The 100,537-nt window shown below is 40.8% G+C and carries 92 protein-coding genes, 1 tRNA gene and 1 other RNA gene; 10 read left to right on the forward strand and 84 right to left on the reverse strand.

Annotated elements, in window-relative coordinates:
• Positions 1 to 553: 553 nt before the first annotated feature.
• The 8 genes from CVD27_RS06470 to nadE all read right to left on the reverse strand — a co-directional run bounded on the left by CVD27_RS06470 (position 554) and on the right by nadE (position 10,486).
• Positions 554 to 2,890: an immune inhibitor A domain-containing protein gene (locus CVD27_RS06470; protein ID WP_101647164.1), complete on the reverse strand. Its 2,337-nt coding sequence runs from the start codon at positions 2,888 to 2,890 to the stop codon at positions 554 to 556.
• Between the two features lie 443 nt (positions 2,891 to 3,333).
• Positions 3,334 to 4,854, reverse strand: a complete 1,521-nt coding sequence (locus CVD27_RS06475; RefSeq protein WP_101647077.1) for a flotillin family protein — start codon at positions 4,852 to 4,854, stop codon at positions 3,334 to 3,336.
• Between the two features lie 13 nt (positions 4,855 to 4,867).
• Positions 4,868 to 5,413: an NfeD family protein gene (locus CVD27_RS06480; protein WP_101647078.1), complete on the reverse strand. Its 546-nt coding sequence runs from the start codon at positions 5,411 to 5,413 to the stop codon at positions 4,868 to 4,870.
• Between the two features lie 197 nt (positions 5,414 to 5,610).
• Entirely contained in the window at positions 5,611 to 6,345 is a 735-nt protein-coding gene (locus CVD27_RS06485; RefSeq protein WP_101647079.1) for an amino acid ABC transporter ATP-binding protein, read from the reverse strand.
• Positions 6,346 to 6,369: 24 nt separating this feature from the next.
• Entirely contained in the window at positions 6,370 to 7,068 is a 699-nt protein-coding gene (locus CVD27_RS06490) for an amino acid ABC transporter permease (RefSeq protein WP_101647080.1), read from the reverse strand.
• Positions 7,055 to 7,900: an amino acid ABC transporter substrate-binding protein gene (locus CVD27_RS06495; RefSeq protein ID WP_101647081.1), complete on the reverse strand. Its 846-nt coding sequence runs from the start codon at positions 7,898 to 7,900 to the stop codon at positions 7,055 to 7,057. Before CVD27_RS06495 ends, CVD27_RS06490 begins: the two co-directional genes overlap by 14 nt.
• A gap of 150 nt (positions 7,901 to 8,050) precedes the next feature.
• On the reverse strand, positions 8,051 to 9,481 hold the full coding sequence (locus CVD27_RS06500; protein ID WP_101647082.1) for an amino acid permease: 1,431 nt from the start codon (positions 9,479 to 9,481) through the stop codon (positions 8,051 to 8,053).
• Positions 9,482 to 9,664: 183 nt separating this feature from the next.
• Positions 9,665 to 10,486, reverse strand: a complete 822-nt coding sequence (nadE, locus tag CVD27_RS06505; protein WP_101647083.1) for an ammonia-dependent NAD(+) synthetase — start codon at positions 10,484 to 10,486, stop codon at positions 9,665 to 9,667.
• A gap of 127 nt (positions 10,487 to 10,613) precedes the next feature.
• Between nadE and CVD27_RS06510 the strand changes: the two genes are divergently transcribed.
• A complete protein-coding gene (locus tag CVD27_RS06510; protein WP_101647084.1) occupies positions 10,614 to 11,126 on the forward strand; it encodes an acyl-CoA thioesterase in 513 nt (170 codons plus the stop codon).
• Between the two features lie 318 nt (positions 11,127 to 11,444).
• Here the strand turns inward: CVD27_RS06510 and CVD27_RS06515 are convergent, their stop codons facing one another.
• The 4 genes from CVD27_RS06515 to CVD27_RS06530 all read right to left on the reverse strand — a co-directional run bounded on the left by CVD27_RS06515 (position 11,445) and on the right by CVD27_RS06530 (position 14,896).
• The gene (locus CVD27_RS06515; RefSeq protein WP_101647085.1) at positions 11,445 to 12,437 is read right to left on the reverse strand and encodes a cation diffusion facilitator family transporter; all 993 of its coding nucleotides are present in this window, start codon (positions 12,435 to 12,437) and stop codon (positions 11,445 to 11,447) included.
• Positions 12,438 to 12,452: 15 nt separating this feature from the next.
• A complete protein-coding gene (locus CVD27_RS06520) occupies positions 12,453 to 12,686 on the reverse strand; it encodes a group-specific protein (protein WP_101647086.1) in 234 nt (77 codons plus the stop codon).
• An 84-nt stretch (positions 12,687 to 12,770) separates the two neighbouring features.
• Entirely contained in the window at positions 12,771 to 13,772 is a 1,002-nt protein-coding gene (locus tag CVD27_RS06525) for an AI-2E family transporter (protein ID WP_101647087.1), read from the reverse strand.
• A gap of 92 nt (positions 13,773 to 13,864) precedes the next feature.
• Positions 13,865 to 14,896: a polysaccharide deacetylase family protein gene (locus CVD27_RS06530; RefSeq protein WP_101647088.1), complete on the reverse strand. Its 1,032-nt coding sequence runs from the start codon at positions 14,894 to 14,896 to the stop codon at positions 13,865 to 13,867.
• A gap of 314 nt (positions 14,897 to 15,210) precedes the next feature.
• Between CVD27_RS06530 and CVD27_RS06535 the strand changes: the two genes are divergently transcribed.
• Positions 15,211 to 15,429, forward strand: a complete 219-nt coding sequence (locus CVD27_RS06535) for a hypothetical protein (protein ID WP_101647089.1) — start codon at positions 15,211 to 15,213, stop codon at positions 15,427 to 15,429.
• Between the two features lie 72 nt (positions 15,430 to 15,501).
• Positions 15,502 to 16,134 carry a DUF2085 domain-containing protein gene (locus tag CVD27_RS06540; RefSeq protein ID WP_180960185.1) on the forward strand — a complete coding sequence of 211 codons (633 nt, stop codon included), beginning with the start codon at positions 15,502 to 15,504 and terminating at the stop codon, positions 16,132 to 16,134.
• 4 nt (positions 16,135 to 16,138) lie between these two features.
• Here the strand turns inward: CVD27_RS06540 and CVD27_RS06545 are convergent, their stop codons facing one another.
• The 9 genes from CVD27_RS06545 to CVD27_RS06585 all read right to left on the reverse strand — a co-directional run bounded on the left by CVD27_RS06545 (position 16,139) and on the right by CVD27_RS06585 (position 23,314).
• Positions 16,139 to 17,074, reverse strand: coding sequence for a type II secretion system F family protein (locus tag CVD27_RS06545; protein ID WP_101647091.1), 936 nt, complete (start codon positions 17,072 to 17,074; stop codon positions 16,139 to 16,141).
• A 4-nt stretch (positions 17,075 to 17,078) separates the two neighbouring features.
• A complete protein-coding gene (locus CVD27_RS06550; RefSeq protein WP_101647092.1) occupies positions 17,079 to 18,041 on the reverse strand; it encodes a type II secretion system F family protein in 963 nt (320 codons plus the stop codon).
• A 2-nt stretch (positions 18,042 to 18,043) separates the two neighbouring features.
• Entirely contained in the window at positions 18,044 to 19,393 is a 1,350-nt protein-coding gene (locus tag CVD27_RS06555) for a CpaF family protein (protein WP_101647093.1), read from the reverse strand.
• A 15-nt stretch (positions 19,394 to 19,408) separates the two neighbouring features.
• Positions 19,409 to 20,590, reverse strand: coding sequence for an AAA family ATPase (locus tag CVD27_RS06560; protein ID WP_101647094.1), 1,182 nt, complete (start codon positions 20,588 to 20,590; stop codon positions 19,409 to 19,411).
• Positions 20,591 to 20,594: 4 nt separating this feature from the next.
• Positions 20,595 to 21,194 (reverse strand): Flp pilus assembly protein CpaB, encoded by a 600-nt coding sequence (cpaB, locus tag CVD27_RS06565; RefSeq protein WP_101647095.1) that lies wholly within the window; start codon positions 21,192 to 21,194, stop codon positions 20,595 to 20,597.
• Between the two features lie 29 nt (positions 21,195 to 21,223).
• Positions 21,224 to 22,150 carry a TadE/TadG family type IV pilus assembly protein gene (locus CVD27_RS06570; RefSeq protein ID WP_101647096.1) on the reverse strand — a complete coding sequence of 309 codons (927 nt, stop codon included), beginning with the start codon at positions 22,148 to 22,150 and terminating at the stop codon, positions 21,224 to 21,226.
• The gene (locus CVD27_RS06575; protein WP_101647097.1) at positions 22,151 to 22,507 is read right to left on the reverse strand and encodes a TadE/TadG family type IV pilus assembly protein; all 357 of its coding nucleotides are present in this window, start codon (positions 22,505 to 22,507) and stop codon (positions 22,151 to 22,153) included.
• A 3-nt stretch (positions 22,508 to 22,510) separates the two neighbouring features.
• On the reverse strand, positions 22,511 to 23,017 hold the full coding sequence (locus CVD27_RS06580) for an A24 family peptidase (protein ID WP_257984286.1): 507 nt from the start codon (positions 23,015 to 23,017) through the stop codon (positions 22,511 to 22,513).
• Positions 23,018 to 23,101: 84 nt separating this feature from the next.
• Positions 23,102 to 23,314, reverse strand: a complete 213-nt coding sequence (locus CVD27_RS06585; RefSeq protein WP_257984287.1) for a Flp family type IVb pilin — start codon at positions 23,312 to 23,314, stop codon at positions 23,102 to 23,104.
• 233 nt (positions 23,315 to 23,547) lie between these two features.
• Between CVD27_RS06585 and CVD27_RS06590 the strand changes: the two genes are divergently transcribed.
• Positions 23,548 to 23,877 (forward strand): DUF192 domain-containing protein, encoded by a 330-nt coding sequence (locus CVD27_RS06590; protein WP_101647099.1) that lies wholly within the window; start codon positions 23,548 to 23,550, stop codon positions 23,875 to 23,877.
• A 390-nt stretch (positions 23,878 to 24,267) separates the two neighbouring features.
• Here the strand turns inward: CVD27_RS06590 and ssrA are convergent.
• From ssrA to CVD27_RS06620, 6 genes are all read right to left on the reverse strand, one after another.
• Positions 24,268 to 24,603, reverse strand: a transfer-messenger RNA (tmRNA) gene (gene ssrA / locus CVD27_RS06595).
• 157 nt (positions 24,604 to 24,760) lie between these two features.
• Positions 24,761 to 25,228 (reverse strand): SsrA-binding protein SmpB, encoded by a 468-nt coding sequence (smpB, locus tag CVD27_RS06600; RefSeq protein WP_101647100.1) that lies wholly within the window; start codon positions 25,226 to 25,228, stop codon positions 24,761 to 24,763.
• Between the two features lie 88 nt (positions 25,229 to 25,316).
• Complete coding sequence (rnr, locus tag CVD27_RS06605; protein WP_101647101.1) at positions 25,317 to 27,683, reverse strand: ribonuclease R; 2,367 nt, start codon at positions 27,681 to 27,683, stop codon at positions 25,317 to 25,319.
• 27 nt (positions 27,684 to 27,710) lie between these two features.
• Complete coding sequence (locus CVD27_RS06610) at positions 27,711 to 28,457, reverse strand: alpha/beta hydrolase (protein ID WP_101647102.1); 747 nt, start codon at positions 28,455 to 28,457, stop codon at positions 27,711 to 27,713.
• A 150-nt stretch (positions 28,458 to 28,607) separates the two neighbouring features.
• Entirely contained in the window at positions 28,608 to 29,447 is an 840-nt protein-coding gene (locus CVD27_RS06615; protein WP_101647103.1) for an aldo/keto reductase, read from the reverse strand.
• A gap of 50 nt (positions 29,448 to 29,497) precedes the next feature.
• Positions 29,498 to 30,145 (reverse strand): bifunctional 4-hydroxy-2-oxoglutarate aldolase/2-dehydro-3-deoxy-phosphogluconate aldolase, encoded by a 648-nt coding sequence (locus CVD27_RS06620; RefSeq protein WP_101647104.1) that lies wholly within the window; start codon positions 30,143 to 30,145, stop codon positions 29,498 to 29,500.
• A gap of 169 nt (positions 30,146 to 30,314) precedes the next feature.
• On the opposite strand from CVD27_RS06620, the gene CVD27_RS06625 reads away from it, so the two are divergent.
• Positions 30,315 to 31,079, forward strand: a complete 765-nt coding sequence (locus tag CVD27_RS06625) for an IclR family transcriptional regulator (protein ID WP_101647105.1) — start codon at positions 30,315 to 30,317, stop codon at positions 31,077 to 31,079.
• 38 nt (positions 31,080 to 31,117) lie between these two features.
• Here the strand turns inward: CVD27_RS06625 and CVD27_RS06630 are convergent, their stop codons facing one another.
• From CVD27_RS06630 to kduI, 4 genes are all read right to left on the reverse strand, one after another.
• Positions 31,118 to 32,068 (reverse strand): sugar kinase, encoded by a 951-nt coding sequence (locus CVD27_RS06630; RefSeq protein WP_101647106.1) that lies wholly within the window; start codon positions 32,066 to 32,068, stop codon positions 31,118 to 31,120.
• Positions 32,069 to 32,129: 61 nt separating this feature from the next.
• Entirely contained in the window at positions 32,130 to 33,122 is a 993-nt protein-coding gene (kdgT, locus tag CVD27_RS06635) for a 2-keto-3-deoxygluconate transporter (RefSeq protein WP_101647107.1), read from the reverse strand.
• A 243-nt stretch (positions 33,123 to 33,365) separates the two neighbouring features.
• Positions 33,366 to 34,142 (reverse strand): 2-dehydro-3-deoxy-D-gluconate 5-dehydrogenase KduD, encoded by a 777-nt coding sequence (kduD, locus tag CVD27_RS06640; protein ID WP_101647108.1) that lies wholly within the window; start codon positions 34,140 to 34,142, stop codon positions 33,366 to 33,368.
• 91 nt (positions 34,143 to 34,233) lie between these two features.
• Complete coding sequence (gene kduI, locus CVD27_RS06645) at positions 34,234 to 35,064, reverse strand: 5-dehydro-4-deoxy-D-glucuronate isomerase (RefSeq protein WP_101647109.1); 831 nt, start codon at positions 35,062 to 35,064, stop codon at positions 34,234 to 34,236.
• A 241-nt stretch (positions 35,065 to 35,305) separates the two neighbouring features.
• On the opposite strand from kduI, the gene CVD27_RS06650 reads away from it, so the two are divergent.
• Both CVD27_RS06650 and CVD27_RS06655 read left to right on the forward strand, forming a co-directional pair.
• Entirely contained in the window at positions 35,306 to 36,220 is a 915-nt protein-coding gene (locus tag CVD27_RS06650) for a dihydrodipicolinate synthase family protein (protein ID WP_180960186.1), read from the forward strand.
• A gap of 43 nt (positions 36,221 to 36,263) precedes the next feature.
• Positions 36,264 to 37,046, forward strand: coding sequence for an IclR family transcriptional regulator (locus CVD27_RS06655; protein WP_101647111.1), 783 nt, complete (start codon positions 36,264 to 36,266; stop codon positions 37,044 to 37,046).
• A gap of 112 nt (positions 37,047 to 37,158) precedes the next feature.
• On the opposite strand, the gene secG is transcribed toward CVD27_RS06655, so the two are convergent.
• From secG to CVD27_RS06770, 23 genes are all read right to left on the reverse strand, one after another.
• The gene (secG, locus tag CVD27_RS06660) at positions 37,159 to 37,392 is read right to left on the reverse strand and encodes a preprotein translocase subunit SecG (RefSeq protein ID WP_101647112.1); all 234 of its coding nucleotides are present in this window, start codon (positions 37,390 to 37,392) and stop codon (positions 37,159 to 37,161) included.
• A 177-nt stretch (positions 37,393 to 37,569) separates the two neighbouring features.
• Complete coding sequence (locus tag CVD27_RS06665; RefSeq protein ID WP_101647113.1) at positions 37,570 to 38,514, reverse strand: 3-hydroxyacyl-CoA dehydrogenase family protein; 945 nt, start codon at positions 38,512 to 38,514, stop codon at positions 37,570 to 37,572.
• Between the two features lie 19 nt (positions 38,515 to 38,533).
• Complete coding sequence (locus CVD27_RS06670; protein WP_101647114.1) at positions 38,534 to 39,295, reverse strand: SDR family NAD(P)-dependent oxidoreductase; 762 nt, start codon at positions 39,293 to 39,295, stop codon at positions 38,534 to 38,536.
• 75 nt (positions 39,296 to 39,370) lie between these two features.
• On the reverse strand, positions 39,371 to 40,816 hold the full coding sequence (locus tag CVD27_RS06675; protein WP_101647115.1) for a GntP family permease: 1,446 nt from the start codon (positions 40,814 to 40,816) through the stop codon (positions 39,371 to 39,373).
• 87 nt (positions 40,817 to 40,903) lie between these two features.
• Entirely contained in the window at positions 40,904 to 42,196 is a 1,293-nt protein-coding gene (gene hisD, locus CVD27_RS06680; RefSeq protein WP_101647116.1) for a histidinol dehydrogenase, read from the reverse strand.
• Between the two features lie 80 nt (positions 42,197 to 42,276).
• A complete protein-coding gene (locus tag CVD27_RS06685; RefSeq protein WP_101647117.1) occupies positions 42,277 to 43,737 on the reverse strand; it encodes a CoA-acylating methylmalonate-semialdehyde dehydrogenase in 1,461 nt (486 codons plus the stop codon).
• Positions 43,738 to 43,760: 23 nt separating this feature from the next.
• On the reverse strand, positions 43,761 to 44,960 hold the full coding sequence (locus tag CVD27_RS06690; protein WP_101647118.1) for an iron-containing alcohol dehydrogenase: 1,200 nt from the start codon (positions 44,958 to 44,960) through the stop codon (positions 43,761 to 43,763).
• A gap of 144 nt (positions 44,961 to 45,104) precedes the next feature.
• Positions 45,105 to 46,925 (reverse strand): sigma-54-dependent Fis family transcriptional regulator, encoded by a 1,821-nt coding sequence (locus tag CVD27_RS06695; RefSeq protein WP_101647119.1) that lies wholly within the window; start codon positions 46,923 to 46,925, stop codon positions 45,105 to 45,107.
• A 151-nt stretch (positions 46,926 to 47,076) separates the two neighbouring features.
• Positions 47,077 to 48,375 carry a phosphopyruvate hydratase gene (eno, locus tag CVD27_RS06700; RefSeq protein WP_101647120.1) on the reverse strand — a complete coding sequence of 433 codons (1,299 nt, stop codon included), beginning with the start codon at positions 48,373 to 48,375 and terminating at the stop codon, positions 47,077 to 47,079.
• 26 nt (positions 48,376 to 48,401) lie between these two features.
• Positions 48,402 to 49,937: a 2,3-bisphosphoglycerate-independent phosphoglycerate mutase gene (gpmI, locus tag CVD27_RS06705; RefSeq protein WP_101647121.1), complete on the reverse strand. Its 1,536-nt coding sequence runs from the start codon at positions 49,935 to 49,937 to the stop codon at positions 48,402 to 48,404.
• Complete coding sequence (gene tpiA, locus CVD27_RS06710) at positions 49,930 to 50,691, reverse strand: triose-phosphate isomerase (RefSeq protein ID WP_101647122.1); 762 nt, start codon at positions 50,689 to 50,691, stop codon at positions 49,930 to 49,932. Before tpiA ends, gpmI begins: the two co-directional genes overlap by 8 nt.
• Before the next feature lie 142 nt (positions 50,692 to 50,833).
• Positions 50,834 to 52,018 carry a phosphoglycerate kinase gene (locus CVD27_RS06715; protein ID WP_101647123.1) on the reverse strand — a complete coding sequence of 395 codons (1,185 nt, stop codon included), beginning with the start codon at positions 52,016 to 52,018 and terminating at the stop codon, positions 50,834 to 50,836.
• Positions 52,019 to 52,152: 134 nt separating this feature from the next.
• Positions 52,153 to 53,160, reverse strand: coding sequence for a type I glyceraldehyde-3-phosphate dehydrogenase (gene gap / locus CVD27_RS06720; RefSeq protein WP_101647124.1), 1,008 nt, complete (start codon positions 53,158 to 53,160; stop codon positions 52,153 to 52,155).
• Positions 53,161 to 53,208: 48 nt separating this feature from the next.
• Positions 53,209 to 54,231 (reverse strand): sugar-binding transcriptional regulator, encoded by a 1,023-nt coding sequence (locus tag CVD27_RS06725; protein ID WP_101647125.1) that lies wholly within the window; start codon positions 54,229 to 54,231, stop codon positions 53,209 to 53,211.
• Between the two features lie 133 nt (positions 54,232 to 54,364).
• Positions 54,365 to 54,616, reverse strand: coding sequence for a glutaredoxin family protein (locus tag CVD27_RS06730; protein WP_101647166.1), 252 nt, complete (start codon positions 54,614 to 54,616; stop codon positions 54,365 to 54,367).
• A 14-nt stretch (positions 54,617 to 54,630) separates the two neighbouring features.
• Positions 54,631 to 55,953 carry an RNA polymerase factor sigma-54 gene (gene rpoN / locus CVD27_RS06735; RefSeq protein ID WP_101647126.1) on the reverse strand — a complete coding sequence of 441 codons (1,323 nt, stop codon included), beginning with the start codon at positions 55,951 to 55,953 and terminating at the stop codon, positions 54,631 to 54,633.
• A gap of 891 nt (positions 55,954 to 56,844) precedes the next feature.
• Positions 56,845 to 57,714 (reverse strand): transglutaminase family protein, encoded by an 870-nt coding sequence (locus tag CVD27_RS06740; RefSeq protein ID WP_101647127.1) that lies wholly within the window; start codon positions 57,712 to 57,714, stop codon positions 56,845 to 56,847.
• Positions 57,711 to 58,697: an alpha-E domain-containing protein gene (locus CVD27_RS06745; protein ID WP_180960187.1), complete on the reverse strand. Its 987-nt coding sequence runs from the start codon at positions 58,695 to 58,697 to the stop codon at positions 57,711 to 57,713. The genes CVD27_RS06740 and CVD27_RS06745 overlap by 4 nt, the downstream gene beginning before the upstream one ends.
• Before the next feature lie 193 nt (positions 58,698 to 58,890).
• A complete protein-coding gene (locus tag CVD27_RS06750; protein WP_101647129.1) occupies positions 58,891 to 60,327 on the reverse strand; it encodes a circularly permuted type 2 ATP-grasp protein in 1,437 nt (478 codons plus the stop codon).
• Positions 60,328 to 60,403: 76 nt separating this feature from the next.
• Positions 60,404 to 60,712: a MerR family transcriptional regulator gene (locus CVD27_RS06755; RefSeq protein ID WP_374703052.1), complete on the reverse strand. Its 309-nt coding sequence runs from the start codon at positions 60,710 to 60,712 to the stop codon at positions 60,404 to 60,406.
• A gap of 529 nt (positions 60,713 to 61,241) precedes the next feature.
• Positions 61,242 to 61,313 (reverse strand) — tRNA-Arg (locus CVD27_RS06760).
• Between the two features lie 175 nt (positions 61,314 to 61,488).
• Positions 61,489 to 62,907, reverse strand: coding sequence for an FMN-binding glutamate synthase family protein (locus CVD27_RS06765; RefSeq protein ID WP_101647130.1), 1,419 nt, complete (start codon positions 62,905 to 62,907; stop codon positions 61,489 to 61,491).
• 23 nt (positions 62,908 to 62,930) lie between these two features.
• Positions 62,931 to 64,343 carry an FMN-binding glutamate synthase family protein gene (locus CVD27_RS06770; protein WP_101647131.1) on the reverse strand — a complete coding sequence of 471 codons (1,413 nt, stop codon included), beginning with the start codon at positions 64,341 to 64,343 and terminating at the stop codon, positions 62,931 to 62,933.
• A gap of 187 nt (positions 64,344 to 64,530) precedes the next feature.
• Between CVD27_RS06770 and CVD27_RS06775 the strand changes: the two genes are divergently transcribed.
• The 3 genes from CVD27_RS06775 (at position 64,531) to clpP (ending at position 66,763) form a co-directional block, all read left to right on the forward strand.
• Positions 64,531 to 65,301, forward strand: coding sequence for a YqjF family protein (locus tag CVD27_RS06775; protein ID WP_101647132.1), 771 nt, complete (start codon positions 64,531 to 64,533; stop codon positions 65,299 to 65,301).
• A 99-nt stretch (positions 65,302 to 65,400) separates the two neighbouring features.
• A complete protein-coding gene (locus CVD27_RS06780; RefSeq protein ID WP_101647133.1) occupies positions 65,401 to 65,907 on the forward strand; it encodes a hypothetical protein in 507 nt (168 codons plus the stop codon).
• A 253-nt stretch (positions 65,908 to 66,160) separates the two neighbouring features.
• Positions 66,161 to 66,763 carry an ATP-dependent Clp endopeptidase proteolytic subunit ClpP gene (gene clpP, locus CVD27_RS06785; protein WP_101647134.1) on the forward strand — a complete coding sequence of 201 codons (603 nt, stop codon included), beginning with the start codon at positions 66,161 to 66,163 and terminating at the stop codon, positions 66,761 to 66,763.
• 235 nt (positions 66,764 to 66,998) lie between these two features.
• Here clpP and CVD27_RS06790 read toward each other — a convergent pair whose 3' ends face one another.
• From CVD27_RS06790 to CVD27_RS06935, 30 genes are all read right to left on the reverse strand, one after another.
• Positions 66,999 to 67,256 (reverse strand): HPr family phosphocarrier protein, encoded by a 258-nt coding sequence (locus CVD27_RS06790; protein ID WP_101647135.1) that lies wholly within the window; start codon positions 67,254 to 67,256, stop codon positions 66,999 to 67,001.
• Between the two features lie 58 nt (positions 67,257 to 67,314).
• A complete protein-coding gene (whiA, locus tag CVD27_RS06795) occupies positions 67,315 to 68,265 on the reverse strand; it encodes a DNA-binding protein WhiA (protein ID WP_101647136.1) in 951 nt (316 codons plus the stop codon).
• A gap of 56 nt (positions 68,266 to 68,321) precedes the next feature.
• Complete coding sequence (locus tag CVD27_RS06800; protein WP_101647137.1) at positions 68,322 to 69,308, reverse strand: gluconeogenesis factor YvcK family protein; 987 nt, start codon at positions 69,306 to 69,308, stop codon at positions 68,322 to 68,324.
• Positions 69,305 to 70,198 carry an RNase adapter RapZ gene (gene rapZ, locus CVD27_RS06805; RefSeq protein WP_101647138.1) on the reverse strand — a complete coding sequence of 298 codons (894 nt, stop codon included), beginning with the start codon at positions 70,196 to 70,198 and terminating at the stop codon, positions 69,305 to 69,307. Before rapZ ends, CVD27_RS06800 begins: the two co-directional genes overlap by 4 nt.
• Before the next feature lie 18 nt (positions 70,199 to 70,216).
• Positions 70,217 to 70,675 carry an 8-oxo-dGTP diphosphatase gene (locus tag CVD27_RS06810; protein WP_101647139.1) on the reverse strand — a complete coding sequence of 153 codons (459 nt, stop codon included), beginning with the start codon at positions 70,673 to 70,675 and terminating at the stop codon, positions 70,217 to 70,219.
• Positions 70,676 to 71,004: 329 nt separating this feature from the next.
• A complete protein-coding gene (trxB, locus tag CVD27_RS06815) occupies positions 71,005 to 71,955 on the reverse strand; it encodes a thioredoxin-disulfide reductase (protein ID WP_101647140.1) in 951 nt (316 codons plus the stop codon).
• 141 nt (positions 71,956 to 72,096) lie between these two features.
• On the reverse strand, positions 72,097 to 73,590 hold the full coding sequence (locus tag CVD27_RS06820; protein WP_101647141.1) for a tetratricopeptide repeat protein: 1,494 nt from the start codon (positions 73,588 to 73,590) through the stop codon (positions 72,097 to 72,099).
• Positions 73,591 to 73,748: 158 nt separating this feature from the next.
• On the reverse strand, positions 73,749 to 74,366 hold the full coding sequence (gene hisIE, locus CVD27_RS06825) for a bifunctional phosphoribosyl-AMP cyclohydrolase/phosphoribosyl-ATP diphosphatase HisIE (RefSeq protein WP_101647142.1): 618 nt from the start codon (positions 74,364 to 74,366) through the stop codon (positions 73,749 to 73,751).
• Entirely contained in the window at positions 74,363 to 75,124 is a 762-nt protein-coding gene (gene hisF, locus CVD27_RS06830) for an imidazole glycerol phosphate synthase subunit HisF (protein WP_101647143.1), read from the reverse strand. Before hisF ends, hisIE begins: the two co-directional genes overlap by 4 nt.
• A complete protein-coding gene (hisA, locus tag CVD27_RS06835) occupies positions 75,121 to 75,846 on the reverse strand; it encodes a 1-(5-phosphoribosyl)-5-[(5-phosphoribosylamino)methylideneamino]imidazole-4-carboxamide isomerase (protein ID WP_101647144.1) in 726 nt (241 codons plus the stop codon). The genes hisF and hisA overlap by 4 nt, the downstream gene beginning before the upstream one ends.
• Positions 75,843 to 76,469 (reverse strand): imidazole glycerol phosphate synthase subunit HisH, encoded by a 627-nt coding sequence (hisH, locus tag CVD27_RS06840; protein WP_101647145.1) that lies wholly within the window; start codon positions 76,467 to 76,469, stop codon positions 75,843 to 75,845. Before hisH ends, hisA begins: the two co-directional genes overlap by 4 nt.
• Before the next feature lie 42 nt (positions 76,470 to 76,511).
• A complete protein-coding gene (gene hisB, locus CVD27_RS06845) occupies positions 76,512 to 77,099 on the reverse strand; it encodes an imidazoleglycerol-phosphate dehydratase HisB (protein WP_101647146.1) in 588 nt (195 codons plus the stop codon).
• A gap of 651 nt (positions 77,100 to 77,750) precedes the next feature.
• Complete coding sequence (gene hisD / locus CVD27_RS06850; RefSeq protein WP_101647147.1) at positions 77,751 to 79,025, reverse strand: histidinol dehydrogenase; 1,275 nt, start codon at positions 79,023 to 79,025, stop codon at positions 77,751 to 77,753.
• Positions 79,026 to 79,038: 13 nt separating this feature from the next.
• On the reverse strand, positions 79,039 to 79,662 hold the full coding sequence (gene hisG / locus CVD27_RS06855) for an ATP phosphoribosyltransferase (protein ID WP_101647148.1): 624 nt from the start codon (positions 79,660 to 79,662) through the stop codon (positions 79,039 to 79,041).
• Positions 79,655 to 80,827 (reverse strand): ATP phosphoribosyltransferase regulatory subunit, encoded by a 1,173-nt coding sequence (locus CVD27_RS06860; RefSeq protein ID WP_101647149.1) that lies wholly within the window; start codon positions 80,825 to 80,827, stop codon positions 79,655 to 79,657. Before CVD27_RS06860 ends, hisG begins: the two co-directional genes overlap by 8 nt.
• A 427-nt stretch (positions 80,828 to 81,254) precedes the next feature.
• On the reverse strand, positions 81,255 to 85,301 hold the full coding sequence (locus tag CVD27_RS06865) for a bifunctional 2',3'-cyclic-nucleotide 2'-phosphodiesterase/3'-nucleotidase (RefSeq protein ID WP_101647150.1): 4,047 nt from the start codon (positions 85,299 to 85,301) through the stop codon (positions 81,255 to 81,257).
• Positions 85,302 to 85,644: 343 nt separating this feature from the next.
• Positions 85,645 to 86,169 (reverse strand): acyltransferase, encoded by a 525-nt coding sequence (locus CVD27_RS06870; protein ID WP_101647151.1) that lies wholly within the window; start codon positions 86,167 to 86,169, stop codon positions 85,645 to 85,647.
• 5 nt (positions 86,170 to 86,174) lie between these two features.
• Positions 86,175 to 86,825, reverse strand: a complete 651-nt coding sequence (gene ppaX, locus CVD27_RS06875) for a pyrophosphatase PpaX (RefSeq protein WP_101647152.1) — start codon at positions 86,823 to 86,825, stop codon at positions 86,175 to 86,177.
• Between the two features lie 49 nt (positions 86,826 to 86,874).
• On the reverse strand, positions 86,875 to 87,690 hold the full coding sequence (gene lgt / locus CVD27_RS06880; protein WP_101647153.1) for a prolipoprotein diacylglyceryl transferase: 816 nt from the start codon (positions 87,688 to 87,690) through the stop codon (positions 86,875 to 86,877).
• 15 nt (positions 87,691 to 87,705) lie between these two features.
• Positions 87,706 to 88,635 (reverse strand): HPr(Ser) kinase/phosphatase, encoded by a 930-nt coding sequence (gene hprK, locus CVD27_RS06885; protein ID WP_101647154.1) that lies wholly within the window; start codon positions 88,633 to 88,635, stop codon positions 87,706 to 87,708.
• 325 nt (positions 88,636 to 88,960) lie between these two features.
• Positions 88,961 to 89,326 carry a phage holin family protein gene (locus CVD27_RS06890; protein ID WP_101647155.1) on the reverse strand — a complete coding sequence of 122 codons (366 nt, stop codon included), beginning with the start codon at positions 89,324 to 89,326 and terminating at the stop codon, positions 88,961 to 88,963.
• Positions 89,327 to 89,338: 12 nt separating this feature from the next.
• Positions 89,339 to 90,451, reverse strand: a complete 1,113-nt coding sequence (locus CVD27_RS06895) for a DUF4097 family beta strand repeat-containing protein (RefSeq protein WP_101647156.1) — start codon at positions 90,449 to 90,451, stop codon at positions 89,339 to 89,341.
• Positions 90,452 to 90,492: 41 nt separating this feature from the next.
• Positions 90,493 to 90,810: a DUF4870 domain-containing protein gene (locus CVD27_RS06900; protein ID WP_101647157.1), complete on the reverse strand. Its 318-nt coding sequence runs from the start codon at positions 90,808 to 90,810 to the stop codon at positions 90,493 to 90,495.
• 410 nt (positions 90,811 to 91,220) lie between these two features.
• A complete protein-coding gene (uvrA, locus tag CVD27_RS06905) occupies positions 91,221 to 94,094 on the reverse strand; it encodes an excinuclease ABC subunit UvrA (protein WP_101647158.1) in 2,874 nt (957 codons plus the stop codon).
• Between the two features lie 7 nt (positions 94,095 to 94,101).
• The gene (uvrB, locus tag CVD27_RS06910) at positions 94,102 to 96,081 is read right to left on the reverse strand and encodes an excinuclease ABC subunit UvrB (RefSeq protein WP_101647159.1); all 1,980 of its coding nucleotides are present in this window, start codon (positions 96,079 to 96,081) and stop codon (positions 94,102 to 94,104) included.
• Between the two features lie 222 nt (positions 96,082 to 96,303).
• Positions 96,304 to 96,543: a CsbA family protein gene (locus tag CVD27_RS06915; RefSeq protein ID WP_101647160.1), complete on the reverse strand. Its 240-nt coding sequence runs from the start codon at positions 96,541 to 96,543 to the stop codon at positions 96,304 to 96,306.
• A 70-nt stretch (positions 96,544 to 96,613) separates the two neighbouring features.
• Positions 96,614 to 98,068 (reverse strand): sodium/pantothenate symporter, encoded by a 1,455-nt coding sequence (gene panF / locus CVD27_RS06920; RefSeq protein WP_101647161.1) that lies wholly within the window; start codon positions 98,066 to 98,068, stop codon positions 96,614 to 96,616.
• Entirely contained in the window at positions 98,065 to 98,328 is a 264-nt protein-coding gene (locus CVD27_RS06925) for a YhdT family protein (protein ID WP_101647168.1), read from the reverse strand. The genes panF and CVD27_RS06925 overlap by 4 nt, the downstream gene beginning before the upstream one ends.
• Positions 98,329 to 98,490: 162 nt before the next feature.
• A complete protein-coding gene (locus tag CVD27_RS06930) occupies positions 98,491 to 99,420 on the reverse strand; it encodes a cation diffusion facilitator family transporter (protein WP_101647162.1) in 930 nt (309 codons plus the stop codon).
• A 71-nt stretch (positions 99,421 to 99,491) separates the two neighbouring features.
• Positions 99,492 to 100,103 carry a class I SAM-dependent methyltransferase gene (locus tag CVD27_RS06935; RefSeq protein WP_101647163.1) on the reverse strand — a complete coding sequence of 204 codons (612 nt, stop codon included), beginning with the start codon at positions 100,101 to 100,103 and terminating at the stop codon, positions 99,492 to 99,494.
• Positions 100,104 to 100,537 lie beyond the last annotated feature (434 nt).

The raw sequence follows: 100,537 nt of genomic DNA on the forward strand, positions 1-100,537 counted from the left end.
AACATTCTAATTATAGTATAGGTGAAAACCCCCGTCAAAACCAAATTGAGGGAGAATATTTTTAATAAGAAAAGCGCAAGCGCCTTGATCAGCCCCGACAAGCATAAGACGAGCCGACCGAAAGGTTGTTTTTTAACCTTTTGGGCGGATTGGCTTATGACCTCGAGGGGCTTGGCGCTGGAGCTGGACATTTCTCAAAGTCGAAAATTTATATATTTTCTTAACTTATAGCTCTGTTGTAACTGAATGTTGATTTCATTGTGTTTGAAAAATAAACGGTAAAAATCCGTTTAAGTTGGGAAATACCCATATTTCCTTTAAAATAAAGGAAGTTTTTCCGTTTATATTATTCAAATCTTTGGATTTTGTTTTATTTAGAGCAGTTAATCGGAATATCTCTGCTTATATCTGCTTCTTAAGCTTCCTCTATAACATTAGCCGGAAATTCTCCGCCTATGAATTCTCATACCTACAAGAAAATCAACAATGAATAATAACAGAGCCTAACATATAAAAAGAGACATCGGGAAATCCCAATGTCTCTTTCTATTTCTTACTTGTGAATCCAAACTGCACCAGCAGTGTTGTCTTTTGCTTCTCCAACGACTTGGAACTTAATTGGATACTGATGTGGTACTTTCACGCCAGCATCAGGAATGATATCGTTAATGTAATTATTTGTTGAATCAAATGTTGCTACGCCTGGAAGGCCTTTGTAATCATAGATACCGCGTGTTGGTGAATTAACATACCAAGCGGGTGTCTGATCTAATGAGAAAGCAGCATCTGCCACTTGGTAGCGAGTCGTTTGAGAGATGGAAGGTTGACCCTTTAGGTTAAAAATAAGCGCTTCAGGATGAGAGTCTACTACACTTAGGAAACCTTCACCCGGGTGAACACCGCCCCAGTTATCCGTAAATGTATCATCACCATACCAAACTACTAAACCAGTATTATATTTAGCATCACGGGAGAATTGTAAAGCCTGATCTGAACCAGCATAGTTTCTCCACTCTAGGTAATAGTAGTGAGGTTTAGTGAAGATCCCATTTGTCTGTAAGAAACCATCAAGCGTAACTTTAGCATCGCCTTCAGCTCCATCAGCAAACACTTCATTGCCATCAACGGTTAACTTCAAGTCGTCCATTGCAAAACCTGCAGGAGCATAACCTCCGTCTGTTACATATTCAAAAGACAACTTAATTTTCTTTCCAGCAAATTGGCTTAGGTCATAGGTTTTTTCAACCCACTTACCTTGAGTTGTGTCCAAGCCATCCGCTACATTTGTGTCTCCAAGCGTATCAAGTTCTACTGTTTTACCATCTACAATGGCATTGACATAAACATAGTCATAATCGAACTCAACTTCGTAATTTGTATTGTACGTAAATGTTGCATTTGTTGCATTTGTAAGATCAAATTCAGGAGTTACAAGAGTCGTATCTAGGTCATCACCTTTTTGGCTAAAGTAATACTTTTCACCCGTTGCTGGAGCAAACCCTTTTACTTCTTTACCAGGAAGGTTTACTTTCACAATTCCTGGGTTCTTAGATTTTGTCACACTTTGGTCGATAACAGTAGCAAGACCGTTTTTATCGATTTCATCGTAATTCACTTCTTTAATATTAGCCCAGTTTCCACCGATTGTATTTTGATAGAATTCTTTCACTTGAGGGGAGAAACTTGGTGGCTGCGTACCAGCAATATGACCGCTCCAGCTTCCGCCGCTCATGATAGACCATTGTGCAACTGTATCTCCATTGCCAGTATACTGAGTATCATACTCATCTGGAGCCCCTAAGTCATGTCCATATTCGTGGGCAAATACACCGACTGCTCCGTCTTCTGGCTCAATTGTGTAATCATAAGCACCCATTTTTCCGCCCCAGTAATTTACCTTAGCAGTCGTATTAGGTACTGCATAGACACCGTTTAATGTCCAGCGGTGTGACCAGATCGCATCGTCACCAAGTGCTCCGCCGCCAGCTTCTTGTCCGACACCCGCATGAAGAACCATTAAGTGGTCAACTAAACCGTCCGGCTCGTTTCGATTACCATCCCCATCTAAATCATATTGGTCGAATTGATCATAATCGGCTAAATTAATCCCCTTGTTAACTGCTGCGACTAATGCATCCTTTACAAGATCACGTGGTCCCTTTGGATTAAGGTTGTCATGACCCCCTTGAGGATTATCATCACCATATTCCTTTGCCGTTCCAGGAACAGTTAACCAATCGGAAACAGTTCCGTCCACAGTGTAGCTGCCGCCAGACTGTTCTTCATAATATTGTTTGAAGGTTTTAATCTTATCTCCATTGAAAAGCGTGAAATCTTGGTCACCAAAAAGCATTTTTTCATAATGTTCTTTACTGAAGTCCTTAGCATACATATAGCCTGGCTCTTGAACAATTTGGTTGTGTTTAAAGTCTGAGTATTCTACTAAAAGTACAAGCACTTTATCTGTACGAACAGAACCATCATAAGCTGCTTGCTTAGCAGAATCTACTTTAACAGCACCAGTTGGCTTACCCTTTTTAAAATTCTGGTGACCTTTGGCAAGCTGCTTAGCTAGCTTGTCCTTTTGCTTGGTCACAAAGTCCTTTGCTTTTTTGTCCATTTCCTGCTGTTCTTTTGTTAAATTTTTGTCTGCTTTCCCCGGCTTTTGCCCCTGTTTTTTCTGTATGTAGGCCTTTGCTGCTTTTGTAATTTCTGCAGGTGTTGCATCCTTCGCAATAAGTCCTCTTTGTTGTAGTGCTTTACCAAGGCGATCGATATCAACTACATTCAAATCGATTGGTGTCGATGAGACTGTTGTTGCCGCTGATGCCGATTTTGGTGCAATGGTGCTTCCAGCAAATGCGCCTGCAAACATGGTAGTAGCTACCATTGTACTAGCAGCGAGGCTGGATAAGACCTTTAAGGTATTTTTCTTCTTCACCTGTTTATTCCCCCCATTTATATAGTGCAATGTTCTTCGAGAAGAACGTGCTCTATCATTTTATCAGACTAGTATAAAAATTGTAAATAATAGAAATATAGTGATAATTTACTACGTAAAAATGGATAATTACTCCCAACACAACAAAATATTAGTAAAAATACAGGTAATAAGAAATATAAACTCCAGTTAAAATAAGTATTTATGCCCATTTTTCCATTTTTATCCTCTAAACCTATTAAAAGCTAAAATTTCGAATCTCGAAATTTAAGTCTTTAGACCTAGGAATTCTATCAAAATAACATTTAAACGATATATTCATAGAGGCGTTCTTTATTATAAACATTATAGATATAAAAAAACCTTATCAATATGATAAGGTTTTTACTGCCTTAGTTCTTATTCTGCTTTATTTCATCTGTTAATTCCTCAATGCTTTTTCTCACATTAGACTTACCAGAGTAGTTTTCAATTAATTCTTTTACGTCAATTCCACTTGAAGCCTTCAAAGACTCCTGCAGGCTTGCCATTAGGTTGGTCGCATAACTGGTGATTTTATTCGCACCGCCATTGGATCCAGAACCTCCACCCGTATCTACAACCGTAATTTTATCAATATTGGATAACGGAGCAGCCACCTGCTTCGCGTATTCAGGAAGCATTTTAATAATCATATCCAGGATAGCTGCCTGACCGAACTGCTCGAAGGCCTCAGCGATTTTCTCCTTCGCTTCCGCTTCCGCTAAACCTTTTAGGCGGATAATTTCTGCCTCTGTTGAACCTTGCGCCTTTTGTGCTTCAGCTTTTGCTAGACCATCCAGGCGAATACGCTCGGCTTCCGCCTTTGCCATCGCTTCAATCCGATACTTATTGGCCTCCGCTTCCGCGATTTCTTTTGCCTTATTGGCTGCGGCTGATTGCTCGACAGAATATCGATCTGCGTCAGCTTTTTTCTTCACCTCTGAATCATATTGGCGTTCACGACGAAGAATTTCTTTTTCCTCGAGTTCAATTTGCTTTTGTCTTTCAATGATTTTAATTTGCATTTCCTGCTCAGTTACATCCTGCTTCGATCTTGCACTTTCAAGATCATAGGCCTGGTCTGCACGCGCTTTAGCGATATCCTGCTCCCGGCGGAATTCTGCAATTTTCAACTGATTAATTTTCTCGGCTTCAGCAATTTCAGTGGCCCGCTCTAATTCATTCCGCTTGGCTTCCTTAGCTGCTTCTGCTTTTTTAATACGAGTTTCTTTTTCAGCCTCTGCCGTAGCAATATCGGCATCACGCTTTACTTGAGCAATCCTTGGTTTCCCTAATGAATCAAGATACCCATTTTTATCGCGAACATCTTTAATCGTAAAAGATACAATGACCAAGCCCATTTTTGCTAAGTCCTGTGAGGCAACTCGCTGGACCTCCTGCGAGAATTTATCGCGGTTTTTATAAATTTCTTCCACCGTCATGGAACCAAGAATGGATCTCAAATGACCCTCAAGCACTTCTCTTGCTTCGTTCTCACGGTCATCCTTTGGTTTGCCGAGAAACTGTTCTGCAGCAGTCGCAATTTCACTAATCGAACCGCCGATTTTAATAATTGCCACTCCATCCGCCATCACAGGAACCCCTTGCTCTGTGTAAACCTCTGGAGTTGTTACTTCTAGTTTGCTAGATAACAAGCTTAGTGGTTTAGCCTGTTGAAAGACAGGTAAAATAAAACTACCGCCCCCACGGATAATTTTTATTCTATTCCCTGATTCATCCACATGGACATTTCTATTACCAAGGAAGCTTCCGGTAACAATTAAAGCTTCGTCTGGTCCTGCCGTTTTGTACTTTGTAATAAATACACCGATTAATGCAACCAGAATAAGTGCTACAATCCCAATAATGACCCAAATAATACCAAATTCCATTTTCGTAACCTCCCTATAGATTGAAATTCTCTAATTGTTGATAAACGGTTACTTCTAGTGCACCGTTTTTCACCTGAACGACTAACACCTTAGTACCATTGGGAATAGAATCACCATCAAAGCTTTTTGCCGGTTTGGCAATTCGACCGCTCGTACTATCAATCATCACCTCTCCATACCCATCAGCAGGAATTGGAGTAATGACCGTACCAACCCTTCCTTGCAAATCTGACTCTTTGTAAACAAGGGATTCCTCTGCTCTGGAAACAGGCACAAGAACGAATACATTTAAAAGGGTGACAAGGATAAACGCAATGACTGCGGAAATCCCAAGTATAAGTAAATAATGTAAGGATGATAGCTTTTCAAATAAGTATCCGCTTGCGGACAGAATGGTCACGAAAGCAAAAATGAGTACCGGATTAAGAAAATCCAGTCCGTCTCCTGCTCCTTGAAAATGAAAAACGTCAGCAAATAATACGTACAAAACGGTTATTACACCTGAAATGATCAAGGCATACAAATAAATGGTCTCTAGAGGAATGCTGAAAGGTTCCATAGGTACTCATCCTTTATTTTTAATATGTATAAAAGGAAGACGTTTTTCTAAATTACACCAAGTAAGGACTAAATTCTTCCTTTCTTAACCAGTATAGTAAGTAATACGGACTAATAAAAGGAAAAGTTTCACAATTCCCTGTACAATTTTCTGTTTTAAAAAAATAAAAAGTGCCATAGCTAACGAGCTACAGCACCTTATTGAATCATATTCAAAAACTTTCTCGTCCGTTCTTCTTTTGGATTGGTAAAAATGACATCTGGCTTATTTCGCTCGACTACAACGCCCTGGTCCATAAAAATAACTTCATCCGCTGCTTCACGGGCAAAGCGCATTTCATGCGTAACCACGATCATGGTCATTCCTTCCGCTGCGAGATCCTTCATGACTTTTAATACCTCACCGACCAATTCCGGGTCGAGTGCAGAGGTAGGTTCATCAAACAACATCACTTCCGGCTCCATCGCCAGCGCCCGGGCAATTCCGACACGCTGTTGCTGGCCGCCTGAAAGCTGTGCTGGGTAATAATCCTGCTTATCACCAAGGCCTACTTTTTCTAACAGGGTTTGGGCCTTTTTTCGGGCTGTATCTTTATTTTCTCCCTTTACAACCACCGGACCTTCCATCACATTCTCAAGGGCAGTTTTATGAGGGAATAAATTATAATTTTGAAACACCATTCCCGTTAAACGACGGAAAGAAGCAATATTCTTCTTTGGAACTTCTTTAGAGAAATCTAAGCTTTGTCCTGAAATGGATATGACACCTTTGGTCGGTGTTTCAAGTACATTCAAACACCGCAGCATGGTTGTTTTCCCGGAACCAGACGGCCCGATGACAACCACTACTTTTCCTTTTTCAACTTCTAAATCAATCCCTTTTAATACTTCTAATTGGCCAAACTGCTTATATAAACCACTGATCCTAATCATTATAACACTCCCTTTTTCCTCTAGTTAAGCCCCATAGCGGCCCAGTCTCTTTTCCAAGTACCCTTGAAGGATGGAAAGGAAAAAGCAGATAACCCAATAAATGAGTGCTACTTCTGAATAAACTAATAAAAATTCATAGTTGACGGAAGCAATCTCTTGTCCGCGGCGGAACATTTCTGTTACTAATACCAGTGACGCTAATGAAGTATCTTTAACAAGGCTAATAAATGAATTGGATAAAGGCGGAATAGATACCCTGGCTGCCTGTGGCAAGATGATTCTTCTAAGCACCTGAGAATAGGTCATGCCAATAGAATAACCTGCTTCCCATTGACCTTTTGGTGTCGATAAAATCGCAGCCCGAATGATTTCAGACGTGTATGCTCCCACACTTAAGGAAAAACCAATGACAGCAGAAATATAAGGATCTAATGTAATCCCTAGATTGGGAAGACCATAAAAAATGATAAATAATTGGACCAACAAAGGAGTACCACGGATGGCTGAAACATATACCCGGGCAATAATTTGTAGTACCTTCACCTCTGAAATTCTGGCTAAAGCCGTAAGAACGGCCAATATTATTCCAATGACAAAGGTAATAAGGGTTAACGGTATAGTATAAAAAACAGCCCCCTCCAGCAGAGGCTGGAGGGAACTTTTGGCAATATCAACTAACCTTGCTGTTCGTTCCGGGTCAGTAAAAATACTATTTAAGTACATCTTCACCAAACCATTTCTCTGAGATTTTTTTATATGTGCCGTCGTCAACAATCTCTTTTAAGACTTTATTGACTTCATCAACGAGTTTGTCACTATTCTTCCTAAACATAAATCCACTTGATGACGCATCATTTGCTGTTGCGGCAACTTTAATTGGTGCATCCGGCTTTTGTTTTTTATAATCTAAATAAGTAAGCTTATCGTTAATGGTCACATCTACACGCTTTTGTGCCAATAATTCAACGGCCTGCTGGAATCCTTCTACTCCAACAAGATTGGCTCCATATTTTTTAGCTATATCACCGTAGTTACTCGTCAGCGATTGGGCAGCGTTTAATCCTTTAATATCTTCAAATTTTTTCACCTTAGTGTTAGAAGTATTAACAATTAGAACACCGGCTGACGTGATATATGGGTCAGAAAAGTCGTATTTCTTTTGACGGTCGGGACGGATTCCAACCTCATTTGCAATCATATCAAAACGCTTCGCATCTAAACCTGCAAACATGGCATCCCACTGGGTTTCTTTGTATTCCGCCTTTACACCTAGACGTTTGGCTACTTCATTTGCTAAATCTACATCGAATCCGGTTAAATGACCGTTCGTATCATGGAAAGTGAACGGTGGATATGTACCTTCAGTTCCAATCGTGATCTTTCCATCGGCTTGGATTTTTTTCAGTAAATCTTGATTATCAGCGGTTTTGTCTTTATCTTCCGTATTTACTGCTCTCTTTTGATCTTCCTTGGCTTCATCTTTATTTTTGCCGCAAGCTGAGAGTACGAGCATAAAGCTTAAGAGCAATGCAAAAATGACCATCAGTTTCTTCATGTTGTTAATCCCCCTAATTCATATTGTTTTTCTAGGATTTAATCATTCTAATACAACTATTATTGTCTGTCAAAGAATATGATACATTTGTAGTAAGGTTATTTTACCCGGTTATAAAAAATAAAAACCTATCAGAAAAATTCTGATAGGTTAAGCAGATAATGCACGTTTTGTTTTTTGATCGGCAGTCTCTTTCTTTTTGAAGATTGGCCGATAGAAAAGAATACCGCTTGCAAGTAAAATCATTCCATACATAAACGTTTTAAGGTCAGCAGTACCTGCAATAATTACCCATATAGAGTAGGCAGTCGCTAATACAGCAATCAACCCGTCTGTTATTCTTTGTGATCCAAGTGTATAGGTCTCTCCAGTTACAACTAATTTCAGCTGGTAAACAGACGAAATTAGATATGGGACGAGATAAGATAAAGTAGCGATGACAATGACAAAGTCAAATGCTCCTGAAATCGATTTTGACACGGTTGAAAAAATAAATAACTGACCTAACCCATTTGAAATAATCATTGACAACACTGGCAGCCCTTTTTTGTTTTCTTTTAGGAAGGCAGGCAGAAATAATCCCTGTTTCGCTGCTTGAAATGGTACTTCTGCAGTTAACATTAACCAACCAATGGTTGAACCAAATAAACTGATCAATCCAATAGTGGCTAATATTTTTCCGCCGATTGGCCCTAAAACCGTTTGAATCGCATCAATTAATGGTTTATCAGAGTGAATCAGTGTATTTTGATCTAACATCCCCATGACAAGGGTGCTGATTCCAATATAGATCCCTAGCGCAATAAATAGTCCAAGAATCGTTGCTCTTCTTACATCTGTTTGCTTTTTAGCGCGGGAAGCAAACACGACAGCAGACTCTACCCCAATGAATGCCCAGAGGGTATTAACAGCCGCACCGTTGATTTGACTCATGATTCCGATCGCATGTCCAGCATCATCCACTCTTGGCGCCATAAGCGGCAGAATGTTGCTTTTTTCAAATGCGAATAGACCGACAATGATAAAAAGAACAAATCCAGCTACTTTGGCTGCTGTGGCTAAAAAGTTTAATTTCCCGGCGTTTTCCATACCACGTAAGATAATAAAGTGGGTACCCCAAAGCAATAAAGAACAGACAAGAAACGTAAGACCATTCCCCACCTTTAGTGTAAAACTTCCAACCGTAAACCAGTCAGCCTGACTGGTTAAGATCGGGAAGAAGGTGGATAAATACCCGGCAAATGTAGTAATCATTGCTACGTTTCCGGCTAAGTTACCGATCCAATATCCCCATGTAGACATAAACCCTGATAAAGTGGAAGCATGTGAACCTGGTTTAAATAGTTCCTTTGCATATATTTGCGGCCCGCCTGTTAAATTTGGTTTACGAACAGCCAAGCTGCCAAACACAAGCGCCAGCATAAGAACCCCGAAGCCTGTAACAAGCCAGGCTGACATAACACCTGCAGGACTCGCTGCCTCAGATAAGGAACGCGGCAGCATAAAAATACCAGAGCCAACCATATTACCAATGACGAGGGCAGTTAAAACCCAAAATCCTAATTTATTTGACTTCCCCATGGCTTGATCCTCCCAAAGTTTTTTATATCAAAATAATAATTTCAGTCAATAATCATCTGTAAAATTAAACAACATCAACAAGTATAAGTATTTTAAAATACGATATCAATGGAAATTTTATCTTGGTAAAGTGTTAATGGGACAAAAAAAGAGATTGCCGCGTCGGCAATCTCGTCTGTTTCTTTATTTCCACCAGTCATCAAACATGCTGGCTGGAAGTCTGCGTTTATGTTCAGTAAGGATATAACGTTTTTCTACTTTCTCTGCGATTTCTGGAGAAACTGGTTTGCCTTCTAAATAGTCATCAAGCTCATCATAGGTAATACCTAACTCCGTCTCATCTGCTTGTCCTGGTTTTTGGTCAAGAAGATCGGCAGTAGGAACCTTTAAATATAGACGTTCGTCTGCCCCTAGTTCCTTAAGAAGTTCCTTTCCTTGTCTCTTAGTTAAACCTGTGAGCGGCAGGAGATCCGCACCTCCATCACCATATTTAGTGAAGAATCCCGTTACCGCTTCAGCTGCATGATCCGTGCCAATGACAAGCAAGCCTTCCATGCCGCCGATTGCATATTGGCCAATCATTCGCATTCTCGCTTTGACATTCCCCTTATGGTAATCACTTAACGCTTCCCCTTTAATGCTGGCGTTATATTCATTTTGTACTTCATCTACTGGATTTTTGATGTTAAAGACTTCCTCGCGATCGGCCCTTATAAAATCTAGTGAGCGCTGTGCATCTTCTTCGTCCTGCTGAACTCCATACGGCAGGCGAACGGCAATAAACTTAACTTCCGTACCTTCCTGTCTTAATTCTTCAACAGCCATCTGGGCGAGACGTCCCGCTAAGGTGGAATCCTGACCGCCGCTAATTCCTAATACAAACCCTTTTGCCTTTGTTTTTAACAAATAATTTTTTAAAAAATCAATTCGCTTACGTATTTCTTCCTTTGGATTAATGTTTGGATTCACATTTAAATCTTTCATAATTTGTTCTTGCAAACTCATTTGTTGACCTCCTGACCAATTAATTGATATATGTAATGTACCACATTTACCTAAATTTAACTAAAAAGAAACAAGAAAAATCTAATTTGTGGATAAAATAAAGATGACAAACTTGGAGGGATCACATATGGAAGCGAGAAATTGTAATGAAACAAGAGTTGTCCGAACAAGCAGGATTTTCCCAAATGATGTAAATAACCATAACACCTTGTTTGGCGGAAAGCTGATCAGTGATATCGATATGATCGCATCCATCTCGGCAGTGAGACATTCCAGGGCCGAGTGCGTTACCGCCTCAATTGATTCAGTTGATTTCCTAAGTCCGATTACACCAAAGGATTCTGTATGCATTGAAACCTTTGTAACCTATACTGGGACTACTTCAATGGAGATCATTGCGAAAGTGATTGCTGAAAACCTCATGTCAGGTGAACGAAAAATTGCGGCTACCGCCTTTTTAACCTTTGTGGCATTAGATGAGAATGGGAAACCTAAAAAGGTTCCGGCCATTATCCCTGAAACCGATGAAGAGAAAAAGCTTTATGAAACAGGTAAAGACCGGGCAGAAAAGCGGAAAGTACATCGAAGAAACAGTAAGGACCTAGCCAGCGTCTTAACCACACACAAACCTTGGGAATAAGAAAAGCGGAATCGCCCTGGTCAGCGGCGTATGGCCTGGAGCGCTCCAACTGAGATAAAGGAAAACCGAAATGCGGAAGCGCCTGATTAGGGGCGACAAGCATAAGACAAGCCGGCGAGAAGGCTGTTCTTTGCCTTCTTGGCGGCTTGGCTTATGACCTCGAGCCCCTAGGCGCTGGAGCTGGACAACACGAAGAGCGTTAGCGATTCGATGTTGACTTATCGTAGGGCGGAGAGCGAAGGACACTAGCCGCTAGGGGATGGAGCTGGACAATTTTCAGAGCAAATATTAAAACATTCTTACCTCGTAAAGAAAGGTTCACGATTTCTCGTGAACCTTTTTTATGTCTGTTGGTTTGGGGTTTTGCCAACTCATGACGTCATCCGCTTCATCAATTTCAATCGTGACATCGACGACACCTTTTTCGGCCATGATTTTTTCTTGTAGCCTGTCTTTGATATCATCAGCAGCTGCCACGGTTAATTTAGGATCAATTTCGATTTCCAATTCAACGTGCAGGTCTTCTCCCTCTTTAATGACAGTTATATCTTGGATATCTTTTACATCAGGGTCCTCCATCACAAGGACTCCGATTTTATTCTCCATTTCCTCATCAGCTTGGCCAATAACCCCGGCCGCATTATCTAAAAAGACTCTTCCCACTACAAAGAGCATCATCGCTCCAATTAGGACAGAGGCAACACCTTCTGCCTGATGCAGCGGCGTATAATGGGCTAGAACCACCGCAATGATGGCTAACAAGCCCCCTAAAGTGGCTACTAAATCCTCCATAAACACAAGCTTTGTGGCCGGCTTTGCTCGTCCTAAATTAGCAAACGCCTTAGCAAATACGTTTAACCCCTTTGCCTCCAATTCGATTTCGTGCAATATTTCTTTCATTGCTTTAAAAAGAACAAAGGTTTCAAGCAGAGTAGCTACTATTAAAACAAGAATATTAATTAGAAAACCACTGGACTCCGTCGGATGGATGATATGGTGATAACCTTCTTTGACTGTTTCAAACGCCATAATCCCTACAATTAATACGGCTCCTAAAAGAACAAGGTTCACCAGGCGGCCAAACCCATTAGGATATTTCTCCGTAGGGGCTTTTTTACTCAATGCGGAACCAATAAATACAAAAAGCTGATTTGCTGCATCGCCAAGACTGTGCATCGTTTCTGCAAACATGGCCACATTCCCTGTAAACATAAATGCAATGCCTTTTATAATAGCAATAATCGTATTAATAATGGTAGCAAGAAAGGCTGATTTATTTCCTCGTTTTAATAGTTGAAATAATTCTCCCATCATATCCTCATTTCTTTAAACGTTTTTTAACACCATGTATAAACGGTTATTTCGCTCATTTTTTTCTTCTGATGGTGCTAAATCATATTTTTTCAATAAATGGAACACTTCATTCAACAATTCCTGAGTATGTTCTTTTAAAAAAAATTGATTGAATAATTCCTTCATGTCTTCTGGCAAAAAGGCTGCCTGGGATTCAAACTTATTTTTTACCTCTTCATGTGAGTGATTCAGTTTGCATTCGCTCATTTTATTGTTCCTCCTTATTGTATCTACGTTTAGCATAGCAGAAATGTTTCGAAAGAAAAAAGCCCACGAACTGTGGACTTTTGGTTATACCTTTTTATGATCTGTCACTTCTAATACATCCAATAGGAAAACAAAGACAGGAATCCCGATAATTAAGCCCCAGACACCAAAAAAGTGCTCAGAGAAGATCAAGACAATGAATGTATAGAAGACAGGAAGATTGGTTTTTGAACTCATTAGATTTGGATTTAAGATATAGGCTTCAATGGCATGAATAATCATAATCGCAATACCCACATAAAGAACCTTCATGATTCCGCCGATACTATAAGCGATAATCACGAGTGGAATTAAGGAGATAATCACTCCAGCCACCGGGATTAATCCCAAAATAAAAATCATAATCGACAGGCCGCCTAATTGCGGAAAATCTAAAATCCAAAGAAAGATGGTGGTAAGAATACAGTTCACTATGGCAATAATTAATTGCGCTTCAATGACCTTACCGAATGTACCAACAAATTTACGAGCAAAAAACTCAACCTCCTCATAAATGGAAGCAATTTTACTCGTTCTAAATTTCTTTGTAAATTCAATAAGCCTCGGCTTTTCCAACAAGCAAAAAATACTCAGCAGCAAGGCCAATAGGACTTGTAAGGTAACACTGCTAATATCCGTAAAATACTTAATTAAAAAAGTAAAGCCTTGCTCTAAATAGCTGGAAATCTTCACTTCTTCCATCCGTTTCACAATGTAATTTAGAATAATGTTATCATGCTTTGATGTGTAAAAAGCTGTTAACTGTTTGATCAGAGCGGTAATTTCTTGAATTATCATCGGTAAATACATGACTACACAGTAGGAAAGTAACCCAACAATACAGGCATAAGAGATTACCACAATTAAGCGGCGATTAATCGGGATCTTTTTTTCAATGAATTGAACTAAACGATCCATTAAGAAGGTAAAGATAAAGGTAAGTAAGATTAAATTAATCATCGAGCGCATCGCATATAAAACGAGTGCAATGATGACAAAAATCGATATTCTTTTAAATCCACTGCTCTGCATAAGTTTATTTATCATAGAATTTTATCGAACTCCATTTACGTTTACTAGTAAAGTGTTTAACTTTTGTTAATTATATCAAAACTTTATCCAATTTTGTCTTTTTTAGACTACTTTTGCGCTTTAAATTGAACCGGTGTCATGGTTTTGTCAATCGCTTTACTACTCCACCCGTGTTTAGACAGGTAGTCAAGAAGCTGAGGTAAATGAGCTAACGTTTCCTTCCTTTCGTGAAGCAGAATGACGATCGGCCCTTGATGGTTGACCATCCGATTTAATTGCATAATCACATTATTAACATATCTGGCATCCTTATAATCCCAATCCCTGCTGTCAATATTCCAGTCCCACATCAAATATCCATTTTCACGCACCGCCTCCCGATATTCCTCTTTCATATACGGAACACTCCCATAAGGGGTTCTCATAATATGAGAATTAATTCCGGAAATTTGTTCCAACGTCTGACGATTTTGCGTTAATTCCGCAATAATGGATGCAGCTGATGCATAAAAAATCTTCGGATTATGCGATACACTGTGCAGTCCCACCGTCTCCTCAGACTGAACCATTAATTTTACTGCATTTGGATATCGACGGATATTGCCATCAATCATAAAAAAGGTGGCTTTATAATGAAATTTTTCCAGCAGGGCAATAATCTGACCGGAATAGGCCGACGGACCGTCATCAAAGGTTAAATAAATGGTTTTCTGTGAGCCGGAGTTAACTGGCGGTGATTTAGGTTGTTCTGTTTGAGCTGGTTTTGATTCCTTTGTTGGTTGTTGAGGAGAAGCTGTATCGTTTGTGGCAGGTTTTTCCTCGCGCTCGGCAGGTTTCGTGGTAGTCGTTTCATTTACGTTGCTTTTCTCTCGTTCTTGTTGATTTCTCCAAGCAGTCACTTGTCTCTTGAGCATTTGGTCTTTTTCCAATCTTGGATCAATGGTATCCCCTTTTATGGCATCAGGAGCTGGCCCCTTTGCCTTTGCCCGTTGAATAGATTCATGTTTTAATTGATTAGTAGGTTTGTTAGTAGTTTTTTCCTTAAAATAATGGTTTATGACTCCCCCTGTAAATAAGAAACCAATGGCAAGAAAAACAACTAACGTCCCTTTGGACCAATCTCTTTTTAGATTCCCCATGATTCATACCCTCTTTGGTGTTTATTCACTTCCCCCATTATAGACGAAATCCCTATCCATTTGTTTCAATTCTATTAAAAATATTACATTTCTATTAAACCGTACTTTTAGCACAGGTATTTTGTCACTTCACTTAAGATTACAAGTTTCTCCACCAAATTATACCAATACTAAACAAAAAACAGGGTGAAAAAGGAAAAATTAATCTTAGATTTCAAAAGGAAGACAGGCAAATTCTAAAAACGTTCGACATACATATCATTGAACAAGATTTTTCTCCTATTATCACGTGTATATTGATGGAGGTGAAATGAGTGTCCGGTGGACAAAAAGCACTTTTTTATATTCTATCGATACTTATTCCGGTGGTGGGGATTGTACTAGGGATTATTTGGATGAATGACCCGGATCTTGAGAAGAAGGCTGTGGGGAAAAACTGTTTAATTATTGCCATTGTTGTGATGGTCTTAAGCTGTATTTGCTGGTTTGCGGCATCGGCACTTTCGATTATGCCGGCGTTATCGGGGTATTGATTTTTTGTCATGAAAAAGCTAAGGACCCCATTCGTGATGAATGAATTGGGTCCTTTAAGGGGGGAATTTCTCTTGATTTACGAACTATTGCATTTTTTCGGAAGGGCCATTTGTCATCAAATAGAGGATCGTTCACTCCTTGCTTCTGGAAAGACCCTTTCCGTCTGCGCGCGTGATACGGGGATTTATTTAGGAATCTTATCCTCGTTTACTTATTTGTTTCTATTTAAACGAAATCAAATAATAACCATCCCAACTATAAAAGTTAGCTTTTTATTACTTTTATTTATGGTTCCCATGATGATTGATGGTTTAGGGTCGTATACCCATTTATTTGAAAGCAATAATGAGCGGCGCCTGTTAACAGGACTTGGATTCGGGTTTGTTCTTCCCTACTTTATGTTTCCACTGATTTTCGGGAATGCCTTAGACCCTAGGAGTAAACCGGTTATAAAAAACACATTAGACATTATCATACCGCTGATTTTTTGCAGTCTACTTGGAAGTTTAGTCTATTGGAATTATATTACATATTATATTATTGATAGTTTAATAATCTTTACCATTGTGATATGGTTTAGTTTATGGACATCTCTTTTGTTTTTATCGTTACGATACAGGTTCATTAAATGGTCACTTTCAATTATTACTAGTTTAGCATTTCTTACAATTTTATCATGGCTGCACGACTACCTGCTATCATAGCATTTTATCCACCTAAACCTTTTGTAATTAACTGAATGACTACCGGACCTAAGATGACAATAAATAAAGAAGGAAAGATGAAAAAGACCATTGGGAACAACATTTTAACAGGAGCCTTCATTGCTAATTCCCTAGCTGTTTCTCGCCGTTGCTCTCGAATCCTTACTGATAAATTACCTAACGCTTTCGCCATGCCTATACCAAGCTGATCAGCCTGTATTAAAGAGGTGATGACACTTTGAAATGATGGTGAAGGAACACGTCTTCGTAGTTCATAAAAAGCCTCTCTTCTAGATTTGCCCAGCTTCATATCCTCTAATGTTTGTATGAATTCTTCTGAAAGTGGACCCTTCATTTTTTTTGCTACCTCTACAATCGCTAAGTCAAGCCCCATTCCAGCTTCCAATAAAAGTGTAACTGTATCAAAAAAGTCAGGCATAGATTTATTTATTTCTTTAATTCTTTGAGTTTTTCTTTTACCGAGATAAAACATTGGGAGACGGAACCCTAAAATAGCAACCATTAGTATAATCATCCATACTGATGATTTATGCTCTGCAACTGGCAGTATGAACATAAACATTGGTAAATTAATTGAAATACATAAGAGTAATTGACCCAATCTAAAATCGACAGCTGATTTAAAAGGGTATCCTGCATCTCTTAATAGCTGGTCTAATTTTTTTCTCTCTGTTATCGACACTCGTTGATTCAACAAAAGGGTACCTTTATCCCAAAAGCTTTTTAGCTCTGCTTTTAATTTGCTATTTGTCTCATTGTTGCTTAGAGGATCCCTTTTTTGATTTTTAGCAGGTTCCGTAAAGTACATGCTGACACGTTCATTAAAAGCAATTTGTTTTTTAAACAGAGTTAACAGAACTCCTGCAATAAAGAAAGTTAGAAAGGAAGCTGTTAATAGTAAAAAAATCAATCCATACATACTCTTACACCTCGATTTTAATGATCCTCTGGATGGCCATCCAGCCTATTAAGATAGAGACACTGCCTATAAAAAGCATTATCCATCCTAATGGATGAACAAGCATTGGCTGAAAATACTCTTTATTTACTAAGGCCAAATATAGACCTAGTCCAACAGGGAGTAATGTAATAATCCAAGCTGACATCCTTCCCTGGGCAGTTAACGTATGTAATTCTTCAAGAATTCGGACTCTCCCCCTTATGGTTTCCTCCATTGTTTCTAACAACTCTGCTAAATTCCCACCGCTTTTACGCTGCGCTAGAATCGCTTGGACCACAACCTCCAATTCCTTATTAGGAATACGTACAACCAAGTCCTCAAAAACCTCTTCCAATGGTACCCCCAGCCCTGCCTGTCTAATCACCCGTTCAAATTCAGGTCCAAGCGGTTCAGGCATTTCTTTACCAACAAGCTGCATTGCCTGCAAAAAACTAAAGCCTGCTCTCATTGAATTAGCCATCATTCCTAAAATCTCAATTAATTGATAAGAAGACTGTTGAAGTCTCTTTTTTCTTTTTTTCCTTATTATATATTTTGGTATCCCAAAACCTAATAGGCCTACAGCTGCACAAAGGTACCATGCCCCCCCAATGAATACACAAAGTAAAACAGTCCCCGCTGAAGTTAACATTCTTAGTGCAAAAAATTCTTCCGGTTTCAACTCGCTTCCGGATTCAAGTAATATTTTTTCTGTCTTTTCACTAAATTCAATGTTTTTAAAAATCATGGCAATAGAAAGAAGAAATCGTTTTAAGATAAATGTTTTCTTTTCTTCATTTTGCTTAAGCTGTTCCATTTGCTGTGTTGGCAGGAACTCATTGATTCTGTTATTAATTCTTCGCCTATTTGCATAACCTCTTAAAAAAATAAACATTAAACAACTTGTTATTAAAAATACACAAAACAGTTCTATTGTTATGTTCATTCCTACCACTCTCCCATAAACCACGATGCTGGCAGGGAATATCCATTCTTCTCAAGCTGCTCGGTAAATTTTGGACGAATTCCAGTCGAAATAAATTTACCTACAATTTTTCCGTCATCTGAAAAGCCCGTTTCCTTAAAGATATATAGATCCTGAAGAACTATTGTATCTCCCTCCATCCCTAGGACTTCGGTAATATGGGTAATTTTTCTTGTTCCATCCTTTAATCTTGACTGGTGAACAATTAAATCAATGGCACCTGCAATTTGCTCACGTATTGCCCTGATTGGAAGTTCAAATCCTGCCATCAACACCATTGTTTCCAATCTAGATAGGATATCTCGGGGCGAATTAGCATGCCCTGTACTTAAGCTGCCATCGTGGCCTGTGTTCATAGCCTGAAGCATATCTAATGCCTCGGCACCACGAACTTCACCGACAACAATGCGGTCAGGTCTCATCCTGAGGGAGTTTCGTACTAAATCTCTGATCGTGATTTCCCCTTTTCCCTCAATATTAGCAGGACGTGATTCAAGTGAAACAATATGATCCTGATTAAGTCTTAGCTCAGCAGCATCTTCAATAGTAACAATTCGTTCATCATTTGGGATAAACGAGGATAAAACATTTAAAGTGGAGGTTTTTCCTGAGCCCGTTCCACCGCTAATAAAAATATTAACCCTGGCTTTAACACAAATATCCAAGAATTTAGCCATCTCATCACTTAAAGTGTCAAACTGAATCAAATCTTTAATAGTAAACGGAGTATCGGAGAACTTTCGAATGGTTAAACTTGGCCCTTTTATAGCAAGCGGGGGGATAATCGCATTCACACGTGAGCCATCAGGCAACCTTGCATCCACCATTGGTGAACTTTCATCAACACGGCGCCCAATAGGGGAAACAATCCGCTCGATCACCCGCATAACATGCTGATTATCTATAAAATTAACATTACTTTTTACAATTTTTCCATTTGTCTCATAATAGATTTCATCAAAAGAATTAACCATTACTTCACTTATCAAGGGATTTCCTAACAATGGGGTAATTGGACCATAAGCAAGTAATTCGTCTTTTACATAATCTAACACTTCTTGTTTTTCTTCAAACGTTAGACGTACACCCTCTTGTTCAAAATACTGTCGGGCAATCTCTTCCAACTTTAGCTTTTCCTCTTCTTTACTTTGGACCGGATACTTTTTCAGTTCTTCCAACATATAATTGTGAAGTCCCGCTTCAATTGCCCAAAACTCTTTTGATTTAGTAAGCATGGGTAATTCTTGAATTTCTATAGTGGAGGTTTTAGTTACTACATTCGACTCATCTAGATAGCGTTTAAATAGTGACATTTTGCAAGTTCCTCCTTATTTACCAATTAGAAACCAGCGTTTTTCTTTTTTTTCTGATTTCTCCTCATTTGTTAGCTCAAGCAACCTCTCAGATAGCTTCCAAACTGCTTTTCCAAGCTGGCTTCTTGAGTTTGATAGAATAAACGGCTGCCCTGTCCTAATAGCCGAAGAAGCTACATTTGCTTGTTCTGGCAAAGAGTAAAAAACATCTAACCTTAAGATTTCCTGTATTCTATTTAACTCAAGTCCATGCCCCTTAAAATATCTGTTTATAATAAGTTTAACTTTATCTCTTAGATTGATAGATTCTAATGTTTCTAGATAGAGTTTAGTAAGCCTTAAGACTGATATTTCATTACTTGACAGTAGTAATATTTCATCTGAAATGGAAAGACAGCGTAAATGAATTTCTGATAACTGGCTTGACATATCTATTAACACCACATCAAAAATCTCTTTCGCCTCTTCAATGGCTACTCTGATATGCTCTTCTTGAATTCCCTCGAAAAATTCTGGCCTTGGAGGGGCTGCCAGAATAGAAACATTCCCTTCTACTGTAGTCATAAATTGGGTGATTGAATGATTTTGACGACCATATCCTTCCTTTACCCATTCATAAATGGTTCGCTTTGGTTTCATATTATAGTACATAGCTGCCTCACCAAATTGGAGATTTACATCAATAATAGCAACCTTTTTTCCCATTCTCGAAAAGGCAAGAGCAAGGTTCACTGTGACAGTCGTTCTCCCAACCCCGCCCTTGGGGCTTGAGACAGCGATGACTCTACTATTACCTTTTAAAAGATTAACGAATTTTTGATCACTCAATGCCCGATGCTGCATGTACTTCTTTGCGTGATCAACAGCTTCACTTAGTTCCTCGTGGTTATAAGAAGATCGTAGGGTATCAGATGCTCCCATTAGCATGGCCTTTTTCAAATCCTCCATATTATCAGGAACAATTAAAATAATATACACATGTGGGTAGACAACCGAGATTTCTTGACAGAGTTCATAGACGTTAAACAATGTATGGGCTTTAATAAATAATACTGATTGGTTATTCTCACCTAGCAAACTATGAAGCTTTTCAGTTTGATTCGTATCGGTCAAATGAAATTTCTTTTTTTCTAAGAGTACTTTAATTTCTCCAGGAGGAGTATTCGTATCTGAAAAATAAACCCAGTTTATATCCATTTCGTTAATTGTCCTCCTCTTTGATCACTTCTCTTGTTTCTTTAATCCCCGCTTTCCCTGTTTCTGTATCTTCCTGATTACGGAGCATTAAATAGAACCCATCTTTATCCTTAGAAGCTAAGCTCAAAGTAATCCCTTGTTCTGTTGTGACCTCTAACGTCACCGTATCATAATGCAGAGCTTCTTCTTTGTTATCTGATGATTTACCTGATGCAAGTACTTTGACATTTTCAAGAACTAATATAGCGGATTTATACTTTTTGCCGGTTTTATCGTCTTTGGTCATTCCATAAGCAATGACATCGACTTTTGAATTTTGCGCGAGATAACCTGATACCCCCGCTTCTGTGTTAACCCTTAAAGAAATAGCCCGCTTTCCTTTACTAACCTCAACAATCGGGTTGGAAAATTCTCGTGGTGGCTTTTGTTCATCCGAGGTTTTCTTTTCTGTTTGAGTACTATTCTTCGGATTTTTTTCTTGAGTGACTGTTTCTCCTGAAGCAGCGTTGGATACCTCGTCTTTCGAAAAAATGGTTAGATAGGAAAAACACGCCACCGTTATTCCTAAAATTAAGGATATCATCCAAATTTTTTTGGTATTCATAGGGCCTCCTTATTTTTAAGCTATAGGTGTTATTCAACTAGTTTTACACCATAAAGTTGATAGTCACCAATTTCGGTACTACTACCTATTTCACCGGGTGAAACCATCTTAATAAACTTCCCATATAGCTTTTTGTCTTCATATTTATCAATCCAGTAAGAGGCAAACCCGATCACATTTACGTTATCATGGCCTTTTACTCCATCCCATGTATCGATTACAACAATTGTAATAACACGTTTACAGGAATGATCGGCAGTATCCGGACTTTGACAGTTTGGTTTGGCTGCATCACTATTGATTAAGAAATCAATGGCACTTCCGACAGGCCCGGTATTTTGTCCTGTTTCTGTTGTGACGGGGGTTCCTACTTCATAAGTTAGCCCATTCTTAATAGCCTCTCCAAGATCTGTTGCCCCGGTGCCGTCGATCCTAAGATAACCACAGTTACCACTTTGGGACCCTGGATTCGAAGCGCCACAGTTTATAATTGTTGCGGAAGGGACATCTTTTTTCTCAATTGCAATTGGGGCAATTCCGCCAGCCTTCTTCAATGGAGCAATCATGGCCTTCGCGGATGCACCTACTGTTACATTAGAAAAGCCGATGACCTTTGCAAAGGTCATCGGTACGGTGACCTGCTTAGTTGCAATTATCTGTTTTGTTGCTTTAATTGAATCACTGGTAATTGAAATATTACTTTCCGTATATCCATTTTTTTCAGAGACATCGTTGGCAATAGACCTCGCCTGGGAGTCACTTATTCTAAGCCCTTGGGCACCTGCCAAAACTGCTGCATCAAGAGCCTTTTGCAGTTTTGCTTTTTCTAAATAAACCCTGCCTCCATCTATGGCTAAAGCTGTGAAGCAGAGAAGTGCAACCATGAAAATAGCTGCAATCACGATAGCCGCACCGCTTTCATCTTTCAATTTTAATAATCTTTGTAATAACTTCATTCATTCCACCCTCATTACAGTGGTATCTGTAATCGTTATTGGTCCAACCATCTGACCTACGATTGGCGTAAGAAAAGATATCGGATAGGTTATTTTGACGGTTGCATTTGTACCGAGTGTGACTTCCACTTGACCATTTGTTAGTCCAATACTGGCTGCATTGGTAACCGCTGTACTTTTCACATCAGAAACTCCATTACCAATACTTGCTTCACGTGCAGCTTCTCTTCCAGCATGATCAATGGTTAAATAAGCATGCAATATTCTCGAAAAGTCAATGATTCCGAATAACAATATAATGAGCAATGGCAAAATAAGTGCAAACTCAACCAGTGCCTGTCCTTTTTCAGATTTCATTAATTATCCACCCCAGATAAGGGAACAAAACGTTCCAAGTACAATGGCAATTCCGTATGGAAATGAAATTTTACCTTCTGATACTTTTGAAATACTTAAAGATCCTTGGTTACTTCTGAACAGTGCAATATTTATAAGCAGTGACTTAATTGAATTTCTAAAACCTTTGGTTTTTAAGATGATAAAAACTCCAATCATCCCTCCAATTATGGCCGTGTAAATAAAAGAATAGAAAACGAAGCTTGTCCCCATTAATGCTCCTATTGCAGCCATTAGCTTTACATCGCCTGCACCCAATCCCCCAAGTATAAATGGGATAATTAATAAACCTACTCCTGTAAGGAAGCCCTTACTACTAAATACAAGACCACTAAGACCAAATGTATAGGTATGAAATACAAATGCAATTATTATAGTAGGAAGTGTGATAATATTTAGTATCCTGCGGCTTTTTATATCTGTGTAAAGGGAAACTATTAATATAGTTACTAAAACAATTAATAAAATCACTTTTATCTACCTCTATATTTAAGAATTAAGCCCTACTTAATTAAGCAGGGCTTTTAGTTAGACTTGATAGATTTTTGCCTAATTTTATGGATTAATTTGAGCTTTAATTTTTGTGAACACTGCAACTAAGTCACCTTTAAATGCTGTTAGGGTTGCTGCAATTGCTACTGCTACCAACGCAATAATTAATCCATACTCAGTTAACGCTTGCCCTTCTTCTTGTACGACTAGATTCTTCATTTTTTTCAACATTTTGTTTCCTCCTAAATAATTTGTTAGTTTTTGAGTTTTGTTCATTCTATCGAACACTTGCAATTTAGAGTTCGTTCTTTAGATTTATCACTTTGTTCTTTTTAATGAACAACCCTTGAGTAAATAATAGTATGATTATCCCAAAAAGTAAATAGATTTATAGTAAAAATGTTCTAAATAAAAAACGACACCTTTCTACAAAATTCAATATTGAGAACAATTGTATTTTGTATTATATTCAATATATAGAACGAAATTCACAAAAGGAGATAAAAATAATGGAACAACAAATAATGAGAACAATTCCCTATTCTATTAATCTGGCAGATTCATTTTTTAAGAGGTTAAAAGGACTTATGTTTAGGAAGGAGCAATTAGTGGAGGAGGGCTTGTGGATTGTGCCTTGTAATTCCATTCATATGTGCTTTATGAATTTCGCTATCGATGCTGTGTTTCTAAACAAAGCAGGGAAAATTGTTAAACTGGTTGAAGATCTTCAACCATGGCGGTTTGTTAAACCTATTCCGGAGGCGTACTCAGTAGTTGAACTCCCAGCTGGAAGCGTAACAAAATTGGGGTTAAAACAGGGTAATATTATTAATATCTAGAACAAAAAAAGCTATCCTCTCTAAAATTATGAGGATAGCTTTTTCTCTTCTAAGCATAAAAAAGACCAGCATTTCTGCTGGTCTTGTATCCACCTATGTATGGTGGAGACGGCGGGACGTGCGTTTCCATGCTTTCGTCATGGCACTGACTATATCTTGAACCTGTCCAAAACAGGCCCTCTGGCGTCTTATGCGAAACATAAATTTACCAATAAGATATGAGATTTCGCATCCTAGTACTACCTTTTAAAAGGCAGCCTATAAGTCGATACACGGCTGTTGAATTACTTCACATACCGCTCGGCATTGCCCTATCGCTAAAAGCGACTTAGGTTTCACCGATAAAGCCAGATTATCACTTGTATGTTACCACACAAGGCGACTAATAATTAATCGAACCCGCGTCCAAAGATATCGGCACTTAAGCATCTACGAGTGTAGTCGACATATTGGCGTTTCACTGATCCTTTTGCCTATCGACAGGCGTCCGGTCAGCTAGCCTGGTTGTTCTCTTCCTTCATCCTCAGGCGGTGGAATCCGGCGTAGCCCACTTAAAGTGAGTCCGCTACCCTACCACATGGGCGATGGAGGGGCGAACCGCTAAGCGCTAATTAAGCAGCTAAAGCGAAAGATTTGTTAGTTTTGCCAGTTATGGCTTTGACGTTTTAACGAGGCCGATCCCCTCGACTCGCAACCTAAGCTCAAACTACCCCTGTCGAATCCGTAGCGTCCCCATATAAAATGTGCTTAAAAATCAAGCAGCAGACGTTAGGATGCTCCAACGTTTGTAAGAGCAAAAGATTGTGCCGCTCATTAGCGACAAACTTATTATAACACACTCAGAACATTTTTCAATTGTAACTATCTGTAAAATAATTTCCAGTTACATCTTTTGACGATCACGGAAAGCCCGCTCGATCTCACGCTTGGCCTCTTTCTGCTTTAACGATTCGCGCTTATCATAATTCTTTTTACCCTTTGCCAGACCAATTAAAACCTTACAGAATCCATTTTTTAAATATAACTTTAACGGCACAAGGGCATAACCTGCTTCTTTTGTTTCTCCAAGCAGTTTACTAATTTCACGTTTATGAAGTAACAGTTTGCGTGTTCTTAATGGATCATGATTAAAAATGTTTCCCTGCTCATAAGGACTAACATGCATGCCAAACAGAATTGCTTCTCCATTTTGGATCCGTGCATAAGCATCCTTCAAATTGACTTTCCCGGCACGAATCGATTTAATTTCGGTCCCCTGAAGAACAATTCCCGCTTCGTACGTTTCTTCGATAAAATAGTCGTGGTAAGCCTTTTTGTTTTGTGCGACTGTTTTTCCTACACCTTTTGGCATTTATATCACCTCAACTCTATGGACCTATTTTAGCAGAAATACATAAGTCGTACAATGAAAAGGGGCCTTGCGGTAAGGCCCCCACCTATTATTTATTTTTTCTTTTTCTGCTTTTGGATTTTGGAACATTATCGTAAAATTTGCGTTTCTTTTTCGCTTTGCCGCCCTGGCCGCCTCCGGATTCAGACTTTTGGCCATTGCCATTTCGTCCGCGTCCTTGTTTAGCTTCGCCTTGCTGCTTATTTCGGCGCGGTTTGCGTGTATCGCTGCCCGTACTAAAGACTCTTGGTGTCTCCGATCTTTCACGGCGGGTGCCTTTCATTCCGACAATTTCAAAATCAATGGAACGCTCGTCTTTATTCACTTTTACCACACGAACGGTAATTTCATCACCAATACGGAACACATTTCCTGTCCGCTCCCCGATCATCGCATAATGACGCTCGTCAAATCGGTAATAATCATCGGTCATATAGCTGACATGAACGAGGCCTTCAATGGTATTTGGCAGCTCGACAAACATACCGAAATTGGTCACAGAGCTAATAATCCCATCATATTCGACCCCGATCTTATCCTCCATGTACTCCGCTTTCTTCAGTTCGTCCGTTTCACGCTCCGCGTCCACGGCACGTCGTTCCATTTTCGAAGAATGCTGGGCAATTTCAGGCAATTGGGCATTCCATTTTTCCCTCGTCGCTTCATCCAATTTTCCTTCAATTAAATAAGTACGAATTAAGCGATGCACAATCGTATCTGGATAACGGCGAATCGGCGAGGTGAAATGGGTATAAAACTCTGTGGCTAACCCAAAGTGTCCAAGGCTTTCAGGATCATATTTGGCCTGCTGCATGGAACGCAGCATCACGGTTGAAACGACCATCTCTTCAGGCTTGCCTTGAACCTCTTCAATAATTTCCTGTAAGGCCCGAGGATGCACTTCGTTTGCGGTTCCTTTTACAATGTAGCCAAAGTTCGTGATAAACTCGAAAAATCTCCGTAACTTATCTTCTTTTGGATCCTCATGGATACGGTAAATAAACGGAACCTCCAACCAGTGGAAATGCTCCGCAACCGTCTCATTCGCTGCAAGCATGAATTCCTCAATTAAACGCTCGGCAACAGACCGTTCACGTAAGACCACGTCTGTTGGTTTGCCTTCTTCATCCACCAAGACCTTTGATTCTTTAAAATCAAAATCGATGGCCCCGCGCATCATTCGTTTGTTTCTGAGAATGGCCGCAAGTTCTTCCATTAATTCAAACATAGGGACAAGCGACTCATATCTAGCACGTGTCTCTTCATCCTTTTCGGTAAGGATACGATTCACATCATAGTAAGTCATTCGCTCCGTTGTTTTAATCACACTTTGAAAAATTTCATGCGAAACAACCGTACCCTCTGGTGAAATTTCCATTTCACAAGACAAAACAAGGCGGTCGACACGCGGATTTAAGGAACAAATCCCGTTAGAAAGACGGTGCGGGATCATCGGAATCACTCGGTCTACTAAATAGACACTTGTGGCCCTGTCTGCTGCTTCAACGTCAATCGGCGTTCCTTCTTTTACATAATAGCTGACATCCGCAATGTGGACACCCAGCTTATAGTTGCCGTTTTCAAGCTTTGAAACAGTTACCGCATCATCCAGGTCCTTCGCATCTGCCCCGTCAATTGTCACAATGGTCTCATTGCGTAAATCACGGCGATTGTCTAGTTCACTTTCATCAATCGTATCTGGTGTTTCATTAGCCTGTTTTAATACATTATCTGGAAAGGCCATTGGCAGCCCATGTTTATGTATGACTGACAAGATGTCTACACCCGGATCATTCTTATGCCCCAGTATTTCAATAACTTCGCCTTCTGCGCTTTTTCGTCCTTCAGGGTACGTTACAAGTTTAACGACCACTTTATGGCCTTCTACTGCCCCCTTGGAAGCATTCTTGGGAATAAAAATATCGCTGGCAAATTTTTTGTCATCAGGGATCACAAACCCAAAGCTTTTGCTCTCGACATAGGTACCAACAATCTGCTGGACACCACGTTCAATGATGCGAATAATGCTGCCTTCCCGGCGCTGACCAGACGTTTCTGAAGAAACACGGGCTAGGACCGTATCACCATGCATTGCCGTATTGGTTTCACCTGGCGGGATAAAAATATCATCCATCCCCGGTTCATCTGGTGTGACAAACGCGAAGCCCTTCGAATGTCCGATGAGCTTACCGCGAATTAAGTTCATTTTTTGAGGCAGTCCATAACGGTTACTGCGTGTCCGCACGACCAGGCCTTTTTCCTCCATTTGAACCAATGCTTTGACGAACTCTTTAAAGTCAGCGGAATCCTGTATTCCAAAGGCTTCTTCGAGCTCTTGTACGGTTAATGGTTTGTAGGCCTCATCTCTCATATATTGCAAAAGCTTTTCTATGTGCTTTTGAATGTTATCTTCCAAACTATTCCCTCCTTTGTGGGTGCTTTTTTAAACATGCCAATCAAGACTTTCTAAAAAAGCATAAACATCTTCATGAAGCTGGTCACGTTCCTTATCTAATGTAATGACATGGCCCGATTCTTCATACCACTTGATTTCTTTTTTAGTGGATTCAATTTCGTTGTAAATAATGTTAGCACTGTCAGTATTAATCATGTTGTCATGGCGTGCCTGAACAACGAAGGTAGGCGCATAGACCATATCTACGTTGTTTCGAACATCCGCAATTAATTCTTGCAGCGCTTTTAACGTTTTCATTGGTGTTTTTTTAAACTCGTTCATTTCCAATTCGATTTGCTCGTCCGTTTTTCCTTCATATCTTTTATATTCTCGGGCATATTCTAGAATTCCTTGATACATAACCTCTTCACTTTTTATATACATGGGTGCACACATAGGTACAATACCCTTTATAGGTACAGTGTATCCCAATTTTAAGGAAAATACGCCGCCAAGCGAAAGACCAGCCACTGCTATTTCTTCATGTCCTTTATTTTTCAAAAAATTGTATCCATTGATCACGTCCTGCCACCAATCTTCGGGGCCGGTGTGAACGAGTTCTTCTGGGGGGACTCCATGGCCTTTATAATGCGGGGCGTGACAGGTATAGCCATTCTTTTCTAAAAAGCGGCCCAGCATCCGAACATCTGCGGAATTTCCGGTAAAACCGTGCAGAAGTAAAACAGCCCGTTTTCCTCCTTCAAAGGTGAATGGTTTCGGTGGTGCAACTTTCATTTTAAAAACTCCTTTTAATTCTATTAGCTTCTATTAGTTTAAGCATTATAAGTGGTAACATTCCAGAAAAAAGTCTTACGACTCCCTTGAGAGGCAAATAAAAAACAAACCTTGCTGAAGCACAGCAAGGTTCGTTTTTTATTGGTTATATTATTCAAAGCCAACCGTCATTTTATCCGGATGGGAGCCAGCGCGGCTATCCTGGTTTAATGAATCGATTCTTTCCATATCCTCTTGGGATAATTCAAAATCGAAGACATTGGCATTTTCAATAATGCGCTGTTCTTTAATTGATTTTGGAATCGTTACCACTTCATTTTGCAGATCCCAGCGTAAAATTACTTGAGCAACGGTTTTATTATATTTATGGGCAATATCTTCAAGAACAGGATCATTTAAAAGCTGTCCTTGTTTCAAAGGTGACCATGCTTCAAGTTGAATTCCTTCTTTTTTACAGAAAGCTTGCAGTTCTTTTTGCGTTAAATGAGGATGGTATTCCACTTGGTTAACCATCGGTTTAATCTCTGCGGAACTGATTAAATCTTCTAGATGGTGAGTCTGGAAGTTACTAACACCAATGGCGCGTACACGCCCCTCTTTATAAAGCTTTTCAAAGGCTCTCCAGGTTTCTTTATATTTATCTTTTCCTGGCCAGTGGATTAAATAAAGATCTAAGTATTCGAGACCTAGCTTATTAAGACTTGTCTCGAACGCTTGTAAGGTGGACTCATACCCCTGTTCTGAATTCCAAAGCTTGGTGGTAATAAACAAATTTTCACGGGGAACTCCGGACTCCTTAATCGCTTGACCGACCCCTTCTTCATTGCCGTAAATAGCCGCTGTGTCAATGCTTACATATCCGTTTCGAATCGCAGCTTTGACAGACTCAACTACCTCTTCGCCTTCCTTTACTTTAAAAACTCCTAATCCAAACCATGGCATTTTTACACCATTATGTAATGTCGTCGTGTCCTTTAAGCTCGTTGGCATCTTCATTCCTCCTATTCATTAGTCATTACATTTAATTCTTCGCTGCCTTATTATAAACCTCTTGCTGCTTGAACTTTTTCAATATACTGTTTCGCATATTCCGTAATCTTATCATAATCTCCTGTTTTCGCTGGTGCGACTAAATTACCGCCAACTCCAACGGCGACACAGCCATTACGAATCCATCGATCTACATTTTCTAAATCCACTCCGCCCGTTGGCATGATGTTTATTTGTGGCAGAGGCGCTTTTACGGCTTTCACAAAATCGGGGCCAAAGGCGCTTCCTGGGAATAGTTTCACGATATCTACGCCTGCTTCCAAGGCACGTTTCATTTCAGTAAGGGTCATACAGCCTGGCATATAAGGAACTTGATAAAGATTACATAATCTAGCTGTCTCCTCATCAAATGCTGGACTTACGACAAACTGTGCACCTGCTAAGATCGCAATCCTTGCCGTTGCCGCATCGAGAACGGTTCCAGCGCCAATCACAACATTCTCATTGCCCTGATAAACAGCCACCAATTCCTTAATGACTTCATCCGCTCCATTGACTGTAAAAGTCACTTCAATTCCTTGGATTCCACCTTTGACACACGCTTCAGAAATATTTACAGCCTCTTCCTTTGAATCCGCCCGAACGACAGCTACTACACCGCACTCGGTTACTTTTGATAAAATATTCACCTTTTTCATCTGCCTGTCTCCTCTTTCCACTTATTATTCCAACATGCCATTAGAACGAGTTCCCTGCACCCTAGAATTAAATTTACAAACGTTTCTACATACCGTATCATATAATAGAACGCCGTTTTAAAAAAGACCTAAAACTACTAAACATTCCAAATAAACGAGGTTGTATACCATGTCTAATGTTCAATCCCTTGAACGGGCTCTAACGATATTAAACAAGCTTTCCGAGTATCCAGACGGCATTCAAATTGCTCGATTATCGGAGCAGGTTGGTTTAACAAAGAGTACTGTTCACAGACTGTTAGCTACATTATCGAGTATGAATTATGTCGTGAAAGACGAGGAAACTGACAAATATAAACTTGGGTTACAAGTCTTATTTCTTTCTAGAAATCTATTGAATAACTCAAATATTGTTACCATAGCGAAACCTTATCTCGAAAGACTATCACAAGAAGTAAATGAAACAGTTCACTTATGTATAGAAGACCACGGAGAAGTTGTTTATATCGATAAAATTGAAAGTAATCAAACCATTCGTATGTACTCCCGAATTGGAAGCCGGGCACCCATGTATTGCACGGGGGTGGGAAAGATCTTACTTTCCGACAAGGATCAAGACACGCTTGAAGAAATCGTTTCAAACATTCACTTCATCCCTAAAACACCGAACACAATTACCTCTAAAGAAGAATTTTTAAAGGAAATTGAAACGGTTCGAAACCAGGGATATGCATTAGACAATGCCGAAAATGAAGCGGTCTTAATGTGTATTGCTTCCCCCATTTTCGACCATAGAGGAAAGATTGTTGCCAGCTTCAGTATTTCTGGACCTAATAATCGAGTGACGATGGATGTAATCAACCAAACCTTAATTGAAAAAATGAAACATTACAGCATCGCCATCTCAAGAAACCTTGGCTATACGGGTTCTTGAGATTAGGGTATTCCCTATCTTGGGAATACCCTATTTTTTTAGAGCTGAACAGAAGTGCTTCCAATAAATTCTTCCAAATGGTTTCTAGTTGGCAGCCCGTCATTGTCTCCTGGGGACATAACCGCCAAGGCACCAATAGCTGCCCCGCGTTTGACCGCTTCCTTAAGCGGCAGCCCCTCCAAAATGCCGCTTACTACCCCGACTGCAAAACCATCTCCAGCCCCTACCGTATCAACCACTTGTTCTACGGGGAAGCCTTCCGTATAGAATCGCTCACCTTGGGAGCTTGTAAAGGCACCTTTTGCCCCGAGCTTAATGACAACCGTTTTAACGCCAGCAGCATGATAATAATCAGCTATCTCCTGAACGTCTTGTCTGCCTGTTAACAGCTTCCCTTCTTCCATACCAGGAAGAACAATGTCAGCACGACAGGCAAGATCATTGATGACTTGAACCATTTCCTGCTTGTCAGCCCAAAGACCCGGACGTAAATTAGGATCATACGAAATTTGTACACCTCTTGTCCGTGCCTCTTTAATTAGCTCGTATACCATCTCCCGGCATCCGGCTGACAATGCTGGCGGGATACCTGTCAAATGGATATGATCAAAGCCATCCCAGTCCAAATTGGTGATGGTATCAAGTCCCATATGGGAAGCGGCGGAATTTTTACGCGCGGAAAAAACTTCCGGATCCCCGTTGACTACCTTTTCCTTAAATTGCATGCCAGTTATATAGTTAGGATGAAATGTCACATAGGAGGTATCAATGGCATTTTCCTGAAGGAACGTTTCAATGTTTTTACCGAAGGGATCCTTCCCTAGCTGTGTAATATAGGTGACTTGATGTCCTAAACGTGACATCCCGATTGAAAAATTGACTTCTGCGCCTGCAACAAAACGGTTGAAATGCTCTACATTTTCTAATGAGCCTTCATGTTCGGCTACAAATAGAGCCATGGGCTCACCAACAGTAATAATTTTACTCATCCAAATTCCTCCTGTTACTTTAAAGAGGAGACACATGGTATGTCTCCTTAAAGATAGATTATTAAGCAGTAAACTGATTTCCCTTTGTAACCACTTTTCCTTTGTTTTTCTTTTTCATATATTGAGAATAATAGGCTGTCATGATTGGAACTAATATGGAGGTGACAATCACTGATGCTGCTACTAAAGCAGTAGCTGACTGAGCAACAGGCATAAATTCAGGTTTCATACTGGCAATAATCATTGGATTAGCAACCGCAGCCCCTGCAGTACTAGAAGCGGCAAGTCCTGCTGTTCCATTTCCTCCACCAATAAATTTATCAGTCAGCATCAATGGGATACCTGTAATAATAATGACGAGGACACCTAATAAAATTCCTGCTAAACCGGTTTTAGCAATAACTGTAAGATCAATCGAATTACCTAATGCAAAACCAAAGAATGGGATCATGGTGTGCGTAGCTTTGCTAAAGAAATCACGGAAATCACGATCCAAATTACCCAGAATAAACCCAACTAAGAAAGGTAGAACAGCGCCTGCAAAAGCTTGCGGCTGAAATGCTGCTAATCCAGTTGTACCCAAAATTAACATGGTTACAAGTGGTCCAGACTCAAGAGACATTAAAACAAAGGCACCTGCTTCTTCTTTAGAACCGTACTGCTGCATGATAGAAGCATACAGACCGCCATTTGTCATATCCATACATGAAATTAACGCTAGAACAGAGAATCCTGCAAAGAAGCCTGTTTGAATTCCTCCCTCTGGGATAAACAACGCACCTATAAAGGCAACAGCCCATGCAACCAATATCTTTGTCAGTACAAGTGTGCCAGACTTCCTTAACACCGTACCTGTTGCTTTAATATTGATACCTGCACCCATACAGAAAAACCACACAGCTAAAATAGGAACCGTACCGGTCATCAAACCATTGGTAAATGAACCGAAGTACTCACCGGATTTAGGAGCAAACGTATGGATAATCGCTCCTAAAAAAAGAGGAACCAGCATCAGACCGCCAGGGATTTTTTCCATTGACTTCATAATTTTCATAAATGTCTACCTTACCTTTCAGTTTAAAATGGGTCATTCTTTTTATAATGGTAGATTCTGATATATCATGCTGAGTGTATTTTTGTTAGTCAGCACGGGGATACAAGCGCTTTCAAAATTATCAACCTTCTATTTTTCTCTTTGACAATCTTTTATACCTTCCCAGCTGGTTCCCCTTGAAACCCGTTAACAAGTTACAAGGGAAGTATTTGGTTTGCTTGGCATGTTCTATTCACCGTTTGGTTATCTGGCTAACCAGCCGCCATCAACCGCAAGTATATGTCCATTCATATAGTCAGATGCTTTACTTGCTAAGAAGACAACTGACCCCATGAGGTCTGAAGGGGACGCCCATTTTCCTGCTGGAATGCGCGACAGGATTTCTGCATTGCGTTGTTCATTCTCACGAATTGGCGCGGTGTTAGCGGTTGCAATATATCCCGGTGCAATCGCATTGATCTGAACATTGTATTGTCCTAGTTCATTGGCGAACGCCTTGGTGAGACCAGCCACACCATGTTTACTTGCTGTATATGGCGGAATAAATTTTCCTCCTTGGAAAGAAAGCATGGAACCGATGTTAATAATTTTTCCACTCTCTTGCTTAACCATGACTCTAGCAACCTCTTGGCTTAGGAAATAGACAGCGTTCAAGTTAATATCCAAGACCGCATCCCAATCTTCTGCTTTATAATCTAATAATGGTGTACGGCGGATCGTTCCTGCATTATTGACCAGGATATCTATTTTTCCGTATACATGTAAACATTCATCTACGATTTGTTTTAACATTTCTCTTTCCGTTAAGTCAGCTTGAAAGAAATGGACTTTTCTTCCCGTTTTTTCGATAAGGGCTCTTGTCTCCTCCCAATTGTTATTATGAGTCACGATAAATAAATCGGCTCCTGCTTTTGCTAAGGCAACCGCATACCCTTGGCCAAGACCGGAATTTCCTCCTGTCACAATCGCTACCTTATCTGTTAACTTAAAATAATCTAGTGAAAATTCTTCTAAGCTCATGTATTTCACACCTCTTTGCCTCATTTTGTCAGTCGAATGTTTAAGCATGTGACTGTTTAGCAGATTAATCTATTAATCTGCTAAACATCAATTATCGAATCTGGTCCATAGAAACGGCATCCATGTCATTATAGGTCTTGTTTTCTCCGGCCATCGCCCAGATAAATGTATAATTACTAGTGGCACTGCCACAATGAATGGACCATGGAGGTGATATGACCGCCTGTTCATTTTTCATCACAATATGCCGCGTCTCTGACGGATCTCCCATCATGTGGAACATTCGGGCTTTCTCCTCTAAATCAATGTAGAGGTATACTTCCATTCTTCGGCTGTGAGTATGAGTGGGCATAGAGTTCCAAACACTTCCCGTATTTAATTGCGTCATCCCCATCACCACCTGACAGCTTTGGATCCCTTCATTATGTATCATTCGGCGAATGACTCGGTCATTAGCACTTTCTAACGAACCTAACCTTTCCCCTTCAATATCCTTAAAGGCCACATGCTGTGTCGGATACTCTTTATGGGCAGGTGCGGAGAATAAATAATACTTGGCAGGACTTTCTGACGATTCACTTGTAAACAGCAGTTCTTTCTTTCCGAGTCCTACATACAAGCAATCTTTATTTTCCATTGCAAACGGCTCGCCATCAACGATAATTGTACCGCTTCCACCGACATTAAAAATCCCTGCTTCTCTTCTCTCTAAGAAATAATCAGCTTTAATTTCATCATATCCCTTTAAAGAAATGGCCTCACTCGTAGGAGTGATGCCGCCTACAATCGCTCTGTCTTCCATCGTATAAACAAGCTTCATTTCACCTGGTACAAATAGTTCTTCTATTAGATAGTGTTTTCGAATATCCTCGGTCGTAAATGTTTTTATTTGTTCTGGGTGTGTTGAGTATCTTATTTCCACAATCTTCATCTCCTTTATATCGTTCCACATTACGGAACGTTGTTTCATAATATAATTATAGCGCTTCCAAAGTAAAATTGCTAGATGAAAATGAATAAAAATATGAATTTAACTTTCTATCTTATTATTCTGAATAATTTTTAAAATTTTTGTAATAAAAAGGAAAAGGTATGATACAATGAATTTGAGTTTTACATAATAAACCTTGGTTTTGTATAATAAACTAGAAAAGAGGATGATTATGGTAACGAACAGGCAATTTCATGGAATTATACCACCCGTACCCACTATTTTGTTTAAGGAAGGACAGATTGATGAAAAAGGAATGGGAAACCTGATTGATTTCCTCATTCATTCAAAGGTAGACGGACTTTTCTTTTTAGGATCTGGGGGAGAGTTCGGCCAAATGCCTGTCGAGTTAAGAAAAGAAGTTGCTGAATTTACCATTCGCTATGTGAATGGCCGTGTTCCGGTATTAATTGGAACAGGTACACCAAGTACGAAGGAAACCATTTCCTTAAGCCTTCACGCCAAAAGTATAGGGGCGGATGGAGTGGTGGTCATTAATCCTTATTATTATAAATTGACCGAGGAAAGCCTTTTTCAACACTATGCAGAAATTGCTGAAAATGTAGACCTGCCCATTATTTTATACAATTACCCTGAATTAACTGGCCAAGATTTAGCGCCAGACTTTGTGCTTAGACTAGTTAATAACTATCCAAATATAGTCGGAATTAAAGACACTGTCTTAGCGGTTGGGCATACGAGAGAACTAATCCAAACCATTAAGTCCGAACATCCCGATTTTGCTGTATTTTCCGGGTATGACGAGCACCTTCTAAATACTTTATCCCTTGGCGGAGATGGTTCGATCCCTTTAACTGCATCGTTTGCACCAGAAATTTCAGTGGGAATCTACCAATCCTTTAAGGAGGGAGACTATGCTCAAACGATTGACCTGCACCAGCAGTTGGCTTCGCTGCTCCCTTTATATAAACTTGACTCACCATTCATGAATGTTGTAAAAGAAGCTATTCGCTTACGCGGAATAGAAATCTCTACGGATGTTTTAGCTCCAGTCCGTAGCTTAAGTCCAGAAAAGAAAGAACTAGTTTATAGCATACTTTTAGAAAAGTCGAATTTCCTATCATAAATTTTTTAATAGACCGTGTTTTTTACTACAAAGAGGTGTTTAAGTGTCTGAAAAATATTGGGTCCCAGCAATCGAGCGAGCTAACCAAGTGATAAATTTAATTGCCAGAGAACCGGGTCTTCACAGATTAATTGATCTTTCAAAAACCTTGAATGTTAATAAGAGTTCTATGTTTTCATTATTGAATACATTAGAAACCCTAGGGTGGATTGTAAAAGAAAAAGGGGATACCTATTCGTTAGGTCCAACCTTAGGAGGTTATAGTGGTGCGTATTTTCGCCAATTCAATCTTTTAGAGTTCTTTTACAAAGAAGCTGCCCTCTCGATAAATGCAATAAATGAAACGATTCAACTGGGGACGCTGCACGGGACCGATATCGTGTACGTAGCCAAAGAAGAAAGTGATTCCCGTGTCCGGCTTGTGAGTGAACCAGGCATGCAGTTTCCAGCCCATGCAACAGCATTAGGAAAAATTCAATTAACACAGTTTACTTATGAAAAAATACAACAGCTTTATTCTGGAAAAGAGTTAGTGCGGGTGACCCCTTTCACAGTGACTAATCTCGATGAGCTGTGGAAGCAAATAGAAACTGCAAAAAAGACTGGCTATATTTGTGAAGAGCAGGAAGCAGTGCTTGGATTTTATTGTGCAGCGGCCCCTATCTACAATAAGGAAGGTAGAATTGTTAATGCAGTCAGCTTTACCATGAGCGAAAGCAGTTGGGGAGTCAAAAAAGAAAAAGCTATAGACGAGATTATGGAATTAGCCAAGAGACTGTCCATCCATGCTAGGTTTGGTCAGGATGCAGCTTCGAAGATTCCATAAACGATGAAGGGGGAACAGTTATACACTGTTCCCCTTTCTGCATTAAGCACTAAAAAAGTCTCTTTATAAACAAAAAACCCAGCCCATGGGCCAGGTTTGTATGTTCAATTCATTAAATTTTAAAGTAAGTAACCGCAAGGGCAAGTAGGAAGAATAAAACTGATAATACGACCGTAATACGATGTAGGATCAAGTCAATTCCTCGTGCTTTTTGCTTGCCGAATAACGTTTCAGCACCGCCAGAAATGGCACCAGATAATCCAGCACTCTTACCAGACTGTAGTAAAACGACTGCAATAAGAGCAATACTTACGATAACTAATAATGTTACGACCAATGCATGCATGTAAGCCACCTCCTGTTAGACGAACAGTTCACATTATATTTAATTTACCATACTATTTCTCTTTAGACAATAGTCGTTAATGTGACAGCACGAAAGGAAATTTCACAAGATAACTGAGGCCTCTCACCCTAAAAAAATACCACAATGCAAATGATTGTGGTAAATCAGTTTAAGTGATTAACGTTCATTTAAATCTTTCTTCAGCCATTCAATCAGCTCGCGTTCACGTTCCTCATTCATTTTTTTTGAAAATGATGGCGTCCATTCGTAAAAGCCTGCGCCATTTTTCTGGCCATATCGGCCTGCTTCTACACAGTTCTTCATTGCCGTCAGGGATGTTTGGCCGGCAGATAAATCAGGGAAAAGGTAACTTGAAATGGATTCGAAAACATCAAGGCCGCCCATATCTGCGGAAAGAAAAGGACCAGTTACTGATAGGCGGCGTCCAATACTATATTGAACAGCTGCATCAATATCTTCCATCGATGCTGCGCCTTGTTCCAGAATATACTGTGCTTCACGGAAAAGGGCATATTGAAGGCGGTTGCCAATCGCTCCAAGAATCTCTTTTTGGACCACAATCGGTTTTTTATTCATTTTTTTTAGTAAATCAAGGGCACGTTCAACCGTACGATCAGACGTATCCTTTCCTCTAACAATTTCGACAAGCGGTATAAGATGCCCCGGATTCCAAAAATGAGTCACAACCGTTCGCTCTGGATGGCTGGTGTGAAGGGCAATGTCGGATGGGCTTAATCCGGAAGTGTTACTGGCAAGAATCGTTTCCGGACCACAAAGGTGGTCAAGCTTCTGAAACCATTCTTGTTTTAACTCTAATGTTTCCGGGATAGCCTCAATGATAAAGGTTGCCTCCCGAACACACTCTTCAAGGATGTCTGTAAATACAACACGTTCCTTAATCTGCTCCGCTTCTTGCGTATCAATGACCTCGTAACGGTGAAGGACCTCGAGCTTTTCTAAAAATCCCCTTTTCCCCCGTTCTAAATCGTCCTGATTATTTCCCCATACCATTACATCTAGTCCCGCCAGACCTATGGATAAGGCGATAGAATGCCCCATCGTTCCGGAACCAATAATAGAAATATGTTCATTCCCCAACATAAAAATCCCTCTCCATCTATTATATTGCGGTCCAGCCGCCGTCTACTTTAATTGTTTCCCCAGTGATAAAATTAGCAAGATCTGAAGCAAGAAATAATACTGCACCCGTTACATCACTTGGCTGTGCCAGCCCGCCTAAGGGGATCCTTCTTATCACATCATCATAAAAATCACGTTCCTTAAACATTCCCCGAGTCATTTCCGTTTCAATAAACGTAGGGGCAACGGCGTTCACTTTAATTTGATGTTCTGCCCATTCAACCGCAAGTGCTTTCGTTAACTGCACGGCTCCACCTTTACTTGAACAATAGGCTGCCCGCTGATAATACCCAACAAAGGCCATTTGCGAGACGATATTGATAATCTTTCCGTATCCTTGCGGAATCATATGCTTTCCAGCCCGTTGTGCAGAAAAGAACATCCCTTTTAGGTTTGTATCAAGTATCTGATCCCAATCCTCCTCGGTCACCTCAAGCGCTTTTTTGGGAATATTAATCCCTGCATTATTAATAAGGACATCTAATCCTCCCAGTTGCCTGACCGCTTCATCTACCATTGCATACACATTTTTAACCTCTTGCATGTCTGCAACAAGATAGGAACAAACCTTTGCATGCTTATTAAGCTGTTCCGCGGCTTCAGCCAAAGTCGCTTTATCTCTCCCGGTAATTATTACGTTGGCACCGAGGCTGACAAATGCCTGGGCAATTCCCAAACCAAGCCCTTTACTTCCCCCAGTGATTAACACCCTTTTTCCGTGAAGCTCCGAAAAATACGCCAAGTTCCTCTTCCCCCTATTTATAAACAACATCTTTAAAAAAGCAGGACACTAAGAAATAGTGACCTGCCTTATGGATTAGATTAGCCCTGTAAGCGAATATAAACCGATAATAAAGAAGACCGCTGCAGTTTTAATAACAGTAACCGCAAAAATATCACGGTAGGATTGTTTATGAGTTAATCCGCAGACCGCCAGCAGAGTAATAACCGCACCATTATGCGGTAATGAATCCATTCCTCCGGAAGCCATTGCTACAATCCGGTGCATTACTTCCATCGGTATACCATGATCAAGTGTTGCCTGGACATATTTATCACCCATTGCACTTAAAGCGATCCCCATCCCGCCGGAAGCCGATCCGGTAATTCCAGCTAGGACGTTCGTTGTTACCGCTCCATTCATAAGCGGGTTTGTAAAAGTATGAGAAATGCCGTCACGAACAATACTAAATCCCGGAAGTGATGAAATGATACCTCCGAATCCATATTCGGAACCAGTATTCATGGCAGCGAGCAATGCCCCGGCAATACTTGCGTTAATTCCTGTTTTTAGATCGACCTTAACCGCTTTAAAGTTGAATGCAAGCGTTGTCAAAATTCCGATTACCAAAGCTAGTTCTACTGACCAAACCCCAACTACAGCTGGGAGTTCCACTTTTCCAAACGCATCAAGACCAATTTCAGAAAAATCAAATCCGTTTGGATACCATTTCGGAATAAACACTGTAAAAAACTTATTCATTACGCCGACTAAAATCAATGGTACAAATGCTAGAATTTGGCGGACAGTACTTTCGTTTTCAGCTCTGATTAGCGATTCAGGGACAGCTTGAATTTTTTCTGCTGTGGCTGCTGCCATTTCTTTTTCGGCACCATCAAAACCGAAATACCCTTCACCAGCCTTTTGGGCTTTCCGGCGGCGGGATTCTAAATAAACCATACCAAGGACAAAGACGAAGATGGCACCAATAATCCCTAATGTTGGTCCAGCATAAATATCCGTTTTGAAAAAGGTGGTAGGAATAACGTTTTGAATTTGCGGTGTCCCCGGAAGCGCATCCATCGTAAACGAAAGAGACCCCAATGCCATCGTACCTGGAATTAGACGTTTAGGGATATTAGCTTCTTGGAATAATTTTGCTGCAAACGGAAAGGCAGCAAAGGCTACAACAAAGAGACTAACGCCACTGTAGGTTAATATCGCGCACAAAAGTACAATTGCCAGCATGGAGCGTTTTGCACCAACCACTTTTACAATCGTTTTTGCGATGGACGAAGCGAGACCAGACATCTCAACTATCTTTCCAAAAATCGCACCTAATAAAAAGACAGGAAAATATGTTTTTATAAATCCTACCATTTTCTCCATGAATATATTAGAAAAAAACGGCAATACATGGCCCGGGTCTGTTAGCAAGACGGCAAAGAGGGCACAAATAGGGGCAAACAAAATGACGGAAAATCCCCGATAGGCAACAAACATCAGCAAACCTAAGGCTAGTAAAATAATAATAAGTTCCATAAACTTCCTCCCGAATTACATAGTTTTACGGTAATGGGTTAAGGAGCGGGCAGCAGATGCTGTCCGCTTATTAACGTCAAGTGCTGGTTAGTTATGAACTGTCTCTTTTTTATAACGGCGGACTCTTAGCAAGGCCTGTTCACGATGGCCGGCAAAGTTTTCTAAATGACAAAGACGTTCTGCATATTCCCCAATAAGCGCACTTGCTTCTGGCGTTTTCACCTCTTGGTATGTACAGGTTTTTAAGAATTTCCCTACCCATAAACCGCCAGTATATCGGGCAGCTCCCTTTGTTGGCAAGGTATGGTTAGTACCGATTACCTTATCTCCATAGGCGACATTTGTTTCAGGTCCTAAGAACAAAGCACCATAATTGGTCATATTTTCTAAAAAGTAGCGTGGATTTTCAGTCAGTACTTCTACGTGCTCATAGGCTAGCTTGTCAGCCTCAGCGACGGCTTCATCCAGGTTGTCAACGAGAATTATTTTGCCGTACTCCTGCCAAGCTGCTCTTGCTACTTCTGCCGTTTCAAGAGTTTGCAGCTGTCTCTCAATTTCTAAAATGGTTTCATTTGCAAGCTTTTCTGATGTAGTAATTAAGGCAGCAGGAGAAGTTGGCCCATGTTCCGCCTGCCCAAGAAGATCAGTCGCAACAATTTCCGCATCAGATGTTTCATCGGCAATCACTAATACTTCTGTTGGACCGGCAAGCAGGTCAATTCCCACACGGCCGAACAGCTGGCGTTTTGCTTCAGCCACAAAGGCATTTCCAGGGCCGACTAGCATATCAACCGGCGAAATGGATTCAGTTCCAATCGCCATAGCCGCCATCGCCTGTACACCGCCAAGTAAATAAATCTCATCTGCACCGGCAAGTGCCATGGCTGCAATGGTAGCAGCCGGTATTTCCCCATTAATCGGAGGAGTACAGGCAATTACCCGTTTCACTCCAGCTACTTTTGCGGTTAATACACTCATATGGGCCGAAGCAACCATTGGGTATCTCCCGCCAGGAATATAGCAGCCAACACTATTTACCGGGATATTCTTATGGCCTAAGACAACACCTGGAATGGTTTCTACCTCGATATCTTTTAAAGCCGATTTCTGCGCTTCCGCAAAGTTACGGATTTGAGCCTGAGCAAATTTAATATCTTCAATGGTTTCCTCAGGAACCCTTTTAATAATCTCTTCGACCTCTTCTTTTGAAAGCCTAAAGCTTTGCGGTGACCATTTGTCAAACTTAGCCGAGTAAGCTCGAACCGCAGAATCACCATTGGTTTCAATATCAACGAGAATGTTTTTAACTGTCTCTGTCACCTGTGCTGCTTGAACGGCCAGTTCTTCTTTGGTTTTACCAGTTTTCAAATATCTTGCCATGTTCGCTCTCCCCTTTGTTCATAAATAATGTCTGGCTGCCGGGGAAGAATCTGCCCCGGGCTTAATAAACTCTTATACTATTAATAACGAGCTGTCAGCATTTTTTTACGAGTATAGAATTCGACACCATCCCGGCCATTGGCATGCAAATCACCATAGAAGGATTTTTTATAACCGGAGAATGGGAAGAAAGCCATTGGTGCGGGAACTCCCATGTTTACCCCTAACATGCCAGCATCAATATCCTCGCGGAACTGTCTAACGGCTTTTGCACTGTCTGTAAACAGGCAGGCCCCGTTAGCAAATTCGGATTGATTCGTGAGTTCAATCGCTTCTGTTAAATTTTCGACGCGAACAATGGATAAAACAGGTGCAAAGATTTCATCCTGCCAAATCTTCATGTCTGTTGTGACCTTATCAAAAATAGTAGGTCCGACAAAATAGCCCTCGCCACTGGCTGCTGCATCCTTTCGTCCATCGCGAATGAGCAATGCCCCTTCGGTTTCACCAATTTCAATATATTTAACGGTTCTTTCCTTATGTGAATCTCGAATCACTGGTCCTAAGAAAACCCCTTCTTCAAGGCCATTTCCAATTTTCATTTCCTCTGCTTCTTTAACAAGCCGGGCCACTAATTCATCAGCAATATCTCCGACGGCAACCACCACGGCACATGCCATGCAGCGTTCACCTGCAGACCCAAAGGCAGCACCCATAATGTTTGTGACAGCAATATCAAGATCAGCATCCGGAAGAACGATTGAATGATTTTTTGCTCCGGCTAGTGCCTGAACACGCTTACCGTTTGCCGCTGCTGTTTTATAAACGTATTCAGCTACCGGCTGAGAGCCAACGAAAGAGACAGCCTTAATATCTTGGTTCTCTAAAATTCCATTAACTACGTCATGTGCACCATGAACAATATTTAACACACCGTCAGGCAGACCAGCTTCCTTGAACAATTCTGCTAAACGGTTTGCTAAGATAGGTGTCCGTTCAGATGGTTTTAAGATAAAGGTATTTCCACAGGCAATCGCCAGCGGGAACATCCAACAAGGGACCATCATTGGAAAATTAAATGGGGTAATACCGCCAACAACCCCGATTGGGTAACGGTACATCCCTGATTCTATTCCGGTAGCGATATCAGGCAGTTGATTCCCCATCATTAAAGTTGGGGCACCGGCAGCAAATTCAACACATTCAATTCCCCGCTGTACCTCACCATAGGCCTCAGCAAAGCTTTTGCCATTCTCAACTGTAATAAGCCGGGCAAGTTCATCCCAGTGCTCAACCAGCAGCTGTTGGTAACGAAATAGAATTCGGGCCCGTTTTGGAACAGCGGTATTTTTCCAAGACCGGTAGGCTTCTTTGGCAACGGCAGCTGCCCTATCCAGGTCTTCACGGCTGCTAATCGGTACATACGCTAATAGTTCACCCGTAGCCGGATTTGGAACCGCCTCCATTTTTTCTGATGAGGAAGCAACCCATTCCCCGCCAATAAAGTTTTTCAGGATTTTCGTTTCGGTTAATACAGACATGTTCCTATCCCCTCTCTTATCTATTAATGGATAACCTTTTCAAGTACAGTAAAGTCATAGTCAAAGCAAATATGATAAAGTTCAATGATCTCTTCATGACTCGGGACACGCGGATTATTCCCCGGACTTCCGCTTGCCAATGCATCTGTTGCCATCTTGGCCACAACTTCATTGAATTTTTCCTGGTTTAATCCGTAATCTTTCATATTTGGTATGTTTAAATCACAGCAAAGCTTTTTCACTTCATTCACGGTAACGTCTGCCAGTTCCTCAGGCGATAATCCAATTAAATCTGGACGTAATAACCTGCCGATCACTGCTAACCGTTCGACAGCGCTTTCTTTCGTGTACTCCAACACAGCTGGCAGGAGCATGGCATTCGATATTCCATGCGGTACATGAAATAATGCTCCGATCGGCCGGGACATTCCGTGCACAAGGGTAACCGATGCATTCGTAAAAGCAAGTCCTGCCTGCATGGAGGCTAAAGCCATTTTTTCCCTCGCCTCTTGATCTTCACCATTTTGGTAGGCGGTTCGAAGATTGTTAACGATTAACTCAATCGCTGATAAGGCGAGTTGATCGGTCATTGGCTGAGCGACCCTAGAAATATAGGCTTCCATCGCATGACATAAGGCATCAACACCTGTTGCAGCGGTAACATGCTGCGGTGAGGAGTAAGTCAAGACTGGATCGACAATCGCGACCGCCGGAATGAAGGCCGGATCTTTAATCATCATTTTTATGTCATCTTTTGTATTCGTAATAACCGTTACACTGGTGACTTCTGACCCCGTCCCAGCAGTCGTTGGTATGGCAATTAGCGGAATAGGTTTACAAGCGAGCGGTTTTCTCCCGCCCATATAATCACCAATATAACCGCCGTTTGTTGCTAGTACAGCGACAGCCTTAGCTGCATCGATACAGCTGCCTCCTCCAATTGTGACAATTAACTCACATTGATTCTCATGGAAAGCTGCTAAAGCTTCCGACACATGCAGGTCTGTTGGTTCTGAATTTACTTCCAAATAGGAAACGGTTGTCAAACCGGCATCTTCAAGATAATACCGGCATTTTTCCACATTGCCGATTTGATTCATAATTTTATCGCTGATAATCAACGCTTTTTTTCCAAAATGAGATGCTTGTTCTCCCAGCTTTGTTAGCGATTCATTACCATAAAAAATAGCTTGAGGCATTCGAAATTCTGAAAACCCTTTCATTTATATTCCCTCCTTTGTTTACACATAGATAAATATGCAAGAAGCGTGCCAAACTAAAAAAGGTGAATATAACTAAAATTCAGATATCTAACTGTCCGTTTTTCCATACACATGTGTCCGAAATATGTCGGTCAATACATACACTTATGGACGAATATCATATTTCTTTATTTTTTCATATAATGTCGAGCGTTGAATGCCCAACTTTCTCGCTGCAGCAGCTTTATTGCCTTTTGTTTCAAGGAGAGCTTGAATAATGATCTCTTTTTCCCTTACCCAAACGGAATCCTTAATATCTGTTAAAAGTCCTTTCTCCTTAATAGGATCTGGGGATGATACTATACCTGCTAAACGGCTGGTCCTAATCTTTGGTGGTAACTCCAGTTCTGATATAATGACCGTTTCTGATAAACTGACCAGCATTTCAACGGTATTGACAAGCTCCCTTACATTCCCCGGCCAAGGATAGTGTACCAATGCAGCCATGGCCTCCCTTGAGAATGTCTTCTGTTCAAAGCCGAACCGATCAGAAAACTGATGGAGATACTGATTTAACAACTCCGGAATATCTTCTTGCCGTTCCCTTAAGGGAGGAATTTCAAGACGGATGATGTTTAATCGATAGTACAGATCCTCTCGGAATTTACCCTCAGCCACCATTTCCTCCAAATGTTGATTGGTCGCAGCGACAATTCTAACATCAATTTTGTGTTTGGCAATCCCGCCGACACGTTCTACCTCTCGTTCCTGGAGAACACGAAGGATTTTACTCTGCATAAATAAAGGCATATCCCCAATCTCATCAAGGAAGATTGTCCCTTTATGAGCGAGTTCAAACTTACCGGGTTTCCCTCCTTTTTTCGCACCGGTAAAGGCCCCTTCCTCATAGCCAAATAATTCTGCCTCAAGTAAATGCTCCGGAATAGCAGCACAATTGACACTGATAAATGGACCTTCTGCATAGGGACTTAATTCGTGAATAGCGGTAGCAAACATTTCCTTCCCTGTCCCGCTTTCTCCGGTAATTAGGACGGTTGAGGGAGTTCTGGCCACCTTACGGGCTATTCGTTTGACGGCTTGAATTTGTGAACTTTGACCAATAATTTGGTCAAAGCTATCCATTTCTTTATATAGGATGTTCGATAATTCGGCATTCTCCGAAACTTGACGGGATAATTCCTGCATCCTTCCAAGGATATCGTAAAGTTCTGTCACCCCATGAAAAATAATCATTCCAATCGCCCCAACCACTTTCCTTTCTCTCCAAATAGGGATACGGTGTACAACCATATCCTGCCCTTGAATGCGTTGGATGTAGCCTTTTTCAGCCACACCCGTTTGGATCACAACGTGCAGCCGGGTATTTTCAATAATTTGGGTTACATGCTGCCCAAGCACCTCTTCACGTTTTTTTCCAATAAAACGGCTATAGGCATGATTAAATTCACTTATATAGCCATTTGCATCGATTACAACAATTCCTTCATAAGCACTTTCCAATATGGTACTTAAGGTTTCAGCGATATGTAGTGTTTGTTGAAGCTGACCGATATGTTTGGCATAAGAATGCAGGATATCGGTCCGTGTTAGTACGCCGACAAGACGGCCGTTCACATCCACAACAGGGAGTCGTCCTACCGGCAGCTCATAGGCTTTTGTTATCGTTTCGTTTTGTTCAATGGTCACTACTGATTTCGTCATTACATTGGAAATCGGACTATCAGGTGAAAGCCCTTCCAAAAAACAAGACATCAATCTTGTTCTGGTAATTAAACCTACTACTCTATTGAGTTCATTCACAACCGGCAAACCGTCTATTCGGTAAGTCTGAAGAATGGTGACCGCCTCTCTTAATGTCTGGTTTGGCAGGACCGTATACGGATTGGTGGTCATCCATTTCCAGACAGGGTCAGTACTATTTAGATTTTGGATCTGTTTATCATCTTTTCTGTAATTGACGATCATCTGTAAACCTCCCCCAAAATGTAACAACCTACTACAAGTGTACACTATTTTTTCGAATAGTTGTCAAATTTCTGACACAATGTCCAGAGAAGTAGACAAAAAAAACCCCCGGGATTCGTGGATATCACCCACTTCCCGGAGGTTTAAAAAATTATTTCTTTAAGTTATAGAAAGATTTAAGACCATTGTATTGAGCAGTTTCAGCCAATTGATCTTCGATGCGAAGTAATTGGTTGTATTTTGCTACACGGTCAGTACGTGATGGCGCACCAGTCTTGATTTGACCAGCATTTGTAGCAACCGCGATATCAGCGATTGTGCTGTCTTCTGTTTCACCAGAACGGTGAGAGATAACAGCGGTGTAGCCTGCGCGTTTAGCCATTTCGATCGCATCAAAAGTTTCTGTAAGAGTACCGATTTGGTTAACTTTGATTAGGATTGAGTTGCCGATTGATTTTTCAATACCCTCAGCAAGCTTCTTAGTGTTAGTTACAAATAAGTCGTCACCAACTAATTGAACTTTTTTGCCAAGACGCTCAGTTAAAAGCTTGTGGCCTTCCCAGTCGTTTTCATCTAAACCGTCTTCGATAGAGATGATTGGGTATTTAGAAGAAAGCTCTTCATACCAGTCAACCATTTCTGCAGATGTTTTAACAACACCTTCACCAGCAAGATGGTATTTACCGTCTTCTTTGTTGTAGAACTCAGAAGATGCAGCGTCCATAGCTAGGAATACTTCTTCACCAGGCTTGTAGCCAGCTTTTTCGATAGCTTCTACGATGGTTTGAAGTGCTTCTTCGTTTGATCCTAAGTTTGGAGCAAATCCGCCTTCGTCACCAACAGCAGTGTTTAGGCCTTTGCCTTTTAATACAGAACGTAATGTATGGAAGATTTCTGCGCCCATGCGAAGTGCTTCTTTGAAGTTAGGAGCACCAACTGGCATGATCATGAATTCTTGAATATCCACGTTGTTATCAGCGTGCTCTCCGCCGTTAACGATGTTCATCATTGGAACAGGAAGCTGCTTCGCGTTGACACCGCCAAGGTATTGGTATAAAGGTACACCTAGGTAGTCAGCAGCAGCACGAGCTACAGCAAGAGATACACCAAGGATTGCGTTAGCACCTAATTTACCTTTGTTTTCAGTTCCGTCTAATTCGATCAAAGCGCGGTCAACAGCCACTTGATCAAGAACGCTTAATTCTTCTTGAACTAAGTGTGGAGCAATGATTGTGTTAACATTCTCAACAGCTTTAAGAACACCTTTACCAAGGTAACGTTCTTTGTCGCCATCACGAAGTTCAACTGCTTCGTATTCACCAGTTGAAGCTCCACTTGGAACTAAAGCACGGCCAAATGCACCAGAATCAGTAGTTACTTCTACTTCGATTGTAGGGTTACCGCGGGAATCTAATACTTCACGAGCGTATACATCTAAAATATATGGCATGTAATTTCTCTCCTTAAATAATGTAATTATTTTTTGATTAATGATGTTCCAGTCATTTCAGTTGGTTTATCCACATTTAATAAATCTAACATAGTTGGTGCTAAATCGCCAAGAATTCCGCCTTCACGAAGTTCAACACCCTGCTTTGTTACAATCACAGGTACCGGGTTAGTTGTGTGGGCTGTCATTGGCTCGCCTTCTAGTGTTACCACTTCGTCGGCATTCCCATGGTCAGCTGTAATAATTGCTGTTCCGCCTTTTTCAAGGATTAAATCAACAATTTTACCTAAACATTCATCAACCGTTTCAATCGCTTTAACAGTAGGTTCGAGCATTCCTGAGTGTCCAACCATATCTGGGTTCGCAAAGTTTAACAGGATGGCATCAAACTTATCATTTTGGATTTCATTGAGTAATGCATCGGTTACTTCATACGCACTCATTTCCGGTTTAAGGTCATAAGTTGCAACCTTTGGAGAATTGATTAAGATCCGTTCTTCCCCAGGGAATTTTTCCTCCCGGCCGCCGCTCATAAAGAAGGTAACATGCGGATACTTTTCCGTTTCGGCAATTCGAAGCTGTTTTAAATTATTTTGTGAAAGGACTTCACCTAAAGTGTTATCCAAGTTAGATGGCTTGAATGCCACATAACCATCAACTGATTCACTGAAGTGTGTTAAGCAAACAAAGAATAAATCTTTTGGATGCTTTGGTCCGCGGTCAAAAGCACGGAAATCTTCATTTGTGAATGTGTTAGAGATCTGGATGGCACGGTCAGGACGGAAGTTATAGAAAATAACGGCATCATTGTCTTGAATCGTAGCCACAGGCTGTCCATCTTCTTTTGTGATGACGGATGGAATGACGAACTCATCAAAAATTCCGTGTTCGTAAGAATCCTTCACAACGTCTAATGGATTAGTGTAGGCAGGACCTTCACCGTAAACCATCGAGCGGTATGATTTTTCCACACGCTCCCAGCGCTTGTCACGGTCCATGGAATAATAGCGTCCGGAAATCGTAGCGAATTCGCCAACGCCATACTCCTTCATTTTGTCCAATGTTTGCTGAATATATTTTTCAGCCGTTTTTGGACCAACGTCACGGCCATCTAAGAATGCATGTACATAAACCTTTTCCACGCCTTCTTCTTTAGCAAGCTTTAAAAGAGCAAACATATGATTGATGTGGCTGTGTACACCGCCATCTGATAGTAAACCAAATAAGTGAAGTGCAGTGCCATTCTTTTTCACATGTTCCATTGCGCCTGTAAAGGTTTCATTTTTTTCAAATTCCCCTTCACGAATAGCAATATTTACACGTGTTAAACTTTGGTACACAATTCGGCCGGCACCGATATTTAAGTGGCCAACCTCTGAGTTTCCCATTTGTCCTTCCGGAAGACCAACTGCCTCACCAGATGCTGTTAAATGGGAATGAGGGTAAGTGTCCCAAAAGCGGTCAAAGTTTGGCTTTTTCGCATGTGCAACCGCATTTCCTTTTGTTTCGCCTCTGCATCCAAAACCATCAAGGATGATCAGCGCAACTGGAGATTTACTCATACTGACCTGCCTCCAGTAGCTTTAAGAATGATTGTGCTTCAAGGCTTGCTCCACCTACTAATGCACCATCAATATCTGGCTGTGCCATGTATTCTTTAATGTTTTCAGGTTTTACACTTCCGCCGTACTGAATACGTACAGCATCAGCAACATCTTGAGAGAATTGCTCTGCAACCACTTGACGGATATGAGCACATACTTCATTAGCATCAGAAGATGTAGAAGATTTACCAGTGCCGATTGCCCAGATTGGCTCATAAGCAATAACGGATTGTTTTACTTGCTCATCGGTTAAACCAGCAAGTGCTTTGGCTACTTGGTCACCAACTAATTGGTTGGTTTCGCCATTTTCACGCTGTTCAAGCGTTTCACCGCAGCAGATGATAGGAGTTAAGTTATATTTAAATGCAGCAAGAGCTTTTTGGTTAACAGATTCATCTGTTTCATTAAACATTTCACGGCGTTCAGAGTGTCCGATAATGACATATTGAACATTAAGGTCAGCTAAAGCTTTTGGGCTAATCTCGCCAGTAAATGCTCCGCTTTCTTCAAAGTGCATATTTTGAGCACCAATTTTTACGTTCGTACCTTCTGTAACTTCCACTAGGCTTTGTAAAAATAGAGCCGGAGCACAAATAACAGATTCCATTGTGTCGGATGAAGGTACTTGCCCTTTTACTTCCTCTGCAAAACTCTTTGCCTCAGAAAGGGTTTTATTCATTTTCCAGTTTCCTGCAATGATCGGTTTACGCATGGTGGCACATCCTTTCCTATTGCCCATTGTTAATATCTATCTAAAAATCGTTAATATCGATCTCAATATTGTTAATATAAAGAAGAAATTTGTAAATATCTGCGTGATTTTTGTTAATAAAATGCAAATATTTGTTAAATTATTATTTATCGTTCAGCGCCACAACGCCAGGAAGTGCTTTACCTTCCATAAACTCAAGTGATGCTCCGCCGCCTGTAGAGATATGGCTCATTTTGTCTGCTAAATGGAACTTTTCAACTGCAGCTGCAGAGTCTCCGCCCCCGATTACTGAATATGTATCTTGTGATTCAGCTAGTGCTTCAGCAACCGCTTTTGTACCATTTGCAAAAGTATCAATTTCAAATACACCCATTGGTCCGTTCCAGATCACAAGCTTTGATTTTTGAATGACATCACGGTAGATTTCTCTTGTCTTAGGTCCGATATCAAGAGCTTCCCAATCAGCTGGAATTTCTTCGATTGAAACAGCTTTTGTATTGGCATCAGCAGAGAAATCATCAGCCACGATCACATCAACAGGCATGTAGAAATTAACACCTTTTTGTTTTGCCTTTTCGATGAAAGAATTCGCCAAGTCAAGTTTATCTGCTTCTAATAAAGATTTACCAACTTCATGGCCTTGAGCTTTAACAAATGTATAAGCTAAACCGCCGCCAATGATTAGGTTATCAACAAGCTCAAGAAGGTTCTCAATAACACCGATTTTATCCTTTACTTTCGCACCGCCGACAATCGCTGTAAAAGGACGCTCTGGATTGGAAAGTGCTTTGCCAAGAACATCAAGTTCTTTTTCCATCAAGAAACCAGCTACTGCAGGCAGATTATGAGCAATTCCTTCAGTAGAAGCATGTGCACGGTGAGCTGCACCAAATGCATCATTTACATATACATCTGCAAGTTCAGCAAAGTTTTTAGCCAATTCAGGGTCATTCTTTTCTTCACCAGGATAGAAACGTACATTTTCAAGAAGAAGAACATCGCCTTCATTCATCGTATCAATGATTGCTTTAACAGAATCTCCATATGCTTCGTCCGCTTTCTTTACTTCTTTGCCAAGAATCTCAGAAAGTCTTACACCTACAGGAGTAAGGCGCATTTCCTCTACTACTTGACCTTTTGGACGGCCGAAATGGCTGGCAAGGATCACTTTTGCCCCTTGTTCCATTAAGTATTGAATGGTTGGTACTGCTGCACGAATACGTGTTTCGTCTGTGATTTTGCCATCCTGCATTGGAACGTTAAAATCTACACGGCAAAATACGCGTTTGCCTTTTACATCGATATCCTTAAGTGTTTTCTTGTTCATGTGTAAAGGACCTCCATTTTTAGCGGTATAACAACCGCTCGAGTAATAGTGAAAGTTCATCAATCAAGTAAAAAAGGAGGGGGAATCTTCCCCGCTCCCCTTTGGAAAACATTAAATTATATTAATCTTAAGGATTAAAGTCCTTTGCTAGCAATGTAGTCAACAAGGTCTACAACACGGTTAGAGTAACCAACTTCGTTGTCATACCATGATAATACTTTAACCATGCTGCCTTCCATAACCATTGTAGAAAGAGCATCAATTGTAGAAGAAACAGTTGCACCATTATAGTCGCTAGATACTAATGGAAGTTCAGTGTATGCAAGGATACCTTTTAATTCGCCTTCAGCAGCTGCTTTTAATGCAGAGTTAACTTCTTCAACAGTAACATCTTTTTCTAATTCAGCAACAAGGTCAACTACAGATACGTTTGGAGTTGGAACACGCATTGCCATACCGTTTAATTTACCTTTTAATTCAGGTAATACAAGCGCAACAGCTTTAGCAGCACCAGTTGAAGTTGGGATCATGTTTTCAGCAGCTGCACGTGCACGACGGTAGTCCTTGTGTGGTAAGTCAAGGATTTGTTGGTCGTTAGTATAAGAGTGAACAGTTGTCATCATACCACGCTTGATGCCGAACTTGTCGTTTAATACTTTTGCAAATGGAGCTAAGCAGTTTGTTGTACATGATGCGTTAGATAATACATGGTGGTTATTTGGATCGTACTTGTCTTGGTTAACACCCATAACGATAGTGATATCTTCGTTATCTGCTGGAGCAGAGATGATTACTTTCTTAGCGCCTGCTTCAAGGTGTTTCGCAGCATCTTCACGCTTTGTGAAACGGCCAGTAGATTCAACAACAACATCTACACCAAGGTCGCCCCAGCCAAGTTGTGCAGGATCGCGCTCAGCGATAACCTTTACTTTGTGGCTGCCGATTACTAGGTATTCACCGTCAACTGTTACTTCTTCAGCAAGTGTTCCGTGAACAGTGTCATATTTTAAAAGGTGTGCAAGCATTTTTGCATCAGTTAAGTCGTTGATTGCAACAACTTCCACATTGCTATTGTTTAAAGCCGCACGGAATACGTTACGACCAATACGTCCAAATCCATTAATACCAACTTTTACTGTCATGATAAATTTCCTCCTTTGTGTAGGTGAAGATATATTTTTTAAAAGGAATTACCCTTTCAATAACGTTTTTGCTGCACCTTCATCTGTAATTAAAATCGTCGATTTCGGTGCTTGTTTTAAATAAGCTTTGATGGCTTTCGCTTTTGATTCTCCGCCTGCCACCGCAATGACATCCGGAATATGCGCAAGATCTTCTAGCTGTAGTCCAATGGTTAATACCTTATGGACAATTTGGCCTTCTTCGTTAAAATAATACCCAAATGCCTCGCCGACAGCCATCCCTTCTTCAAGCTTCTTCTTAATTTCAGGATTGGTTTTCCGCCGTTCAGCCATTGTAATAGCATCCCCAATTCCATGGAGAACCATGCTGGCAGATTGAATTAAAGTTAAAACCTCGTGAATATCAGGTTCTTTGATCAGTGACTCGTAAATTTTCGAACTGACCTGACCTGGTACATATAAAACGCGATGCTTGGAATCAGTGTTATGTGCCATATTTGAGCAAATGGTGTTTGCCTGATTATGTACATCTTCACCAACCCCTCCCCTTGCAGGAACAAATAGTAATTCCTTATGGGTTAAATCGGGTGTAAGTCTTTCCGCAACGGCAGCCATTGTTGAACCGCCAGTCACAGCGATGATATTTTTCCCGCCTAGAAGCTTTTTCATGCAAATTGCAGTCGCCTTGCCGAGTTCACCTTTGACCATCGGCGATTCGTCACTGTTTCCAGGGACGATGATCACCTTTTTAATGCCGAGCCGGTGCTTTAATTCTAGTTCCATGACGTCTATACCCTTTAGCTCACGCATTAAACCTTCTAAATCTTCAAGTAAATTTTTCCCTTCTGAGGTTAAACTCATTCCTACATTATTTGTAGTAATAAGATTTTGTTCTTTGAGGAATTCTACTTCACTGCGAAGTATTCTTTCGGTAAGCCCAAGGCTGACAGCTAAGCTCCTTCTTCCTACTGGCTGCATGTATCCTATGTAACGTAAAATGGTGTGTCGTTTCTGCAGGACTTGAAGGAGATCGGGTAATAATCTTTTTTGAATATCAATAAATGACTGCATGAACTGCATGCTCCTTTATTATATGTAGTTGGTCTTAAAATGTCCACCCTAGACATATTATGTCCCGCCTACACTAAAAAAAATCACCCCTATTACGAAATTCATTGTAACAGGAGTGAAAACCGATTTCAACTCATTTGATTCGGTTTTTTTCTTGCAAACGGTTACTTATGTCAAATTTGTCAACAAATCCATAACCTACTTCTTCATCGTTCAAATAAACCACAGGGATCATCAAACCATATTGTTCTGTTAACTCATCACTTGTTTCAATATCAATTTCCTCTAGCTTAAACTCCCACTCTTCCTGCAATTCTAGAATCGCAGCTTTGGCTTTGTCGCAAAGCGGACAGCGATTCCTTGTATATAACGTAATTTTATGCATTTCCTCTAATCCTTTCAATTGAACCGTTTCCTTTTAGATGATGAGGGAATACCGAGCTGTTCTCTGTACTTGGCTACTGTTCTCCGTGAGACAAGGATGCCCTTTTGTTGTTTTAATTGCTCTGCCATATCTTGGTCTGACAGCGGCTTCTCCTTATTTTCTCCAGCAACTAACGCACTGATTTCATTTTTAACCTGCGCAGAGGATGTACTCTCCTCGTCTGAGATGGTTTGAATCGTACTTGTGAAAAATGTTTTTAGAGGAAAGGTCCCAATTGGTGTCTGCACATACTTTTCTCTAACCGCCCGACTAACGGTTGATTCATGAATATCAAGTTCGTTAGCTATTTCCTTCATCGTCATGGGTACTAAATATTGGCTTCCCTTTTGAAAAAAGGCCGGTTGTTTTTCAACAATCTTCATCACTACTTTTATAAGAGTCTCTTTTCGCTGTTCAATACTTCTTAAAATCCATTGGTAATCCTGAACCTTATCCTGTAAAAAACGGCTGACCTGCTTATTTTGATTATGAAATTTTTGATAGTATGACTCATTAAAACGAATCCGCGGCAAAAAATCATCATACATACGAACAGTTAATCTCTCATTAGTTTGTTCAATAATGGCATCAGGAATAATATAAGTGGTCGGCTCCTTTTGCAGCATGGCAGCTGGTTTGGGATTTAACTTCTGAATTTCATCAAACACATCCTGCAAATCCTTCAAGCTTACACTTAATTCTTTGGCAATAGGCTTCCACTTTTTTTCTGCAAACGGAACAAAATAGTTGGTTAGAATAGTTTGGGCCAGTTCATTATTAGGATTATTATAATAACATTGCATAAGCAGACATTCTTGTAAATCTCTTGCTCCAATACCAGAAGGCTCAAGTGTTTGAATAATCGCTAGACAGTCTTCCACTATTTCATGATCGACACGTAATTTCCGGGCAATTTCCACAAGGTCTTCCGTAAAGTAACCGTTTTCATCTAAGTTTTTAATTAAGTGCCGAATGACTTTCAATTGTACGGCTGTTAAGTTAGTAATCTTAAGTTGAGAGATTAAGTGTTCCTCAAGTGAAAACGGTTTGTCAGCAATCTGTTCAATCCAATCTTTTTCCGTTTTCTGGTGTTTCCCGCGGTTACGATCAATCAAGGGATTCATTGGTTTGACGTTAACATTTTCAATTTTAAGCAGAGGATTTTCCAATGCCTTATCTTCTAAAAATGCAGCAAGCTCTTGCGTAGAATACTGTAATAAGGCGATTGCCTGTGATAGTTCCTGCGTCATTGCTAACTTTAATGTTTGCTGCTGCCATAAACCCGCTTTTAAATCCATCAGGCTCACCCCTCCTTTACCTATTTTACACGATGAATAGTTATTCGTGTGAAAATAATTTAGTTTGCTTACAGAGGGAAGTTTTTACCAAAACAAAATAAATTCCACACATAAAGACTTGTATGAATTGGTATAGAGTAACAGGTTCCGTTTCCTATCTCAAACATTAAACATGTAGGTTTAAATGAGTGCCTATTTGCATATGAAATTGACACTCACTTTTTATTGGGGTAAAACCATTTGTGCTGAAATTTCATATAAATTTGTATAGGGAAATGCACCCCAAAATGTGGGGGTACAATGGCTGTTGTACCCCTACAGTTTCACCCCAATTTGGTATACAATTTGTCTCACAAAAAATGCTACACAACACATTATAATTGATATATATATATATGTTATAATGAAGTCTTATCCTTAATTGAGTAACCAATGATATTTAAAATAAGCGGAGATTTTTCGGTTAGTTTGCACAATAGAGCTCGGTTCGGGGTATATAAACGGAGGTTTTCCGGTTAAGCAAAGCAAAATTACCTATTTTCACGCTTTTCGAGTCAATAGACGGAATCTTTCCGTTTATTTAAGCTGTTTTCAGTGATATTTCCTAATTAAGAGAAATTTCTCCGCTTATTTATCAAACTTCCACTAACGAGTAGGGATTCTTGAAGAATTAGGGAATTACTTATTGAAGTAACAGAGGCGTTATTTTTAACTGGTAAAAAGCGGTTATTAAAATAGCTCAGTACAGTGAACTGAGCCATTTTATTTTTAATTGTAAAAACAGATACAAAAGACAGTACCAAATTGGGGTACATTTTCGATTTCATTTTTGGGTTTTGCGACAGGAAACGGAACCCTTTAGGTATAGAGTCACTGTTTTTTCGTTAGAAATTAATCTTCCAGAACTTTCACATCTACATCAACCGTTAATGTTTGCGCTGCAGTTCCTGTATAAACTCCCTTTACAGGTACAATATCCCGGTAATCACGTCCATGACCTATTTTTACATAACGCCAGTTGACCATTTCATTATTCGTAGGATCAAATCCAACCCAGCCCATATCCGGTATGTATGCTTCTACCCATGCGTGGGAAGCTTGTTCATAATCCGCATTCCCACCCTGTAAATCACCTATAAAGTGATACCCGCTTACATATCTGGCTGGAATACCTCGGGAACGGCAAACAGCTATCATCAAATGCGCAAAATCCTGGCACACTCCCCGTTTCAACATCAATGTCTCTTCTACCGTTGTATGCACGTCTGTTGCTTGTGGATCATAGATAAAGTTAACATATATACTTTCTGTGATATCTTTCAAAAGGAGATAGATTCCTCCAGACGAATCCAGATCCGCCATGCTATCAGCATAAGCACTTAGATCCGGCGATAATTTTGTATAGGCAGTTCCGTTCAAGTATTCCGTAAAATGGTTTTGAAAGGTAATACTTCGAATGATTTTTTTTTCAGTAAAAAGAGGCAATGGCCTTCTATGATAAAGTTCCTTTTCATCTGTAAACACAATAGAATGCGCTTTGATTAAAAGCTCCTGATGAGGTTGGGTAACCGAAAATGCATGTACTTTATTTACAAAAAAATCCTCGTATGAAAAAAGTTCTACATTGGGTTGTACACTAATAGAATGCTCATAACAGAATTGCCTTGAATCCGTCTGAGGGGTCAGCCGAATTTCATTGACACTGTAGTCTATCGCTTCTTGATATGTATAAAGAGTGTAATGAGAAATCTTCAGTTTCATACCGCCGCAACCTTCTTTTGGGGTGAGCTTTCCGAAAATTCAGCTCCCTCTTCATAAAAAAAGCAATTTTCAATTTCCATCCCGATCTGATTCACCATGCCATGGATTTCATTTAACCAGGTTTGAAGGTCTCGGTTAGTTTGTTCTTTTAAATCAAAACCAGCTGACAACTCCGCTTTTATTCCAGTCAAAAGGCGATTTAACTTCGTGTACCTAACTATGTAAATATCATTTTCTACGATCTTCAAATACATTTCTAAATTGGTTAAGGAAAAGAAAACTGACTTAGGGAAAGCTTTGTTATGTACAAGAAACTCAAAAATTTCTTCTTGCTTTATTTGATTAGAATAATGTTTTCGGAAAGCCTCTAGACCATCTGCACTCTCTATAATAGAAATGAATGGATGATAAGATTCTCTCTCCTCTTTTAATAAATCACAAAATAGCTGAAGAATACGAAGACTATTTGCTGCTCTTTCAATAAATTTACCAGCCTGAATAAAATTCCACTCGTTTTCGCGAAGCATGGTTGAATCAGTAATCCCATTGAAAAGAGATACTTTTTGATGAATTTTTTCAAAAAAACGATAAGGCAATTGATTGTTACCTTCTTGACCACCCTGGGCCTTTAGCCAATGGTAAAAAGAATTAATGGAATCCCATATCTTTTCTGGAAGCTGCCCTCTCACTATTCGGACATTTTGTCTTGCTTTTCCCAAACAAGAGAGAATGGAATTGTCATATGTATGTTCAAAAGATAGAAAATCAAGTAACTCATGATTATGAATTTCTATTAACTGATTGGCAAAACGATGATCACTGAAAGCAGCTAGAAGTCTTTTCTTTAGGTATTCCTGGTTATTCTCTTTGTCAAGAAGCACATGATGCGAATGGTAGTTTACATCGATCAATCGAGTAGTAAAGTCCACCCTTTCCATATAACGTCCAATCCAATAAAAAGATTCAGCCATTCTATTTAACATGTTCTTTCCTTCTTTCTGATAGATTAATATAGGCTCTTTTCGTAAACTTTGTAGCTTCGGGACATTAATTAGGGCCATTTACTATGTTTCTTGGCAATTTCCGCAAATTCCCTTACGAAAAGATGCCACGAATCATATAGTTATACGGGTTGATAGCCCTATACGAAAAACAACAATCTTTGCGAAAATAGCCCTAATATAAGACCCACGTATCTTTACTTCCGCCGCCTTGAGAAGAATTCACTACTAGAGATCCTTCTTTAAGAGCTACCCTCGTTAATCCCCCCGGCGTAACATCCAATCCTTCCCGTCCCATGAAAGTGAATGGACGGAGATCGACGTGCCTCCCAACCATTTGACCGTCCACTAAAGACGGAGTACGAGAAAGTTGAATGGTCGGCTGTGCGATATATTTTTCAGGAGAGTTTATAATCTTCTCTTTGAATTGCTGAATCTCTTCCATGGAAGCATGAGGACCAATCAACATGCCGTAACCGCCTGAAAGAGAGGTTTCTTTCACCACCATCTCTGATAGATGCGATAATACATACTCTCTATCTTCACCGCGAGAAAGAATATAGGTCGGTACGTTTTTTAAAATTGGTTCTTCATTTAAGTAAAATCTAATCATTTCTGGAACATACGAATAGATAGCTTTATCATCGGCCACTCCAGTCCCAGGAGCATTCGCAATGGCGACATTCCCTGCACGGTAAGCATTCATGATACCAGGGACTCCAATTAAAGAATCCGGTCGAAAAGCGAGAGGATCCAGGAAATCATCATCTATACGCCTATAGACCACATCCACTTGTCTAAGCCCCTTCATCGTTTTCATATAGACTTTGTTATCCATTACAATCAGGTCTTTACCTTCGACTAGGTGAATCCCCATTTGTTGCGCTAAGAAAGTATGTTCGAAATAAGCAGAGTTATAACAACCAGGAGTTAGCAACACAACAACAGGATCTTTTTTATTATGCAGTGCCAGGCTCCGCAAATTAGATAGAAACAAATTGATACTCTCATCAATTGGGCGAATCTTATGTTGAAAAAACAAATCTGGAAACAAACGAATCATCCAAGATCGATTTTTAAGAATATAGGATAAACCAGAAGGTGTCCTTAAGTTATCTTCTAACACGTAATACTGACCAGAATCATCCCGAATTAAATCGACACCTGAAAGTGATATATATACATCGCCTGGAACGTTCACTCCCATCATCTCAGGTAAAAAATAGGGATTGGAAATAACAATTTTCCGCGGAATGATCGCTTCACGAAGGATCGCTTGTTCATGGTAGACATCCCGAATAAACTGATTTAGTGCTGTAATCCGTTGTTTAATCCCTTTCTCGATCAGTTCCCATTCATCTGCCGGGATAATTCTTGGAATAACATCTACTGGAATGGTTCGCTCCAGGGGATCTCTTTGTGTTTCGTTGTACAAGGTAAACGTAACTCCTTGCTTCATCATCTGAAATTGCATGGATTCCTGCAGGTTGTTCAAATCAACGCTGCTCATGTTAGAGAATTGTTGATACACTTGTTCATAATGATCCCTTACTCCCCCTTTTTCGTTGAACATTTCATCAAAATAGGATTGGTGTTTATATTCCGAAAACATTTGAATCCTCCTTAATTAAATATGAATATGGACGCTGCTATTTTTGTTTCTAGCTTCTTTGATGACTTCAACCTGGTTATTTATATCTGTCTTTATGAAAATGCGAGTTGATTTGACCAATAATCATCTTGTGTTTTTCCTTTTGGACTAACTCTTTGCGAATTTCATGTGTCTGGACACCGTCTTCAATTTTTTCGGCTATCTCCATGAGTCTTTCAATATCTGAAAAAGAATACTTCCGAGTCCCCGAAGGCGTTCGTTCCGGAAAAATCAGTTTACGAATTTCATAGTAGCGGATCTTCCGATTAGATAACCCCGTTATTTCCGTAACAATCCCTATCCCCATTACCTTTTTATCTCGATATGATTGACTATTGCTCAACAATGTCCCCTCCTATCAGATTTATATAAATAGTTCAACACATCACAAATGTTAAAATTCCTAACATAATTAATTATATGCCCTGTATATCAGACATCCATTATCTAAAAAATAAGCGAAAATATTCAGAATCTTTATTCATGTTAACTATTCTAACATGTATTGTAAGGAAATCAACACTAAAAATGTATGTTAATTTCCAAGTTTATACTTTTAAAAATTTTTAATAACAAATTACTATTTCTGAAAATAACTTTCATGATGGGATCAAATGGGAAAGTGGTTTTCAAAGGCTGTAAGCGGAATAATTACTAGTACCATTGGACTTTTGGCATTCAAGTGGAAATTATGGGGAGAATAGGCAATCGCTTACAAATTGCTCATTGGTTCGTGCAAACACATGTGTATTTCTATTTTACTATTTTAATGCAGCTTCACTTTTACTTTCTTACAATAATCATTTTTTTATATTTACTAAAAATGAACATAAAAAAATATCACTGCGTCCTAAGGACGTAGTGATATTTTAAGACGCGCTCGGAGGGAATCGAACCCCCATTTTAAGAACCGGAATCTTACGTGCTATCCGTTGCACCACGAGCGCATGATTATTATAAACGTTGATATATCAAGATCCAGTTCATTTTTGCTTATTACCACTTCTCTATACTGCTACAAAGACGAACCGTCAACGTTATTAATAGTACATGATGCAGCTCCTTTTGTCAACGAATTTTAAGCCTTTCTTAGGTAAATGGAAGATAATGACTTTTGCCTTTTTATATATCGTCTTTTAGTTTGTCTTCCCATGGTTCAAAGGAAAATGGAATGCCAATCATTTTAGCGGTCAATTCATCATAAGACACTAAATCCTTTTTTGATAACTCTTTTAAAGAGTGTTTTCCCATTGCTCTTAAAGCCATTTTCATTTCTTCTATACTAGATGTTAAGAATTTTTCCGCTGTTTTTACCCCATCTTCGATCTTAAATTGATCCTTGAACTTCCCATCATACCAAATTGCTTGAGTAGGCGGTTCAAATGGAAGAGCATTCAATACTTGATCATGTGCGAGCGCAAACAACATGGCAGAGCCTAAATAGACAGCATCGGCCCCGAGTGCAAGCACTTTTAAAAAATGTCCGGGGACTAAAAGCCCTCCTGAAACGATTAAACTAATCTTTCCCTTCATCTTTCTTTTTTCTAAATGATTAGCAGCTCTAACTACCGCATGCAATGTCGGGATTCCAAAGTCATCAAATAAAATAGGCGGTGCACCGTGCATGGATGCTTGGCCTCCGTCAATAACAATAAAATCAACACCCATAAATATTAGATGATCAATGTCTTCTTCAATTTTCCCTCCTGCTCCAATTTTCACTCCAATTGGAACGCCTCCTGATAATACCCTAAGTTCCTCTACCATTATTTTTAAATCTACTAATGTTTGATTTTCACAAAAGTTGTCATAAATGACCGCTTCCTCATTTTCCTTAAGTCCCATGACATCACGAGCCCGGCCTTTTAAACTTTGTGGTTGGATTTTTCTTCCCATTCCTCCCAAAGCACCTTGTCCTAATTTAATCTCAATCATGTCAGCCCGATTATACAAGTGTTCTTCCTTTGCCCATTCTGTTTTAGAAAATTGTAAAATATACTTTCCTGCGGCGTTTAATTCATCTGGTAAAATTCCACCTTGACCTGAATTAATCGCAGTTCCTGTCTTTTTAGCAGCTTTCGCCAAAGAAAGCCTAGCTTGCTCACTAAGCGAAACCCCATAGCCCATTCCACTGATCATTAGTGGAATTTTTATTTCCATTGGTTTTTTTGCCTTTGGCCCAATGGTAACAGTAACATCTACATCTTCTTCACCATCAATTGGAAATGGTGACGTTTGGGCAGGAATAAAGGTAATGGGATCCAAATTCGGCCATTTCTTTGCAGAGCCTCCTAGGGGGCGCAAAAGGACAGCTCCTGCTTCTGCACGCAAGCTATTTTCTAGCATATTTTGAATGCCCATATGCCGAAGGCCTGGTATTAGTTCCATAATATTTTCTTGATAACTGTCAGATAAAAGAATTTTTCCGGCCTTTTTCACTATTAGTTTCATAATCCAGCGCCAACCAACGAGCATGAATAGAGTCACGACAAATAATAGGGACATCATTGCAAAAGTTAAATATAATAATATGTTCGCCATTGTCACTTCTCCAATACGGACAATTATTTCTCCATTTGTTTGTCTTCCCATGGTTCAAAGGAAAACGGAATTCCAACCATTTTGGCGGTCAATTCATCATAAGACACCATATCCTTTTTTGATAACTCTTTTAAAGAGCGTTTTCCCATTGCTCTTAATGCCATTTTTATTTCTTCCGTACTTGCTGTTAAGAATTTTTCCGCTGATTTTACCCCTTCTTCTATCTTAAATTGATCCTTGTATTTCCCTTGATTCCAAACAACTTGTGTAGGCGGTTCAAACGGCATGGCATTCAATGATTGTGGATGTGAGACGGCAAATAACATAGCAGAGCCTACATATACGGCATCGGCTCCTAGTGCGAGCACTTTTAAAAAATGCCCGGGTACTAGAAGTCCGCCAGAGGCAATTAAACTAATTTTCCCCTTCATGTTTCTTTTTTCTAGATGATTAGCCGCCCTCAAAATTGCATGCAGCGTTGGAATTCCAACATCGTCAGATAAAATTGGCGGAGCGCCGAGTGTAGATGCCTGCCCGCCATCAATGGCAATATAATCAACCCCTATGTAAATTAAATGATCAATATCTTCTTCAATTTTCCCGCCGGCCGCCATTTTTGCCCCAATGGGAACGCCATCTGTCATACCTCGCAGCTCATCAACAAGTTCTTTCAAGTCATCGAGCGTTTGATTTTTAACAAAATTATCATGAATTACGGCATCCTCATTTTCCTTTAATCCCATTAGTTCACGGGCACGACCTGTTAAATTTTTAGGAGAAATCTTCCCACCCGTCCCGGCCAATGCGCCTTGCCCTAACTTAATTTCTATCATATCGGCCCGCTTAATCAATTCCTCTTCCTTTGCCCACTCTGTTTTGGAAAACTGTAAAATATACTTTCCGGCTTTATTTAGTTCCTCAGGTAAGACCGCCCCTTCACCAGAGTTAATCGCTGTTCCTGCATTATTAGCTGCTTCTGCTAAAGAGAGTCTCACTTCTTCACTAAGTGCGATTCCATAGGCCATCCCACTGATCATTAACGGAATTTTTATTTTCATCGGTTTTTTTGAATTTGGCCCAATGGTTACCTGTACATCGACATCTTCTTCTCCATCTATAGGAAAGGGTGTTGTTTGGGCAGGGATAAAAGTAATGGAATCTAAATGCGGCCATTTTTTTGAAGAACCCATCGGGCGGTGTAGAACGTCGCCTGTTTCTGCACGCAAGCTATTTTCAAGCATATTTTGTATGCCCATATGCCGAAGTCCGGGCATCAATTCCATTACATTCTCTTGATAACTGTCTGTTAAAATAATTTTTCCCATTTGCTTTACCATTCGTTTCATTAACCAACGCCATCCAAAAAGCAAGAATACAAAAATGATAAAAATAAATGTCACCATTGCAAAAGTCAAATAATAAAGAATGTTCGACATGTTTATTGCTCCATATCCCGCATAATTTCAATAAAAAAATCAACATTTATATTATATCCAAAAAAAGGGAAATCATATAAATATCAAGGTAATGCACCTGAAAATAGTTGAGATTTGGTATTCCTAAACGTATGAAATTTTCTTTTTCCACCAAACTATGAACATATAAAAACAGGGGGATCATTCCATGAATATAATGAATGATATTGGTCATCGTTCTTGGCCATTACCTTCGAAATATTGGATTATGCGACAAAACTGGAAAAATCTATTGTTTTTGCATTGGCCTATACCACTTGAAAAGCTTCGGCCGCATATTCCTTCTTCTTTACAAATTGACACCTTTAATGGCTCCGCATGGGTAGGCGTCATTTTATTCGTTTTAGAGGGAATCTATCCACGTGGATTATCATCTGTTTCCCTAACTTCTAAATTTCCAGAAATCAATGTAAGGACGTATGTTAAATGTGATGGCAAACCCGGTATTTATTTTATGTCTATTGATGTTGAAAACTGGGCTTCCTTAAAGATTGCCAAGAGATGGTACCATTTACCCTATCATTCAGCGCAAATTTCTTTTCAAGAAGAGGGACAAATCTTTCATTGTCAAAGTATTCGTAAAGGAAACGGGAATCATCCTATCTCATTTAAAGGAACATACCTTCCTGTATCGGAAGTTTATTTTCCAAAAAAAGGAACACTGGACCATTGGCTTACTGAGCGATATTGTCTCTATAGTTCCAATAACGGAGTCAACATCTATTGCGGTGAAATACACCATCGGCCTTGGCCGCTACAAAAAGCAGAGATAGAAATAGTCAGGAATAACCTTTTTATACCTTTTCATTTTGACCTTTCTGAAGTAAAACCAATCGCTCATTTCTCTTCAGGTGTGGATTCGCTAATGTGGAATATTAAGAAAATACGGATTAGTAATAATCATTCAATTGGAACTTAGAGGTATTTCAAATTTGAGGATGGCTTGTACTTATTTTCATAATCACCCATAAATTGGAGATAATATAAATATCTTAAAGCACATTCAAGGAGGAGCTTCATGGTTAAGCATAATACAAAAATGGCATTCTCTTTAGCAACATTAATTCTTCCTTGGCTAACCGTCCCTTTTATGGGGAAACGAAATTTTATTAGGTTTTTGCCTGTTGCAAGTTTCACCAATTTGTTTTTAAGTGTTTTTAGTCTTTTCTGTTATAGGAAAAAATGGTGGATAACTAAAAATCCTCTATCACCTGGGCCAATAGATTTTACCTATATATTAGGGCCTTATTTTGTCGCAACGCTTTGGATATTTAAATTAACATTTGGAAATTTCCCGAAATACTTAATGACAAATATGGTATTGGATCTTATTAACGCTTTTCCTTTGCCTTACATTGGGAGTAAAGTTGGAGTTGTCAAATTTATAAAGATGAAAAACAAGACATGGTATTTTATATGTGTATCCTTGGCAATTATTATCTATGGTTTTCAATACGTTGTGGAACAATCCATCAAGAAAGCAGCTAGTTTAAAAAACACAGAGTTATCAAGTAATAAGAATTAAGATGAGGTAGATGTGCATGACTTTTCCTTCTTTAAGAAACGGGCGCTATCCTGAAAAAGGATAAGCGCTCATTTTTTATTTGAGTGCCACATCGCAAGCAGCGAATAGGTTTTAAATGAATCAGAAATGGTTATCCTGATGTTGGGAAAGTTGTCGAACATTTTTAAAGGCAAACTGTTTGACCTTTATTGACCATCAGTGTATGATACTATTACATAAGCTTTTACCTTTTCTAATCAAAGGAGGAAGAAAAATGAATTTGATTCCTACAGTTATTGAACAAACTAATCGCGGCGAAAGAGCCTATGACATTTATTCCCGTCTTTTAAAAGACCGGATTATTATGCTAGGAAGCGCAATCGATGACAATGTGGCTAACAGCATTGTAGCACAATTATTATTCCTTGAAGCAGAAAACCCAGAAAAAGATATTACCCTCTATATCAATAGCCCAGGTGGAAGCATTACAGCTGGAATGGCGATTTATGATACCATGCAATACATAAAAGCAGATGTATCAACGGTATGTATCGGTATGGCTGCTTCCATGGGAGCATTCCTGCTTTCTGCAGGTCAACCTGGAAAACGCTTCGCACTTCCAAATGCGGAAGTCATGATCCACCAGCCACTAGGCGGAGCTCAGGGTCAAGCAACTGAAATTGAAATTGCTGCTAAACGCATTCTTTTCCTTCGCGAAAAATTAAATGGTATCTTAGCAGAGCGTACTGGTCAGCCGCTTGAAGTGATTCAACGCGATACAGACCGCGATAATTTCATGACTGCTGAAAGAGCCAAAGAATACGGTCTTATCGACAGTATTATCACACGTAAGCCAACAGACACAGATAAAAAATAATCGTAAAGCAACCGGCAAATTGTCGGTTGCTTTTTATTCGAAAAGCGTAAGCGCCTTGACCAGGGAAAAAAGTAGTTCATTTTTTCCTAGGGGCGACAGGCATAAGACGAGCCGGCGAGAAGGCTGCTTTTTAGCCTTCTTGACGGATTGGCTAGACCTGAGAGCCCCTAGGCGCTGAAGCTAGACAATTATTCTTATTAAAAAAGGATTCAGTCTAGGCCGAATCCTTTTTTGATTATTGTTCTTTTTGAATAAAATTCGTTAGTACATCAATGGCTTTGTCTTCATCGTCCCCGTCTGCAATAATATTAATCACGACTCCGGAGCCGACAGCCAGGCTCATTAACCCCATGATACTTTTAGCGTTTACCTTTTTTCCGTCCTTTTCAAGAAAAATATCTGAAGAAAAACGGTTTGCTTCTTGTACAAACAAGGCTGCAGGGCGGGCTTGAAGACCCGACTTCAATTTTACTTCTATCTCTTTTACCAACATTTCTATTCCTCCTCAAGTTGTATATATAACATGTTTATTATTACATATTTTACAAGTTTTAATATTTTGCCGATAATTCTCCCATACGGAGCTTTTCAGCAATCTCATCAATTTTTCTCAGGCGGTGATTAATGCCCGATTTACTAATGGCACCGCCAGATACCATTTCTCCTAATTCCTTCAACGTAACATCGGGATATTGAACTCGAAGCTCAGCAATTTCCCTAAGCTTATCCGGTAAAACTTGCAAGCCGACAGTAGCGTCGATAAAACGGATATTCTCCACCTGTCTGATCGAGGCACCAATCGTTTTATTTAAATTGGCTGTTTCACAGTTTACTAAACGGTTAACGGAGTTCCGCATATCCCTGACAATCCTTACATCCTCAAAACGAAGCAGAGCATTATGCGCACCGATAATATTAAGAAACTCGGTAATCTTTTCGGCTTCCTTTAAATAGGTGATAAAGCCTTTTTTCCGTTCAAGCGTTTTACTATTCAAATCAAATGTATTCATCAATTCACATAAAGAATCATTATGCTCTTTATATAGTGAAGATATTTCTAAATGATAGGATGAGGTCTCCGGATTATTAACAGAGCCTCCTGCAAGAAATGCTCCACGCAGATAAGAACGCTTACAACACTTCTTCTTTATAAGTTCCGGTGATATATCATGAATGAAGGTAAATCCTTCTCCAAGTATTTTCGTATCCTCTAAGATTTCTTTAGCCTGCTCAGCTAATCGGACAATGTAAACATTGTTTTTCTTTAGCCGCATTTTTTTTCGAACTAAAAGCTCTACCTGTACTTGATAGCTCTTTTTTAGTAATGTATAAATTCTTCTGGCAATTGCCGCATTTTCGGTTTGTATATCAACAACTAACTTACGATTGGAAAAGGAAAGGGAACCATTCATGCGAATCAACGCTGATAATTCAGCAAGATTACAGCAAGTTTTCACTTCCAAGTTAGTTAATTCTTTTTTAGTCTCCGAAGCGAAAGACATCCCCTCACCACCTTTTTTTGAAAAGAACCTGCATTTAACCTTTATTGTACTACTAATTACGATTCATATCGCTTTTTAGTTTCATCAATCAGTAAATTATATAAAATTTTGGCTACCTTTTTGGGATCATGCCTTAATGCCCCATTTTCCTGATAAGCAATGTCAGCATGAACAACCTCAAGACCAAGTTCAGATAACTCGGGCAAATCATATTGGACAGGATCTGCAAGCTCCTCATTATAACGGAGTTGAATATCAGGAGGAATTTCTTCATTATTAACAAGTATGGTATTGATAAAAGAACAGCTCATATGGTCATAAATCGCCTTTACATGATCGCTCGCTGTAAAACCATGCGTTTCTCCTGCCTGTGTCATCAGATTGCAGATATAAACCTTTTTCGCATGAGAACGGCACAGCTCATCTCCTAAACGGGGAACAAGTAAATTGGGCAAAATACTGGTATACAAACTACCTGGTCCGATAATGATTAAGTCTGCCTGACGAATCGCTTGAATCGACTCTGGCAGGGGACGAATACTGCTTTTTGAAGTCAGGAAAACTTTTTTAATTTTCTTCCCCGAGTAAGGAATTTTCGATTCCCCTGAAACGATGGCTCCATCCTCCATCTCAGCATGTAAGACAACACTTTGATTAGCAGCTGGCAGAACCTTCCCCCGCACATTTAAGATTTTACTCATTTCCTGTATCGCATGAACAAAATTTCCGGTAATCGAGGTCATGGCTGCAAGAATTAAATTTCCGAGCGAATGACCGGATAGTTCATTTGCTGTTTTAAAGCGATGTTGAAACATCTCCTCCACGAGCGGTTCAACATCTGACAATGATGCTAATACATTGCGTATGTCCCCAGGAGGTGGAATATGCAGATTCTCGCGCAGACGGCCAGAGCTGCCACCATCATCCGCAACTGTCACAATGGCAGTAATATCAACAGGATACTGTTTTAATCCACGTAATAGAACGGGTAATCCTGTTCCACCGCCAATTACGACAATGCGAGGCTGTCCTAACTCTCTCATGTTGTTTTTTCCTTTCTCCTCTCAATGTCACGATGTGAAACGACTGTTTTATAATCGTTTTGGAAAAAACGGCCAATAGTTTCTGCCAATGCAACTGAACGATGCTGCCCCCCAGTACAGCCAATCGCAATAACAAGCTGTGCTTTTCCTTCCCTTTTGTAATGCGGAAGCATGAAGCTTAGCAAGTCAGTCACCTTTTCCAAAAACTTATTCGTTTCATTCCATTTCAATACGTAACTGGAAACCTCTTCATCCAAGCCTGTTTTTGGCCGCATATGTTCAATATAATGAGGATTAGGTAAAAAGCGTACATCAAAAACAAGATCTGCATCGATTGGGATTCCATATTTAAAGCCAAACGACATGACATTGACAGTAAACATTAATTGTTTATTCGTCGTAAATTCAGTTAATATTTTCTCACGCAGTTCACGTGGTTTCATCTGGGAAGTATTGTAAACTAATTGCGCCCTGCCTTTTAATTCTTCTAGAAGTTCACGTTCGAGTGTGATCCCTTCAAGTGGCAGTCCTGTTGGCGCTAGCGGATGGGTCCGTCTTGTTTCTTTATATCTTCGCACCAATGTAGCATCATCCGAATCCAAAAATAAAATCTGTGGAGTTACCCATGACGTCTCTGCCAGCTCATCTAATCCTTTAAATAAGTGTTCAAAGAATTCCCGGCCGCGCAAATCCATGACGAGAGCAACTTTATTCATTTTATTCCCTGATTCTCGCATAAGTTCAAGGAATTTTGGAAGAAGCGTAGGAGGCAAGTTATCAACACAGAAGAATCCTAAATCTTCAAAGCTTTGAATGGCCACCGTTTTTCCAGCACCAGACATTCCTGTGATAATGACCATCTGGGTTTCGCTTGTCGAACCGGTACTCATGTATATTCCCCCTATTTATTAACTTGGATCTAATCGATAACTAATTAATTCAAAATCACTTGTATAAGTAAACGTTCCGTAAATAATACCTTTTCCATGAACCATATAATCAATGATATGTAGATCACCTGCCGCCATAGGCAGACCTTTGATTTGGTCAATTGGCTGCCATGAAAGCTTGCCCTCTTCTGACTCATCTAAATCAATCCCGTCAGAGTCAGTGGCCACAAAGGTAAACAACATCCACTCGGACAGAAGCTCGTCAGCATCCTTCATAATCATTGTAAAAATTCCTTTTAATTGTGGGTTTTTTAAATAAATCCCCGTTTCTTCACGGTACTCGCGAATACAGGAATCACGTACGGACTCCCCAGGTTCCATTTTTCCGCCCGGTGCCACCCACCAGCCGCGTCGCGGTTTTTGCAGTAATAACACTTGATTATTTCTAATTAATACACAATTAGTAACCCGCTGCACTTTTTTCACCTCTTTAGAAGTGCACATGCGCCCTTGTGACGCAAGCTTAAAATTTAGGAAGACAGAAGACAAGCTATTTACATGTAGCTTGTATGAATCCAATTAATTTATTCTTTTCATTATACTATTTTTAGGAAACAGTCACAATGAATACAAATTTGATATTTCTGTTAAATAATTGTGTTTAAAAACAAAAAAAGAGCACAAGCTGCTGGGCCTGTGCAAGAAAAGGTATATATTTTTAAAGGGGGTCAATTTCCTCTATCATACCTCATCTTTATTTCACTACTGTTACAGGAAAATTATAAAAGGGTTACTTTTTTATATATTTATTTTTTTAGCTTCATTTCTTCTTTCAATTCTTCCACATAGTGCTGAGCACTTTGAGCAGCAATACTTCCGTCTCCTGTCGCCGTGACAATCTGACGAAGCATTTTTTCACGGATATCTCCTGCTGCAAAAATACCAGGTACCTTTGTTTCCATACGGTCGTTTGTCTCGATATAACCGTTTTCGTTCGTAATACCTAGGTTTTGGAATGGTTTTGACAGCGGGACCATCCCAATATAGATGAAAACACCGTCTGCCGGTAATTCTTGCTCTTCGCCGTTTTGGGTTGAGACAAGTGTGACACTGCCGACTTTTCCATCTTTATCATTAATGGATTTAATGGTGTGGTTCCAGATAAAATCAACCTTCTCGTTCGCAAAAGCGCGATCCTGAAGAATTTTTTGAGCGCGAAGCTGATCACGTCGGTGAACAATGGTTACTTTTGAAGCAAAGCGGGTTAAGTAAACGCCTTCTTCTACCGCAGAGTCACCGCCGCCAATGACAAACAGCTCTTTTCCTTTAAAGAATGCTCCGTCACAAACAGCACAATAAGAAACACCGCGTCCGCCTAATTCTTTTTCACCCGGTACACCGACTTTTTTATACTCGGCACCTGTTGTGATAATAACTGAGTAGGCTTTGTATTGTTTAGAACCAGCGTTTACGATTTTATAATCGCCATGATCTTCAATTCCTTTAATATCTCCATAGGCATATTCAGCACCAAACTTTTTCGCATGCTCAAACATTTTCGTTGATAGATCTGGTCCTAAAATGCTCTCAAAACCAGGATAGTTTTCAACATCCTCTGTATTCGCCATTTGTCCGCCTGGCATCCCGCGTTCAATCATTAGTGTAGACAAATTGGCACGAGATGTATAAACAGCAGCCGTCATTCCTGCAGGACCAGCGCCGGCAATAATCACGTCATAAATTTTTTCTTCAGACATATAGTTCACTCCTAACTCGAAAAGCGGAAGCGCCTTGACCAGGCGCTGCAGCTAGACATTTTTTATAAAAAAAATACGATTAAGTATTAGTATTCCCTACTTAATCGTATAAAACAATTGAATTATAGTCCACGAATATGCTTATTGCAGGTAGTTGTTAGCTAATTTTACATATTTGCCGATCGTCGCAGCCGATAAGCCATAGCGTTCTGCCATTTCCTGCTGGGAAACTTTTTCGCTTCTTAGTTTATGCCACAAATATTCCACTGCTGCAGCCCAGGCATGTTTGTTTTTCAAATCCACGCCTGCTTTTGAAGCTTCTGCATATACGGAAAACCAAAGAAGGTACAAACCGGACTCGACAGTCCCAATCGGCTGATGGTTTTCATAAAATAGTTCAGCTACTTCCTGGGCATCACCTGTTTTAGAAGGTTTGCCCAATCGAATAAGAGAGAGATACTCTTTTTCAAGATTCGTGAATTTGTGATTTTGGAAGAGCCGCTTGGACCCGATAATTTCTTCCTTCTTACTTGAAACTGTGGTCAAAAAGAGGGCAAATAACCGCTCCTCGACATAGTCGCTTTCAAGCTTTTGAAAAATCGACTCTGTTAAATCTTCAAAACCGTTAACAGCTGTTTTTTCAAGATTCCATGGCTCTGATCCCTCTTTATCGGGAGTCAGTTCGAGAACCTTTTTCCAAATACTCTTTGCAAAATTTTCAAACCCTGTATAAAAGGCGGAATATGCGAGCCAGTAATAAAATGGCCCATCTCCGTCAAAGCCGTGTTTGTATAACTTTTTTAACCATAAGTAGGCTTGTTCGTATTCCCCAACTAATGCAAAAGTGGCGCCTAGCTTAAATTGATGCTCACTTAAGAGTGGCTGGATTTTTTTCAAAACCTGCAGTAATTCAGCAACTTTCTCTGATTGCCCTTGATAATGGGCAAACACAAGCTTGTTACAGAGAGCGTGAAGATTGCCAGGATTGCGATCTAAAACATCCTCCAAAATCGCTTCTGCTTTTTCCACTTTACCTAGATAAAAGTAAGCTAATGCTAAATTATTATAAGCAGACCAGTATTCAGGATATTCCTTCACGACATCTTTCAGCAGTTCAATTGCTTTCGGAAAGTAGCCGGATTCCAAAAGTTCACGTGCCTGCTCTTGTTTGATGATGAGGTCATCCTGCTCATATAGCTCATCCTCAAATTCTTCCGCTTCCAATGTAAGTACTTCTAATAACTCTTCGGTGTCATCGGAAAAATCTCCGTCCGGATCAAGCTGTAAATACAGCTTGCTATGGTGATAAGCATCTTTAAAAAATCCCATGTGGGCATAATTATTTGCTAAAAAGTAGTGGCACTCCGCCATTTCTGGATCAAGCTCTTCAAGGATTTGATGCAAGAGTCGGTTAGAATGTTCGAATTCGCCAAGTTCTGTCGAGACAATCGCCAGCTGGCATGTAATCATTGGTTCACCTGGCTCGAGCTGGATCGCCCGGCTAAGATATTTTTTGGCTTTCACAAAATCTCGACGATGGTATGCCTTGATACCCTTCGTGAAATAATATTCACCCGTAGGAACAAATGATACGATTTTTCCCTTTTGAATTCTTGCCTTCGCTTCTTTCACCATGAAGTCCTCCATATATTTCAACATAACTTATGTAGTATAGCACACTTGGGTTTGTTCGAGAAGAGGGGGATGTATCGTTTATACGGATCGTGGCATCTTTTCGAAAAACAACAATTTATGCGAAAATAGCCCTTATAAAAAACAAAAACCGAGCCTAATTAGGACCGGTCTTTGTGTCTTTCTTCTAGTGTTCGTAAGACTTCTGTAAATGGAAGCCCTTGTTCTACCAATAATACTTGGAGATGGTAGAGCAAATCGGCAGCTTCCCATCTAAGCTCTTCATGATCACGGTTTTTTGCCGCAATAATGACTTCGGCCGCTTCTTCGCCAACCTTTTTCAAAATTTTATCGACGCCTTTTTCGAACAGATAAGTGGTGTACGCACCCTCTGGACGCTCACGCTCACGGTCTAAGATGACTTTTTCAAGTGACTGAAGAATCTGGTAGTCTGCTAAGTTGGCTTTCCCTTCAACAACCCGTTCAGAGAAACAGCTGACCGCACCTGTGTGGCAGGCAGGACCTTTTGGATAAACCTGAACTAATATGGCATCCTGATCGCAGTCATAATTGATGCTGGCAACGGTTTGTATATTGCCGCTTGTCGCTCCTTTGTGCCACAATTCCTGGCGGGAACGGCTGTAGAACCATGTTTCGCCAGTTTCAATCGTCTTTTCCAATGATTCCTCATTCATATAAGCAAGAGTTAACACTTCTTTTGTATCAGCATCTTGTACAATAGCGGGGACGAGCCCCTTTTCATCAAACTTCACATTCATCGTATGCTCACTCCTTTTTCCCTTAAAAAGCCCTTTACCTCATCCACAGAAGTTTCTTTATAATGAAATATCGATGCAGCAAGAGCAGCATCAGCCTTTCCTTCTAAAAAAGCTTCAGCAAAATGATCGGCATTACCTGCCCCGCCGGAAGCAATAACAGGAATGGTAACAGCTTCACTAACTGCTTTGGTCAGCTTTAAATCAAAGCCATTTTTCTCGCCGTCACTATCCATGCTTGTAAGTAAAATTTCACCTGCACCAAGCTTCGCTGCTTCAACCGCCCACTCAATCACTTTCTTCTCTGTCGGTGTTCGGCCGCCATGAGTATAGACGCGCCAGGTTCCCATCTCAGGATCAAATTTAGCATCGATGGCGACTACGATACATTGGGAGCCAAAGTAATCCGCGCCTTCCTTGATCAGTTCGGGGTTTAAGACTGCTGCGGTGTTTAACGACACTTTATCAGCACCAGCCCGCAAGATTCTTTTCATATCCTCTAGGGCATTGATTCCCCCGCCAACGGTGAACGGAATGGCGAGCTCCGATGCTACTGCTTTGACAACCTCTACCATCGTTTTCCGGCCTTCAACCGAAGCAGAAATATCAAGGAAAACCAGCTCGTCCGCGCCTTGTTCATCATAGAATCTTGCCAGTTCAACCGGATCCCCTGCATCGCGCAGCTGGACAAATTGAATACCTTTAACAACCCGGCCATCTTTAACATCCAGGCAGGGAATTATCCGCTTGGTTAAAGTCATGATACTCCCACCTCTTCCAATGCTTCCTTTAGAGTAAACCGATTTTCATAGAGAGCCTTGCCCACAATGGCTCCTCGGATTCCTTTTCTTGCAATGGCTTGTAAATCGGCAAGACTGCTGACTCCACCAGATGCAATGACATATTTACCAGTCACCTCAGCCATTTCACAAACAGCATCGATATTGGGCCCTGCAAGGGTACCATCTGTAGCGATATCTGTAAAAATAAAGGTTTCGGCACCTGCATCGGCAAAACGTTTTCCAAGTTCAACTGCCTTGACTGAAGAGGTATCTAGCCAGCCATGTGTGGCCACGTAACCATTTTTCGCATCAATTCCAACTGCAATTTTCGCGCCGTACTTTTGAATCATTTTGATGGCAAACTCCGGATTTGAAACAGCAATACTGCCAATAATCACTCGATCTACTCCGTTTTCCAGATAGTGGAGGATGTCTTCTTCCGAGCGGATCCCGCCGCCAATTTGAACCTTTGCGTCTAAGTTTTGCGCCGCTTCTATAACAAAACGGTCATTCACTCGCTTACCATCCTTTGCTCCATCAAGATCCACCATATGAATCCATTCCGCGCCCGTTTCTGCAAAGCTTTTTGCCATTTCAAATGGGGAATCCCCATAAATCGTTTCTTTATCATAGTCCCCTTGAAGGAGACGGACACATTTTCCGCCCCGCATATCAATTGCTGGATAAATCGTTAATGTCATCGAACCGCATCCCTTTCTGCAGCTAATTTTAAAAAGTTATTTAGGAGGGCCATCCCAAGTCTGCTGCTTTTTTCAGGATGAAATTGCATGCCAAAAATATTGTCTTTTCCAACGACAGCTGACACTTGTTCATGGTAGTCTGCCTTTGCCAAAAGTGCCTCGTTATTGTCAGCATCAACAAAATAGGAGTGTACGAAATAAACGTAGTCCTCGGTTAGGTCTTTTAAAAGCGGTGAATCTTTCACAAATTCAAGCCGGTTCCAGCCCATATGCGGAACTTTGTACGTTTCGCCTTCTGATGTCGTACCCGGAAAGCGGCGAACTTTTCCTTGCAGCAGCCCTAATCCTTGCGTCGGACCATTTTCTTCGCTTTCTTCAAACAATAGCTGCATGCCAAGGCAGATGCCAAGAAGCGGCTTGCCTGTTGCCGCAAATTCCTTTATTGTCTCTACCTGCAAGCGTTCCATCGCATCACGAAAGGAACCTACTCCCGGTAGAATTAATGCATCAGAACGAAGTAATTCGTCTTTATCTGCCGAGATGAAATAGTCGGCACCCAGCCGCTCAAGGGCTTTGCTTACACTAAAAAGGTTTCCCATCCCGTAATCTACGATTCCAATCATTCTCTGTCACCTTCCTTTGTTTGTATGTATCACCGCTCGCTGTTAGAGCATCCCTTTGGTTGATGGCACGCCTTTAATACGTGGATCAATGGTAGTTGCTTCATCTAGCGCTCTCGCTAATGCTTTAAAAACAGCTTCAATCATGTGGTGTGTATTTTGTCCGTAATGAACAATGACATGGAGGTTCATCCGTGCCTCAAGCGCTAATTTCCAGAGAAATTCATGAACAAGCTCCGTATCAAAGGTTCCCACCTTTTGGCTTGGGAATTCTGCACGCATTTCAAGGTGCGGTCGGTTGCTTAGGTCTACAACGACCTGTGCGAGTGCTTCATCCATTGGCACAAATGCATTTCCATAACGTTTGATGCCGCGTTTGTCCCCTAATGCTTCGCGCAGGGCCTGCCCTAAACAAATGCCAATATCTTCTGTTGTGTGATGATCATCGACTTCGATGTCTCCCTTGGCATCAACTGTTAAATTAAACTGTCCGTGCTTTGTAAATAAGTCTAGCATGTGGGTCATGAATGGGACGCCTGTTTCAAGATTGGACTGACCTTCTCCATCAATATCAAACGCCAGTTTAATTTGTGTTTCGCCTGTATATCGTTCAACGCTTGCTGATCTTTCCATTTGAGGTGCTCCTTTAACTTTTTTTAAAATGGTCTGAGGACAGCCCTTGGGTTTTTTCGTAATTTTTGTCTTCAAGAAATCCAGTTGAGACAGTTTCTTCAGTTTTCCTGTTAGTTTTGTCCTCAAGAAGCCTTATTGACGACCGCTTCTTCGATTTTCCTGTTTGTTTTGTCGTCAAGAGGCCTTATTGACGACCGCTTCTCCGATTTTCCTGCTGGTTTTGTCGTCAAGAGGCCTTATTGACGACCTTTTCTTCGATTTCTCTGCTGGTTTTGTCCTCAAGAGGCCTTATTGACGACCTTTTCTTCGATTTTCCTGCTGGTTTTGTCCTCAAGAGGCCTTATTGACGACCGCTTCTTCGATTTCTCTGCTGGTTTTGTCCTCAAGAGGCCTTATTGACGACCTTTTCTTCGATTTCTCTGCTGGTTTTGTCCTCAAGAGGCCTTATTGACGACCTTTTCTTCGATTTTCCTGCTGGTTTTGTCCTCAAGTGGCCTTATTGACGACCGTTTCTCCGATTTTCCTGTTTGTTTTGTCTTCAAGAGGCCTTATTGACGACCGTTTCACTGATTTGCTTGTTAGTCTTGTCCTCAACGAGCTCCATAAAAGACAATCCCCCGCTTCCCCAAGGGTTTTATCCTAAACGAACTATTACTTATCGTTCTTCAGCCTTGTTTCCACTGCACGAGCGTGTGCTTCGAGCCCTTCCATACGGGCAAACTTGGCGATCTTTTCTCCATTTTCCTTCAATGCCTTCTCACTATATATAATGACACTAGATTTCTTTTGAAAATCATCCACATTCAGCGGGCTGGAGAACCTTGCTGTCCCATTTGTCGGCAGGACATGATTAGGTCCGGCAAAATAATCGCCAACAGGCTCTGAGCTATACCGTCCAACGAAAATAGCTCCGGCGTGACGAATTTTCCCAAGAAGCTCCATGGCATTCTCCGTGATGACTTCCAGATGCTCAGGGGCTAACTGATTGACGGTTTCAACTGCTTCTTCCAAATCTGCCGTTACATAAATTGCACCATATTCGGCAATAGAACGAGCAGCAATCTCTTTTCTTGGTAATATTGCTAGCTGTTTTTCAACCTCTTCGGCAACCGCCTCTGCTAACGCCATCGATGGGGTCACAAGAACACTGCAGGCGCGCGGATCATGCTCTGCCTGCGATAATAAATCTGCCGCCACTTCATCCGCTCGAGCGGTATCGTCTGCTAAAACGGCAATTTCACTTGGGCCGGCAATCATGTCGATATCGACATCGCCAAAGACCTCTCGTTTGGCTAGGGCCACGAAAATATTTCCAGGACCGGTAATCTTATCAACAGCTGCAATCGTTTCTGTTCCGTAAGCAAGGGCAGCAACCGCTTGGGCACCGCCTACTTTATAAATCTCTTTCACGCCTGCTTCCTTCGCGGCAACTAACACGGCTGCTGGCAGTTTCCCTTGTTCATCAGGGGGGGAGACCATCACGATCCGCTTTACTCCAGCCACTTTGGCTGGAATGACATTCATTAAAACGGAGGATGGATAGGCTGCCGTCCCGCCAGGCACATAAACGCCAACCGAATCAAGCGGCGTTATTTTTTGACCCAGGATGGTCCCATTCTCTTCTGTTGTCATCCAAGAAGGTCGAAGCTGCTTTTCGTGAAAAGACTTAATATTTTCCGCCGCTTCACGAACAATTTCAATATACTCCTGATCTACTTGCGAATAGGCCTCTTCTATTTCACTTTCTGTTACTGAAAAAGAAGGTAATTGGACGCGGTCAAATTTTTCCGTAAACTCTCTTAATGCCACATCACCGCGATTGCGAATTTCAGTAATGATTCCTTTCACAACGGCGAGCTGCTCAGAGGTGCCTGCTTCAATCGACCGTTTGATGGAAACTAGTTCATTTACTTTCAAAATTTTCATATTAAAGCCCCCATTACACTACTTCGCTAAGTCGTTTCACCATATCATCAATCTGTCGGTCCTTAATCCGGTAGCTGACAGGATTGACAACGAAACGAGAGGTGACATCCTTGATTCGTTCATACTCCACAAGTCCATTTTCCTTCAATGTCCGTCCAGTTGAGACAATATCAACAATCCGGTCAGACAGCCCGATAATCGGTGCCAGCTCAATGGAGCCGTTTAATTTAATAATCTCCACCTGTTCCCCTTGCTCACGGAAATAAGCTTCCGCCACATTCGGATATTTGGTTGCCACCCGAGGAGCGACGTCATTCATTTTTGTATCTGGAAGACCTGCAACCGCTAAATAACAGTAGCTGATTTTAAGATCAAGGAGTTCATAGACATCGCGCTCTTCCTCGAGCAATACATCTTTCCCGGCGATTCCGACATCGGCCACACCATGCTCTACATAGGTAGCTACATCCATCGGCTTTGATAAAATAAACCGCAAGCCCTCCTCGGGAACGTCGATGATCAATTTCCGTGAATCATCGAATTCCGGCGGCAGCTTATAACCTGCTTTTCGGAGCAGCTCTACCGCCTCTATAAAAATCCGTCCTTTTGGCATCGCAATTGTTAATAGGTTACTCATTCGCGCGCCCTCCAATTAAATAAGTTGTATCAGCAAATCTTTTTGTAAACGCATCGAGATTTCTAACCCCAGTAATATCTTGGAGAACAGCCTTTTTCCCTTGCTCATGCATGCTTGCAGCCAATTCAAAGGCTTCCTTCCGCCGCTCCTGGCTGAAAAAGATGCAATGAGCGGTGTTTTCTAGCTGACCGCCTCGAAGTGCCTCAAGGAGCATATCCATTCGGACGGCAAACCCAGTGGCGCTTGCCGTTTTGCCAAATTTCTCTATTAAACTATAGCGGCCGCCATTTCCAATCGGGAAACCTACATTTCCGGCATAGGCTTCAAATAGAATCCCGGAATAATAACTCATATGGCTGACGATCGTAAAATCAAATTTCACATACTCTTCGACGCCATAATCCTTAATCACATCCCAAAGCTCCTTTAGTTCAAGGATGGCCTGTTTGCCTTTGTCATTCTCGATAATATCGAGAGCCAAGCCCATTACTTCTTCTCCCCCTCGTAATTCAAGAAGCTGGAGAAGTCTCTTTTTATCAATCGATGACAATGGAAGAGATTGGACATGCTCGCGGTAACCGACATAATTTTTTTCGAATAAAAATTTACGTAATGCCGTGGCTCTTCCATTTGTTCCAAGGATCTGCACGAATAGTTCGTTAGCAAAGCCAACATGCCCGATCGAAACCTTGAATTCCTCGAGTCCTGCTTTTTTTAACGAGGAAATCAAGAGGGCAATGACCTCACCGTCACAAGAGACCGTTTCTTCGTTAAGGCATTCCACGCCGATTTGTTCAAATTCAGCTGGACGGCCGCCTTCGCGCTGCTGGGCACGAAAGACATTAGCCGAGTAAGCCAGTCTCACAGGAAGGTCCTCATTTAAAAGCTTAGAAGCAGCTACCCGGGCAATCGGTGCTGTCATATCAGGCCTTAGCACGAGTGTATGACCTTCCTTGTCGAGTAATTTAAAAAGCTGAGTATCATCAATGGCTGATGCAGCTCCAACGGTTTCGTAGTATTCAAGTGTTGGGGTTTCAATAAATTGATAGCCCCACAGCTTCATCGTATCCGCCATTAAGGTACGAACACGGTGTTTTTTCTCATATAGTTCGGGCAGTGTATCCCGCATCCCAAGCGGCTTTTCAAACATAAACAAGCGACTCATTTTGCTCATCCTTTATCTTCAGATTTGCTATTATTTGGCTGTGTTAAAGATTATTGTTGATTTTTTAGCAGGTTGATTGGAGCGGAAGGCGCGCAGACTCCTGCGGGAGTACGGGGCTGGGGAGACCCCACAGGCGCATAGCGCCGAGGAGGCTCCCCAGCACGCCCGCGAACCGCTTGCGCCTGGAGCGGAAATCAACAGCCATTATTTTCAAAAATCCTTTAGTCTGCTAATGTGCTAATAAACTAAAGTTTACATTTTTCTATACGACCCGTCAATCAAAAACTACTGAGTTTCTTTCTATTTTAAACTAGTTTCACTTCTGGTACGCAATAAATTTCGCGAATTTTCACGAAAATCAGCAGAATTTGTTATTATTACACACAAAAACACCCCTGAAAACATTCAGGGGTGCCTGCTGCAAACCTTATTGGAATTTCGGATTGCTTTTTACTAACTTCACGGACGTGACTTCACTTGTATTTCCAGCTGCATCTGTTGCTGTAAAGGTTAATACCGTATCATGTGTCTGAGCTGATTTGAATGAGATCGTAAATACTCTGTTCTGGTCGGCAACAGCACTGCCTAGCAGTGTTTTTCCATTATATACTTTAACGGTTGAACCCTCTTCAGCATTACCGGTAACACTTTTAGCTGGGGCAATGATTTGTTCAACCTTTGGTGCCTTTGGAGCTGTCACATCTTTAACAACCACTTTTGTTTCGGCACTCTTATTACCGGCAACATCTGTCGCTGTAACCGTTACTTCGGTTCCTGCTTTTAAAGGAGAAATGCTGATTTCAAATGTTCCATCAGCTTTCGCAGTGGCTGTGCCAATCACTTGACCATCCGCTTTAACTTCCACTTTTGCTCCATCCTCCGTATTCCCCGTAACTTTTGTCGATTGATCAGTTACTTCATCCACAGTTGGAGCGGCTGGCGCTACATTGTCAATGGTGATTCTGCCTTCAATTTCTGCTGAAATAGGCTTGCCGTTAAATGCCTTAATATAGTTGACAAATGCATCAAGATCAGAGGACCAAGTCACACGGTTTGTTCCTTGTTTAAGAACAACGAATCCATCTCCGCCGTCTGCCATGAAGTTATTGACCGTTACAGAATAGACACCATTAGGATTAATTTTTGATCCATCTGGCAGATAAATATCGATGACTTTTTGTCCTAGTGGCAAGTTATCGGACCAAGTATACTTCAAACCAGAAATTTGCATAATCCGATTTCGATCAGCAGCAAACTGTTGATTTAGTAAGGTTCTTACTTGCTCACCAGTGATATTCATTGAAACGATATCATTGCCGAATGGCTGGATGGCGAAAAGTTCTCCCCATGTAATATCGCCAGCATCCTTAATATCGTCACGGATCCCGCCGATATTCATGAACGCAAAATCAGTATGGGTTGCTGCTCTCATACCATCGGCAATCAGGTTACCGAGAGGTGCTTCCCCTGCAGCATTAGTTGTACGTGAAATTGGTGCCGCTGCTTGCCCTACTACTTGATTCGTGACAGGAGCCACATCTGCTTGATACTGATCCAGCTCTGCTTTAATTTTAGCATCGAGATGGGCCGCATCTTGGAATGTGGTCACAATTTCTGCCTTTTTCTCAACTATATCTTGAGTAACTGGGTCGATTGTTAAATCGACATCTGAGAAAGCTGTTCCATAGGAATAAGATTGAACTAGCAGTTTCCCGTCAACGGTTGAGTTTAGATACTTATGGTCATGCGCACCAAAAATGACGTCAACCTCATCATCTACCGCCTTGGCGATATCGACTACTTTACCAGTTGGGTTAGAGCCATCTGTTGCGGAAGTACCAGGATCATGCGCAAGAACCACAATGGCTTTAATCCCTTGAGCTTTTAATTCAGCTGTATATTTATTAATTGCTTCTGCTTCGTCTGTGAATTTTACTCCTGCAACACCACTTGGAGTGACAATACTTGGCGTTTCCGTTGTGACAACACCGATAAAGCCAACTTTCACCCCGTCTACTTCCTTGACCGTATATGGTGGAAGGATTAGTTCGTTTGTATCTTCTTTTACAACGTTTGCCGCAACATAAGGGAAATCTGCCCCTTCAAAAACACCATACTTGTCAACCGTTTTTGGATGAGCACCGCCGTTAATTAAGCGAAGCATTTCGGTTACGCCTTCGTCAAATTCGTGATTACCGATTGTTCCTACATCAAAACCAAGTTCGTTTAGAATACGGATCGTCGGTTCATCTTGTAATAGCGCTGATACTGGACGGCTCGCTCCAACCGCATCTCCTGCCTGTACCATTAAGGTGTTAGAAGGATTGGTTGCTTCTCTTTCCTTCAAGTAACCAGCTAGATATTCAATTCCACCGGCAGGTTTACCAGCTACCGTAGTTTTATAGTCTAATTGACCGTGAAGGTCGTTGATGCCAAGTAATTGTACATGAACGTCCTGATTCAGAGCGTATTGTTCAAAGCCATCAGATAAAGTACCAACATCTTTAATATTTGGTGCAGCTGTTAAAACGTTTTTAGCTGCAGGGGAAGATTTAAAGGTTAAGGTCTTCGCCACTCCACCGACAGGAGCAATTTTCCAGTTATTATCCGCAACTGGATTAACAACTCCCTGTTCCTTAATATAATCCATTAGAATCTGACGGTTTTCTAAAGGTGAATCAACCACAACGGTTGCCTTTCCACCCTTTGTTCCAGGGAAATTCCCACCACCGCTTGCACGATAATTATTCGTGGCAACGATGAATTTTTGGTTTGGATCAATCGCGGATCCATCCATATTTGTAAAGTTAATAATACGGTGAGAATCCGGGTTAGAAACAGCACCTGTTGTATAGTTATATCTTGCAGGCTGTGTGACGTCAATTTGATATTTAACCCCATCGATGACATCGAAATTATATGGCTGGAATCCATAATCGATTAATTCTTGGGCATTTGCATTATTTGGATCAATTCTGTTGAATTGTGAGGCAGACATTTCTAACCATTCTTTTACTTCAGCGCCAGTTAATTCTACAGCCTTTAATGTGTTGTTATACAAATAAAGGTCATTGGCACTCTTAATCGAAAGGTCGCCTTTTGCAATATTTGTATAATCAGTGGCCCCTTGCCGGCCAGCTTTGAATGGTGCCCCTGCTGAAATGATTGGTTCATTTTCAAGATCTGGACGGTTCTTCTTAATCCAGTTTTTCACATAATCTGTTTGGGCATTGTTTACAATTTGGATGGTAGGGTCATCCATTACCCTTGAGAAATAGCTGGACATTGGTGCACTAGTTTCACCAATTTTCCCACGCACATAGGCAAGTGTTGCTTCGTGTTCAGTTTTCACTGCATCAACAATAGCCGAATCTTCTGTAGTTGCAGCTGTTACTGGCTTATCAACTGATTTTGAAGCAGCCTTATCCGCAGTCCATTTTCCATCCGCATTTTGGACTAAGGCTAAATCAAGGACACCGAGGTTATTGCCCCAATAGCCTGCTTCTACTGCAGGTGTGCCATTAATCGTACCTTTTGTCGTATCAAGGCCCGTTAAATCAGGATTAGCAAGATTGCTTCCTTGGTGGAACTCTTTACCTGCCGGGAAGGCATAGTGGGCATGTCCAAATAATAGGGCATCAATGCCAGCGACTTTACTTAATGAGAATACGGCATTTTCTGCATCTTGTTGGCCATCATTTGTCACATCACAGCCGGAGTGTGCAATCGCCACAATGACATCTGCACCATTATCTTTCATTTCTTGGACATATTTTTCGGCGGTTTTCACTATATCTTTGACAATAACCTTTCCTTCAAGGTTATCTTTATCCCATTGAAGAATTTGCGGCGGCGCAAACCCGATAATCCCTACTTTAACCGTTTGTTCGACACCGTTACTGTCTTTAATTTTTTTAGGAAGGATTTGATAAGGAGTAAAATAATTTTGATCATTGGTTGGATCATTGTCATGATCATCTTTATAGATATTCGCATTGACAATTGGATATGGAGCATGTTTTAAGGTCTTATCTAGAAAGTCTAAACCATAGTTAAATTCATGGTTTCCGACAATCCCCCCATCATAGTTTAATAGACTCATCGCTTTAAACATGGGGTGAACCTCGTCATCTTTCAGAGGATTAACCTTTGCCACGTAATCTGCCATCGGATTGCCTTGTAGTAAGTCACCGGCATCAAACAGCATGGAGTTACTTGGATCTACCTCTGCTCTTGCTTGCTGAATTAATGTGGCTGTCTTTGATAGACCGTAATTAATTCCATTGGCTGTATCTTGGTAGTAATCATACGCCACTGCGGCATCATGTAGATCAGTAGTTTCTAAGATTCTTAGAGTAGCAGTATTACCTGTCGCTGCCTTTGCTTTGTAAGGTATTGAAGGTGATACAATTGTACTGAGTATCAAAGCTGTAGCGGCTATTTTACTATATCTTTTTACATTCTTCTTTTTCATAATGCCTCTTCACCTGTCCCCTTTGTTTAAATGTTTCTTACTAAGACCTCCACATTTTATCTAATTTTTTAGATAACCCTCTCCTTTTAAAAGATTCAGAAAAATACCGGTATTTTGGCGCTCGAAATCGAGGAAATTCTTTCTATCTTTTCTATCATCCAAAAATCGACAATTTTTTAATAGATAAAACGATTCTATTAAATATCTGAATCAAATAGATTACCATGCTCTATTATTATATCGTTCCGAATCACGAACAAAAATGTGCCTTATCACCTATTTTTTGTAAAAATTTTTCAAACAAAGTAAAAAAGTCTAGTCAATTAAGACCAGACTTTTTTACTTATCTATAGATAGGATCCTCTTCCCAGTGTTTTTCTAGTTCTTCTTTCGTATAAATGACCCTCATCGGGTTTCCCCCAACAAAGCATCCAGGCGGAACGTCCTTATGAACCAAGGTGCCGGCAGAGATAATGGCACCATCCCCTATGGTGATACCAGGTAGAATGGTGGAATTCGCCCCAATCATCACTTCACTTCCAATTTCGACATGCCCCAATCTGTATTCTTTTATTAAATACTCGTGGGCGAGAATTGTCGTATTATAACCGATGACTGTGTTACGGCCCACACTGATTTTCTCGGGAAACATGACATCAAGCATCACCATCAGCGCGAAGGAAGTTTGCTCCCCCACCTTAAGACCAAGAAATGTACGATATAACCAGTTTTTCAAACCTAAAAATGGTGTGTAACGTGCCAGTTGAATCACAATAAAATTCTTAACAACCTTCCAAAATGGCACGGTCTTATAGACGTGCCACAAGGAATTCGCCCCCTCAACAGGATAGCGAGTCGTATTTCTCATTCTTTTCACTCTCCGAGAACGGTTAATAAGTCAGTCATGTTCTCTAACATGTAATCCGGTTCATAACTTGCGACATAGTCACGGCCCTTAATAGACCAAGAAACACCGGCTGTTCGTGTGCCAGCATTTTTACCAGCTAAAATATCATGATAGTTATCGCCGACCATAATGGTTTCCGAAGGAGTAGAATTTAGCTGCTCAAGGGCGTTCATAATTGGTTCCGGATCAGGTTTTGTCTTAGATACATGTTCATAAGCAACAATCACTTCAAAATACTGCTCCAAGTTCATCAGCCGTAAACCTTTAAGTGTTACATCCAGACGTTTGGTTGTCACTACAGCTAATTTATAGCCCCGTTCCTTTAACGTCTGAACTGTTTCTGTCACTCCAATAAACTCTTTTACCAATTCGTCATGTTTGGAGATATTATATTCACGATAGGCCGCAATCATTTCCTCCACATGTTCGGGTTCCGGAGCCATACTTCCAAATACCTCATGGAGTGTTGGGCCGAGAAACGGCAGCACATCCTCGCGTTTATACTTGCTTGGAAAATACTTTTCTAACGTGTTTAAGTAAGTCGAAATGATTAATTCATTCGTATCAATTAATGTTCCGTCTAAATCAAAGAGTATGGTTGTAATTTTATTGTTCATAAGCCCGAGTTCCTTTCTTCTAGTTAGCCCTATGCGTGGTGTCTGCTATCTAATTGGTCTGATCTAAGTAGCGAGCCTCTGTGTGATGCTTTGTCCGGCGATAAATTATAATCGCAAGGGCGGCAACGATCAGTGCAATCGAAATGGTTTGGGCCATCCGAAGGCTTCCTAGCATTAAACTATCTGTTCGAAGTCCCTCAACAAAAAAGCGGCCGATCGAATACCAGATAACATAGGATAAAAATAGTTCCCCACGGCGGAAATTCGCGCGGCGTAGGAAGATTAATAATAAAAAGCCCGCAAAATCCCATACGGATTCATATAAAAAGGTTGGGTGATAATAGGTCCCATGGATATACATTTGGTTAATAATAAACTCAGGCAGGTGCAAGCTTTCAAGAAAAGATCTTGTAACCTCACCGCCGTGGGCCTCCTGGTTCATAAAGTTCCCCCAACGGCCAATCGCTTGTCCTAAAATGAGGCTGGGAGCAGCAATATCAACTATTTTCCAAAAGGAAATTCCTCTTTTTCTTGCAAAAACGAGGGTGGTAATGACAGAGCCAATTAAAGCTCCATGGATAGCAATCCCGCCATTCCAAATTTTCGGGATGTCTGCCGGGTGAGCGGAATAATAATCCCATTCAAAAATGACATAATAAATCCGCGCTGAAATAATTGCGATCGGAATGGCCCATAGCATTAAATCAGCAAATGTATCCTTTGGTAATCCTCTTCGATTGGCCTCTCTAATCGCCAGGTACAAGGCAAGTGCCAGACCCGATCCGATAATAATCCCATACCAGTGTACCTCAATCGGACCAAGGGAAAAGGCGATGGGATTAAGCGGTTTGATTGTTTCATTCATTTTTTATCTCTCCCCCTACTCGTGATCTCCCTCTTCAATAACATCTGCCAGACGGTCGGTAAATTGCTGGGCAGCATTCACTCCCATTCGTTTTAGACGGAAATTCATCGCGGCTACTTCAATAATGACAGCGAGATTTCGTCCTGGACGCACTGGGACAGTCAACTTAGGTACTTCTGTATCAATAATTTTTATTTTTTCCTCATCTAAACCGAGACGGTCATACTGCTTTTTCGCATCCCAAATCTCAAGGTTCATGATCAACGTAATCCGTTTGTTACTGCGGACAGCCCCAGCTCCAAACAAAGTCATCACATTAATAATCCCTAACCCGCGGATCTCTAACAAATGTTCAATTAAATCCGGTGAGGTCCCAACTAATGTGCCTTGGTCTTCCTGGCGAATCTCGACACAATCATCCGCAACTAACCGATGTCCGCGCTTCACAAGTTCAAGTGCGGTTTCACTTTTACCAACGCCGCTTTTCCCTGTAATCAACACGCCAATACCATAAACATCTACTAATACCCCGTGAACAGCGGTAGTTGGGGCAAGCTTACTTTCTAAAAAGTTGGTGAGATGGCTCGAGAAACGGGTCGTTACCATGTTTGTCCTTAAGACAGGCACAGACTCTCTTTCAGAAGCCTCGATTAGCTCTTCAGGAACATCAAGTCCTCTTGTAACAATAATGGCAGGAGTGATATCTGTACAGAGCTTTTCCATCCGAGAAGCGCGTTCGCTTGGAGAAAGTTCTCTGAAAAAGAATAATTCTGTTTTTCCTAACAGCTGAATTCGTTCAGCCGGATAAAATTCGAAATAGCCGGCCATCTCAATCCCTGGACGGGATATATCACTCATAGTAATCGGGCGGTTAATGCCTTCTTCACCACTAATTAATTCTAGCTGAAATTTTTCCAAGATATCTTTGGTACGTACTTTTGGCAAGAAGATTTCCTCCTCAAACGGATGTATTTTTATAAAAAATTTGAATAAGAAGAATTCATACCTCCTATTTTAGCATTTTTTGAAAAAGAACCAAATGGATAGTTTTTAAAAAGGTTCTTTTCGTAAATTTTGTTGCTTTTGGAACTTGTAAAGGACCCTTTACTAAGATTCAGGGCAATTTTCGCAAATGTTCTTACGAAAAGATGCCACGATGCATTAGTTATACGGGTCGATGAACTTTTACGAAAAACAACAATTTATGCGAAAATAGCCTTTAAAAAAGGAAAAAGGTGTACTCCGAGGGAAAGGAGTGCACCTTTTTTGGTTATTTTTTCGCTTTTCTGGATGGCTCGAAAAGTGTTTTTTGAATGATGACGTTAACGAGCGCCATCAGTACAGCAAAGAACAGTGCCATACCAAAGCCCCTGATTTCAAAGGCTGTGCCCATCAAATAATCCGTTAGTTCAAGCGTGATGGCATTGATGACAAATAGGAAAAGCCCCATCGTTACCACGGTCACCGGTAAGGTAAGTAAAATCAAAAACGGACGAACGAGTACATTCAAAATGGATAATAATACGCTCGCCTCCAGTGCTGCCACAAAACCGGTTAATTGAAAGCTTTCATGAAAATAACCGGCCAGTGCCATAAATAATACAGCATTTATCAAACAACCTAACAGCCATCTCATTCATTTATCCGCCTACTTTTCTTCTTGTGATTGATTAATGGTGATTGAACCTGTCTTAGTATCTGCATAAATGTATGCTAATTTGTCAGGATGATTAATGGATTGGAAACGAAGTGATTTTTGGATCATTTCACTTTTTTCTTCCAGCACCTGAATACCGACTAGATTGACATGGAATCCGCCCAGATTCGTCTTTAAATCCCCATTGACCGGGAGCCCATCAGGAATATAGAGGTCAATGCCTCCAGCCGCGGTTTTAGCTTGAATAAATTCGGCTTGGTTTCCGTGTAATTTTAAACTAATATTTCCATTAAATGACTCCATCTCGATTTTGTTGAATTCTCCATCTAGTTGAATGGCGCCATTAATCGTTTCTGCTTCGACTTTATCAAATTGGCTGGCTTTTAGCTTAATTTTTCCGTTAGCCGTTTCCATTTCTGTTTTTTTGCCGGCGAATCGATCAAGGATAATTTTCCCATTGGCCGTTTTTACACGAAGTTCGTCTACATTCATTTGTTCCCCTGTTATCGGACCATTAAACAGTCTAACTCGAACTCGATTATAGACAGTTTTTGGTACATAAACGACTGCTTCAACCTTCATCCATTTCTGTTGGGTAATAAACCGTAATTTTTGATGTTCCACCGCAAATGTAACATCTCGTAAAAAATTCTGCCGGGCTTGGTCCTGGTTTTCCACCCGATATACTTTTGCCTGACACTCAATCCTGATGTCCGGCTGTTCCCAGGCAACGAGTTTTACTGCGCCATTTGCAACGTCAATGTCAATATCTTTTATGTCGGCATCCCCTTGGTGAAAAATATGAGAGATATCAACGGATTGGCCGAAGTTTAAATCTAAGTCCAAGTCTTTAATCTTTTTCAGGGCTAGATCAACAAATTCAAAGATTCTGTCCTTTGTAGATTGATATTTAGCTTGGAAGGGCTCTTCTTTTTTGGCTTCCTCAAATTGGACCGTGGTTGATAGTTCATTGACAATTTGAGCTTGTTTTTGTTCCATCGATTGTTCTGCTTTTTCAAGTTCTTCGAGAAGGGTTAAGGCTTCATCGACCTTCAGTTTTCCTTCCTCGACCATTTGTAAAATCCGTTTTCTTTCCTCTTTCATTTTTTCCACCTCAAGTTTTATGGATTTTTCCTACTTTCAGCTTATTCAGCTGTTAATACCTTTACGCCTTTGACGATGTTCCAGATGATCACAATAAGCCATAGAAGAATGAGAACGATGATGCTGATGATTGTGAAAATAGGGATGGTATCTTGCTGCTGTGAAGTAAAGTCATAGAAAACCGCAAACACGATCAGCGGTGTCGGGATTAATGGGATTAGGTGTGAGATTAGTGACTTTTTGGCATGGCTTTTGGTTCCTTCGTCCCCCGTGGCTAAATAAACGGCGAACGGAAAAATAAATCCGGCGAAAAAAATACTAAGATAGCACAAACAGGATAGGACTTTTCTAGATTCCATTTGTTCATCACCTCTATCCTTTATTACGAACTTATATAGGTAAAAGTTTCTTTTATTTTTTTAGAGTGCGGCGGGGATATGGAGAGATCCACCGGTTTTTGGGGTGATTTCCGCGCGAATTGGTATTTTTTCCGCGGGTTTTTTTGTTTTTTCCGCGGGTTACTACGTTTTTTCGGCGCCCTTTCGAATTAATTCCGCGCACTTTCTTTGTTTTCCCGCAGGCTGCTTTTTTCTAAACTTGATTCCGTAGGATTTTCCATTTATTCCGTAAACATTCTATTTTATTCCGCAGGTTTTTAGATTTATTCCGCAAACTTCAGGATTTATTCCGTGCGACCTTCCCATTTTTCCAGCAGAAAGAAAAAAAGAGCCAAAACCATCCAGATACCTGGAGATTTCGACTCTCTTTTCTATACCTTAATCGTACTCTTATTCTCAATTTGCTGTTTCATCCGCTCTCGATCCCGCTCAAGAATCGGTTTTAAATACTTCCCAGTATAAGACTCAGGAGCCTCCGCTACTTTTTCCGGTGTTCCCGTTACTAAAATGGTACCACCCTTGTCTCCTCCTTCAGGACCAAGGTCGACAATATAATCCGCAGCCTTAATGACATCGAGATTATGTTCAATGACTAAAACCGTATCACCATTTTCAACAAGACGCTGCAAGACGACCAGAAGGCGGGAGATGTCATCCACATGAAGCCCGGTGGTCGGCTCATCGAGAATATAGAATGATTTACCAGTTGAGCGGCGATGCAATTCGGAAGCAAGCTTCACACGCTGAGCTTCTCCCCCAGACAGCGTTGTTGCCGGCTGGCCAAGCTTAACATACCCAAGACCTACATCCATAATCGTCTGAAGCTTACGGCTGATTTTAGGAATATTTTCAAAAAATTCAACAGCTGCTTCCACGGTCATATCGAGAATATCCGAAATATTTTTCCCTTTATATTTCACTTCAAGCGTCTCGCGGTTATAGCGTTTGCCGTGGCAGACCTCACATGGCACATACACATCCGGTAAAAAGTGCATTTCAATCTTAATAATCCCGTCCCCACGGCAGGCTTCACATCGGCCACCCTTCACATTAAAACTAAAGCGGCCTTTCTTATACCCGCGTACCTTCGCTTCATTGGTCGAAGCAAACACATCTCGGACGTCATCAAAGACACCTGTATATGTGGCAGGATTGGAACGCGGCGTTCTGCCGATTGGGGATTGGTCAATATCAATGACCTTTTCTAAATGTTCGATTCCCTTGATGGCTTTATGTGCTCCTGGCTTTGTTTTTGCCCGATTCAGCTTTTGTGCCAAGGATTTATGAAGAATTTCATTTATCAACGTACTTTTACCCGAACCAGATACACCGGTCACAGCAATAAACATGCCCAGAGGGAACTTCACATTGACATTTTTTAAATTATTTTCGGATGCGCCTTTGATTTCAATATACCGGCCATCTGGCTTGCGGCGCTCAAGCGGCAGCGGGATGAATTTCTTTCCTGATAAATATTGACCTGTCAAGGAGTTCTGGTCAGCCATGACTTCTGCAGGCGTTCCAGCGGATACCACTTCCCCGCCATGGACACCGGCACCAGGTCCAATATCAATCAAATAATCGGCCGCAAGCATTGTGTCTTCATCGTGCTCGACAACAATCAAGGTGTTGCCGATATCCCGCATACTTTGCATGGTACCGATTAAGCGGTCATTGTCACGCTGGTGCAGACCAATGGACGGCTCATCCAAAATGTAGAGCACACCCGTTAAACGTGAACCGATTTGTGTAGCTAAACGAATCCGCTGGGCTTCCCCGCCGGAGAGAGTTCCGGCCGTCCGGCTGAGCGTTAAATAGTCTAAGCCGACATTAATTAAGAAACCAAGCCGCTCGCTAATCTCACGGAAGATCAACGTCGCGATTTGCATTTCTTTTTCCGATAGCTTGAGCTCTTGAAAAAATTGATTGGCTTCTTCAATCGAAAGGTCCGTTATTTGAGAAATATGGCGTCCGTTAATCAAAACAGCCATAGATTCCTTTTTCAATCGATACCCTTTACAAGTTGGACACGGCTGCTGGCCCATATATTTTTCCATCTGCTCACGGATAAAGTCAGAGCTTGTCTCTTTATAGCGGCGCTCAACATTCCGCATGACCCCTTCAAATTCAATATGCCCCTCACGGATTTGGCCAAAATCATTCTCGTAACGGAAGTAAATTTTATCTCTGCCGGAGCCATAAAGGATTTTATCCATTTGGTGGTCCGGGATATCCTTAACAGGGATATTCATATCGATTCCATAGTGATCACATACCGCTTCGAGCAGCTGCGGATAATATTGTGAGCTGGTTGGCTCCCACGGTGCAATCGCATGCTGTTTTAAAGTGAGATCCTTATTCGGGATAACTAAGTCAAGGTCCACTTCGAGCTTGGAGCCAAGTCCATCACATTCTGGGCAGGCCCCGAATGGGCTGTTGAATGAAAACATCCGCGGTTCTAATTCTCCGATGGAAAAACCACAAAGCGGGCAGGCATGGTTCTCACTGAACAACAGCTCTTCCTCACCGATGACATCAACAATCACATTGCCTTCCCCAAGCTTTAATGCTGTCTCAAGGGAATCAGCAACACGGGAAGAGATACCTTCCTTTACAACAATCCGATCGACAACCACTTCAATCGAATGTTTCTTATTTTTCTCTAATTCTATCTCATCGCTGAGGTCCAGCATTTCTCCGTCCACACGTACACGGACAAACCCTTGCTTTTTAATATCCTCAAAAACTTTTACATGGGTCCCTTTTCTTCCTGATACAACAGGGGCGAGAATTTGCATTTTGGTTCGTTCCGGATAGCCGAGAATACGGTCGACCATCTGTTCAATTGTTTGCGATGAGATTTCAATATCATGATTCGGACAGGTTGGATGTCCAACTCGTGCAAAGAGTAGTCGTAAATAATCATAGATTTCCGTTACCGTCCCAACCGTTGAGCGAGGGTTTCGGCTTGTTGTTTTTTGGTCAATCGAAATCGCAGGGGATAATCCTTCGATTGTATCAACATCCGGTTTATCCATCTGTCCGAGGAACTGCCGGGCATAAGCAGACAGAGATTCCACATAACGGCGCTGCCCTTCTGCATAAATTGTATCAAATGCGAGAGAGGACTTCCCTGAGCCGGAAAGTCCCGTCAGAACAACAAGCTTATCTCTCGGAATGGTGACATCTATATTTTTCAAATTGTGGGCGCGGGCGCCTTTCACAATCAGTTTTTCCATTGCCATTTAACCGTCATCCTTCCGCTTTCAATTCCAATAATAAATCACGAAGCTCAGCCGCACGTTCGAAGTTGAGTGCCTTTGCTTCTTCTTTCATTTCTTTTTCCATGGTCATAATTAATTTTTCTCTTTCCTTCTTCGACATCTTGCCGAAGGATGCTGCTGGTTTGTATTCTTCCTGATCCTCCGCAGCCTGTGTTGCACGAATGACATCACGAATTTCTTTTTGGATGGTTTGTGGTGTGATGCCATGCTTCTCGTTGTACTCCTCTTGAATGGCCCGGCGCCGTTTTGTTTCATTAATCGCCAATTCCATGGAATTGGTGATTTTATCGGCGTACATAATCACATGACCATTCGCATTACGAGCAGCACGCCCGATGGTCTGAATTAATGAACGTTCAGAACGCAGGAAGCCTTCTTTGTCGGCATCGAGAATGGCGATCAGCGATACTTCCGGAATATCGAGTCCTTCACGAAGCAGGTTAATTCCTACGAGGACATCATATTTCCCGAGACGGAGCTCTCGGATAATCTCAATCCGCTCGAGTGTCTTGACTTCGGAATGCAAATATTGCACTTTAATACCGATTTCTTTGAGGTAATCGGTTAAATCCTCTGACATTTTTTTCGTCAAAGTCGTTATTAAAACACGTTCATTTTTCTTGATTCGGTCTTGAATTTCGCCAATCAGGTCATCGATTTGACCCTCGATTGGACGGACTTCAAGAGTTGGATCGAGCAATCCGGTCGGACGGATAATTTGCTGGATCATTTCCGGCGTATGCTCAAGCTCGTATGGCCCTGGCGTAGCCGAAACAAAAATCGCATTGTGGATATGCTTGTCGAACTCCTCAAAGGTGAGCGGCCGGTTATCCTTTGCCGATGGCAGACGGAAGCCGTGGTCGACTAGTACTTGCTTTCGTGCCTGGTCTCCATTAAACATACCCCTAACTTGCGGTAAGGTAACATGAGACTCATCAATCACGATGAGGAAATCTTCCGGAAAATAGTCCAGCAAGGTATAAGGAGTGGAACCTGCCGGCCTTAGGGTTAGATGGCGGGAATAGTTTTCAATCCCTGAGCAAAAGCCCATCTCCCGCATCATTTCTAAATCATAGCGGGTGCGCTGCTCCAGCCGCTGGGCTTCAAGCAGTTTATCGTTGTCTCTAAGTTCAGTAAGCCGTTCCTCGAGTTCTTTTTCAATATTTTCAATGGCAATTCGCATTTTCTCTTCTCGGGTGACGAAGTGGGAAGCTGGGAAAATGGCGATATGGGAGCGTTCACCGATGATTTCTCCTGTTAAGGCATCAACCTCGCGGATCCGGTCAATTTCATCTCCAAAAAACTCGACGCGAACACAATGTTCATCACGAGAAACAGGGAAAATCTCCACCACATCCCCACGAACTCGGAAAGTTCCCCGTTTAAAATCTATATCATTACGTTCATATTGTATATCCACTAGGCGATGCAGCAGCTGATTGCGTTCGATTTCCATGCCTGTACGTAAGGATACCACCATTTCCCGGTATTCTTCCGGAGAACCGAGACCGTAGATACAGGATACACTGGCAATAATGATGACATCTTTCCGCTCAAATAAGGAGGAAGTCGCCGAGTGGCGCAGCTTATCTATTTCATCATTAATGCTGGCATCTTTTTCAATAAAAGTATCGGTCTGCGGCACATAGGCCTCCGGCTGATAGTAGTCATAGTAGCTGACAAAATATTCAACCGCATTGTTCGGAAAAAAATCCTTGAACTCACTATAAAGCTGTCCGGCTAACGTTTTGTTATGGGCAATCACAAGGGTTGGTTTGTTGACTTCTTTAATCACGTTTGAAACCGTAAAGGTCTTACCCGTACCGGTTGCACCGAGAAGGGTTTGATGACGTTTATTGTTTTTAATCCCTTCCACTAGCTGGCGGATGGCTTCGGGCTGGTCACCTTGTGGTGAGTACTTTGAAACTAATTCAAATTGATCTTTCACAATTCATTTCCTCCCGTAAAAAATATTACTCTTAAGCTTTAAAACTGTTTATTATCCGGGATGGTACTAAGTATGTGGTTTCTCGAAAATTGCATATTAACATTCTACCACAATCACCCAAAAACAAACCAACAATATGCGAACTAACATTCGACTTTATTTGCTTTTTAAAAAGAAAAAGCCTGCCGGTATTCAGCAGACTTAGAAGTAATGATTAGTTTTCTAGCTATTTTTAACTGCGCGTGGTTTCATCTTAGCTGCCAGCCAGAAACCAGCCGTAAGTGAAAAGGCATCGATAACAATCAGGTAAAAGGTGTCGGTATAGCCTTTATAGACCGATCCAGCAATGAGCGCGACGGTTAAAATCAGGCCGATAACTCGATTGTAAGTGACCCGAGAAAAAAGCAATACAAGTAATCCAGGCATGGTAAGCGCCGAAAATATCCTAATAATCTCAAACATGGGTCCACCTCATTAAAAAAATCTCGTTAATTTATTCTAAAAACTAATCCCAAAAATTGCAACTAAAATATCATGAATCCCCAGCCTTCACAAGACTAGCCGCTGCTTTTTGCTGCATGAAAAGACTCATAATTATAAATCCTAGTAACGACAGAAGGATGGGCAGGACAACCGTATGAAATCCAAAGGCATTAGGATAAAAACGATCTAATAGAATATAAGAGCCCATACCGAGAATCATTGACGTAACCGCCCCGTACTTATTTCCTTTACTCCAATACAAGCCTAATATTACCGGCCAAATAAAGACGGATTCTAGTCCGCCAAAAGCAAACAGATTCAACCAGACGATTAAGTCCGGCGGGCTTAAGGCAAGGATGATGACGATGATGCCAATAATAGCCGTTACGCTAAAGCTTACCTTTTTAATTTGGCTGTCCGCTGCATTCGGCTTGATGTAATTTAAATAGATATCCTTTACCAAAGCGGAACTCACCAAAATCAGCAAAGCATCAACCGTTGACATAATGGCAGCCATCGGAGCAGCAAGCACAATCCCTGCAACAAACGGCGGCAATACTTTCATGGATAACAACGGCATAACGGTATCGCCGATTTTTACTCCAGGGAGCACCGGGCGGGCAAATACACCGATTAAATGCATGCCGAGCATAATAAATCCAACAACAATCGTTCCAATAATGATGGCATTATGCATCGCTTTCGAGTTTTTATAGGACATCGCCCTTACCGCGATCTGAGGCAAGCCAATGACCCCTACCCCAACCAGGATCCAAAACGAAGAAACGTAGGTTGGGGTTAAATTGTGTTCAGCACCAAACGGACTGATAAGGTTTGGATTTTCGGCCGCTAAATCAGAGATAATTTTTGGAATCCCCCCGCCTGCTTTAATGGTAGCAATCAGAAGGATTAATGTTCCCACAAACATCACCACTCCTTGGATGGTGTCGGTGAGTGCGACCGCTCGAAAGCCGCCCACAATGACAAAGATGAGCACGGAAAAAGCAAAAATCAATAAAGCTGTTGAATAGGGCATGCCGGTCAGTGATTCCACCAGGCGCGCCCCGCCAATCCACTGCGCTGTCATCGATGAAAAAAGAAAAATAATGATGCTTGCCGCAGACAATATAACAACCGTTTTACTTTTATATCGTTCTTTTAGAAAATCAATTAAGGTAATCGCCTTATACTGACGGGACACAATGGCAAATTTTTTCCCGAGGACCATTAATGTAAAATAGCCGGTCACCAGCTGTGCTGAAGCTAGGAGAACCCAGCCCAACCCTTGAGTATAGGCAATTCCGGGGCCGCCGATAAAACTGCTGGCACTTCCATAGGTAGCTACCATGGTCATCGCCAGGATGAACCCGCCCATTTGCCGTTCTCCTAAAAAATATTCTTCTAGAAATGAGCTGGATTTCAGGACAAATTTATTTGACCAGATCCCCACCGCAAAGATAATCAATAAGAAAAGAATTAATGGTGTAATAACCGCCCAGTTCACTTGTTTTCCTCCTCGTTTACATCAAAGGGGATATCCTGGAAGATGAATTTTACTGTTAAAATCACAAGGATAATCATGACGATGGAGCCAAGAATGCAGCTATAAAAAAACCAAGCTGGCAGACCAAACAAATAGGTATAATCTTTAACGTCAGCGGAACCAAGTCCGTAGGCAAAACCATACCAAATAATAAAATTGATCATGACGAGAATCACGCCGATTAGTGCTTCTTTATGGGCAATCTTAAAACGCTTGTCCATAGAATCCACAGATTTCTTCACACTTTTACACCCCTAGTATGTATACATATTTAGTTTAGATTTTTACCAAGCTAGAACATTTTACCACAAACACAGAAAAAACCTTACTATCATGTGTTAAAGTGTTCTTTACATGATAATAAGGTTTTAGAATAAATTCTATTAATTACAAGTCCCATGCGGGCTGGGGCACCCGTTGGCTTCTTTTTCGACCTGAATGGTACTGTGTTCTATATGGAATTCATCGTGAAGAATTTTTTGTGACTGCGACAAGATTTCATCATGCACGCCATCATCATAAATCGTAATATGACAGCTTAAAACCGGATATCCTGAAGTAATCGTCCAGACGTGTAAATCATGGACCTCCTTCACAGCAGGTATCTTGCACAATACCTTTCTTACCTGAACCATATCAATTTGTGATGGAGCTCCCTCCATCAAGATATGGAAGGAATCTTTCGTTACCCGGTATCCACTGATGAGAATTAATACAGCGACAATACAGCTTGCAATTGGATCAGCAATCCCCCACCCTAAAAACATAATTAACAGGGCTGCAACGATCGCTCCTACCGAACCTAGCATATCACCAAGTACATGCAGGAAGGCACTTCTGACATTCAGATTTTCTTCCTTATCACCCTTCATTAGGATCCAAGCGGCAATGATATTGACTACTAATCCTGTAACAGAAATGATGAGCATTCCCTTACTTTGTACTTCCGGTGGATTGAAAAAGCGATGAAAGGCCTCAAAGAGGATATAAATAGAAATAATCACAAGTGTTAATCCATTCAAGGCGGCAGCGATAATTTCAAAACGTTTATAGCCATAGGTTTTTTCCTTTGAGACTTGCTTTTCCCCAAGCTTTAAGGCAAAAAAGCTTAAACCCAGCGCAGCGGCATCGCTCAGCATATGACCTGCATCAGACAATAAGGCAAGGCTGTTTGTAACGATTCCGCCGATGACTTCAACAATCATAAAGGCTGCGATTAACAGGAAAGAACTTAATAAGGCCTTTTTGTTACTTGTATGTGAATGCCCATGCGAGTGGCCGTGTGAATGTCCATGATGGTGATGATGACCCATGTTTTTTCCCCCCTAGATCTCTTTTAAAAGTGAGCTCTTTCTCTTTCTAAACCGAAAAGGTTACGATTATCTTAGCTTTTTCTAATTCTTATATTTCGATACATTTCTCCGAACAGAATAGGCTGATTCACTTCTATGATAAGCTTATTATCCTTGTAGTTCTCATAGATTTTTTCAAATGAAAGGCCGATATCTGTTCCTAAGACTTTAATCATTGGTCTAATCAGCCTCTTTAAAGGTGTTAATTGAGAAGTGAACTTATCAAATATTATAATCTTCCCGTGCGCTTTTGTGACCCGGACCATCTCAGAAAATGTTCGGTCATAATCCGGGACTACCGATAGGACTAAGCTTGCAATAACATAATCAAAGTCTTCATCCGAAAATGTTAAGTTTTGGGCATCCATTTGTAGAAAAGTAATAGCTGCGTCCGAAAATTTTCTTTTTGCCTGTGCTAGCATTTCCTCGGAATAATCAATGGCGGTAATATCCACTAACTCCATTGGAACTTGATAGATATCCGCCCCGGTACCGACCACGACAAACAATATTTTATCCCCCTTATGAAAGTCGAGGTTATTGAATACTTTCTGCCTGGCTTTTAAAAAAGGACCTGCATTAAAAAATGAATCATAAACAGGGGACCAAAGTCGATAGATCCACTTATTCCACTTATTATCCATCAGGTTCACCCTTAATGTTTTACTTCTTTTACTCTTAAAAATCATAATCTAATAAACCCTATAAAAATCAAGCCGTGGTAAGTTTTTAATACCCGTTTTAAAGAGAGGATATCTCGCTACACAGGAAATTCCGCAAATATCCTGTTCTTATTCATTCAAACATCCGTTTGATTATATGATATTCAAATGTTCATTTGATTGTCAATGATATTGTTAAATTTAGTGAGGTTTAATGGAAGTAAAATGTGGAATAGACGATTCTTTTTTTGGCAACTCATGTATTGCAAAAAAAGAACCCCTATTTAACCATTTTTTCGATGTACAGTCGCCAAGAATGGTTATTGACTACTCTGCTGATTCTTTTTTTCGGTGTACAGTCGTCAAGAAGGGCTATTGGCTACTCTGCTGATTCTTTTTTTCGGTGTACAGTCGTC

The sequence above is a fragment of the Neobacillus cucumis genome (assembly GCF_002860255.1).
Classification (GTDB): Bacteria; Bacillota; Bacilli; order Bacillales; family Cytobacillaceae; genus Neobacillus; species Neobacillus cucumis_A.

Coding starts and splice junctions, on each gene's coding strand:
- CVD27_RS06470 (WP_101647164.1), bottom strand. CDS start 2,890: ATGGTAGCTACTACCATGTTTGCAGGCGCATTTGCTGGAAGCACCATT.
- CVD27_RS06475 (WP_101647077.1), bottom strand. CDS start 4,854: ATGGAATTTGGTATTATTTGGGTCATTATTGGGATTGTAGCACTTATT.
- CVD27_RS06480 (WP_101647078.1), bottom strand. CDS start 5,413: ATGGAACCTTTCAGCATTCCTCTAGAGACCATTTATTTGTATGCCTTG.
- CVD27_RS06485 (WP_101647079.1), bottom strand. CDS start 6,345: ATGATTAGGATCAGTGGTTTATATAAGCAGTTTGGCCAATTAGAAGTA.
- CVD27_RS06490 (WP_101647080.1), bottom strand. CDS start 7,068: ATGTACTTAAATAGTATTTTTACTGACCCGGAACGAACAGCAAGGTTA.
- CVD27_RS06495 (WP_101647081.1), bottom strand. CDS start 7,900: ATGAAGAAACTGATGGTCATTTTTGCATTGCTCTTAAGCTTTATGCTC.
- CVD27_RS06500 (WP_101647082.1), bottom strand. CDS start 9,481: ATGGGGAAGTCAAATAAATTAGGATTTTGGGTTTTAACTGCCCTCGTC.
- nadE (WP_101647083.1), bottom strand. CDS start 10,486: ATGAGTTTGCAAGAACAAATTATGAAAGATTTAAATGTGAATCCAAAC.
- CVD27_RS06510 (WP_101647084.1), top strand. CDS start 10,614: ATGGAAGCGAGAAATTGTAATGAAACAAGAGTTGTCCGAACAAGCAGG.
- CVD27_RS06515 (WP_101647085.1), bottom strand. CDS start 12,437: ATGGGAGAATTATTTCAACTATTAAAACGAGGAAATAAATCAGCCTTT.
- CVD27_RS06520 (WP_101647086.1), bottom strand. CDS start 12,686: ATGAGCGAATGCAAACTGAATCACTCACATGAAGAGGTAAAAAATAAG.
- CVD27_RS06525 (WP_101647087.1), bottom strand. CDS start 13,772: ATGATAAATAAACTTATGCAGAGCAGTGGATTTAAAAGAATATCGATT.
- CVD27_RS06530 (WP_101647088.1), bottom strand. CDS start 14,896: ATGGGGAATCTAAAAAGAGATTGGTCCAAAGGGACGTTAGTTGTTTTT.
- CVD27_RS06545 (WP_101647091.1), bottom strand. CDS start 17,074: ATGTATGGATTGATTTTTTTACTATTAACAGCTTCCTTTCTAACTTTC.
- CVD27_RS06550 (WP_101647092.1), bottom strand. CDS start 18,041: ATGAACATAACAATAGAACTGTTTTGTGTATTTTTAATAACAAGTTGT.
- CVD27_RS06555 (WP_101647093.1), bottom strand. CDS start 19,393: ATGTCACTATTTAAACGCTATCTAGATGAGTCGAATGTAGTAACTAAA.
- CVD27_RS06560 (WP_101647094.1), bottom strand. CDS start 20,590: ATGGATATAAACTGGGTTTATTTTTCAGATACGAATACTCCTCCTGGA.
- cpaB (WP_101647095.1), bottom strand. CDS start 21,194: ATGAATACCAAAAAAATTTGGATGATATCCTTAATTTTAGGAATAACG.
- CVD27_RS06570 (WP_101647096.1), bottom strand. CDS start 22,150: ATGAAGTTATTACAAAGATTATTAAAATTGAAAGATGAAAGCGGTGCG.
- CVD27_RS06575 (WP_101647097.1), bottom strand. CDS start 22,507: ATGAAATCTGAAAAAGGACAGGCACTGGTTGAGTTTGCACTTATTTTG.
- CVD27_RS06585 (WP_257984287.1), bottom strand. CDS start 23,314: ATGAACAAAACTCAAAAACTAACAAATTATTTAGGAGGAAACAAAATG.
- CVD27_RS06590 (WP_101647099.1), top strand. CDS start 23,548: ATGGAACAACAAATAATGAGAACAATTCCCTATTCTATTAATCTGGCA.
- smpB (WP_101647100.1), bottom strand. CDS start 25,228: ATGCCAAAAGGTGTAGGAAAAACAGTCGCACAAAACAAAAAGGCTTAC.
- CVD27_RS06610 (WP_101647102.1), bottom strand. CDS start 28,457: ATGAAAGTTGCACCACCGAAACCATTCACCTTTGAAGGAGGAAAACGG.
- CVD27_RS06615 (WP_101647103.1), bottom strand. CDS start 29,447: ATGCCAACGAGCTTAAAGGACACGACGACATTACATAATGGTGTAAAA.
- CVD27_RS06620 (WP_101647104.1), bottom strand. CDS start 30,145: ATGAAAAAGGTGAATATTTTATCAAAAGTAACCGAGTGCGGTGTAGTA.
- CVD27_RS06625 (WP_101647105.1), top strand. CDS start 30,315: ATGTCTAATGTTCAATCCCTTGAACGGGCTCTAACGATATTAAACAAG.
- CVD27_RS06630 (WP_101647106.1), bottom strand. CDS start 32,068: ATGAGTAAAATTATTACTGTTGGTGAGCCCATGGCTCTATTTGTAGCC.
- kdgT (WP_101647107.1), bottom strand. CDS start 33,122: ATGAAAATTATGAAGTCAATGGAAAAAATCCCTGGCGGTCTGATGCTG.
- kduD (WP_101647108.1), bottom strand. CDS start 34,142: ATGAGCTTAGAAGAATTTTCACTAGATTATTTTAAGTTAACAGATAAG.
- CVD27_RS06650 (WP_180960186.1), top strand. CDS start 35,306: ATGGTAACGAACAGGCAATTTCATGGAATTATACCACCCGTACCCACT.
- secG (WP_101647112.1), bottom strand. CDS start 37,392: ATGCATGCATTGGTCGTAACATTATTAGTTATCGTAAGTATTGCTCTT.
- CVD27_RS06665 (WP_101647113.1), bottom strand. CDS start 38,514: ATGTTGGGGAATGAACATATTTCTATTATTGGTTCCGGAACGATGGGG.
- CVD27_RS06675 (WP_101647115.1), bottom strand. CDS start 40,816: ATGGAACTTATTATTATTTTACTAGCCTTAGGTTTGCTGATGTTTGTT.
- hisD (WP_101647116.1), bottom strand. CDS start 42,196: ATGGCAAGATATTTGAAAACTGGTAAAACCAAAGAAGAACTGGCCGTT.
- CVD27_RS06685 (WP_101647117.1), bottom strand. CDS start 43,737: ATGTCTGTATTAACCGAAACGAAAATCCTGAAAAACTTTATTGGCGGG.
- CVD27_RS06690 (WP_101647118.1), bottom strand. CDS start 44,960: ATGAAAGGGTTTTCAGAATTTCGAATGCCTCAAGCTATTTTTTATGGT.
- CVD27_RS06695 (WP_101647119.1), bottom strand. CDS start 46,925: ATGATCGTCAATTACAGAAAAGATGATAAACAGATCCAAAATCTAAAT.
- eno (WP_101647120.1), bottom strand. CDS start 48,375: ATGCCATATATTTTAGATGTATACGCTCGTGAAGTATTAGATTCCCGC.
- gpmI (WP_101647121.1), bottom strand. CDS start 49,937: ATGAGTAAATCTCCAGTTGCGCTGATCATCCTTGATGGTTTTGGATGC.
- tpiA (WP_101647122.1), bottom strand. CDS start 50,691: ATGCGTAAACCGATCATTGCAGGAAACTGGAAAATGAATAAAACCCTT.
- CVD27_RS06715 (WP_101647123.1), bottom strand. CDS start 52,018: ATGAACAAGAAAACACTTAAGGATATCGATGTAAAAGGCAAACGCGTA.
- gap (WP_101647124.1), bottom strand. CDS start 53,160: ATGACAGTAAAAGTTGGTATTAATGGATTTGGACGTATTGGTCGTAAC.
- CVD27_RS06725 (WP_101647125.1), bottom strand. CDS start 54,231: ATGCAGTCATTTATTGATATTCAAAAAAGATTATTACCCGATCTCCTT.
- CVD27_RS06730 (WP_101647166.1), bottom strand. CDS start 54,616: ATGCATAAAATTACGTTATATACAAGGAATCGCTGTCCGCTTTGCGAC.
- rpoN (WP_101647126.1), bottom strand. CDS start 55,953: ATGGATTTAAAAGCGGGTTTATGGCAGCAGCAAACATTAAAGTTAGCA.
- CVD27_RS06740 (WP_101647127.1), bottom strand. CDS start 57,714: ATGAAACTGAAGATTTCTCATTACACTCTTTATACATATCAAGAAGCG.
- CVD27_RS06745 (WP_180960187.1), bottom strand. CDS start 58,697: ATGTTAAATAGAATGGCTGAATCTTTTTATTGGATTGGACGTTATATG.
- CVD27_RS06750 (WP_101647129.1), bottom strand. CDS start 60,327: ATGTTTTCGGAATATAAACACCAATCCTATTTTGATGAAATGTTCAAC.
- CVD27_RS06765 (WP_101647130.1), bottom strand. CDS start 62,907: ATGGCGAACATATTATTATATTTAACTTTTGCAATGATGTCCCTATTA.
- CVD27_RS06770 (WP_101647131.1), bottom strand. CDS start 64,343: ATGTCGAACATTCTTTATTATTTGACTTTTGCAATGGTGACATTTATT.
- CVD27_RS06775 (WP_101647132.1), top strand. CDS start 64,531: ATGAATATAATGAATGATATTGGTCATCGTTCTTGGCCATTACCTTCG.
- CVD27_RS06780 (WP_101647133.1), top strand. CDS start 65,401: ATGGTTAAGCATAATACAAAAATGGCATTCTCTTTAGCAACATTAATT.
- clpP (WP_101647134.1), top strand. CDS start 66,161: ATGAATTTGATTCCTACAGTTATTGAACAAACTAATCGCGGCGAAAGA.
- CVD27_RS06790 (WP_101647135.1), bottom strand. CDS start 67,256: ATGTTGGTAAAAGAGATAGAAGTAAAATTGAAGTCGGGTCTTCAAGCC.
- whiA (WP_101647136.1), bottom strand. CDS start 68,265: ATGTCTTTCGCTTCGGAGACTAAAAAAGAATTAACTAACTTGGAAGTG.
- CVD27_RS06800 (WP_101647137.1), bottom strand. CDS start 69,308: ATGAGAGAGTTAGGACAGCCTCGCATTGTCGTAATTGGCGGTGGAACA.
- rapZ (WP_101647138.1), bottom strand. CDS start 70,198: ATGAGTACCGGTTCGACAAGCGAAACCCAGATGGTCATTATCACAGGA.
- trxB (WP_101647140.1), bottom strand. CDS start 71,955: ATGTCTGAAGAAAAAATTTATGACGTGATTATTGCCGGCGCTGGTCCT.
- CVD27_RS06820 (WP_101647141.1), bottom strand. CDS start 73,590: ATGGTGAAAGAAGCGAAGGCAAGAATTCAAAAGGGAAAAATCGTATCA.
- hisIE (WP_101647142.1), bottom strand. CDS start 74,366: ATGAATGTGAAGTTTGATGAAAAGGGGCTCGTCCCCGCTATTGTACAA.
- hisF (WP_101647143.1), bottom strand. CDS start 75,124: ATGACTTTAACCAAGCGGATAATTCCCTGCCTGGATGTTAAAGATGGC.
- hisA (WP_101647144.1), bottom strand. CDS start 75,846: ATGACATTAACGATTTATCCAGCAATTGATATGCGGGGCGGAAAATGT.
- hisH (WP_101647145.1), bottom strand. CDS start 76,469: ATGATTGGAATCGTAGATTACGGGATGGGAAACCTTTTTAGTGTAAGC.
- hisB (WP_101647146.1), bottom strand. CDS start 77,099: ATGGAAAGATCAGCAAGCGTTGAACGATATACAGGCGAAACACAAATT.
- hisD (WP_101647147.1), bottom strand. CDS start 79,025: ATGAAAATTTTGAAAGTAAATGAACTAGTTTCCATCAAACGGTCGATT.
- hisG (WP_101647148.1), bottom strand. CDS start 79,662: ATGAGTAACCTATTAACAATTGCGATGCCAAAAGGACGGATTTTTATA.
- CVD27_RS06860 (WP_101647149.1), bottom strand. CDS start 80,827: ATGAGTCGCTTGTTTATGTTTGAAAAGCCGCTTGGGATGCGGGATACA.
- CVD27_RS06865 (WP_101647150.1), bottom strand. CDS start 85,301: ATGAAAAAGAAGAATGTAAAAAGATATAGTAAAATAGCCGCTACAGCT.
- CVD27_RS06870 (WP_101647151.1), bottom strand. CDS start 86,169: ATGAGAAATACGACTCGCTATCCTGTTGAGGGGGCGAATTCCTTGTGG.
- ppaX (WP_101647152.1), bottom strand. CDS start 86,825: ATGAACAATAAAATTACAACCATACTCTTTGATTTAGACGGAACATTA.
- lgt (WP_101647153.1), bottom strand. CDS start 87,690: ATGAATGAAACAATCAAACCGCTTAATCCCATCGCCTTTTCCCTTGGT.
- CVD27_RS06890 (WP_101647155.1), bottom strand. CDS start 89,326: ATGAGATGGCTGTTAGGTTGTTTGATAAATGCTGTATTATTTATGGCA.
- CVD27_RS06895 (WP_101647156.1), bottom strand. CDS start 90,451: ATGAAAGAGGAAAGAAAACGGATTTTACAAATGGTCGAGGAAGGAAAA.
- CVD27_RS06900 (WP_101647157.1), bottom strand. CDS start 90,810: ATGGAATCTAGAAAAGTCCTATCCTGTTTGTGCTATCTTAGTATTTTT.
- uvrA (WP_101647158.1), bottom strand. CDS start 94,094: ATGGCAATGGAAAAACTGATTGTGAAAGGCGCCCGCGCCCACAATTTG.
- CVD27_RS06915 (WP_101647160.1), bottom strand. CDS start 96,543: ATGTTTGAGATTATTAGGATATTTTCGGCGCTTACCATGCCTGGATTA.
- CVD27_RS06925 (WP_101647168.1), bottom strand. CDS start 98,328: ATGGACAAGCGTTTTAAGATTGCCCATAAAGAAGCACTAATCGGCGTG.
- CVD27_RS06930 (WP_101647162.1), bottom strand. CDS start 99,420: ATGGGTCATCATCACCATCATGGACATTCACACGGCCACTCGCATGGG.
- CVD27_RS06935 (WP_101647163.1), bottom strand. CDS start 100,103: ATGGATAATAAGTGGAATAAGTGGATCTATCGACTTTGGTCCCCTGTT.